Source organism: Occultella aeris (genome assembly GCF_902703175.1).
Classification (GTDB): Bacteria; Actinomycetota; Actinomycetes; order Actinomycetales; family Beutenbergiaceae; genus Occultella; species Occultella aeris.
This window is the reverse complement of the sequence record NZ_CACRYJ010000050.1, coordinates 1-110,469: the sequence shown is the minus strand read 5'-3', so window position 1 is coordinate 110,469 and position 110,469 is coordinate 1. Positions and strand designations below refer to the sequence as shown.

92 protein-coding genes, 2 pseudogenes and 1 riboswitch are annotated in these 110,469 nt (G+C 71.5%); of the genes and pseudogenes, 38 read left to right on the top strand and 56 right to left on the bottom strand.

Translation table 11 applies throughout. The annotated features are described in order from the left end of the window. The 4 genes from HALOF300_RS17315 to HALOF300_RS17300 all read right to left on the bottom strand — a co-directional run. Positions 1 to 449, bottom strand: a 449-nt coding sequence (locus HALOF300_RS17315) for an ECF transporter S component (RefSeq protein WP_156742160.1), incomplete at its 3' end; no start/stop codon positions are given. Continuing rightward, positions 446 to 2,110: an ABC transporter ATP-binding protein gene (locus HALOF300_RS17310; RefSeq protein WP_156742159.1), complete on the bottom strand. Its 1,665-nt coding sequence runs from the start codon at positions 2,108 to 2,110 to the stop codon at positions 446 to 448. The genes HALOF300_RS17315 and HALOF300_RS17310, both read right to left, overlap by 4 nt. Then, on the bottom strand, positions 2,107 to 3,225 hold the full coding sequence (locus HALOF300_RS17305) for a CbiQ family ECF transporter T component (RefSeq protein WP_156742158.1): 1,119 nt from the start codon (positions 3,223 to 3,225) through the stop codon (positions 2,107 to 2,109). The genes HALOF300_RS17310 and HALOF300_RS17305 overlap by 4 nt, the downstream gene beginning before the upstream one ends. A 13-nt stretch (positions 3,226 to 3,238) precedes the next feature. Next, positions 3,239 to 3,907, bottom strand: coding sequence for a hypothetical protein (locus HALOF300_RS17300; protein ID WP_156742157.1), 669 nt, complete (start codon positions 3,905 to 3,907; stop codon positions 3,239 to 3,241). A gap of 107 nt (positions 3,908 to 4,014) precedes the next feature. Continuing rightward, positions 4,015 to 4,139, bottom strand: a riboswitch (cobalamin riboswitch). A gap of 68 nt (positions 4,140 to 4,207) precedes the next feature. Here HALOF300_RS17300 and HALOF300_RS17295 point away from each other — a divergent pair. Then, positions 4,208 to 4,756, top strand: coding sequence for a cob(I)yrinic acid a,c-diamide adenosyltransferase (locus tag HALOF300_RS17295; protein WP_156742156.1), 549 nt, complete (start codon positions 4,208 to 4,210; stop codon positions 4,754 to 4,756). 78 nt (positions 4,757 to 4,834) lie between these two features. Here the strand turns inward: HALOF300_RS17295 and HALOF300_RS17290 are convergent, their stop codons facing one another. The 4 genes and pseudogenes from HALOF300_RS17290 to HALOF300_RS17275 form a co-directional block, all read right to left on the bottom strand. Beyond that, complete coding sequence (locus HALOF300_RS17290) at positions 4,835 to 5,839, bottom strand: sugar phosphate isomerase/epimerase family protein (RefSeq protein ID WP_156742155.1); 1,005 nt, start codon at positions 5,837 to 5,839, stop codon at positions 4,835 to 4,837. A gap of 75 nt (positions 5,840 to 5,914) precedes the next feature. Then, a complete protein-coding gene (locus HALOF300_RS17285) occupies positions 5,915 to 7,096 on the bottom strand; it encodes a Gfo/Idh/MocA family protein (RefSeq protein WP_156742154.1) in 1,182 nt (393 codons plus the stop codon). 108 nt (positions 7,097 to 7,204) lie between these two features. Then, complete coding sequence (locus HALOF300_RS17280) at positions 7,205 to 7,426, bottom strand: hypothetical protein (protein WP_408636898.1); 222 nt, start codon at positions 7,424 to 7,426, stop codon at positions 7,205 to 7,207. Between the two features lie 65 nt (positions 7,427 to 7,491). Beyond that, a pseudogene (locus tag HALOF300_RS17275) lies at positions 7,492 to 7,654 on the bottom strand (ATP-binding cassette domain-containing protein); the annotation flags it as partial. A 131-nt stretch (positions 7,655 to 7,785) separates the two neighbouring features. Between HALOF300_RS17275 and HALOF300_RS17270 the strand changes: the two are divergent. Further along, positions 7,786 to 8,967, top strand: a complete 1,182-nt coding sequence (locus tag HALOF300_RS17270; protein WP_231955540.1) for an ROK family protein — start codon at positions 7,786 to 7,788, stop codon at positions 8,965 to 8,967. Here HALOF300_RS17270 and HALOF300_RS17265 read toward each other — a convergent pair. Then, the gene (locus tag HALOF300_RS17265; RefSeq protein WP_156742153.1) at positions 8,925 to 11,204 is read right to left on the bottom strand and encodes a sensor histidine kinase; all 2,280 of its coding nucleotides are present in this window, start codon (positions 11,202 to 11,204) and stop codon (positions 8,925 to 8,927) included. The genes HALOF300_RS17270 and HALOF300_RS17265 overlap by 43 nt on opposite strands. A 59-nt stretch (positions 11,205 to 11,263) precedes the next feature. Then, entirely contained in the window at positions 11,264 to 11,938 is a 675-nt protein-coding gene (locus tag HALOF300_RS17260) for a response regulator transcription factor (RefSeq protein WP_156742152.1), read from the bottom strand. A 352-nt stretch (positions 11,939 to 12,290) separates the two neighbouring features. On the opposite strand from HALOF300_RS17260, the gene HALOF300_RS17255 reads away from it, so the two are divergent. From HALOF300_RS17255 to HALOF300_RS17240, 4 genes are all read left to right on the top strand, one after another. Beyond that, positions 12,291 to 13,952, top strand: coding sequence for an AbgT family transporter (locus tag HALOF300_RS17255; RefSeq protein ID WP_231955539.1), 1,662 nt, complete (start codon positions 12,291 to 12,293; stop codon positions 13,950 to 13,952). A 61-nt stretch (positions 13,953 to 14,013) separates the two neighbouring features. Next, the gene (locus HALOF300_RS17250; protein WP_156742151.1) at positions 14,014 to 15,534 is read left to right on the top strand and encodes a leucyl aminopeptidase family protein; all 1,521 of its coding nucleotides are present in this window, start codon (positions 14,014 to 14,016) and stop codon (positions 15,532 to 15,534) included. A 125-nt stretch (positions 15,535 to 15,659) separates the two neighbouring features. Next, on the top strand, positions 15,660 to 16,145 hold the full coding sequence (locus HALOF300_RS17245) for a DUF1269 domain-containing protein (protein WP_156742150.1): 486 nt from the start codon (positions 15,660 to 15,662) through the stop codon (positions 16,143 to 16,145). A gap of 46 nt (positions 16,146 to 16,191) precedes the next feature. Further along, complete coding sequence (locus HALOF300_RS17240) at positions 16,192 to 18,000, top strand: SLC13 family permease (protein WP_156742149.1); 1,809 nt, start codon at positions 16,192 to 16,194, stop codon at positions 17,998 to 18,000. A 9-nt stretch (positions 18,001 to 18,009) separates the two neighbouring features. On the opposite strand, the gene HALOF300_RS17235 is transcribed toward HALOF300_RS17240, so the two are convergent. The 4 genes from HALOF300_RS17235 to ligA all read right to left on the bottom strand — a co-directional run bounded on the left by HALOF300_RS17235 (position 18,010) and on the right by ligA (position 22,291). Then, complete coding sequence (locus HALOF300_RS17235) at positions 18,010 to 18,774, bottom strand: metallophosphoesterase family protein (protein WP_156742148.1); 765 nt, start codon at positions 18,772 to 18,774, stop codon at positions 18,010 to 18,012. A gap of 35 nt (positions 18,775 to 18,809) precedes the next feature. Further along, a complete protein-coding gene (locus tag HALOF300_RS17230; RefSeq protein WP_154795048.1) occupies positions 18,810 to 19,220 on the bottom strand; it encodes a pilus assembly protein CpaE in 411 nt (136 codons plus the stop codon). Between the two features lie 101 nt (positions 19,221 to 19,321). Beyond that, positions 19,322 to 19,846 (bottom strand): hypothetical protein, encoded by a 525-nt coding sequence (locus HALOF300_RS17225; protein WP_156742147.1) that lies wholly within the window; start codon positions 19,844 to 19,846, stop codon positions 19,322 to 19,324. 180 nt (positions 19,847 to 20,026) lie between these two features. Continuing rightward, positions 20,027 to 22,291 carry an NAD-dependent DNA ligase LigA gene (gene ligA / locus HALOF300_RS17220; protein WP_156742167.1) on the bottom strand — a complete coding sequence of 755 codons (2,265 nt, stop codon included), beginning with the start codon at positions 22,289 to 22,291 and terminating at the stop codon, positions 20,027 to 20,029. A gap of 75 nt (positions 22,292 to 22,366) precedes the next feature. Here ligA and HALOF300_RS17215 point away from each other — a divergent pair, with 75 nt between their 5' ends. Genes HALOF300_RS17215 through HALOF300_RS17205 form a run of 3 tightly spaced genes read left to right on the top strand, consistent with a single transcriptional unit; the run spans position 22,367 to position 23,739 of the window. Continuing rightward, the gene (locus HALOF300_RS17215; RefSeq protein ID WP_156742146.1) at positions 22,367 to 22,510 is read left to right on the top strand and encodes a hypothetical protein; all 144 of its coding nucleotides are present in this window, start codon (positions 22,367 to 22,369) and stop codon (positions 22,508 to 22,510) included. A gap of 48 nt (positions 22,511 to 22,558) precedes the next feature. Beyond that, on the top strand, positions 22,559 to 23,284 hold the full coding sequence (locus tag HALOF300_RS17210; RefSeq protein ID WP_156742145.1) for a hypothetical protein: 726 nt from the start codon (positions 22,559 to 22,561) through the stop codon (positions 23,282 to 23,284). Beyond that, positions 23,281 to 23,739, top strand: a complete 459-nt coding sequence (locus HALOF300_RS17205; protein WP_156742144.1) for a hypothetical protein — start codon at positions 23,281 to 23,283, stop codon at positions 23,737 to 23,739. Before HALOF300_RS17210 ends, HALOF300_RS17205 begins: the two co-directional genes overlap by 4 nt. Here HALOF300_RS17205 and mnmA read toward each other — a convergent pair. Together mnmA and HALOF300_RS17195 are read right to left on the bottom strand one after the other, a co-directional pair. Then, positions 23,736 to 24,857 (bottom strand): tRNA 2-thiouridine(34) synthase MnmA, encoded by a 1,122-nt coding sequence (gene mnmA, locus HALOF300_RS17200; RefSeq protein ID WP_156742143.1) that lies wholly within the window; start codon positions 24,855 to 24,857, stop codon positions 23,736 to 23,738. The genes HALOF300_RS17205 and mnmA overlap by 4 nt on opposite strands. Next, complete coding sequence (locus tag HALOF300_RS17195; RefSeq protein WP_197522639.1) at positions 24,857 to 26,116, bottom strand: cysteine desulfurase family protein; 1,260 nt, start codon at positions 26,114 to 26,116, stop codon at positions 24,857 to 24,859. Before HALOF300_RS17195 ends, mnmA begins: the two co-directional genes overlap by 1 nt. Positions 26,117 to 26,343: 227 nt before the next feature. Between HALOF300_RS17195 and HALOF300_RS17190 the strand changes: the two genes are divergently transcribed. From HALOF300_RS17190 to HALOF300_RS17185, 3 genes are read left to right on the top strand one after another with little or no spacing between them, the layout of a single operon-like run. Continuing rightward, a complete protein-coding gene (locus tag HALOF300_RS17190) occupies positions 26,344 to 28,071 on the top strand; it encodes an outer membrane protein assembly factor BamB family protein (protein WP_197522638.1) in 1,728 nt (575 codons plus the stop codon). Next, on the top strand, positions 28,068 to 28,220 hold the full coding sequence (locus HALOF300_RS27070) for a hypothetical protein (protein WP_197522637.1): 153 nt from the start codon (positions 28,068 to 28,070) through the stop codon (positions 28,218 to 28,220). The genes HALOF300_RS17190 and HALOF300_RS27070 overlap by 4 nt, the downstream gene beginning before the upstream one ends. Then, on the top strand, positions 28,217 to 30,142 hold the full coding sequence (locus HALOF300_RS17185; protein WP_197522636.1) for a PQQ-binding-like beta-propeller repeat protein: 1,926 nt from the start codon (positions 28,217 to 28,219) through the stop codon (positions 30,140 to 30,142). Before HALOF300_RS27070 ends, HALOF300_RS17185 begins: the two co-directional genes overlap by 4 nt. 6 nt (positions 30,143 to 30,148) lie before the next feature. Here HALOF300_RS17185 and HALOF300_RS17180 read toward each other — a convergent pair whose 3' ends face one another. After that, positions 30,149 to 31,276, bottom strand: coding sequence for an NAD(P)-binding domain-containing protein (locus HALOF300_RS17180; RefSeq protein WP_408636903.1), 1,128 nt, complete (start codon positions 31,274 to 31,276; stop codon positions 30,149 to 30,151). Between the two features lie 118 nt (positions 31,277 to 31,394). After that, the gene (locus tag HALOF300_RS27380; RefSeq protein WP_231955537.1) at positions 31,395 to 32,243 is read right to left on the bottom strand and encodes a hypothetical protein; all 849 of its coding nucleotides are present in this window, start codon (positions 32,241 to 32,243) and stop codon (positions 31,395 to 31,397) included. Positions 32,244 to 32,438: 195 nt separating this feature from the next. Between HALOF300_RS27380 and HALOF300_RS17175 the strand changes: the two genes are divergently transcribed. Further along, positions 32,439 to 32,828 carry a hypothetical protein gene (locus HALOF300_RS17175; RefSeq protein ID WP_231955535.1) on the top strand — a complete coding sequence of 130 codons (390 nt, stop codon included), beginning with the start codon at positions 32,439 to 32,441 and terminating at the stop codon, positions 32,826 to 32,828. An 88-nt stretch (positions 32,829 to 32,916) separates the two neighbouring features. Beyond that, positions 32,917 to 33,576: a vWA domain-containing protein gene (locus tag HALOF300_RS17170; protein ID WP_156742138.1), complete on the top strand. Its 660-nt coding sequence runs from the start codon at positions 32,917 to 32,919 to the stop codon at positions 33,574 to 33,576. A gap of 34 nt (positions 33,577 to 33,610) precedes the next feature. Here HALOF300_RS17170 and HALOF300_RS17165 read toward each other — a convergent pair whose 3' ends face one another. Next, entirely contained in the window at positions 33,611 to 34,297 is a 687-nt protein-coding gene (locus HALOF300_RS17165; RefSeq protein ID WP_197522634.1) for an NAD(P)-dependent oxidoreductase, read from the bottom strand. Next, positions 34,245 to 35,258 (bottom strand): EamA family transporter, encoded by a 1,014-nt coding sequence (locus HALOF300_RS17160; RefSeq protein WP_156742137.1) that lies wholly within the window; start codon positions 35,256 to 35,258, stop codon positions 34,245 to 34,247. Before HALOF300_RS17160 ends, HALOF300_RS17165 begins: the two co-directional genes overlap by 53 nt. A 106-nt stretch (positions 35,259 to 35,364) precedes the next feature. Here HALOF300_RS17160 and HALOF300_RS17155 point away from each other — a divergent pair, with 106 nt between their 5' ends. After that, positions 35,365 to 35,871 (top strand): MarR family winged helix-turn-helix transcriptional regulator, encoded by a 507-nt coding sequence (locus tag HALOF300_RS17155; RefSeq protein ID WP_156742136.1) that lies wholly within the window; start codon positions 35,365 to 35,367, stop codon positions 35,869 to 35,871. A gap of 45 nt (positions 35,872 to 35,916) precedes the next feature. Here HALOF300_RS17155 and HALOF300_RS17150 read toward each other — a convergent pair whose 3' ends face one another. Continuing rightward, positions 35,917 to 36,324 (bottom strand): winged helix-turn-helix transcriptional regulator, encoded by a 408-nt coding sequence (locus HALOF300_RS17150; protein WP_156742135.1) that lies wholly within the window; start codon positions 36,322 to 36,324, stop codon positions 35,917 to 35,919. Between the two features lie 66 nt (positions 36,325 to 36,390). Between HALOF300_RS17150 and HALOF300_RS17145 the strand changes: the two genes are divergently transcribed. Together HALOF300_RS17145 and HALOF300_RS17140 are read left to right on the top strand one after the other, a co-directional pair. Next, positions 36,391 to 37,371: an NAD(P)-dependent oxidoreductase gene (locus HALOF300_RS17145; protein WP_231955533.1), complete on the top strand. Its 981-nt coding sequence runs from the start codon at positions 36,391 to 36,393 to the stop codon at positions 37,369 to 37,371. Beyond that, a complete protein-coding gene (locus HALOF300_RS17140; RefSeq protein ID WP_231955532.1) occupies positions 37,368 to 38,303 on the top strand; it encodes an NAD(P)-dependent oxidoreductase in 936 nt (311 codons plus the stop codon). Before HALOF300_RS17145 ends, HALOF300_RS17140 begins: the two co-directional genes overlap by 4 nt. On the opposite strand, the gene HALOF300_RS17135 is transcribed toward HALOF300_RS17140, so the two are convergent. Genes HALOF300_RS17135 through HALOF300_RS17125 form a run of 3 tightly spaced genes read right to left on the bottom strand, consistent with a single transcriptional unit; the run spans position 38,284 to position 41,002 of the window. After that, positions 38,284 to 39,201, bottom strand: coding sequence for a phosphotransferase family protein (locus HALOF300_RS17135; RefSeq protein ID WP_156742134.1), 918 nt, complete (start codon positions 39,199 to 39,201; stop codon positions 38,284 to 38,286). The two genes, HALOF300_RS17140 and HALOF300_RS17135, sit on opposite strands and share 20 nt — an antisense overlap. Continuing rightward, entirely contained in the window at positions 39,198 to 40,208 is a 1,011-nt protein-coding gene (locus HALOF300_RS17130) for an electron transfer flavoprotein subunit alpha/FixB family protein (protein ID WP_156742133.1), read from the bottom strand. The genes HALOF300_RS17135 and HALOF300_RS17130 overlap by 4 nt, the downstream gene beginning before the upstream one ends. Positions 40,209 to 40,222: 14 nt before the next feature. Then, positions 40,223 to 41,002, bottom strand: coding sequence for an electron transfer flavoprotein subunit beta/FixA family protein (locus HALOF300_RS17125; RefSeq protein WP_156742132.1), 780 nt, complete (start codon positions 41,000 to 41,002; stop codon positions 40,223 to 40,225). A gap of 69 nt (positions 41,003 to 41,071) precedes the next feature. Between HALOF300_RS17125 and glgX the strand changes: the two genes are divergently transcribed. From glgX to HALOF300_RS17105, 4 genes are all read left to right on the top strand, one after another. Continuing rightward, entirely contained in the window at positions 41,072 to 43,294 is a 2,223-nt protein-coding gene (gene glgX / locus HALOF300_RS17120; RefSeq protein ID WP_156742131.1) for a glycogen debranching protein GlgX, read from the top strand. 173 nt (positions 43,295 to 43,467) lie between these two features. Continuing rightward, positions 43,468 to 45,123: an FAD-binding dehydrogenase gene (locus tag HALOF300_RS17115; RefSeq protein WP_156742130.1), complete on the top strand. Its 1,656-nt coding sequence runs from the start codon at positions 43,468 to 43,470 to the stop codon at positions 45,121 to 45,123. Between the two features lie 64 nt (positions 45,124 to 45,187). After that, positions 45,188 to 46,279, top strand: coding sequence for a tryptophan--tRNA ligase (gene trpS, locus HALOF300_RS17110; RefSeq protein ID WP_231955544.1), 1,092 nt, complete (start codon positions 45,188 to 45,190; stop codon positions 46,277 to 46,279). A 275-nt stretch (positions 46,280 to 46,554) separates the two neighbouring features. Continuing rightward, on the top strand, positions 46,555 to 47,532 hold the full coding sequence (locus HALOF300_RS17105; RefSeq protein WP_156742128.1) for a type IV toxin-antitoxin system AbiEi family antitoxin domain-containing protein: 978 nt from the start codon (positions 46,555 to 46,557) through the stop codon (positions 47,530 to 47,532). 186 nt (positions 47,533 to 47,718) lie between these two features. Here HALOF300_RS17105 and glgP read toward each other — a convergent pair whose 3' ends face one another. Continuing rightward, on the bottom strand, positions 47,719 to 50,310 hold the full coding sequence (glgP, locus tag HALOF300_RS17100; RefSeq protein WP_156742127.1) for an alpha-glucan family phosphorylase: 2,592 nt from the start codon (positions 50,308 to 50,310) through the stop codon (positions 47,719 to 47,721). 118 nt (positions 50,311 to 50,428) lie between these two features. Between glgP and HALOF300_RS17095 the strand changes: the two genes are divergently transcribed. The 3 genes from HALOF300_RS17095 to glgB are packed head-to-tail and all read left to right on the top strand — an operon-like array spanning position 50,429 to position 58,334. Then, positions 50,429 to 52,444: an alpha-1,4-glucan--maltose-1-phosphate maltosyltransferase gene (locus HALOF300_RS17095; protein ID WP_156742126.1), complete on the top strand. Its 2,016-nt coding sequence runs from the start codon at positions 50,429 to 50,431 to the stop codon at positions 52,442 to 52,444. Beyond that, complete coding sequence (gene treS / locus HALOF300_RS17090; RefSeq protein WP_231955531.1) at positions 52,441 to 54,492, top strand: maltose alpha-D-glucosyltransferase; 2,052 nt, start codon at positions 52,441 to 52,443, stop codon at positions 54,490 to 54,492. Before HALOF300_RS17095 ends, treS begins: the two co-directional genes overlap by 4 nt. Continuing rightward, positions 54,489 to 58,334, top strand: a complete 3,846-nt coding sequence (gene glgB / locus HALOF300_RS17085; protein ID WP_156742125.1) for a 1,4-alpha-glucan branching protein GlgB — start codon at positions 54,489 to 54,491, stop codon at positions 58,332 to 58,334. The genes treS and glgB overlap by 4 nt, the downstream gene beginning before the upstream one ends. On the opposite strand, the gene HALOF300_RS17080 is transcribed toward glgB, so the two are convergent. From HALOF300_RS17080 to HALOF300_RS17065, 5 genes and pseudogenes are all read right to left on the bottom strand, one after another. After that, positions 58,315 to 58,521, bottom strand: a complete 207-nt coding sequence (locus tag HALOF300_RS17080; protein WP_156742124.1) for a hypothetical protein — start codon at positions 58,519 to 58,521, stop codon at positions 58,315 to 58,317. The genes glgB and HALOF300_RS17080 overlap by 20 nt on opposite strands. A gap of 650 nt (positions 58,522 to 59,171) precedes the next feature. Next, positions 59,172 to 59,315: pseudogene (locus tag HALOF300_RS27745) on the bottom strand (hypothetical protein); the annotation flags it as partial. Positions 59,316 to 59,463: 148 nt separating this feature from the next. Further along, positions 59,464 to 60,399, bottom strand: a complete 936-nt coding sequence (locus tag HALOF300_RS17075) for a tetratricopeptide repeat protein (RefSeq protein ID WP_231955529.1) — start codon at positions 60,397 to 60,399, stop codon at positions 59,464 to 59,466. A 25-nt stretch (positions 60,400 to 60,424) separates the two neighbouring features. After that, entirely contained in the window at positions 60,425 to 61,435 is a 1,011-nt protein-coding gene (locus HALOF300_RS17070; protein WP_156742122.1) for a hypothetical protein, read from the bottom strand. Beyond that, a complete protein-coding gene (locus tag HALOF300_RS17065) occupies positions 61,432 to 63,054 on the bottom strand; it encodes a hypothetical protein (RefSeq protein WP_231955526.1) in 1,623 nt (540 codons plus the stop codon). The genes HALOF300_RS17070 and HALOF300_RS17065 overlap by 4 nt, the downstream gene beginning before the upstream one ends. 218 nt (positions 63,055 to 63,272) lie before the next feature. Between HALOF300_RS17065 and HALOF300_RS17060 the strand changes: the two genes are divergently transcribed. Continuing rightward, positions 63,273 to 64,913: a coiled-coil domain-containing protein gene (locus HALOF300_RS17060; protein WP_156742120.1), complete on the top strand. Its 1,641-nt coding sequence runs from the start codon at positions 63,273 to 63,275 to the stop codon at positions 64,911 to 64,913. 31 nt (positions 64,914 to 64,944) lie between these two features. Next, positions 64,945 to 65,409 (top strand): hypothetical protein, encoded by a 465-nt coding sequence (locus tag HALOF300_RS17055; RefSeq protein WP_156742119.1) that lies wholly within the window; start codon positions 64,945 to 64,947, stop codon positions 65,407 to 65,409. Positions 65,410 to 65,454: 45 nt separating this feature from the next. Here the strand turns inward: HALOF300_RS17055 and HALOF300_RS17050 are convergent, their stop codons facing one another. Further along, on the bottom strand, positions 65,455 to 66,243 hold the full coding sequence (locus tag HALOF300_RS17050; RefSeq protein ID WP_156742118.1) for an alpha/beta fold hydrolase: 789 nt from the start codon (positions 66,241 to 66,243) through the stop codon (positions 65,455 to 65,457). 137 nt (positions 66,244 to 66,380) lie between these two features. Here HALOF300_RS17050 and HALOF300_RS17045 point away from each other — a divergent pair, with 137 nt between their 5' ends. Next, positions 66,381 to 67,856 carry a glutamate--cysteine ligase family protein gene (locus tag HALOF300_RS17045; RefSeq protein WP_156742117.1) on the top strand — a complete coding sequence of 492 codons (1,476 nt, stop codon included), beginning with the start codon at positions 66,381 to 66,383 and terminating at the stop codon, positions 67,854 to 67,856. Positions 67,857 to 67,860: 4 nt separating this feature from the next. Here HALOF300_RS17045 and HALOF300_RS17040 read toward each other — a convergent pair whose 3' ends face one another. The 4 genes from HALOF300_RS17040 to HALOF300_RS17025 all read right to left on the bottom strand — a co-directional run bounded on the left by HALOF300_RS17040 (position 67,861) and on the right by HALOF300_RS17025 (position 74,975). After that, positions 67,861 to 68,166 carry a hypothetical protein gene (locus HALOF300_RS17040; RefSeq protein WP_156742116.1) on the bottom strand — a complete coding sequence of 102 codons (306 nt, stop codon included), beginning with the start codon at positions 68,164 to 68,166 and terminating at the stop codon, positions 67,861 to 67,863. 588 nt (positions 68,167 to 68,754) lie between these two features. Next, positions 68,755 to 73,242, bottom strand: a complete 4,488-nt coding sequence (locus tag HALOF300_RS17035; protein WP_156742115.1) for a S8 family serine peptidase — start codon at positions 73,240 to 73,242, stop codon at positions 68,755 to 68,757. Between the two features lie 369 nt (positions 73,243 to 73,611). Beyond that, complete coding sequence (locus HALOF300_RS17030; RefSeq protein ID WP_231955525.1) at positions 73,612 to 74,316, bottom strand: glycosyltransferase family 2 protein; 705 nt, start codon at positions 74,314 to 74,316, stop codon at positions 73,612 to 73,614. 47 nt (positions 74,317 to 74,363) lie between these two features. Beyond that, on the bottom strand, positions 74,364 to 74,975 hold the full coding sequence (locus HALOF300_RS17025; RefSeq protein ID WP_156742113.1) for a hypothetical protein: 612 nt from the start codon (positions 74,973 to 74,975) through the stop codon (positions 74,364 to 74,366). A gap of 298 nt (positions 74,976 to 75,273) precedes the next feature. On the opposite strand from HALOF300_RS17025, the gene HALOF300_RS17020 reads away from it, so the two are divergent. From HALOF300_RS17020 to HALOF300_RS17005, 4 genes are read left to right on the top strand one after another with little or no spacing between them, the layout of a single operon-like run. Continuing rightward, positions 75,274 to 76,092 carry a DUF4397 domain-containing protein gene (locus HALOF300_RS17020; RefSeq protein WP_156742112.1) on the top strand — a complete coding sequence of 273 codons (819 nt, stop codon included), beginning with the start codon at positions 75,274 to 75,276 and terminating at the stop codon, positions 76,090 to 76,092. Further along, entirely contained in the window at positions 76,092 to 76,823 is a 732-nt protein-coding gene (locus HALOF300_RS17015; protein WP_156742111.1) for a class F sortase, read from the top strand. Before HALOF300_RS17020 ends, HALOF300_RS17015 begins: the two co-directional genes overlap by 1 nt. Then, a complete protein-coding gene (locus HALOF300_RS17010; protein ID WP_156742110.1) occupies positions 76,820 to 77,437 on the top strand; it encodes an RNA polymerase sigma factor in 618 nt (205 codons plus the stop codon). The genes HALOF300_RS17015 and HALOF300_RS17010 overlap by 4 nt, the downstream gene beginning before the upstream one ends. Continuing rightward, positions 77,424 to 78,137, top strand: coding sequence for an anti-sigma factor (locus HALOF300_RS17005; RefSeq protein ID WP_156742109.1), 714 nt, complete (start codon positions 77,424 to 77,426; stop codon positions 78,135 to 78,137). The genes HALOF300_RS17010 and HALOF300_RS17005 overlap by 14 nt, the downstream gene beginning before the upstream one ends. A gap of 55 nt (positions 78,138 to 78,192) precedes the next feature. On the opposite strand, the gene HALOF300_RS17000 is transcribed toward HALOF300_RS17005, so the two are convergent. From HALOF300_RS17000 to HALOF300_RS16990, 3 genes are read right to left on the bottom strand one after another with little or no spacing between them, the layout of a single operon-like run. After that, positions 78,193 to 79,638, bottom strand: a complete 1,446-nt coding sequence (locus HALOF300_RS17000; RefSeq protein ID WP_408636878.1) for a GH1 family beta-glucosidase — start codon at positions 79,636 to 79,638, stop codon at positions 78,193 to 78,195. Next, positions 79,625 to 81,949 (bottom strand): alpha-xylosidase, encoded by a 2,325-nt coding sequence (yicI, locus tag HALOF300_RS16995; protein WP_156742108.1) that lies wholly within the window; start codon positions 81,947 to 81,949, stop codon positions 79,625 to 79,627. Before yicI ends, HALOF300_RS17000 begins: the two co-directional genes overlap by 14 nt. Next, positions 81,946 to 83,952 carry a beta-galactosidase gene (locus HALOF300_RS16990; protein WP_156742107.1) on the bottom strand — a complete coding sequence of 669 codons (2,007 nt, stop codon included), beginning with the start codon at positions 83,950 to 83,952 and terminating at the stop codon, positions 81,946 to 81,948. Before HALOF300_RS16990 ends, yicI begins: the two co-directional genes overlap by 4 nt. 168 nt (positions 83,953 to 84,120) lie before the next feature. On the opposite strand from HALOF300_RS16990, the gene HALOF300_RS16985 reads away from it, so the two are divergent. From HALOF300_RS16985 to HALOF300_RS16975, 3 genes are read left to right on the top strand one after another with little or no spacing between them, the layout of a single operon-like run. Then, positions 84,121 to 86,589, top strand: coding sequence for a glycosyl hydrolase family 95 catalytic domain-containing protein (locus tag HALOF300_RS16985; RefSeq protein WP_156742106.1), 2,469 nt, complete (start codon positions 84,121 to 84,123; stop codon positions 86,587 to 86,589). Then, positions 86,583 to 87,584 (top strand): LacI family DNA-binding transcriptional regulator, encoded by a 1,002-nt coding sequence (locus tag HALOF300_RS16980; protein WP_156742105.1) that lies wholly within the window; start codon positions 86,583 to 86,585, stop codon positions 87,582 to 87,584. The genes HALOF300_RS16985 and HALOF300_RS16980 overlap by 7 nt, the downstream gene beginning before the upstream one ends. A 51-nt stretch (positions 87,585 to 87,635) precedes the next feature. Continuing rightward, positions 87,636 to 88,487 carry a universal stress protein gene (locus tag HALOF300_RS16975; protein WP_156742104.1) on the top strand — a complete coding sequence of 284 codons (852 nt, stop codon included), beginning with the start codon at positions 87,636 to 87,638 and terminating at the stop codon, positions 88,485 to 88,487. A gap of 11 nt (positions 88,488 to 88,498) precedes the next feature. On the opposite strand, the gene HALOF300_RS16970 is transcribed toward HALOF300_RS16975, so the two are convergent. From HALOF300_RS16970 to HALOF300_RS16960, 3 genes are read right to left on the bottom strand one after another with little or no spacing between them, the layout of a single operon-like run. Next, entirely contained in the window at positions 88,499 to 89,494 is a 996-nt protein-coding gene (locus HALOF300_RS16970; RefSeq protein ID WP_156742103.1) for a carbohydrate ABC transporter permease, read from the bottom strand. Next, positions 89,491 to 90,429: an ABC transporter permease gene (locus HALOF300_RS16965; protein ID WP_231955543.1), complete on the bottom strand. Its 939-nt coding sequence runs from the start codon at positions 90,427 to 90,429 to the stop codon at positions 89,491 to 89,493. Before HALOF300_RS16965 ends, HALOF300_RS16970 begins: the two co-directional genes overlap by 4 nt. Before the next feature lie 59 nt (positions 90,430 to 90,488). Further along, a complete protein-coding gene (locus HALOF300_RS16960; RefSeq protein WP_156742102.1) occupies positions 90,489 to 92,144 on the bottom strand; it encodes a type 2 periplasmic-binding domain-containing protein in 1,656 nt (551 codons plus the stop codon). Positions 92,145 to 92,447: 303 nt separating this feature from the next. On the opposite strand from HALOF300_RS16960, the gene HALOF300_RS16955 reads away from it, so the two are divergent. Continuing rightward, positions 92,448 to 95,366, top strand: coding sequence for a glycoside hydrolase family 3 C-terminal domain-containing protein (locus HALOF300_RS16955; protein WP_231955524.1), 2,919 nt, complete (start codon positions 92,448 to 92,450; stop codon positions 95,364 to 95,366). A 13-nt stretch (positions 95,367 to 95,379) separates the two neighbouring features. Here HALOF300_RS16955 and HALOF300_RS16950 read toward each other — a convergent pair whose 3' ends face one another. Then, complete coding sequence (locus tag HALOF300_RS16950; protein ID WP_156742101.1) at positions 95,380 to 95,961, bottom strand: dihydrofolate reductase family protein; 582 nt, start codon at positions 95,959 to 95,961, stop codon at positions 95,380 to 95,382. Between the two features lie 241 nt (positions 95,962 to 96,202). On the opposite strand from HALOF300_RS16950, the gene HALOF300_RS16945 reads away from it, so the two are divergent. Beyond that, on the top strand, positions 96,203 to 96,910 hold the full coding sequence (locus tag HALOF300_RS16945) for a VOC family protein (RefSeq protein WP_156742100.1): 708 nt from the start codon (positions 96,203 to 96,205) through the stop codon (positions 96,908 to 96,910). Between the two features lie 88 nt (positions 96,911 to 96,998). Further along, complete coding sequence (locus tag HALOF300_RS16940; protein WP_156742099.1) at positions 96,999 to 97,520, top strand: UDP-N-acetylmuramate dehydrogenase; 522 nt, start codon at positions 96,999 to 97,001, stop codon at positions 97,518 to 97,520. A gap of 6 nt (positions 97,521 to 97,526) precedes the next feature. Here the strand turns inward: HALOF300_RS16940 and HALOF300_RS16935 are convergent, their stop codons facing one another. From HALOF300_RS16935 to HALOF300_RS16870, 14 genes are all read right to left on the bottom strand, one after another. After that, positions 97,527 to 98,780 carry an N-acetylglucosamine-6-phosphate deacetylase gene (locus HALOF300_RS16935; protein ID WP_156742098.1) on the bottom strand — a complete coding sequence of 418 codons (1,254 nt, stop codon included), beginning with the start codon at positions 98,778 to 98,780 and terminating at the stop codon, positions 97,527 to 97,529. Between the two features lie 72 nt (positions 98,781 to 98,852). Beyond that, positions 98,853 to 99,548, bottom strand: a complete 696-nt coding sequence (gene nucS, locus HALOF300_RS16930) for an endonuclease NucS (RefSeq protein WP_154795114.1) — start codon at positions 99,546 to 99,548, stop codon at positions 98,853 to 98,855. Between the two features lie 78 nt (positions 99,549 to 99,626). Then, on the bottom strand, positions 99,627 to 100,040 hold the full coding sequence (locus tag HALOF300_RS16925) for a DUF2550 family protein (protein ID WP_156742097.1): 414 nt from the start codon (positions 100,038 to 100,040) through the stop codon (positions 99,627 to 99,629). A 9-nt stretch (positions 100,041 to 100,049) separates the two neighbouring features. Then, positions 100,050 to 100,328 carry a F0F1 ATP synthase subunit epsilon gene (locus HALOF300_RS16920; protein WP_154795116.1) on the bottom strand — a complete coding sequence of 93 codons (279 nt, stop codon included), beginning with the start codon at positions 100,326 to 100,328 and terminating at the stop codon, positions 100,050 to 100,052. An 85-nt stretch (positions 100,329 to 100,413) separates the two neighbouring features. Then, positions 100,414 to 101,892 (bottom strand): F0F1 ATP synthase subunit beta, encoded by a 1,479-nt coding sequence (gene atpD, locus HALOF300_RS16915; protein ID WP_156742096.1) that lies wholly within the window; start codon positions 101,890 to 101,892, stop codon positions 100,414 to 100,416. Between the two features lie 29 nt (positions 101,893 to 101,921). Beyond that, positions 101,922 to 102,815, bottom strand: a complete 894-nt coding sequence (locus tag HALOF300_RS16910; protein WP_156742095.1) for a F0F1 ATP synthase subunit gamma — start codon at positions 102,813 to 102,815, stop codon at positions 101,922 to 101,924. A 3-nt stretch (positions 102,816 to 102,818) separates the two neighbouring features. Then, a complete protein-coding gene (gene atpA, locus HALOF300_RS16905; protein ID WP_156742094.1) occupies positions 102,819 to 104,447 on the bottom strand; it encodes a F0F1 ATP synthase subunit alpha in 1,629 nt (542 codons plus the stop codon). Between the two features lie 114 nt (positions 104,448 to 104,561). Further along, a complete protein-coding gene (locus tag HALOF300_RS16900) occupies positions 104,562 to 105,377 on the bottom strand; it encodes a F0F1 ATP synthase subunit delta (RefSeq protein ID WP_156742093.1) in 816 nt (271 codons plus the stop codon). Then, positions 105,377 to 105,934: a F0F1 ATP synthase subunit B gene (locus tag HALOF300_RS16895; RefSeq protein WP_156742092.1), complete on the bottom strand. Its 558-nt coding sequence runs from the start codon at positions 105,932 to 105,934 to the stop codon at positions 105,377 to 105,379. The genes HALOF300_RS16900 and HALOF300_RS16895 overlap by 1 nt, the downstream gene beginning before the upstream one ends. A 31-nt stretch (positions 105,935 to 105,965) precedes the next feature. Next, positions 105,966 to 106,256, bottom strand: a complete 291-nt coding sequence (gene atpE / locus HALOF300_RS16890; RefSeq protein WP_197522633.1) for an ATP synthase F0 subunit C — start codon at positions 106,254 to 106,256, stop codon at positions 105,966 to 105,968. A 16-nt stretch (positions 106,257 to 106,272) separates the two neighbouring features. Further along, positions 106,273 to 107,127 carry a F0F1 ATP synthase subunit A gene (atpB, locus tag HALOF300_RS16885; protein WP_156742091.1) on the bottom strand — a complete coding sequence of 285 codons (855 nt, stop codon included), beginning with the start codon at positions 107,125 to 107,127 and terminating at the stop codon, positions 106,273 to 106,275. Between the two features lie 121 nt (positions 107,128 to 107,248). Then, complete coding sequence (locus HALOF300_RS16880) at positions 107,249 to 107,863, bottom strand: hypothetical protein (protein WP_156742090.1); 615 nt, start codon at positions 107,861 to 107,863, stop codon at positions 107,249 to 107,251. Between the two features lie 45 nt (positions 107,864 to 107,908). Beyond that, the gene (locus HALOF300_RS16875) at positions 107,909 to 109,060 is read right to left on the bottom strand and encodes an MraY family glycosyltransferase (protein ID WP_156742089.1); all 1,152 of its coding nucleotides are present in this window, start codon (positions 109,058 to 109,060) and stop codon (positions 107,909 to 107,911) included. Then, a complete protein-coding gene (locus HALOF300_RS16870) occupies positions 109,057 to 109,887 on the bottom strand; it encodes an L-threonylcarbamoyladenylate synthase (protein ID WP_156742088.1) in 831 nt (276 codons plus the stop codon). The genes HALOF300_RS16875 and HALOF300_RS16870 overlap by 4 nt, the downstream gene beginning before the upstream one ends. A gap of 85 nt (positions 109,888 to 109,972) precedes the next feature. On the opposite strand from HALOF300_RS16870, the gene HALOF300_RS27375 reads away from it, so the two are divergent. Next, on the top strand, positions 109,973 to 110,353 hold the full coding sequence (locus HALOF300_RS27375) for a VanZ family protein (protein ID WP_231955523.1): 381 nt from the start codon (positions 109,973 to 109,975) through the stop codon (positions 110,351 to 110,353). Positions 110,354 to 110,469: the final 116 nt, after the last annotated feature.

Genomic DNA, 110,469 nt, shown 5'->3' with positions numbered 1-110,469 from the left:
ATCTGGAACGGCAGCCACGGTCCCACCCCCCCGGTCAGCAGGGCCGAGGCGAAGATGGTGGTGGAGCCGAGCAGGAACCCGAATCCCGGGCCGAACACCCGCCCGCCGAGCACGACCAGGATGAACACGGTCTCCACCCCGCCGGTGCCCGCCGCGAGCGGACGCAGGATGGCCCCGACGGCGCTGAGCAGCCCGAGCACCGCGATCGCCTTCACGTCCAGACCGCCGTCGTTGACCCCCACCAACAGCACCGCGAGCCCAGCCGCCACCACCAGAGCGAGCACCACCGGAGCGGAGGTGGCGTCGTCGAGCGCAGCGCCTGCATCGACGAGCAGCGGCCACCCGAACGCCAGCACCCCGAGCGCGGAGGCGAGCACCAGGGTGAGGCCCAACCGGCGCCCGATCGGGACCGCGGTCACGTCGCTGCCGACGTCTGCGTCCCACCTCATGGCGGTCCCTCGGCGGCTGCGCCTGCGGCCAGCGCCTCGCGCACGTCCGCGACCGTGAGCACGCCGACCGGGGCGAGGATCTTGGCCACCTGCGGCGCGAACGTGGGCGAGTCCCGCAGGACCTCCTCGGCCGGTGCGTCGGCGACCACCTCCCCCTCGGCGAGCAGCACCACCCGACCGGCCACCCGCGCCACGAACTCGACGTCATGGCTGGCCACGAGGATCGTGTGCCCGCCGGCGCGCAGCTCATCGAGCGCTGCAACGAGGTGTGCCTTCGCGGTGTAGTCCAGGCCACGGGTCGGTTCGTCCAGCAGCAGGACCCGCGGCGTCGCCGCCAGCTGGACGGCCACCGCGAGGGCGAGCCGCTGCCCCTCGGAGAGGTCACGCGGGTGCCGTGCAGCGTCGATACCCGGTGTCAGCGAGTCGAGGATCGACGCGGTCGTCCCGGCTCCGGCCGCGGCCTGCTCATCGGCAGCGGCGCACTCGGCCGCCACGGTGGGCAGGTAGAGCAGGTCCGAGGGTGCCTGCGGCACCAGGGCGACCTCGCGACGCGCCACCGCGGGGGTGAGTTCCGCCGGGTCGGTGCCATCGGGCAGGGTCACGGTGCCACCCGACCGACGACCGCGCCCGGACAGCGCCCAGAGAAGCGAGGACTTCCCGGATCCGTTGCGCCCCATCAGGGCCACCACCTCGCCCGCGGGCAGCGCCAGGTCCACGCCCCGCACCGCGTGGGTCGCGCCGTACCGCACGTGCAGGCCGTCGGCCACCAGCTTCGCCGCAGCGCCCGACGGCGGCCGGCCGGCCCGGTCCTTCGGCGCGCCCGCGCGCGTGGTTCCCGCGGCCGCGGCCAGGCCATCGCGGACCCGCTCGCGCAGTGGCCCGGCCACCCGACGGGCATCACGGACCGAGAGGGGCAACGGGTCCCAATTCGCCAACCGACCGAGCTCCACCACGGGTGGCGCCACCGACGAGTGCGCGAGAACCGCCGCCGGCGCGCCCGCCGCGGCCACGCCGTCGGGCGTCAACGAGATGACCGAATCGGCGAACTGGACCACGCGTTCGAGCCGGTGCTCGGCGAGCAGCACGGTGATGCCGGAGTCGTGCACCAGCCGGGTGAGCGCGGCGAGCACGTCCTCGGCGGCGCCCGGATCGAGCGCGGACGTGGGTTCGTCCAGGACCAGGATCCGGGGCTGCGCCGTGAGCACCGCCCCGATCGCGACGCGTTGCTGCTCGCCGCCGGAGAGGTCCGCGAGGGCGCGGCCGCGCAGCGGCGCCAGGCCGAGCAGGTCGAGCACCTCCTCCACCCGCTTGCGCATCAACGCCGGCGCCACCCCGAGCTGCTCCATCGCGAACGCGAGCTCCTCCTCGACCGAGTCGGTGACGAACGAGGCGAGCGGATCCTGCCCCACCACGCCGACCACGTCCGCGAGGTCGCGGGGCAGGTGGTCGCGGGTGTCCCGGCCGGCGACCAGCACGGTGCCGGAGAGCAGACCGCCACTGAAATGGGGCACGCGGGCGCAGGCCGCCCCGAGCAGCGTGGACTTGCCCGATCCCGTGGGTCCCACGACCAGGCACAACTCGCCCTCGCCGACGGTGAAGCTGGCCTCGCGCAACGCCGGCGTGCCGGTGTAGCTGACGGTGACGTCCCGGAACTCGATCATCGGGTGCTCCGCCCGGGCAGCACGGCCGGGAGCGCGGCGGCACCGGCCGCGATCACACCGCTCAGGGGCAGCGTGGGCCAGGTCAGCGGGCTCAGCGAAGCCGAGACCGAGGCGGGTTCGATGGCCGCACCCAGACCGATCGCCACGGCCGCCGCCACGCCGCACACCGCGACGAGGCTCTCCGGCAGCCCCCACGGGTCGGGCCGGTAGCGCGTGCGGCGCACCTGTCGCCCGGCCAGCACCGAGGCCACCACGGCGATCGCCGCGCCGGCCGCCAACAGCGGCGGGCCGAGCCAGTCCGGCGCGGTACCGTCGAGCAGGCCGTAGGTGCCGATCAGCCCGGCCAGCAGCGCCACCACCAGCAGCGTGCCCACCCGGCGGTCACCGCCGGGCCGGTGGCCGCGGGCATAGCCACGGGAGTCCATCGAGGCGGCGAGGGCGAGCGCCTGCTCGAGGGCGTCCTGCAGCACCGGGATGAGCCGGCCGGCGAACGCCCGCGGCCCGCGCCCGTCCAGGCCGCGCAGCAGCTGCGCCCGCCGCACCCGAGCGACGGCGGAGAACAGTTGCGGGGTCACACTCACCGCGATCACGACGGCGGTGCCGAGGTGATGCAGGGAGGCCGGCAGGCAACGCAGCGCCCGCTTCGGGTTCGCGAGCGCGTTCGCGGCCCCGAACGTGATGATCAGGGCAGCCAGGCGCAGGCCGGCGTAGATCGCACCGAGCAGTCCGGCGGCGTGCACCGGACCGAGCAGCTCGATGCTGTCCACCCAGCCGGGCAGCGGGATCCGGGGCAGGTCCACCAGCACGGGGCTGCCATCGGGCAGCCCGACGAGCAGGTAGAAGGCCACCCGGACGGCGATCACCACCAGGCCGAGCCACAGGTAGGCACCGAATGCGCGCGCCCACGGTGAGTCGTCCCGCCGGATCACCACCACCAGGGTCACGGCGGCGAGCAACAGCGCGATCACCAGCGGATTCAGGGTGCGGGTCAGCGCCACCGCGATGCCCGCACCCCAGGCCCACCAGGCCAGTGGGTGCAGGGATACCGCGGTGTGCCGCTCGGTCGACGGCGGACCCGAGACCGGCGGCCCGGGACTGCGCTGCATGGTGGTCATGGCCGGACGGCGCTCAGTCCCCCCGCTGGGCGGCGCGGCGGCGCGTCACCAGGACGGCCACCAGGCCGACGACGATGACCGCGGCGATCCCGGCGATCACCCCGACCGGCGCGCCGGAGCCCTCCTCCTGGGCTTCGTCACCGGTCGCGGACGCGGTCGCGTCCTCCGAGCCCTCGGTGGTCTGGTCCGCATCCTCGGCCGCGGCCGCCACGTCGGCGGAGGTCACGGTGGGACCGGCGCTGCCGTCGAAGTAGCGCCAGCCCTCGTAGCCGCCCACCGCGGGGTCGGCCTCGTCCGCACCCACGGTCGCGCTCACCCAGTCGGCGCCCGGTTCGGCGGTCCAGTAGGACCAGAAGTTCCCATCGAACTCGGTGGGGCAGGGATCGGGCAGGCTGTCGATCGTGCAGATCAGACCCGGGGTGGAGTCAGCGGGTGTGAAGCCTGCGAGCTCCAGCGCCTCGCGGCCCGAGGTCGGGTCCCCCTCGGCGCAGCCCGCCTCCACCTCACCGCCGACGTCGGTGAAGTCGACCACGACGGTGACGCCCTGGTCCGCCGTCAGGCAGGCGCCAGCGGGGGCCGGGCCGGCATCCGCTCCGGCGGCGGTCGGCAGGACGGTGAGCAGGCCGAGTCCGATCGCGGCCGCGGCCGCGATGCGGGTCACGGGGGGCTTGGGGTGTCTCATGGTGGAGCCTTCCGGGAGGGTGTCCGCGGGGCGGGCCCGCTCCCCCGGACCCCGGGCGTGAGCGCGCGGGGACGAGGACTCGGGCTCCTCCCGCAGTCCACGACGGGTCGAGCCTTCGATCCCGAGCAGGTGATCCGGCTCGTCGCCCGCATCGGTGCTGCGGGCGACCCACGGTTGCGGGACAGCGCCGGTTTCGGACCGGCTTCCCCTGACCTCGAGTCGACTGATTGTGTTGGCTGGAGTCTACGGCCGCGCGGCGACGACCGTGCGCACGTGTGGCAGCGGTGGCATGCTCGAGGGATGGCCAGCATCTCGACCGGCACCGGGGACGACGGCACCACCGGCCTGTTCCTCGGTGGCCGCGTCTCCAAGCGGGACGCCCAGGTCGAGGCCGGCGGTGACCTCGACGAGACCGTCGCCGTGCTCGGGGTCGCGCGGGCCGCCTGCGATGACACCGAACTCGCCGCCCTCGTGCTGCGGCTGCAGCGCGAACTCTTCGTCTGTGGCGCCGACCTGTCCACGAATCCGTTCCACCGGGACCGGCTCGAACCGGGGATCTCCCTGGTGACGTCGGAGATGGTGACGGCCGTGGAGACCCTCATGGACGAGCTCCTGAAGCAGCGACCGATGCGGCCGGTGTTCATCGTGCCGGGCTCGAACCCGGTCAGTGCGGCCCTCGATCACGCCCGCACCGTGGCCCGCCGGGCGGAGCGCCACGTGGTCGCCGCGCGCGCCTCGGGCGTCGAGGTGAACCCGCAGCTGTCCACGTACCTGAACCGGTTCTCGGATCTGCTGTTCGTCCTGGCCAGGCACGCCGGCGGCGATGACGAGCCGGCCAGCCACGACTGACCTGAGCGGCTGAGGTGCCGGTCGGAACGACGAGAGGCGCCCTCCGGCGGTGACCGGAAGACGCCCCTGCTGGGCTGCTCAGCGCGTGCTGAACGCCGCGTCGAACGCCGCCTCGGGCGCGTCGAACGCGAACTTCTTCACGAACTCGAGGGCCTCCGGCGCGCCCACCAGGCGGTCCATACCGGCGTCCTCCCACTCCACCGAGATCGGTCCGTCGTAACCGATGTGGTTCAGGGCGCGGAAGGCGTCCTCCCACGGCACGTCCCCGTGCCCGGTCGAGACGAAGTCCCAGCCGCGGCGCGGGTCCGACCAGGGCAGGTGCGAGGACAGCCGGCCGTTGCGCCCGTTCGTCATGCGCAGCTTCGTGTCCTTGCAGTCCACGTGGTAGATCCGGTCCGCGAAGTCGACGAGGAAGGAGACCGGGTCGATCTGCTGCCAGACCATGTGGCTCGGGTCCCAGTTCAGGCCGAACGCCTCCCGGTGACCGATCGCCTCGAGGGTGCGCACCGTGGACCAGTAGTCGTACGCGATCTCGCTTGGGTGCACCTCGTGGGCGAACCGGACGCCGACCTCGTCGAACACGTCCAGGATCGGGTTCCACCGGTCCGCGAAGTCCTGGTAGCCGGCCTCGATGATCTCGTCGCGCACAGGCGGGAACATCGCCACGTACTTCCAGATCGCGGAGCCGGTGAAGCCGACCACGGTCTTGACGCCGAGCCGGGCGGCGGCGCGCGCGGTGTTCTTCATCTCCTCGGCGGCCCGCTGCCGGACGCCCTCGGCGTCGCCGTCGCCCCAGATGGAGTCAGGCAGCATCTCACGGTGCCGGATGTCGATGGGGTCGTCGCAGACGGCCTGCCCCTTGAGGTGGTTGGAGATGGCCCACACCTTCAGGTCGTAGCGGGCCAGCAGCTCCAGCTTCTCCTGGACGTAGTCGTCGTCGGTCGCCGCGCGGTTCGGGTCCAGGTGGTCGCCCCAACAGGCGATCTCAAGTCCGTCGTAGCCCCACTCGCTGGCGAGCCGGGCCACCTCCTCGAAGGGGAGGTCCGCCCACTGTCCGGTGAACAGGGTGATCGGTCGTGCCATGGGAATACTGCTCCTCGTTGCGGTTGTCTTCGGTCGGTTCGTGCTGGTCGGTGGGTGGGGTCCGGTCGGGTGTTGTCACCCGGCAGCCGGGATGTCCAACCAGGTGCTCCCACCCTGCGCGCTCTGCTCGACTGCGGCAAGGACCCGTTGCACCGCGAGCCCGTCGGCGAAGGAGGGCTCGGGCTGCTCGCCGGCGGAGACTGCGGTGACCAGGTCGACGACCTGGTGCGTGAAGGCGTGCTCGTAGCCGAGCCCGTGCCCGGCGGGCCACCAGGCGGAGACGAACGGGTGCTCCGGTTCGGTGACGAGGATCCGGCGGTACCCGGCGGTGCGCGCGTCCTCACCGGCGTCGAAGTACTCGAGGACGTTCAGATCCTCGAGGTCGAACGCGAGGGATCCCGCCGACCCGTTGATCTCGAACCGCAGTCCGTTCTTGCGTCCCCAGGCGAACCGGGTGGCCTCGAACGTCCCGATCGCGCCGCCGGCGAGCCGGGCCAGCCAGATGGACGCGTCGTCGACCGTCACCGGTCCGAGCTCGGCTCCCCCGGTGCCGGCCAGTCCGGCGAACTCGGTGGCGACCGGCCGCTCCTTCACGAACGTCTCGGTGAGGCCAACCACGCCGGTGATCGCCTGGCCCGTCACGAACTGGATCAGATCGGTGATGTGTGCGCCGATGTCCCCGAGCGCGCCCGAACCGGCCTTGGTCTTGTCCAGGCGCCAGGACAGCGGTGCACTGGCATCCGCGATCCAGTCCTGGAGGTATTGGGCCCGCACCTGCCGGATGGTGCCGAGGCGACCCTCGGCGATGAGCTGGCGGGCGAGCTGGACGGCGGGGACCCGGCGGTAGGTGAAGCCCACCATGGCGAGGACGCCGTTGGCCCGGGCCGCCTCCGCGGCGGCGGCCATCTGCTCGGCCTCGGCGACGGTGTTCGCCAGCGGCTTCTCGCAGAGCACGTGCTTGCCGGCCTCGAGGGCGGCGATCGCGATCTCGGCGTGGGTGTCGCCCGGGGTGCACACGTCCACGAGATCGACGTCGTCGCGAGTGATCGCTGCGCGCCAGTCCGTCTCCGTGTGCCGCCAGTCCAGCTTCGCCGCCGCCGCGGCCAACGCCTCCGGGTTCCGACCGCAGATCACCTGCTGGACCGGGGTGAGCGGCAGATCGAAGAAGCGGGGCGCGTTGCGCCAGGCCTGCGAGTGCGCGGCGCCCATGAAGGCGTACCCGATCATTGCGACGTTCAAGGGTGGACTGGCGGTCATCGAGTTCTCTCTCCTCAGTGTTGTTCTCATGGGGTGGGGCCGCGGCGACCGTTCTGGTCACCACGGCCCCGTTCCGGACGGCCGATCACGCACCGCCGGACGAACAGGTCAGGACTGGAAGGCCGTGGGTAGATACTGCTCCACGTTCTCCGCGGTCACGACCGGGGCGTACAACTGGACCAGTCGCGGCACCTCGACCTCGACGAGGTCGGCTAGGGCGCGCTGCTGCACGACGAGGCGGGCCAGGGCGATGCCGTCCGCCGCCTGGGTGGCCGGGTAGATGACGGTGGCCTGCACGACGGAGTCGCCGGAGGCGATCAGTTCCATCATGTTCGCCGAGCCGGCGTCCTGGTCGTCATCGTGGTTCCAGAGGGCGTCGATCTGCGACGCCGCCTGTCGTTGGGCTGGCGTGCCCCAGCGACGACCTTGATGAGGGTCGACTCTCCGGCTCCGTTCTGGCCGAGGACGCAGTGCACCTCGCCCGTGCGCACCTCGAGGTCCAGCCCGTCCAGGGCCCTGGCCCTCGGGGGAGTGCTGGACGATGCCACGCATTGTCATGAACGCGTCGTCGCTGACCATGCCGCCGAACCTAGGCGGCCCTTCTGCCTGCCGTCAAGCAAAAGTCGGCGAGCCGGCCTTCTGTGACCGATCCGTGACCCTATAGTTGTCGTTCGCCGAGAGGAGGACCCGTGGGCCAGACCCGTCGACCGACTGCCGTGCCCGCCGGGTTGAGCGCGGTGCTGGCGCTGCTTCGCGACGGCGTGCCGCGCTCCCGCGCCGAACTGGTGGCACAGACCGGTCACGCCCGCTCGACCATCGCCCAGCGAATCGACCTGCTCCTCGAGAGCGGACTGTTGGCCCACCGCGGTGCCGCCACCTCCACGGGTGGGCGCCCCCCGGAGATCTTCGCGTTCGCCCCCACCTCACGGATCATCCTCGCGGCGGACATCGGCGCGGCACACCTGCAGGTGGCCGTCACCGACCTCGGCGGGACGGTCCTGGCCCAGCGGGGTGAGATCGCCGCGATCGCCGACGGACCCGAGGCAATCCTCGCGCGCGTGAGTGCCCTCGGCTTCGAGCTGCTCGAGGAGGTCGGGCGGCCGCGCCGCGACCTCGTGGGGGTCGGTGTCGGCGTGCCGGGGCCGGTGGAACATGAGACCGGACGCCCTCGCAACCCACCGATCATGCCGGGATGGGACGGCGCCGACATCCCCGGCGTGCTGGCCGAGTCGTTCCGGACCCCGGTGCTGGTCGACAATGATGTGAACCTGATGGCCGCCGGTGAGCACTGGAGCCTGTATCCCGGCGTCGACGACCTTGTCTTCGTCAAGGTCGCCACCGGCATCGGCGCCGGCATCATCACCGAGGGCCGGGTCCATCGCGGCGCCCAGGGCGCCGCCGGGGACCTCGGGCACATCGCCGTGCCTGGTGGCGAGGCGGTGACCTGCACCTGCGGCAACACCGGCTGCCTTGAGGCCCTTGCGAGCCGCAGCGCGGTTCGCGCCGCCTGGCTCGCCGCCGGCCGCAGCAACGAGGAGGCCGAGGACGTCTCCACCCTGATCGCAACCGGGGACGCGCTAGCGCTCGACCTCTCCCGGCGGGCCGGTCGGGACATCGGGTCCGTGCTGGCCGGCACCGTGAGCCTGCTCAACCCCTCGGTGGTGGTCATCGGCGGATCGATGGCGATGGACAACCCGATCCTCCTCGAGGCGATCAGCGACGTCATCCTGACCCGCTCGCTGGCCTTGGCGACCCGGGACCTCCGTATCGTGCGCACCGGGACCGGCGCCCAGGCGGCGGTGCTCGGCGCGAGTCGGATGGTGGCCGATCACGTGCTCTCGGACGGGGCCATCGAGTCCCTGCTGGTGTGAACCTCCCGGCCGAGACGGTCCAGTTCGGTCCGCTCGTCGCCGCCGGGCCCGTTGCACAGCACCGTCGCGAACACGGCGCGTCCTTGCGGCAGCAGCCGCACCGTCACCGAACCCGCCCCGTGCGCACCGATGAGCTCGACCAGCGCGGCGGTGAAGCCGTCCTCCAACGGCTCCACCCGATCGGCGCGACCTGCCTGACCGACGGTCTCCGCACGGCCGGCAGGCTCGACCCGATCAGCACGGTCGTCGAGCAGCAGGACCTCCACGCCCCGGCGGCGTGCGGCGTCCACGGCCACTGCGACATCCGCCTCTGCCAGTGCGGGCGCCCGCAACCGGTCCCGGATGTGCGCCTCGGCGATGCGGCACTCCATCCGGTCTGCGGGGCTCAGCGGCTCGGGCGGGTCGACTGCAGTCAACTCCACGACGCGCCGCAGGGGTGGTCCGGCCACCCGAGCGATGGCATGCAGTTCCGTCGCGGTCCGAGCCAGGGCCGCCCGCTCGGCGGTGAGCGCCCGTGCGGAGGCGGCATCGGCCCGGCGGTGGGCCGTGAGCCGGGTCAACATCCGTCGAAGCAGGGCCGACCAGGCGAGCCCCACGGCGGCTGCGGCCACCGGCAGCGAGAGGACAGCGACCACCGTCGCGGAGGGAGCGTCCACCCGTGCGCCCCAGGCGATCACCGCGGCCGCCATCGCACCGACCGAAGCCAGGCCCGGCCCGCGGCGCCCCCGCACCATGAGCAGTGCGGCGAGGTAGGCACCGGTCTGCAACAACCAGGCCCGCTCCCCCGGTCCCCCACCCAGCTGGGGCAGGAGCAGGAGCGCGTTCACGGGGGCCACGGCGGCCACCGTCAGCGTCGCCCACCGGGGCAGCGGATCATCCGCGGGCGCGCTGAGGGCAAGCGCCCCGGCGAGGCTCACGAGCAGCGCGACACCGATCGCGGCGGGCTGCGGATAGGTGTGCCAGAGCAGCGCGGACTGGACGGCTCCGGTCGCCCAGACCAGGACGAGCACCACCCGCGCGGCCGGGGTCGCGAGTCCCGAGATGCGACTACCGGCGTGGGGGTCCGCGTTCGTGCCGCCGTTGGCGCCACCGGTCCCCGAGCCCGTATCGCCCGCGACCGGCCCTACCCAGCTGAGCTCGACCACCGTGCCGCGGCCCCATCCGGAACGCACCTGCGCACCGCCCCCCGGCACACTGCGCATCCGGGCGAGCATGCTGGCACGAAGGCCCAGCCGGTCCGGCGCGACATCGTCGGGCTCGAAGCCGGAGCCGTCGTCCTCGACGGTCACGACCACCCGTCCCGGCTCGGCGGTCAGCCGGAGGCAGCGGCGCACCGAGCTCGCGCCGGCCACCGGGCGGGCGTGACGCAGGCTGTTCTCGATCGCCTGTGCACAGGCCGCGACGAGTGCATTCGCCGCCTGGTCGGGTAGCGCGATCCGCGTGGCCCCCGGCGGCGCGACGAACCGGAGCCCCTTGTCACGTGCGAGTGCCGCCAGGTCGGCATGCAGGCGCCCCGGCTGGCCTTCGGTCGGCACGGCCGCGCCACGCAGGACCGCCAGTGCCCGCCCGGCCTGGGTGGCGACGGACTCGGGGATGACCGTGGTGCGCATCGCGAGGGTCAACGCGGTCAGCACCTCGTCATGGATGAGCGCGGTCAGCCGGGCGTGTGCCCCAGCACGAGCGCCCGCGGCGGCGGCGAGCGCCGCATTGCGCTCGACCTCCCGTTCGGAGCTTCGCAAGGCCCGCAACTGGGCGTCGATGGCGAACACGATGACCACGAACGCCACATTGCCCAGATGGATGATCGCCCGGAGCAGGATCTGCCGGTCGACGCTCCCGTCGACCAGGAACAGACTCAACGGCAGGAGCGCGGCCGCGATCAGCGCGTACCCGATCGCCGTCCGCCACGTCCACGACACGGCCGCGAAGCCGACTGCCGCGGGTTCGAGCACCCACACGGACGGTTCATCGTCGTCGGCCGAACGGGCCAGCACCCATGTCGAGACGAGCACCAGGTAGAGGATCGGAAAGCACGCCCAGCCCCGGCGCAGCAGCCGCTGCGGCAGGTGGAACGCACCGAGGGTGAGGACCACGACGACGCCGATCAGGGCGAGGACGCCGAGGCGCCAGCCGAAATGGGCGTTCGACCACCCGATCAGACCATCTCCGAGGTGGATCGCGACCAGGATCAGGGCGCCGATGGACACCATGGCACCCATCCGGCGACGCACGCTCATGGCTCGCGTGGTCGCCCCAGGAGTGCTCGATCCCTGCCGCCGGTCGTCGGGAGACCCGTTCACCCCGGCCCTGGCAGCACGCCGTCCTCCACGGCACGCATGTACAGCTCCACCTTCGTGTGCGCCGGGCGCTCCACGGCGGCGTACTTCACACGGATGCGGCGGATGTGGTCCAGCACCGTCTCCCGGGACACCCCCAACAGCCGGGCAACCCGGTCCGCCTTCTCCCCGGATGCGTACAACTCCAGCACCTGCCGCTCGCGGGGGGACAGCCCAGGGGCGTGCGGGTCACTGTCCACGGCCGCGGCCCACTCCGTGGAGGCGACCACCTCGCCGCGGCAGACGTGCCGCAGGGCCTCGAGCAGGTGCTCGGAGTCCTCGGACTTGCGGACCATGCCGGCGATCCCGGCGCGTGCCGCAGCGCGCACGAGGTCCACGTCGTCGCCCGACGTGAAGGCAAGTACCTCCGCGCCCGTCTGTCGCAGCCGGCTGATGTTCTGCCAGACGGACGAACCGTCCGCCAGGCGCAGGTCCAGCAGCACCACGTCCAGATCCGCGCCACCAGCGAGCAGGTCCGCCACCGTGGGCTCAGCGGCCACGAATTCCAGGTCCGGATGGTCGGCAAGGAGGGCACGCACACCGAGGCCGACCACGGCATGATCGTCCACGAGACCTACCCGGGAGACCGTGCGCGGGTACGCCGAGCCTTCGACCCGCCTTGAGTCAACCGTCATCGAGTCGTCCCTCTTGTCATCTTGCGATCGAGCCGCCCGCTGGGCGCCCCGCCCGGACCCCGTCCCGTGCGCCCACCCTAGCCATATCTGGGCGTCGGCCGTCCGCGGGTGGATCGACGTGACCCCTAGTTCTGGGGATCCCCCAGGACTGGGGGAAGTCTGTCGCCCGTGTGGGGCCGCTCACTAGGGTCGTCAATGACCGACTCCGTGCGCCGAGCGCCGGTCGGGGTACGGCGCACACACGGGAGAGGATTTCGGATGGGTACTCGGACCACGATCTTCGGTACGACGACGATGCCGTCCAGGTCGGTGCGCGTCACCACGACCGCCGCGACTGCGATGGGGGTAGATCGTGGCTGCTGAGTCGGTGGAACTGTCGCCTCCGGCCGACAACAAGGGCTTCCTGAACTGGATCGAGCGTGTCGGCAACAAGGTGCCGAACCCGACGATCATGTTCGTCTACCTGATCGGCGTCATCGCGTTGCTCTCCGCGATCCTGTCCTGGGTCGGAGTGTCCGTGACCGACGAGGTGGTCACCCCGGTCCCCCGCGACGAGTTCAACCAGGTCAACGAGCATCTGGGCGGTACCTGGTCGATCTACGACTCCGTCACCGGCGAGCCTGCCGAGGTCCCGGACTACATCGTCGAGGAGCAGACCTTCGAGGTCCGCAGCCTCATCTCGATCGACGGCATCCGCTTCTTCTTCTCGTCCTTCGTCGACAACTTCGCCGGCTTCGGCGTCGTCGCAGTCGTCCTCATCGCGATGGCAGGCGTCGGCGTGGCCGAGCACGCCGGCCTCATGGGCGCCCTGATCCGCCGCACGGTGAAGGTCGCGCCGAAGCGGTGGCTCGCGTTCATCCTGATCTTCGTCGGTGTGCTCTCGTCGGTGGCGACCGACGCCGGCTACCTCATCCTGGTCCCGCTCGCCGCGGCGGCGTTCCTCACCGTCGGACGACATCCGCTCGCCGGCCTCGCGGCTGCGTTCGCGGGAGTAGGGGCCGTGTTCGGGGTGAACCTGCTGATCACCCCGTCGGACAGCATGCTCACCGAGATCACGAACGAGGTGCTCGCGACGGCGGGCATGGAGACGCTCGAGGTCACCCAGAACTACTACTTCGCGATCGTCTCGTCGATCCTGATGGCGGTGGTCGTGCTGCTGGTCACACTCTTCGTGACCGAGAGGCGACTCGGGGGCTACGACCGTAACGACCTTGTGGTCGGCATCGAGGGCGACGAGGAGATCGACCACGCCGCCGAAGCGCGGGGCCTGAGGTTCTCGTTCTGGGCGCTGATCGGTTTCGTGGCGTTCATCGCGCTGCTGACGGCGCCTCCGGGAGCGCCGCTGCGCGACCCGGAGACCGGTGCGATCATCGGCACCACACCGTTCATGGCGAGCCTCGTCTTCATCATCTCGCTCGCGTTCCTCGTCTGCGGCATGGCCTACGGCGCGGGGGCGAAGACCCTGGTGGGTGGAAACGCAGCCGTCGGCGCGATCACCAAGACCTTCGCGAGCCTGGGCGGTCTGCTGTTGATGTTCCTGATGATCGCCCAGTTCATCGCCCTGTTCAACTGGTCGAACCTTCCCACGGTGGCCGCCGTCTCGGCGGCCGAACTGCTGGAGACGGCGGACGTTCCGGCGCTCGTGCTGCTGCTGGCGTTCATCCTCGTGATCGTCATCCTCGACTTCATCCTCCCGGGCCTGGTGCCCAAGTGGGTGATCTTCGCGCCGGTCTTCATCCCGATCTTCGCCTCGCTCGACGTCGCCCCGCAGACGCTGCTGGCCGCCTACCGCGTCGGCGACTCCCCCGTGAACGTGCTGACGCCGCTCATGGTGTACCTGCCGTTCATGGTCACCGTGGCGCAGCGCTACAAGAAGGACGCCGGCATCGGCACGATCATCGCCCTGATGATCCCCTACGCCGTGGCGGTACTCGTCACCTGGACCGTGCTGTTCGCGGTCTGGTTCCTGCTGGGCATCCCGTGGGGCCCCGGCGCGCCGGTGGACATGGGCTGAGCACCGCATGACATCCACCGACCCGACCACGAAGCCAGCTGAACGCAAGGGAGCAGCGACCATGACCACACGCAGCCCGAACAAGGTGATCCCGGCGGACTTCGCCACCCTCCCGGGCCTCGATGCTCTCGACGCAGCCCGAGTCGTGCTCGGCACGGACGCCGAGGACGCCGAGGCCGTCGGCATCGGCGTGTTCTCCGACGGCGACGTGCCGACCGCGCTCGGTTTCAACCGTGACGCGCTCGCGGACGCGGGATTCGAGGCCGCCGCGGGCTCGACGCTGGTGCTGCTGCAGGCGGACGGGCCCGATCTCGTGGCCGTCGGCCTCGGCGCCCGGTCGGAGGCCACCGTTGCCACGCTGCGCGATGTGGCCGCCGCCCTCACCCGCGCCGCGTCCCGCCGCTCCCGGCTGGCGCTGCGCCTGGACGATCTCGCCGGCGTCGAGGTCGCCGATGCCGTACGGGCCCTCGCCGAGGGTGCGCTGTTGGCGCGCTACCGGTACACGGTCCTCGTGCGCGAGTCGAAGCACGTCGCGCTCGCCTCCCTCGTCCTGGACGTGCCCGCCGGCGCGGACGCCGAGGAGGCCGTGGCCGAGGCGTTCGTCGGAGCCCGCGCCGCCATCGTTGCGCGCGATCTCGCCAACACTCCGCCCGGACACCTCACCGCGACGAACATGGGCGATATCGCCGTCGACCTCGGTGCCCGCTTCGGGTTCGAGGTCGAGGTTTTCGACAAGCAGGCGCTGATCGACCTCGGTTGCGGCGGGCTCCTCGGCGTCAACCAGGGCTCCACCGAGGAGCCGCGCATGCTCAAACTCACCTACGCGCCCGCCGGGCAGTCGACGGTTCACCTGGGCCTGGTCGGCAAGGGCATCATGTTCGACTCGGGCGGCATCAGCCTCAAGCCCAGCGACCCGATGCACCTGCTGATGAAGATGGACATGGGCGGCGCGGCGGCCGTGCTCGGCGCCTTCACCGCCCTGCGCGACGCGGGCGTGGCCGCAGAGGTCACCGGCTGGCTGATGTGCACGGACAACATGCCGTCCGGGACCGCCATGAAGCTCGGCGACGTGCTCACCACTCGCCGCGGTACCACGATCGAGGTGAAGAACACCGACGCGGAGGGACGCCTCGTGATGAGCGACGCCCTCGACCTCGCGAACGAGGCCGGCGTCGATGCGATCATCGACATCGCCACCCTCACGGGCGCGGCGCTCGTCTCGCTCGGCCCGTCCACGGCGCCGCTGCTGGGCAACGACCAGGCCATGATCGACCTGGTCCGCGCGGCGTCCGCCGTCGTCGACGAGCCGGTCTGGCAGCTGCCGCTCGAGCAGAAGTACCGCAAGCAGCTCGACTCCGAGATCGCCGACATCGCCAACCTCGGTGGTCCGTTCGCTGGGGCGACCACCGCGGCGCTGTTCCTCCAGCACTTCGTCGGGGAGACGCCGTGGGCGCACCTCGACATCGCGGGGACGATGCAGTCCGACAAGGACGACTCCTGGCGCACCAGCGGGGCCACCGGTTTCGGTGCCCGGATCCTGCTCGAGGCGTCCCGCACCTTCGCCCCGGGCGCGTCCGCCTGATCACCTTGGCACGGCAACCCATCGATCGAGGAGGAGTCGTACCTTGAGACACGTCACGCGACGCGCGTGAGGAGCAGCACGCTCGGCCCAGTTGGGTCGGGTCCGATCCATTCGAAGGAGACGGCATGTCGGAATTGATCATCATCGGCTACGACGACCACGAGAAGGCCAAGGGCGCCTACGAGCAGGTCCTGGTGGCCCAGCGGGACTTCATCGTGACCCTCAACGGCCTCGCCCTGGTCAGCGTGGACGCCGAAGGGAAGCAGCACGTCGAGACCCCCGCGAAGATCGTGGGCGTCTCGGCCGCCTCCGGCGCCCTGTGGGGCACCCTGATCGGATTGTTGTTCCTGGTGCCCGGCTTCGGTCTGCTGTTCGGCGGCGCACTCGGTGCCCTCACCGGCAAGCTCGGCAAGGTCGGCATCAACAACTCGTTCAAGGAACGCGTCCAGGGCTTGCTGACCCCGGGCAAGGCGGCCGTGGTGGTGCTGGCCTCGAAGATCACCGAGGACAAGTTCGCGGACGCGATCAAGCCGTTCGGGGGCACCGTGCTGCAGACGTCGCTCTCCGACGAGGACGAGGCGGAGCTCGCCACCGAGCTGTCCGGCTCCTGACCGAAAGCGACATGACGGCCAGACCGAGGAGAGGAGTGCGACCATCGTGGATCCCGCGACGATCACACTGATCATCCTCGGGCTGGCCGTCGTCGCGTTCATCACGAACAAGCTCCCCGTCGGGGTGGTCGCCCTCCTGGTGGCCCTCGCCCTGTGGGCCACCGGTGTGATGGACCTGGGCGAGGCAGTCGGCGGCTTCGGCGATCCGGTGGTGGTCTTCCTGGCCGCCCTGTTCGTGGTGAGCGAGGGCCTCGACTCCTCCGGGGTGACGGCCTGGGCCGGGCAGGCGCTTGCGCGGCGCGCCGGCACGGCGCCACGGCGGATCCTGATAGCGGTGATGGTGCTCTGCGCCCTGTTGACCACGCTGCTCACCCCGAACGGTTCGGTGGCAGCGCTGCTGCCGATGGTGGTGATGCTTGCGGTCCGGGCGAAGGCATCCCCGTCGCAGTTCCTGATGCCGCTGGCGTTCGCCGCCCATGCGGGCTCGCTGCTGGCACTGACCGGCACCGTGGTGAACGTGATCGTGGCCGATGCCTCAACCGACGCCGGTGGCGGCGGATTCGGCTTCTTCGAGTTCGCCCTGATCGGCCTTCCGTTGCTCGCTGCCACCATCGCGGCCTGCGTGATCCTCGGACCCCGGATGCTCCCCACCTCCGTGCCGAAGAACATCAGCCCGGACCTCAGCCGGCACGCCGAGACCCTGGCCCGCCAGTACGACCTCACCGGCGGCTTCTACCGGCTCCGACTCCGGGACCAGTCCGCACTGGTGGGCACCGTGCTCCGGGACCTCGACCTCGGCGCGGAACATCCCGGGGTACGGCTGATGGGCGCGCAGCGCCCGGACCGCAGCCGCGCACCGGCCCTGCACGTGCTCGGCCCGGACGATGTCCTCGTCATCGCCGGACCACCCGAGCAGGTGAGCACGCTCGTCCTGGACTCCGGGCTCGCGGTGGCGATGCGTCCGCTCGGCACCCAGGCTGCCGGCGGCCTCGTGACCCGCGAGGCCGGTGTGGTGGAGGTGGTGGTGCCACCCAGGTCACCGCTCCTGAGCGAGCGGGTGTTCGCGGGCATGCAGCGGGGTTCGGACCTGGTCATCCTCGCGGTCCGCCGGCGGGGCAAGGAGGTCGACGGCGAGACGGACGTGGTCGAGGGCGACGTACTCCTGCTGCACGGCGCCTGGCCCGCCATCGACACCCTGGTCGACGACCGGGACGTGCTGCTGGTGGACTCCCCGGATCTGCTCCGCCGGCAGGCCGTGCCGATGGGCAGCAAGGCCCCGCGGGCGCTGGCCGTAACGCTGGTGATGGTGCTGCTGCTCGCGTTCGGACTGGTCCCGGCCGCCGTCGCCGGGCTGATCGGCGCGATCGGCATGGTGCTGCTAAGGGTGGTGAGCGTGCCCCAGGCGTACCGGGCTGTGTCCTGGCAGGTCATCGTGCTGATCGGTGGTCTGATCCCGCTCTCGGTCGCCATCACCGAATCCGGGGCGGCCGATCTGATCGCCGACGGCATCGTGGATCTGGTCGGCGACGCGCCGCCCTTCGTGTTGCTCGTGGCCCTGTTCGTGCTCACCGGCACGCTCGGGCAGGTCGTCTCGAACACCGCCACCGTGCTGATCGTGGTCCCGATCGCGCTGGCCGCGGCCGCGGAGACCGGCTACTCGGTGCAGCCGGTGCTGATGCTGGTGGCGGTGGCCGGGGCCGCCTCGTTCCTCACCCCGATCGCCACCGCGTCGAACATGATGGTGATGGGCCCCGGTGGGTACCGGTTCGGCAGTTACTGGCGGCTGGGTCTGCCGGTGATGGGAGTGTGGCTCGTGCTTGCGGTGCTGATCATCCCGCTGATCTGGCCGCTCTAGCCGGCAGACTCAGCGCAGCCCGAGCTCGGCGTGCCGGCCACGGTAGATTGCGGTCCGCAACTCGATCGCGTACGCCTCCAGGTCCGGCATGCCGAGCCCGCGGGCCACCTCGATCTCACCCTCGACGTCATAGTCGAGCCGGACGAACTGGACACCGAAGGGATCGGTCGCGCCGCCGTCGGGCACGCCCTCGAGGATCACGTAGCAGGCCGTGGGCTCGTCCAGGGGGTTGCCCACGCTGCCGGCGTTGAACAGCGTGCGCCCGCCGTTGGTCTCCAGGTACGCGTCATGGATGTCGCCGTAGCCCACCACCGTGGGCTCTGGGCCGGGTCCGGTCAGCTCGGTGCGCGCGAACATGCCGTCGAACTGCTCGACCGTGTGGTGGAAGTGCACCCGCGTGTAGACACTCTCGGCGGAGGCGTGGACGAGCCGGATCCGGCGCCCGCTGAGGACCAGATCGTGTGCCAGCGGCAGGGTCCGCAACCAGTCCCGGTCCTGATCGGTGAGCTCGTGGTGCCACCACCAGAGCGCCTCACCCCGTTCGGGTTCGTCCTCGCGGGGCAGGAAGTCGTCCCAGTTGCCACGCACGGTCACGGCGCACCGGGCACGGCTGAGCCGTACCGCCTCCGAGCCCCGTGGGCCCTTCCCGGCCACGTCGCCGAGGTTCAGGACGGTGCTGATCCCGCGCGCGTCGATGTCGGCCAGCACGGCTTCCAGAGCGGTGACGTTGCCGTGGATGTCGGAGATGATGGCAAGCCGCTGCAAGGTGCCCATCGGCTCCGGTTGACGAGGTGGACGCACTCCCCGGCTCAGGCGTCGATCGCGTGGTGCACCAGCGCGAGCAGCGCGCCGGCGTAGGCGTCCTCGACGACGGCGGCCCGATAGGTCGCGGGCCCGTCCGGTCCCTTGGTGGTCACCGCGTAGACGTCACCGTCGCGCTCGAGGGAGCGGAACGTGCCACCCAGGAGTGCGCGAAGCTGGTCCTCGCGGGGCAGCCAGAGCGTGTCGTCCTGGGCGATGCTGTCCAGCGCCCACTCGGTGGTGCCGTTGAAGTGCAGGACGGTGCCGGTGTCATAGGTGCGTGGCTCGATGACCATGTGCGAGAGCGTGAACACGTCCTCGCTGAGCGCCTCGGCGGAGATCCGGAACTGATCTCCGGGCCTGGGTTCCCATCGCAGCCCCGCCAGTGCCAGTTGCTGGGCAAGTTCATCGCTGATCATCACCCCAGTATCCCTCCACTCGCGCAGATGAGCCGCTTCGCGCGGGCAGTCGCCGGGCAGCGGGACTTCTCGAGGTCCGCCGCCCGGCGACTGCGCGAGGATCAGAGCGTGGCGGCCGAGAGGATCCAGGACCCGGCGTCCTGCGGGAGCAGGGTCCAGGTGGCGTCCCCGAGCGTCCCGGTCACGATGCCTGAGACCTCGGCGACGGTCATGCCCTGCTCGGTGAACCACGCCTCGTAGAACGCGCTCAGCGCCGTCGGGTCGGCCGGGGCCGGGAAGTCGAGCTGCAGCGTGGTCGCGGAGGTGCTGGTCACCTCGTACTCCGCGCCGGCCGGCACGCTCACCTCGGTCACGAAGGTGCCCTCAAGGGGAACCACCTCGGCGTCGGCCGTGTCGCCGGCCCCATCGGCGGCCTCGTCATCGGCGGTGTCGGTCGCGTCGTCGTTCTCGGTCGCGTCGTCGGCGCCCTCATCGGAATCGCCACTGTCGGCTCCGGCGCCCTCCTCGCTCGAGGTGCCGGTGTCGGAGTCCCGGTCGTCGTCCCCGGCGGAGCATGCCCCGAGTCCGAGGGCGGTGGCGAGCACCAGGGCGGTGACGGGGGCGGCGTAGCGTCGAACAGGTCGCATGGGTATGTAGGTCCCTCAGGTCGGTATCGGATGGTGCACAGTGAACCTAAGCCGACCCGACCGCCCGGACCGCCCGGGGCGCGGGGCAGAACTACCCAGGCACCGCCGTTCGTGCCGGATCCACGGTGATCCGGACAGAACTACCCAGGCACGTCAGGGTGCGGTGCGCCCGCCGGCCGCCTACTCCGTTGCTCCGGTGAGGTCGGCCACCGCTTCCGGTCCGCCCGCGAGCAGTGCCTCGAAGCCGGCCTCGTCCAGGATCGGCCGACCGAGTTCGCGGGCCTTGTCCTCCTTGGTGCCTGCGCCGGGCCCGACCACAACGAAGTCGGTCTTCTTCGAGACGGATCCGGATGACCTGCCGCCGCGGGCGATGATCGCCTCCTTGGCGCCGTCCCGGGAGAAGTTCTCGAGCGAGCCGGTGACCACGACGGTCAGCCCTTCGAGCGTGCGCGCCACGGACTCGTCGCGCTCGTCGGCCATCCGCACGCCGGCGGCGGCCCAGCGGTCCACGATCTCGACGTGCCAGTCCACGGTGAACCACTCCGTGACAGCCACCGCGATGGTCGGCCCGACGCCCTCGACGGCGCTCAGCTCCTCGGTGCTCGCGGCCCGGATCGCGTCCAGAGAGCCGAAGTGGGTGGCCAGCGCGCGGGCCGCCGTCGGACCCACGTGCCGGATCGAGAAAGCCACCAACACCCGCCAGAGCGGCTGGGCCTTCGCCTTCTCCAGCTCGGCGAAGAGCACCTCGGTCGTCGCGGTCGGCTTCGACGGCTTCTTCGCGGCGTCGGCGCCGGCCCTGGTCCAGAAGTACGGCACCCGGTCCCATTGACCCGTGGGCTCGCCCTTCACCTTCCGCTGACGCCAGACGCTGACGTCACGCAGGTCCTCGGGCTTGAGGTCGAACAGGCCCGCCTCCCCGGACAGCACCGGCTTTGCCTCCGGCCATTCCGCATCGGCCGGCCGGTTCGCCTCCGGATCCACGAGGGCGACGGCGGCCTCCCAGCCGAGTGCCTCGATGTCCAGCCCCCCGCGGGAGGCGAGCGCGAACACCCGCTCCTTCAGCTGCGAGGGGCAGGACCGGGCGTTGGGACACCGGATGTCCACGTCCCCCTCCTTGGCCGGCGCGAGGGGCGTGCCACAGGAGGGGCACTCGGTCGGCATCACGAACTCGCGCTCGGTGCCGTCCCGCAGGTCCACGACCGGGCCGAGGATCTCCGGGATCACATCGCCCGCCTTACGCAGGACCACCGTGTCGCCGATCAGCACGCCCTTGCGCTTGACCTCGCTCGCGTTGTGCAGGGTGGCCTGCTCGACGGTGGAACCGGCCACGAGCACCGGTTCCATCACGCCGTAGGGTGTGACCCGGCCGGTGCGGCCGACGTTCACCCGGATGTCGAGCAGCTTGGTGTTGACCTCCTCGGGCGGGTACTTGTACGCGATCGCCCAGCGCGGCGCCCGCGAGGTGTTGCCAAGGCGCCGCTGCAGGGCGAACTCGTCCACCTTCGTGACGAGACCGTCCAGTTCGTGCTCGATGTCGTGCCGGTGCTCGCCGTAGTAGGCGATCATCTCCCGGACCCCGTCCAACCCGGTCACCACCCGGTTGTGCCCGGAGACCGGCACGCCCCAGCCGGCGAGCAGGTCGTAGATCTGCGACTGACGGGTCAGTTCCACGGGCGCCCCGCCCGGACCCCAGCGCAACGCCCCGATCCCGTGGGCGTACATGCCGAGGGCGCGGGTGGCCGTGACCCGCGGGTCCTTCTGCCGCAGCGAGCCGGCCGCAGCGTTGCGAGGGTTCGCGAACGGCGACTTGCCTGCCTCGACCTGCGCGGCATTGAGCGCCTCGAACTGCTCGACCGGGAAGAACACCTCGCCACGGATCTCGATCAGTTCCGGCCAGGTCGCCGCCTCGCCCGCGAGGGTGTGCGGGATGGAGGTGATCGTCCGCACGTTCAGGGTGACGTCCTCCCCGGTCCGGCCGTCCCCCCTGGTGACGCCCCGGACCAGCCGGCCACGCTCGTAGACCAGGGCGATGGCGAGCCCGTCGATCTTGACCTCGCAGAGGTAGTGCACCTTCTCGGACCCGATCTCCCGGTGCACCCGGTCCGCCCAGGCGGAGACCTCCTCCAGGCTGAACGCGTTGTCGAGGGAGAGCATCCGCTCCACGTGATCGACGGCGGTGAACGCAGTCGAGAAGGTTCCGCCGACCTGCTGCGTCGGCGAGTCCGGGGTGCGCAGCTCGGGGCTGGCCTCTTCGAGCGCCTCCAGCTCCCGCAGCAGGGTGTCGAACTCGGCGTCGGAGATGGTGGGGGCATCGCGGACGTAGTACGCGAACTGGGCGTCGCGGACCTGCTGCGCCAGCTCCTCCCACCGCGCTCGGGCGGCCGGGTCGTCCGTCTCCACGGACTCGGGCAGGTTCTCGTTCGCGCGTACGTTCACGACGCCCATTGTGGCGCGCCGCACCGACACCGCCAACGCCCGGATCCCTTGACCTCCGCAGCGTGACCGACGCAGGCTCTTCGGATGCCGTTGACACCGAGGATCCCTCCGTTCCTCGCGGGGGTGCTCGTCGCGAACAGCGTGCCCCACCCGGGCACCGCCGTGTTCAGCGTATGGATGGTCGCCTCGGAGGCCCTGCTGCAGGTGAACACGCCCGCAGTGCGCTGATCCCGGCTACCAGCCCCGCGCGCGCCGCCGATGTGATGGGATGGGGAGGTGAGTTGGTTCCCGGAGCAATCCGCGCCGGTGCCGCAGCCCCCGGCGCCGGTCTCCGGCGCGACCGGAGGGACGCCCGTCGATCCGCTCGAGCGAGCCCGTCGGCAGCTCGCCGACCAGTTGGCCCAGCACAAGAAGCTGCTCGAGCAGAACGTGGCCGCGCAGCGCCAGACCCTCGGCGCGAACCTCGCCGAGCGCACCGAGGCAGTGACCCAGCCCTGGCAGCGGCCCCCGCAGCAGGGTCAGAACGCGTACTCGGCGCCGAGGCAACCGGGCTCCCAGGGCGGCGCCGGCCCAGCCGCCCGCACCCACACCGGCCAGAACCAGGCAGCGTCGAACCAGGCCGCCCGGCCGGGCCAGAACGCCCCGGCCGCGCCGAACTCGGCGGGTCCCACGCAGGCCGCTCCCACGATGCCGGGCCTCGTCCTGACCAATGTGCTGCTCGTGCTGGCCACGTTCGCCTTCATCATCTGGCATGTGGTGACCTGGACCGGCCCGCTCGTGGACGCCGTCGCGGCGTGCGGGGACGCGGGCGGCACCCTCGACTGCTTCACCGGTGACGCCGTGCGCACCTGGGTGTTCCTTCCACTGGTCGCGGCGATCGGTGCGTTCGGGGCCAGTGCCGGCACCCGGATCGAGACCCGCCAGGGCCGCCAACGCGGCTACCTCATCGTCCTGGCCGGCTTCGCCCTGCTTGTCCTCAGCATCTCGACGAGCTACTCATGAGCATCTTCGACCCCTACAAGGTGGCGACCACCGACCCGACGGCGGTGCACCTCGGCCGTGCCACGGTCTCACCCACGCTGGCCGGAGCCGACCTCGGACGCATCGACCAGGGCCGCCCGCAGGCCTCGGGTGCGCTCTACGCCGTCGGATTCGTGCTCGGCTGGGCGGCGATCCTGCTGCCGCTGATCCTCGCGTCCCTGGTGTACCTGACGCCGTTCGCCGTGGACGAGGGCTGGCAGACCCCGGAGCCGGTGGACGCTGGCGTCGTGGTGGTGGCCGGGACCATCGTGCCGATCGTCACCGCGGTCCTCGCCACCATCTTCGCCGGGATCGGACGGCGGCAGATCAGGGCTGCCCGCAACGCGGCCGGGGCCGTGTGGCTGGCCCTGGCGTTCGGGGCGCTGGCGGTGGCGACCGTGTGGATCGGTGACACGACCGGCATCCCGTTCCCCTAGGACCGGGCCGCCTGCTCCACCCGGTCGAGGGCGCCGCGTCCAGCCGCCGAGATGCTCGCCTGGCCGAGCACCCGGGTGCCGTCGTAGACGACGATCGACTGCCCGGGTGCGATGCCCCGTAGCGGCGTGCCCAACCGGGTGGCCAGGCCTGCGTCGTCGATACGGACCCGCGCCGGCACCGGGTCCGCGTGCGCGCGCACCTGCACGGTCACGTCGGTCCAGTCGGCCGGGTCGACGTCGTCGGCGAGCCACACCACGTCCCCGGCGGCGATCTCGGTGACGGACAGCAGCTCGCTCGGGCCGACGACGACCCGGTTCGCCGTCGAGTCCACCTCCAGCACGTAGCGGGGCCTGCCGTCCGCCGCCGGGGCGCCGATGCCCAGACCCTTGCGCTGTCCGACGGTGAAGCCGTAGGAGCCCTCGTGGCTGCCGACCACCTTCCCGTCGGTGTCGACGACCTCTCCCGGCTGAGCGCCGAGTCGAGAACGTAGGAACCCGCGGGTGTCGCCGTCGGCAACGAAGCAGATGTCGTAGGAGTCCGGCTTCGCGGACACGCTCAGCCCGCGGCGGGAGGCCTCGGCGCGCACGTCGTCCTTGGACGGGGCGTCCCCGAGCGGGAAGATCGACCGGGCCAGCCGCTCGGAACCCATCACCGCGAGCACGTAGGACTGGTCCTTGAGCGGGTCGGCGGCCCTGTGCAGCTCGCGCACCCCGCCCGGGCCCTCGGCGATGCGGGCGTAGTGCCCGGTCGCGACGGCGTCGAAGCCCAGCGCGAGTCCGCGGTCCAGCAGTGCGGAGAACTTGATGTGCTCGTTGCAGCGCACGCACGGGTTCGGTGTGCGGCCGGCCGAGTACTCGGACAGGAAGTCCGCGACCACGGTGTCCTCGAACTCCTCGGACAGGTCCCAGACGTAGTACGGGATGCCGAGCACGTCGGCGGCACGGCGTGCGTCGGAGGCATCCTCGATGGAGCAGCACCCGCGCGAGCCGTTGCGGTGCTGGGCGCGGGACCGCGACAGCGCCATGTGCACGCCGACGACGTCGTGCCCGGCGTCCACGGCACGAGCGGCGGCGACGGCGGAGTCCACGCCCCCGGACAGCGCAGCCAGGACGCGCATCAGTGGCTCACCCCAGCCGTGGTGCCGGTCGCCGTGGTGCCGGTCGCCGCGGCGGTGGCTGCCGCCGTCGGTGTCCGCCGCGGGTTGTGCGCAGCCCGGGCCCGCTCGACCACGTCGGGCAGGACCGCGAGCAGCGTGTCCACGTCCGAGCCGGTGGACGTGTGCCCGAGGGTCAGGCGCACGGCGGAGCGGGCCCGCACGTCGTCGTCACCCATCGCGGCCAGCACGTGCGAGGGCTGCTGCACGCCGGCCTGGCACGCGGACCCGGACGAGGCACAGACCCCGACCATGTCCAGCCCGAACAGCAGCGCATCCGCGTCGGTGCCCTCGATGGTGAAATGCGCGTTGCCGGGCAGCCTGTGCTCACCCGACGGGGTGCCGCGCAGGGTCGCGCCGGGCACCGCCTCGAGGACGCCGGCCACGAGCCGGTCCCGCAGGGCCGTCAGCCGGGCGGTCTCCTCGGTCAGGTCGGCGACGGCGGCCCGCACCGCGACCGCGAGCGCGCGGATCCCCGGGGTGTTGACGGTGCCCGAACGGACGCCGCGCTCCTGCCCGCCGCCGTGCAGCACCGGCGTCATGGCCAGGTCACGCCGGGCCAGCAGGGCACCGACCCCGATCGGGGCACCGAGCTTGTGTCCGGACAGCGCGAGCGCGGCGAGCCCGCTCGCAGCGAAGTCGATCGGGACGTGCCCGACGGCTTGCACGGCGTCGGAGTGCACCGGCACCCCATGTGCGGCCGCGAGCGCGACCACGTCTGCTACCGGCTGGATCGAACCGACCTCGTTGTTCGCCCACATCACGGAGATCACCGCGGTGCGCGGGCCGGCCACGTCGAGAAGGCGGGCGATCTCGTCGAGGCGGATGACGCCGTCGGGCCCCACAGCGATCTCGGTCACCTGCGCGCCCTCGCGCTCGGCGAGCCAGTGCGCGGCATCGAGCACCGCGTGGTGCTCGACGGCGGAGATCGCCACCCCGGTCGCCTCCGGTCGCGCTTCGGTCGCCGCGAACCAGACGCCCTTGACGGCGAGGTTGTCCGCCTCGGAGCCGCCCGCGGTGAAGATCACCTCGGTCGGGTGGGCGCCGAGGTCGGCCGCGATGGACTCTCGCGACTCCTCGACCACACGCCGGGCGGCGCGGCCGCGGGTGTGCAGCGAGGAGGGGTTGCCCAGTTCCAGGGCCGCCTCAGCGAAAGCGGCCGCCACCTCCGGGCGCACCGGGGTGGTGGCGGCGTGGTCGAGGTAGACGGGAGGCGTGGTCACGGTCCACCAGTCTACGTTCCGCGTCGCAAGGCCTCCGCGGGCGGGTTCGGGTGCGGCGGGGCGCCGCGCCGCTCCCGGGCTGCTCGCTCGCCGCTGCGCGAGGTCGGAGCCGTGGGCCGATGGGCAGTTCTGCACGGGCCCTAGTGCGGCGCCGACCGCGGCAGACCCTACGATCTGGGCACGTGCCCGAGCACCGCGGGCGGCGAGATCGACTAGCAGGGGGCGGCGTGAGCGAGACGAATGATCCGAGCAGGCAGACCCCCTCGGGCGCCGGCTCGGGCTCGGGCGCCGAGCCGGGCTACGGCGTCGGCGAGAACTACGGGGGCGCGCCGTCCCCGTACGGCGCCGCGGCGCCGGATCCGTATGCGGGCGCCGGGGCTGGTGGCGCGGGGGCGACGCCGTCTGCCGGCTCCGCCGACCCGTTCGGTGGCGGGCCGGCGCCCTGGGATCAACCCACGGCCGGCGGCGCCGGCGGTGCGAACCCATCCCCGTACGGCATCGACCCCGCCCACACGCACGGCTCGCCCTACCTGCAGTCGGGCGGTTACGCCCCACCGAGCGCACGCGGTACCGGGCGCACGGGCTGCCTCGTCGCCGCCGTGATCGTCGGCGCTGTCATGGTGCTCATCGTCGGCCTGATCGTCGCCTTCATCGTGGCGGTCGGCCGGACGAGCGGTTCGGAGCCCACGCCCGACCCTCCGGCGACCACCGATCACCTGACCGAGACCTGGCTCGCGACGCCGCAGGACCTCTCCCCCGGCGTCGGCGCCGACACCCAACTCGGCATCGGCGTCGACGGTGCGTTCACCGGACCGTCGTTCATCGGTGGCGAGAGCGCGTGGATCGTGACCCTCGATGACGCCGGCAGCGCGCCGTTCGCGGTCGTCGGACTCGATCCGGCCACCGGGGCGCCGCTCTGGGAGCACGATCTGCCCGGGGTGCTCTGCGGCGACGCCGAGCTCGACGGCGTCATCATGTGCGTGAGCCGCGACGGCGGCGCCTGGCAGGGGCACGTGATCGACGCGGCCACCGGGGAGATCCGGCTCTCCTGGGCGACCGGCCTGACCAGTGCTGCGACCGTGCACCACACCGCCGCCGGGCTGATCGTGGTCGGGGACAACGAGCCACAGGCCCCGCACGCGCGGATCAGCCTGCTCACCCGGGAGGGCGCCACGGCCTGGAGCGTCGATCTCGCCGACGTCCCCGGCGGCGAGTCGCTGTTCAGCGACTTCCTGGCCAGCGACCTGGGCAACTCGGACCCCGACGACGTCGAGGCGACCCTGGAGCGACCGCGCTGGCGCCAGCTCGACGGCGGTCTGATCATGCTGTGGTCCACGCCGGGCGCCGCGATCATCGACCCCGCCACCGGAACCGTGTTCGCCCACGAGTGCCGCCGCGCCACCGTCGCCGGGTCTGCCTACTACTGCGTCACCGACGCCGGCATCACCCGGCACGACCTCGACGGCAAGGTGGTCTGGACGCTGCCGGGCCTGACCCTGACGCACCCGTCGGACATCTCGCCGGGCCGGCCGGTCGCCTACGACGAGTCGAACTACGCCATCGTCGGTGTCGACTGGGACACCGGCACGGTCACCCACACCGTGGCCACCCTGGCGCCGTCGTCGGGTGGCTTCGTGCCCGGCGTCAGCCCGCTCAGCAGCTCCGGCAGCCCGGAGTACCTGGTCGTGGCCGGCGGCGCGTCCATGATCGCGCTGGCCCCGGACGCCGACACGCTCGCCTGGACCTGGGAGCCGGAGGACGGCGGCTACATCGGTGACGTCTACGTGGTCGGGGACCTGCTCGTTCTCGACGGCTTCGAACAGGTCGGGTTCGATCCGGTCACCGGCGACGAACTGTGGACCGCACGGGTGGACACCGGGATCTACCGGCAGGTGGTCGATGACCGGGTCGCCACGATCGGGTTCGAGGGCATCGCCCTGCTGGAGCTGCCATGAGCACCGTGAACCAGGCCGCCGCGGTGGTCGGCGCGACCGGTGCGGACGGGGAGAATGTCAGCGTGATGCATCCACTGCCCACCGCTGGATCGCCGGTCGGCGCCCACCCGATCGTCACCGGGGGCATCGCGCCGGTGGAGGTCTCGTGACCGACCCGACCGACGACGGCGACGACGAGTTCCGCGGCAGCGCACGGTTCCAGGGCGGGGCCCGCTTCGGTGAGGCCCCGCCGGGCACCGACGCCGACCCCCCGGCCACTGCGTCGCGGGCCGACGAAGCGCCCGGCAGCACCGGGTACACACCCTCCTACGGCACCACTGGCTACACGCCCTCGTACGGGACCACGGACTACACGCCACCCGCCTACGGGACGTCCGGCTATCAGCCGGCGAGCTACAACGCCCCCGCGAACCCCTACGTCGGGCTCGGCGACTCCTCCGAAACCGCCACCGACCCCGTCACGGTCGATCCGCCGTCGACCACACAGCCCTGGGCCGCGGCAGGCTCCACCGGCGTCGACCCCTCGACGGTGACCGGTGGCCCGGCCGAGGACACCCGGGTGGCGTTGGGCCGGATCGAGCCGAAGCGGATCGAGGTGACTCGCGTCGCACCACCCGCCGGCGGTGCGCCGACACGGCCTGCCACCGAACCGGTCGTGGTCCGGATGCCGCCCCGCACCGATCGCATCCACCCATCCGTGCGCCGGCGGAACCAGCGCCGGACGCGTCGCTTCATCGCGATCGCGTCGGCCGTGGGCGTCATCGGGATCGCCCTGCTGATCGCGTTCCGGCTCGCCGGGGGCCCGTCCGGGGCCTTCGACAGCCGCCCGGACATCGAGGGCGACGCCGACCAGTTCGACACCCGCTGGGAGGTGACCGCCGACACGCTCCTGCCCGGGGCATCGGAGTTCCTGCCGGTGAACTCCGCCGACTGGTTCGAGTACCGCGCCCCCTACCTGATCCCAGGCGACGACGCCTGGGCCGCCATCGTCAACGACGCCACCGTCAGCCTCGCCGACGATGCCGACGTCGTGGCCGCGGACGTGGTCGCATTCGACCCCGGGACCGGAGACCTCCGATGGGACGCGCCGCTGCCCGGCGGCCTGTGCGCCGAACGTCTCACGGACGCCCAGGGACTCGTCTGCCTGGGCCACACCGACGGCGGCGGGTGGGCGATCACCGTGTTCTCGATGGCCGACGGCGCGATCATGTCCACCCAACCGGTGGACATCGACCAGCCGTGGAACGTGCACCTGAGCCCGGCCGGACTGCTCGTGATCACCGAGGGCTCCCCTGGGGAGTTCACGACCCTGAACCTGCTCTCGGTCGCGGACGGGACAGTCACCTGGTCCCAGGACCTGGCCGACCTGCCGGACACCGAGGATCTGTTCCGGGAGGACGACTCCACCGGTCGGACCCGGGTGGTCCCGTACCTGCCGATCTGGCGGGACGTGGGGGCGAACACGCTGCTGTGGGCTTCCACGGTGACGCTCCACATCGACCCGCTGACCGGCGAGCTGACCACGCACCAGTGCTACGTGCTAGCCGTGGTCGAGGACACCTTCGCGTGTGATTCGATCGACGGGACGACACGCTTTGCAGCCGACGGCACCGAGCTGTGGCACTCCGAGCAGATCGGTCTCGAGGGGACCGCGTTCCTGCCGGCTCCGGCGCTGGTGAACACCGGCACTCCGGGCGTCGTGCTGGCCACCGACTGGGACCGCGGCGGCGTCGGCGACCCCCTCCTCGAGTACTCGCTGCCGCAGTCCACGAACCTCTCCGGCACCGCGCAGTACCCCTTCTTCAACACCGAGTCCGAGCTCGTACTGCTGAGCGAGGACGGCGGGTCGACGCGCTGGATCACGGAGATCCGGAACATGAACTCCATCACGGACGTCGTGGTCGTCGACGACGTCGCGATCGTCACCGGCTACATCTCCTTCGGCCTGGACCTCGGCACCGGGGAGATGCTCTGGTCCCGGAACACCAACGGCGACATCCACCTCGTCGACGGGCAGCCTGTCTCGTTCAGCTACGGCGGGTTCGCGCTGCTCGAGATCCCCGAGGGGTGAGCGGAATCAGCCGCCGAGGAACGCGAGGGCGCCGTTGACCGCCTCGCGCCCGGCCCGGTTCGCCCCGATCGTGGACGCCGACGGGCCGTAGCCGACCAGGTGCAGGCGCGGTTCGGCCACCACCTGGGTGCCGGCCATCTCGATGCCGCCGCCGCGGCCGCGCATACGCAGCGGGGCGAGGTGGTCCAGCTGGGAGCGAAACCCGGTGGCCCAGAGGATGGCGTCGGCACGCTGCTCGGTGCCGTCCGCCCAGCGCACGCCGGTCGGGGTGATCTCGGTGAACATCGGCCTGCGGTCCATGACTCCGCGCTCGGCGGCGGCGCGCAGTGTCGGGGTCCAGATCAGACCGGTCACGCTGACCACGCTACGCGGCGGCAGGCCCGCTCGGACCCGCTCCTCGACGAGCGCGACGGCCCTTCGCCCGGCGTCGGGGTCGAACTCGTCGTCGCGCCAGACCGGCTCCCGTCGGGTCACCCAGGTGGTGGCGGCGACGTGGGAGATCTCCTCCAGCAGCTGCACCGCCGAGATGCCGCCGCCGACGACGATCACGTGCCGGCCGGCGAACTCGTCGGCGCTCACGTAGTCGGCGGTGTGCAGCTGGCGGCCCCGGAACGTCTCCTGGCCGGGGTAGATCGGCCAGAACGGCTTCGTCCAGGTCCCGGTCGCGTTGATCACGACCCGGGCGGACACCTCGCCGCGGTCGGTCGCCACGAGCAGCCGGCCGCGCGGGTCGTCGTCCACGCGAGTGACCCGGTGCACGTGCACCGGCCGCACGATCGGCAGGTCGAAGTCGCGCTCGTAGTCGCCGTAGTAGGAGGGCACCACCTCCCGCGACGGCGCGCACGGGTCCACCTCGGGCAGCTCCCGTCCGGGCAGGTCGTGCACCTTGTTCACCGTGGCCATCCGCAGCGTGCGCCACCGGTGCCGCCAGGCGCCGCCGGGCCCCGCCTCGCCGTCGAGCACCACGAACGTGCCCGACGGCGGCCCGTCGCCGTCCGGGGTCGGCGCGGCCGTCGCGGGCGTGAGGCCGCGCCGGCGCAGGTGGTACGCGGCGGACAGTCCGGCCTGGCCGGCGCCGATCACGACGACGTCGGCGGCGGGCGGCACTGTCGCCGTCGACGCCGCTGCGACGATGGTCGACGGCGTGGGCTCGGTGTGTGCCGGCGTCGCCTCGGTCGAGGGGCGGCCGGTCGCCGTCTGCGGCCCGCCGATGCGGGTCCGCTCGTGGGTCAGGTCGGTGGTCACGTCCGTCTCAACCGGTCCGCCACGGCGGATCTTCCGGACCCCAGGTCTGACCGGCCGACTCGATCCGGACGTGGTGCCCGGCACCGGCGTGCTCGCCGCCGAGCTCCTCGGTGAACACGCAGATCCCGGTCCCGACGTCCAGGCGTACCCGGTACGCGTCGGCATAGGCGCCCGCGCGCGAGCGCCGGTCCTCGGCGAGATCGGCCACCTCGCCGGGCAGCAGCGCGCAGCAGGCGCATCGCGGGTCGTAGGCAGGAGTCGTGCGGAGTACGGCCTCCCAGGCGGGGCGACCCTCGTGCTCCACGGCCCGGACCTCCTCGATCGCGGTGCCCGCTACCACCTCGCCGGCCACCAGAGCCGCGAGCGCGTCGGGATCGTCCTGATCGTGCTGCCCGTCCGCCAGCTCGAGCGGATCGAGCATCGCGACCCAGTGGTAGTTCTGGTACATCGGCGCGTCGTGGTCGTCGCGGTCGGTGGTGCGCCGCCGGACCAGACCGGCGTCGTCGATGACCATCTCGGCCAGACGGCGGGACTGCTCCTCGCGGTACCGGTCGCCGGCGGTCCGCGCGCGGTAGGCGGGATCGGCGAGTTCGGGTTCCCGCGCGAGAGCCTCCGCATCGAACGCGATCAGGAAACCGGTGGACGACCCGACGACCTGCCTCTCGTCGAGGAGTTCCCGGCCGTCAAGGGTCTCGACACGGATCCGGTTCGGGCGCTCGATCCAGGCTCGGACCGGCCCGTCGGAGTACGGCCCGGTCCACTGCGCCGTGAACCGAACGGTGCGCCAGCGCCACGGCGAGGAACGCGCGAGGGCGCGGAAGTCCTCGGCGTCCGGGACGGTGGGTGCAAGGGACATCGGACCATTGTGGGCGGTCGGGGTGACCATGGCAGCACCAATTCCGTCCGGCGTCGCCGCGTCTCTGCCGTGGCAGCACCACCCCAACCGCGGAGCCGCTCCAGCCACGGCGTCGCAATAGTTGCGCATCCGCAGTAACTGCGGCACATTGGAATGGTCACCACACCAGCCAGCCACGACCACGCGGAGGCCGCAGTGTCCACCGAGAACCGCCTGCAGACCGCGCTCGAGCGCGCTCGCGCCGAGCTCGACGCGTGCGACCCCTCGTCGGCGGCCGGTTCACTGCCCCACCTGCGCGCCGCCGTCGGGCATCTGGCCGACGCCGTCGACGAGGCGATGGCGATGGCCGTCCTCGAGGAGGGCACCTCACTGCGTGCGGCCGGCGCGATGGCCGGCCTCTCCGAGAACGCGGTCCCGCCCCGGCTCGGCCGCACGGCAGCACTCGCGTCCTATCGCGACGCGAGCGGGCGGGTGTCCGCCCGTGGCGTCGAGCGGGCCCGGTACGACGTGGAGCGCGGCGACTACTCCCCCGCTCCCGAGGCCGAGCGCGAGCCGATGCGGTTCCGACCACGCCGCCCCGACTGAGTGGCACCCGGCCCGCACCGCCACCTGCGCCGACCGCGACCACCCGCTCCAGCCACCGGTACCACCCCCACCGACGAAGGGACCCGCCATGACCGACCAGAACTTCACCCACATCGCGTTCCTGCTCGACCGTTCCGGCTCGATGCAGTCGATCAAGTCCGACACCGTCGGGGGCTTCGACGCGTTCATCGCGGAGCAGCGCGGCGAGCCGGGTCGGTGCACGGTCTCCCTTGCCCAGTTCGACAACGAGTACCAGGAGGTCTACGCGGATCGGCCGATCGCTGACGTGCCCTCCCTCGATCTCGTGCCGCGTGGAAGCACCGCCATGCTCGACGCGATCGGACGCCTCATCAACGCCACCGGCGCCCGGCTCGCCGCCCTGCCCGAGGCGGAGCGTCCGGGCACCGTGATCGTCGGCATCATGACCGACGGCCTCGAGAACGCCTCGAAGGAGTTCAGCCGCGCCCAGATCAAGGCGATGATCGGCGAACAGACCGACCGCTACGGCTGGCAGTTCCTGTACATGGGCGCCAATCAGGACGCGATCGAGGTCGGTACCGGGCTGGGCGTGGACCCGGGCCTGGCGGTCACCTACTCCTCGACCAAGGTCGACGCGGCGATGCGCATGACCAGCAGGAAGGTCGCCGGGGTGCGCGCCGCCATGGCCGCAGGCATGGCCGCACCGGCCGCGCGTGCCGCGCACGGCTACACCGAGGCGGAGCGGGCCGAGGTGGGCGAGGACGGCTGAGAGCGGACCCGGTCGCGACCGAGTGGTCGGCGCGTCAGGATCCGATCGTGACGATGCCCCCGCGCACCCCGGGCCGTTCCAGCTCGCCCAGCGCGGCGACGGCCAGGTCCTCCATGGACAGTCTCGACGAGCCGTCCGGGGCCACCACCAGGTGGCCGCCCGCACCCAGACGGTAGCGGCCGGTCCGCTCGCCGGGTTCGAGGTTCGCGGGCGGTCCGACTTGGGTCCACGGTCCGGCGTGGTCACGGCAGGCGGCGAGCGGGGCGACGCTGGCCGCGGCGATGGTGCGCCACTGCCGTGGGACGTGGCGCTCGTCGTCGATCGCGAGCCGCCCGGCACAACCCGGTACCAGCGGACCGGCGCCCCCGACGATCAGCAGCCGGGTCCTCCCGTCGCTCGCGGTGCGGAGCAGCGCCTCGGTCGCGTGGCGGAGCGTTTGCTCCTGGCCCGTCGGAGGACGGATCGCGCTCACCACCGCATCCTGACCGCGCAGGGCGGCGCGTAGGGCCACGTCGTCGGCGACATGCAGCAGGCGCACCGGTGGCCGGACGGCAGCTCGCCGCGGCGAGCTCGTGAGCGCGCGAACGCTCTGATCCGGTGGCCTCGTGCCAGCGACTCCACCACCACCCTGGACCCCACGGCACCGGTGGCACCGAGGACGGCGATCCTCATCGGCACGCCTGCCCTGAGTCGGCTTCCGCAGGCCGCTCGGTACCGACACCAAGCCTGACAGGTCCAGTTCCGGGATGCACGGGGGCACCTACCGCAGCCAACGGCTCGACCGGGAGGGCCGCCGTCGGGACGTTCTGCGGTCCGGTCGCCGCTGGTGGCTCGGCGGCGCCGGCCCGCAACTGCCCGGCAACGATCGCACAGAGCGCCAAAGCGAAACCGAGGAGCTGTGCAGGCTCGAATCGCTCCCCCAGGACCAGTGCACCGAGCGCTGCGGCAACGACCGGGGAGAGCAGCGCGAGCATCGCGGCCGACGTCACCGGGATCCGCCCGATCCCGGTGAACCACAGCGTGTACGCGAGCAGGCCGCCCACCAGTCCCAACCAGGCGTAGCCCGCCACGGCGGTCGCGTCGATGCCGGTCGGCACTCCCTCCACGATCAGCGTCAGCGGGAGCAGTGCCAGCCCGCCCGCGGTGAGCTGCCAGCCGGCGAACGCGAGCGCCCCGGTCGGCCTACCCCACCGCTTCGTCAGCGTGACGCCGAGCCCCATGGAGGCGGCTCCGGCAAGTCCGGCCACGACTCCGAGCAGGTCCGGCACGGCGTCGGCGCGCAGCACCACCAGGGCCACGCCGAGCACCCCGATGACGCCCCAGCCGAGCCGCCACGCGGACCAGGCCTGACCCAGCAGGACCACCGCGAGCACGGCCACGATCAACGGTTGTCCGGCGCCGAGGGTGGCGGCGAGGCCACCGGGCAGTCGATAGGCCGCCACGAACAGCAGCGGGAAGAATGCCCCGATGTTCAGGACACCGAGCACCGCGGCGCGCCACCACCAGGAGCCTCGGGGCAGGGTGCGGGAGAGCGCCAGGGCCAGCAGGCCAGCGGGCAGGGCGCGCATCAGGGCGGCGAAGAGTGGCGCATCCGATGGCAGGAACTGGGTCGTCACCAGGTAGGTCGTGCCCCAGACGAGCGGGGCGAGGGCCGTGGCCATGGTCACGGACAGGCGGCGCATCTCACTCTCCTCAACGTTGAACTATTCAACGTGAAGCACTGTAGGATGACCGGAGTCGATTCGTCAAACAGTTCAACGTCAAACAGTTCAACACCTAGGAGATGCCGTGCAAGATGCCGTGGATGTCCGCCTGAAGCAGTGGAGCGTAGTGCGGCCCGATCTCGACGTCTCCGCCATGGGGGTGATCGGCCGCCTGTCCCGGTTGACCCGGCTGCTCGAACTCAGCCTGCAGGAGGTCTTCGATGCGCACGGTCTGCAGCCCGGTGAGTTCGATCTGCTCGCGACGCTGCGGCGGGCGGACCCGGAGAGCACCGGCCTGACCGCGGTGGCGTTGGCCCGCGCTGCGATGCGGACCTCCGGGGCGATCACCAATCGCCTGGACCGTCTGGTCGCCAAGGATCTGGTGCGCCGCGACGTGGACGAGGCCAATCGCCGCGCCATCCTGGTCACCCTCACGCCGAAGGGGCGCACCGTCCTGGACGCCGCCCTGGCCGATCACGTCGCGAACGAGGAGCGTCTGCTCGCCGCCCTCGAGGCCTCCGAACGCGAGCAGCTGGCGAGCCTGTTGCGCACCCTCCTGCTTGCCCACGGCGACGAGGCACCGCCGGCCTGACTCCCGTCGGCCATTCATCAGGGTGTGGCCGAACTCGCAAGAAGGTTAGGGCGCGGTGTGCTGCACGACCATCGGCGCGCCGATCCGCGTGATCCGATCCTGCCCCCACGCACCCAGTGGGGCGAGGGCCGCGTTCAGCTCAACGCCCACCTGGGTCAGGGAGTACTCCACGCGCGGCGGCACCTCCCGGTACACCTCGCGATGCACCAGCCCGTCCGCCTCCATCTCCCGCAGGTGCTGGACGAGCATCTTCTCGCTCACCCCGGGCAGGCCACGCTTGAGTGCGGAGAATCTCCGGGTGCCGTTATCGAGCTCCCACAGGATGAGCGACTTCCACTTGCCGGTGATCACATCCATGGCGGCGTCGATGCCGCAGAGGTAGGGCCCCTGCCGAGGGCTCGCTGCCGCCGCCTCAGCGGACTCGTTCTGGGCTGTGACCTCGATACTTACCATGCGGTGAGTATCGCACTTTGAAGTGGGTACTTGTGCGGCGGTGCGCGCCAACGCAGGCTCGATGAGATGACTCCCTCAACGGCCTCGCCACCCTCCTCCTCCCCGACCATGCCCGCACCGCCGATCACCTCGGCATCCAACTCCTCCACCACGCCCGACTCCCCTGCTCAACCGCGGGTGAGTGTCCTCGGACTCGGTGTGATGGGCACCGCGCTGGCCAGCACACTGCTCGCCGCTGGGTACCCCACCACCGTCTGGAACCGGACGCCCGGCAGGGCCGGACCGCTGCTCGTCAGCGGCGCCGTCGAAGCCACCTCCCCGGTCGAGGCGATCTCCGCCGACGTGGTGATCGTCTGCCTGTTCGATCACGCCTCGGTGCACGAAGTGCTCGACCCGCTCGCCGACCACCTCACCGGCACCGACCTCATCAACCTCACCACCACCACGCCCGAGGAGGCCCGCGAGCTCGCGGCCTGGTCCTCAACCCGGGGCATCCGCTACCTCGACGGCGGCATCATGGCCGTCCCGGCGATGATCGGGCAGGACGGTTCGACGATCCTGTACAGCGGGACACCCGAGGTGTTCGAACGGCACGAACAACTCCTGCGCAGCTGGGGCGAGGCCACCTACTTCGGCGGGGATGCCGGACTGGCCTCGCTGGAGGACCTCGCGCTCCTGTCCGGCATGTACGTCATGTTCGCCGGACTACTGCACGGCATGGCGATGGTCGGCTCCATGGGTGTCACCGCAACCTCGTTCGTCACTCGGGCCCAGCCCTTCCTGGCCGCCATGACCGAGACCTTCCCGGCCTTCGCCGAGACCATCGACAGCCGGCGGTACGACGCGCCCGATCGGCAGAGCCTGGAGTTCTCCGACCTCGGCAAGCTCGTCCGGGCCAGCACCGAGGCCGGCATCAGTCCGGCGGTGGTGCAGATGGTGCAGGACCTGATCGTGCGCCAGCGCGACGCGGGCTTCGGCGACGAGGACTTCTCGCGCATCTACGAAAGCATCGCCCACCCACTCACCACCGAATCGAGTGCACCGTGACCGCCCACACCGAGACCAGTGCACCTCGTCAGCCTGCCAGCACAGCCCCCGTCACCGTGCTCGGCCTCGGCCCGATGGGTCGGGCCATGGGCCACGCCCTGCTCGCCGCCGGCCACCCGGTCACCGTCTGGAACAGGACCGCATCCCGTGCCGCGACCCTCGTCACGGCGGGGGCGAGCCTTGCGCCCGACCCAGGTTCCGCCGTCGGGAGCAGTGAGCTCGTGATCCTCAGCCTCACCGACTACCAGGCGATGTACGACATCCTCGGCGGCCACACCGACGCACTGCCTGGACGGCTGCTCGTGAACCTCAGCTCGGACACCCCGGAACGCACCCGCGAGGCCGCGGACTGGGCACACAGCCACGGCGCCCGGTTCCTGACCGGCGGTGTGATGACGCCCCCTCCGACCATCGGCGCGGAGGGGGCCTACGTCTACTACAGCGGACCGCGCCCCGACTTCGAAGCGCACTCGGCCGCCCTGTCCGTGATCGGCGAGCCACGGTATCTCGGCGAGGACCCGGGGCTCGCCCAACTCCTCTATCAGGCGCAGCTGGACGTCTTCCTGACGGCGTTGGCGGGCCTTCTGCACGCGACCGCGCTCGCCGGCAGCGGCGGCATCAGCGCCGCCGAGTTCGTACCGCAGGCACTGGAGACGCTCACCGGCATCCCCGCGATGATCGAGGACGGTGACGCGCTCGGGACCGCGCTCGACGCACGCTCCCATCCGGGCGACCTCGGCACGACCACCATGATGGGCGCCACCGCCGATCACATCGTGGCCACCTCGGCGGCCGCCGGCCTGGACCTCGTACTGCCCGACGCCGTGGCCTCGCTCTACCGGCGAGCGATCCGGGCGGGCCACGGCGCCGACAACTGGACCTCGCTGATCGAGGTGATCCGCGGAGCCGAGGTCACCGTAGCCGCGCCCTGAGCCAGGCGAGGGCGATCTCCCCCTGGGCGCGCTGGAACGCGCGCAGGTGGGGGATCCCCGGCGGCGGCGCCTGCACGGAACCGTGCACGAAGAACCCGGTCACGGCCGCCACGAGCGCGGTGACCGCGTCCGGGTCGGCCCCGCGGCTGAGCGGGTGCGCGCGCCAGATCTCCTCGGGGTCGCCGCCGCCCTCCAGCCCGATGCTCGGCAGCATCAGCACCAGGTCCACCCAGGCAGCGCCCGAGGCGGCGTAGGGCCAGTCGACGGCGAGCAGCCGGCCACCGGATCGGACCATGTTGTCCGCGCGCAGGTCACCGTGCACCAGGGCGTCACCGGCCACCGCCTCGCGCCAGCCGTCCGCGATGGCGGCCAACCGCTCGAGGTTGGCCGCCACCCAGGGATCCCAACCGGTCAGCGCCTCGCCCGACTCCAGCAGCCGACGCCACTCCACGAACGTGCCCGCCCCGTCCATCGGGGTGATCAGATCCACCCGAGGGGCATCCACACGCCCGAGCGTGGCGAGCAACTCCAGCGCTTCGCGCAGCTCGTCCGGCCGCCACGGCGTCACCGGGCCCGGGCCGTCCGCGGCGTCATAGCCGAGGGCGATCCAGTCGCCGTCGTCGAGGGTCCAGCGCAGCCGGGGTGCCGGCACGTCCGGCGGCAGGACGGCAGCCACCGCCGCCTCCTGCCGGTACAGCTCGGCGCTGCGCTCGTGGAAGCTCGTGGCGACCGCCTTCACAAACACCCGCCCACCATCGGCCGTGACCAGCGTGGCTGCCATGCCGGGGCTGTACCCGCCCTCATGGCTGCGCGCGGTGACCACCTCGCCGGTTCGCTCGGAGATCAGCGAGCGGACGCCGTCGGGCAGGTCGGCCCAGGCGAGCCGCGTCCGGCTCACGAGAGCGCGGTAGCGTCGCGGTGCTCGCGGATGGCGGCCGCGGCGGCGGGCAGGATCTCGTGCATATCCCCGATCACCGCGAAGTCGCTGATCTCCACGAGCGGCGCCTCGGAGTCGGTGTTCACCGCGATGATCGTGCGGGCGGCCTGCATGCCGCCGTGGTGGTGCGGCGCGCCGGAGATTCCGGCGCCGATGTAGACGCGCGGGGCGATGGTCACGCCGGTCTGGCCGACCTGGGCGTCGTGCCCGATCCAGCCCTCGTCGACGGCGTCCCGGGTGGTCCCGATCGCGGCGCCGAGGGCGTCGGCCAAGTCCTCGACAGGCCCGAAGTCGCCGGCGGTGCCCCGGCCGCCGGCGACGACGATGGCCGCCTCGGCGAGCGCCGGCCGGACCACACCACTCGCGTCCGCGGAGACCTCGTGCACCACCCGCTCGAGGAGTTCCAGGCGGGCCGGCGCCGCGGCGGTCACGGGCAGCCGTTCGACGACGGCCGCGCCCGGTGCGGCGGCAGGCTCCGCCGCAAGCGCGTTCGGGCGCAGCGTCGCCACGGCGACGTCGGTGGTGATCGCGCACTCGGTGTCCCAGGTGCCGGCGAACACCCGCTTCCCGCCGACCAGGCGGCCACCATCGTCGGCGAGCGACGTCACGTCGATGAGCAGTCCGGCGCCGGTACGCCACGCCGTGTGCGCGGCGATCTCCTTGTTCACGAACGAGGACGTCAGCAGCACCAGGGCGGCCCGCACGTGCTCGGCGGCGGCAGCCACGGCGGCGGCCGCCACGACGGGGATCTCGCGCGGGGCGTCGCCCAGGTCGGCCTGCAGCACCCGGTCGACGCCGGCCTCGGCGAGCTGGTCCAGTGCCTGCCGGCTCGGCTCGGTCAGGGTCAGCGCGACCACCTCGCCCAGCGTCCGGGCGAGCGTGAGTGCCTCCAGCGCGGGTGAGCGCAGGGCTGCGTCGGCTGTGTTCTCGACCAGTACGAGGACGGTCCGGACGGAAGTCTCGGTCACGGGGGTCACCACTCTCAGATGAGGTTGTTGCTGATCAGGTAGTCGGCAAGGGCACGGCCGCCGGCACCGGAATCAGTCACGATCTCCGGCTCCGGCCGGGGGGGCCGCGGCTCGGCTCGGACCACCTCGGTGCGGGCGGTCGAGGCGGCGTCGGTGAGGCCGAGATCAGCGGCGCTGAGCACCTCGATCTCCTTGGCCCGGGCGGCCATGATGTCCTTGAACTTCGGGAACCGCGGGGTGTTTGCGAGGTCCGTCACGGCCACTACCGCCGGCAGCGTGGCGCGCAGCGTCTCGGTGACGCCGTCAAGCTCGCGCCTCGCGGTGAGTGCGCCACCCGAGTAGGTCAGTTCCTGCACCACCGTCAGCTGCGGCAGGTCAAGGGCCGCCGCGAGCAGGGACGGCACCACCGCGCCGAGCCCGTCCAGCGCCGCCATGCCGGTGAGGACCACGTCCACGTCACCGATGCGCCGGATGGCCGCGGCGAGCGCCGTGGCGGTGCCGAAGTAGTCCGCACCGGCCAGCGCGTCGTCGGTGATCCGGATGCCACGGTCGGCGCCCATCTGCAGGGCGCGACGCACGGCATCCGCGGCGACGTCCGGGCCGAGGGTGAGCGCGATGATCTCGTGCTCACCGTCACCGGCAGCGGCCACGAGCGCGAGCGCCGCCTCGACTGCGTTCTCGTCCACCTCGTTCATGGTTCCGTCGTCGGCGCTACGAATCACCCGGCGCTCGGCGGTGAAGCCACGCGTCGATTGCAGGTCCGGGACATGTTTGACACAGACTACGATTCGCATAGTCACAGCCTGCCACTGCGGGGCCCCTCCCTGGCAATCGCGGCCGCCCTCCGACGGATCGACCACCTGATGTTGTTCACCGAGACCGACCCGCCCACCACCGCCACACCCCGGCTGATCGGTGTGGAACGGGTCATCGGGAGCGCTCGGCACCAGGACCGGTACGGCACCCACCTCGTGCCCGGTGGGGTGGACACGGTCGTGCACGCTCCGCAGGCGACCGCCGTCGAGTTCTGCCTGCTGGACGGCGAGGGCGAGGAGGCCACCGAGCGGCGGTTCCGGCTGCTCGTGGGCGAGCACGGCCGCTGGCACGGACACATCCCCGAGGTCGGCCCGGGCCAGCGGTACGGACTGCGCGTGCATGGCCCCTGGGACCCGGCGCACGGCCAGTTCCACAACCCGCACAAGCTGCTCACCGACCCCTACGCCCGGGCGATCGTGGGCTCGCTCGACCTGGTCCCGGCCGTGTACGGGCACATCGTCGACGACTACCTCCGCCCGGTCCCGGGGCAGGACGGGCGGGACGCCCGCGACAGCGCCGCGCACGTCCCACACGGCGTTGTCGTCGACGACAGGTTCGACGACGAGCCGGTGCAGCACCCGGACACCCCATGGGGCCGCACGGTCATCTACGAGGCGCACGTGCGCGGTCTGACCCGCCGGCTGCCCGGGGTGCCCGAACACCTACGTGGCACCTACGCGGGCCTGGCGCACCCCGCGACCGTGGCGCATCTGCGTGACCTGGGCGTCACCGCCGTCGAGCTCCTCCCGATCCACGCGAAGGTGACGGAGCCGGCGCTGACCATGCGCGGCGTCGTCAATTACTGGGGTTACAACACGCTCGGCTACTTCGCCCCGGAACCGTCCTACGCCACCCAGGCCGCGCAGTCGGCCGGCCCGGACGCGGTGCTGGCCGAGGTCAAGGGCATGGTCAAACTCCTGCACGAGGCCGGGATCGAGGTCATCCTCGACGTCGTCTACAACCACACGTGCGAGGGCGGCACCGACGGGCCGCTGCTGTCCTGGCGCGGTCTGGACAACGCCGGGTACTACCTGCACGACGGCGCCGGGCACAGTCACTACCTGGACGTCACCGGGTGCGGCAACTCGCTCGACTTCCGCAACCAGCACGTGGTCCGGATGACCCTCGACTCACTGCGGTACTGGGTGCAGGAGGTAGGGGTGGACGGGTTCCGGTTCGACCTCGCCACCACAATGGGCCGCAAGGGCACCACGTTCCTGGCCGACCATCCGTTCCTGGTGGCGCTGGCCTGCGACCCGGTGCTAGGCGGGCGCAAGCTCATCGCCGAGCCATGGGATCTCGGCCCCGGCGGGTGGCGCACCGGGCAGTTCGCGGCGCCGATCGCGGAGTGGAACGACCGGTACCGGGACGTGCTCCGGACGTTCTGGATCTCGGACGCTGCGGCCGTCGTGAACGGGGGGTACGGCCACGACCTGCGGGACCTGGCCACCCGGCTCGCCGGCTCGGCGGACATGTTCGCCCACTCCCCGGTGCCGGGCGGGCGTGGCCCGATCGCGAGCCTCAACTTCGTCACCGCCCACGACGGCTTCACGCTGCGGGACCTGGTCTCCTACGACCACAAGCACAACGAGAACAACGGCGAGGACAACCGGGACGGGACGGACAACAACCGGTCCTGGAACCACGGCGTCGAGGGCGAGACGGACGAGCCGGAGATCCTGGCGCACCGGCGGCGCACCATCCGCAACATCCTCGGCACCATGATGGTCTCGGCCGGCACGCCGATGATCACGGCCGGGGACGAGTTCGGGCGCACCCAGCATGGGAACAACAACGCCTACTGCCACGACGACGAGTCCGTGTGGGTGGACTGGGACCTGGCGCCCTGGCAGCGTGACCTGCAGGCGACCACCGAGCTCCTGCTCGCCCTGCGGCGGCGCAACCGCGTGCTGCGGCCGGCCCGGTTCCGGCCGTTCGACCCGCACGCGTTCCGGTCCCGACCCGCGCTGGCCTGGTTCGACGAGCACGGCGCGACGATGTCGCTGGAGCGCTGGCACGACGTGAACCGTCGGGTGCTGCAGATGTTCCGCGGCGGCGAGCGAGCCGACGAGCGCGACGCCCTGATCGTGATCAACGGTGCCGCCAACCCGGTCCATGTGACCCTCTCCAGCGATGGGCCGGAGTTCTACGAACTGGTCTGGGACTCGGCCTGGGAACACCCGGACGAGCGTCCGTCCACGGCGAGCGTGCCCGCCGGGACCACGCTCGAGGTGCCCGAGCTGAGCACGCGGATCTACCTCCAGGCGTAGGCGCTGCGTCACTGACCCACGTGACGGGTCAGTGACGCAACCACCGGACAGCACCCCGAGAATCGGCGACGCTGCGCCGCGCGCGAAGCCGCGCCGTCCCGCCGGGGCGAGGCACCGCCGTCGGGCCTTGGCCGTGCCACCGCCGGCCGGACCACCTGGCTACGCTGAGGCTCATGACCGACACGGACGTCATCGTCATCGGCGCGGGCCTGTCCGGCCTCGTCACCGCCACCCGCCTGACCGCCCGGGGCCGGCGCGTCATCGTGCTGGACTCCGAACCGGCGGCCTCCCTCGGCGGACAGGCCTTCTGGTCGTTCGGCGGCCTCCTCCTGGTGGACAGCCCGGAGCAGCGCCGCCTCGGGGTGAACGACAGCGCCGAGCTGGCGTTCTCGGACTGGCTCGGGTCCGCGAACTTCACCGACGGCGCCGAGCGTGGCCAGGGGCCGGACGCGCAGGGCTACGCGTGGGCGCAACGCTATGTGGAGTTCGCGTCCGGGCCGATGCGATCGTGGCTGCACGGCGAGGGCGTGCGCTGGTTCCCGCTGGTGCAGTGGGCCGAGCGCGGCGGCTACCCGGCCGGCGGGCACGGCAACACGGTGCCCCGGTTCCACGTCACCTGGGGCACCGGCCCGGGAGTGCTGGCGCCGTTCCTGCGGGCGGCGCGGGCGGCCCGGGACGCCGGGCTCCTTCAGATCCGGTTCCGGCACCGGGTCACCGGCCTCGTCACGACCGACGGCACGGTGACCGGGGTTCGCGCCGAGGTGCTCGAGCCGTCGACGGTCGGCCGGGGCGAGCCGAGTTCGCGCACTGTCTCCGGCGAGGTGGAGCTGACGGCGGACGCCGTCGTGGTCGCCAGCGGCGGCATCGGCGCGAACCATGATCTCGTCCGGGCCGCCTGGCCGGCTTCCGCCGGCCGGCTCCCGGACCAGATGCTCTCCGGCGTGCCCGACGCCACCGACGGGTGGATGCTCGCCAGCGCGGAGGACGCGGGCGCCGCGGTGGTGCACTCCGACCGGATGTGGCACTACCCGGAGGGCCTGCCGATGCACACGCCGGTCTGGGGCCGGCATGGCATCCGGATCCTGCCCGGCCCCAGCTCGCTCTGGTTGGACGCCGACGGCGGACGGCTGCCGGCACCGCTGTTCCCCGGTTTCGACGCGCTCGGCGCGCTACGGCACATCACCGGCCGGGGCGACTCGCACTCCTGGTTCGTGCTGAACAAGACGATCATGGAGACCGAGTTCGCGCTCTCCGGCTCGGACCAGAATCCGGACCTGACCGGCAAGGACGTGCGGCTGCTGGCCCAGCGGGTGCTGCCCGGCGCCGTCGGCCCGGTGTTGGCATTCGCCGAACGGTCCCCCGAGTTCGTCTGGGCAGCGAACCCGGCCGAGCTGGCCGCGGGCATGAACGCCCTCACCGGGTCGATGAGGATCGACGCCGGTGCCCTGACCCGCCTGATCGAGCTGCGGGATGCGCAGGTGCGCAGTGGCCTCGGGAAGGACCCGCAGCTCATGGCGATCAACCACGCGCGCACCTATGTGGTGGACAAGCGGATGCGGGTCAGCCCGCCCCGACCGCTGACCACCCCGAAGGACGGGCCGCTGCTCGCGGTCCGGCTGTCGGTCCTCACCCGCAAGACGCTCGGCGGGTTGCACACCGACACCGAGACCCGGGTGCTGCGTCCGGACGGCCAGGTGCTGCCGGGTTTGTACGCCGTCGGCGAGGCGGCCGGGTTCGGTGGTGGCGGTGTGCACGGCGAGCGCGCCCTGGAGGGCACCTTCCTCGGCGGCTGCCTGTTCTCCGGCCGGGTGGCCGGAGGCGCGATCTGATCCGAGCCCCGGGCGGCACTAGGGTATGCGGGTGACTTCCGCCGCCCTGCCCTCCGACCCGCCCATCGACGACACCGAGCTCAGCACGACCGAGACGCTGGACCGCTCGCTGCTGTCCGCGGTCGCCCGGAGCGGTGAGATCGAGCAGGCGCTGGCCACGGACGCGAGCCGGTTCCGGGTGCTCACCGGGGACCGCCCGACCGGGCGCCTGCACCTGGGTCACTACCTCGGCACGCTGGCGAACCGGGTCCGTCTCCAGGACCTCGGCGTCCAGACGATGCTGCTGGTGGCCGACTACCAGGTCATCACCGACCGGGACGACGCCGGGCCGATCGCCGAACGCACCCGCGAACTCGTCACCGACTATCTCGCCGCCGGGATCGACCCCGCGCGGACCACGATCTTCGCGCACTCCGCCGTGCCGGCGCTGAACCAGCTGATGCTGCCGTTCCTGTCCCTGGTCACCGATTCGGAGCTACGCCGCAACCCCACCGTGAAGGCCGAGAACGAGGCGACCGGTGGCCGGCCGATGAGCGGTCTGCTGCTCACCTACCCGGTGCACCAGGCCGCGGACATCCTGTTCTGCAAGGCGAACCTGGTGCCGGTCGGCAAGGACCAGCTGCCGCACCTGGAGCTGACCCGGGTGATCGCCCGACGGTTCAACGAGCGCTACGCGGGCGGGGCGACGGTGTTCCCGTCCCCGGACGCCCTGCTCAGCGAGGCCGTGAACGTGCTCGGCGTAGACGGGCAGAAGATGTCCAAGTCCCGCAGGAACACCATCGATCTGGCGATGACCGAGGACGAGACCACCAAGCAGCTCAAGCGGGCCGTCACCGACTCCGACCGGAACATCACCTACGACCCGGTCGGGCGGCCCGAGGTCGCGAACCTGCTCTCGATCGCGGCACAGCTCGGCGCCGGCACCCCCGAGGCGCTCGCCGCGCAGATCGGCGACGGCGGTGGTGGCGGCCTGAAGAAGCTCGTCACCGAGGTCGTCAACGAGCACCTGCGCCCGATCCGGGCCCGTCGCCGCGAGCTCGAGGCCGATCCCGGCTACCTCGCCTCCGTGCTCGCCGAGGGCAACGCCCGCGCGAACGAGATCGCCGATGCCACGCTCGCCGAGGTCCGCGACGCGATGGGTATGACGTACCGCTGACCGGCCCCCGAACCCCTAGTCCTGCCCGCTAGGGTGCGGTTGTCCGGCCCATCCAGGTCTTCCCCCGCACAACCGCACCTTCGCTCCCGGGACCGCCCAAGGGGGCCCCGCCGACCGTGCGGTTCTGCGGCCCATCCCGGTCTTCCCCGCACAACAACTCCCTGTCTGACTTGCCCATCCGACGAGTGCGAGGCACAACAGCACCCTCGATGGGGCTCGGGCGGGCTGTCCACAGGCCTGGAACGGCGTCTGGGTAGTTCTGGTGACCTTGGGGCATGCGGAAGGTCCACCATCCCGTCCAGGCCACGGCCCTCGCACGGAGTCAGGGCGGCCTGATCAGCGCCCGCCAGTGCGACGAGCTGGGTATCAGCAGCGACCGCCGCACGGCCCTGGTCCGGCACGGCGTCTGGCGCCGGGTGGTGCGCTCGGTCTACGACTGCCAGCTTCCCACCGAGGCCGGCAATGCCTTCGATCGTCGCCGGCGTCGCTCCGCGTGGATCGCGCTCCTCGCGGCGGGACCGGACTCGGTCGCCACCGGCATGTGTGCCCTCGTGCTCCACGGGGTCTGGGGACTTCCGCAGGTGATCGCTCCAGAGGCGATGCTTCCCGGGGTGCGCGCCAACCGGGGGCCGGTCGGAGTCCGGATCCGTCGGGGTCCACGGACCGGGCAGATCGTACGCGTCGGCAGCGCCCGCGCGGTCGACGTGCGCACCGCCCTCATCCAGGCGCTGCCGGAACTGGATCGCAACACCGCGGTCGCGGTCATGGACTCTGCTCTCAATCGAGAACTCATCGACACGGAGGGACTCGCGTGGGTCCGCCGGCGCCTGCGCGCACGCCGGGGGGCACGCAGGCTCGAGGCCTGGTGGCCGCTTGTCGACGGACGTGCCGAGTCGCCCCTCGAGTCGCACGCCCGCCTGGACTGCCTCGACCACGGCCTGCCGCCGGAGGAGCTCCAGCTCAAGGTTCGGGACGAGCATGGCCGCCTGCTCGGCCGGGGCGACCTGGCCTGGCGACGAGAGGACGGAACTTGGGTGGTCGCCGAGGTCGACGGTGAGGACATCCACTCCGCGACACCGGCGTTGTACCGCGATCGGGACCGGCAGAACGATTTCGCGATCGACTCGGACGTGACGCAGCTCCGCTTCGCTGCCCCGGACGTCTACCGACCGGGTGCGATCGCGGCCAAGGTCCGTGCCGCGTTGGCGTCGAACGTGCGATCCAGCGGCAGAACAGGCCGATCTGCCGCCTGATCGCACCGTCGGCTCGAACCCGTTCGGTCGAGAGAGTCATCGTGCGGCCCATCAAGGCGATGGGCCGCACAACCGCACCCCGTCGAAACTGCTCGAGAACGAGAGTGTCCTTGTACGGCCCAACGGAACTGTGGGCCGCACAAGGACACATTCGACGTGATGCCGGGCGAGGCCGGGCAGGAACCGTCAGACGGTGGCGACCAGCGCCAGCTCGGTCGGGCCCGCCAGGTCGCGGTGCTTGGGCACGATCCGGACGTTGTAGCCGAACGGCCCGGACTGGGCGAGGGTGAACGCACGGCTGAAGTGGTAGCGCCCACCCTCGTAGGTGTCGGTCAGCTCCAACTTGGACGTCCCGAACTCGTCGATCTCGTCGTTGTCGGAGACCCGGCCGTAGTTCATCTGGACCTCGACGTCGTCCGGGCCGAGCTGGCCGAGCGAGACGAACGCCTTGATGGTGACGTGGTCGCCCACCTTGACGGCCTCGTGCAGCCCCTCGGACTCGACGTGGTCGACCCGCACGCTCGGCCAGGCGGCGTGCACCTTGGCCTTCCAGTCCGCGAGCTCGATCGCACCGGTGTACCCGGGGCCGTCGACGTTCCGGTAGGACTGTGCCGTCGGGGTATACAGCTCGGTGATGTAGTCGCGCACCATCCGGGTCGCCTGGACCTTCGGCCCGAGGGTGGCCAGCGTGTGCCGGACGTTCTCCAGCCAGTGCACGGGCAGCCCGTCGGTACGGTCGTAGAACCGCGGCGCGACGGTGTTCTCGAGCAGGTCGTACAGCGCGGACGCCTCGAGGTCGTCCCGGTGCTCCGGGTCGTCGACGCCGTCGGCGGTGGGGATCGCCCAACCGTTCTGGCCGTCGTACATCTCATCCCACCAGCCGTCGAGCACGGACAGGTTGAGGGCGCCGTTCAGGGCCGCCTTCATGCCGGAGGTCCCGCAGGCCTCGAGCGGGCGCAGCGGGTTGTTCAGCCAGACGTCGCAGCCCGGGTAGAGGGTCTGCGCCATCTCGATGTCGTAGTTCGGCAGGAATACGATCCGGTGCCGCACGTCCTCTGAGTCGGCGAACTGCACGAGCTTCTGGATCAGTCGCACGCCCTGCTCATCGGCCGGGTGGGACTTGCCCGCGACCAGGATCTGCACCGGCCGGTCGGGGTCGGTGAGCAGCGCCCGCAGCCGGTCCTCGTCGCGCAGCATCAACGTGAGCCGCTTGTACGTGGGCACCCGGCGGGCGAACCCGATGGTCAGCACGTCGGGGTCGAGCACGCCGTCCACCCAGCCGAGCTCGGCAGCGGAGGCGCCGCGCTGGGTCCAGGACTTGCGCACCCGGCTGCGGGCGTTGTGGACCAGCCGCTCGCGCAGCTGGCGGCGCAACTCCCACAGGGTCGCGTTGTCGATGCCGCCGTCCTGCTTGTACCAACCACTGCCAGATTCGATCTCGTCGGCGGTGAAGTACTCGGCCTGGGCGCCGGCGAACAGCGGGTCGATCCACGTCGGGCTGTGCACGCCGTTCGTGACCGACGTGATCGGCACCTCGCCGACGTCGAAGCCCGGCCACAACTGGTGGAACATCGACCGTGACACCTGGCCGTGCAGCTTGGCCACGCCGTTGGCCCGCTTGGCCAACCGCAGACCCATCACCGCCATGTTGAACACGGTCGGGTCGCCGCCGTCGTAGTCCTCACGACCGAGCGCGAGGACGTCGCCGACGTCGATCCCGGGGATCGAGTTGCCGCCGCCGAAGTACTCGGCGATCAGGTCTGCACCGAAGCGGTCGATGCCCGCGGGCACCGGGGTGTGGGTGGTGAACACGGTGCCGGCCCGCACCGCCTCGAGCGCGGCCGGGAACGTGAGCCCTTCCGCCTCGATCAGCTCATGGACGCGTTCGACGCCGAGGAAGCCGGCGTGGCCCTCGTTGCAGTGGTACACCTCGGGCGTCGGGGCGCCGGTCAGCCGCGAGTGCAGCCGCAGTGCCTTGACCCCGCCCATGCCGAGCAGCAGCTCCTGCTGCAGCCGGTGCTCGCTGGTGCCGCCGTACAGACGGTCGGTGACCTTGCGGGCCGCGTCGTCGTTGTCGGGCACGTTCGAGTCGAGCAGGAGCAGCGGGACCCGGCCGACGTCGGCACGCCACACCTGGGCGTGCAGGGAGCGCCCGCCGGGCAGCGGCAGACTGATCCGCGACGGCGTCCCGTCGTCCTCGCGCAGCAGCGTCAGCGGGAGGTTGTCCGGGTCGAGCACGGGGTAGGTCTCGTGCTGCCAGCCGTCCCGGGTCAGGGACTGGCGGAAGTAGCCGGCGCCGTACAGCAGGCCGACGCCGACGATCGGCGCGGCGAGGTCGGAGGCGCTCTTGAGGTGGTCGCCGGCCAGGATGCCGAGGCCGCCGGAGTACTGCGGCAACGCGGCGGCGATCCCGAACTCGGCGGAGAAGTAGGCGACTGCGGCGGGCAGGGCCGGCTCGCCGGCCTGCTCCCGACGGCGTCCCTCGGCCTGGTACCAGCGGTCCTCGCTCCGGTAGGTGTCCAGGTCTGCGGCGAGCGCGCGGACCCGCTCGACGAACCCGGCGTCGGCGGCGAGCTCGGCCAGCCGCTCCGGAGACAGGGACCCGAGGAGGCGGATCGGGTCGCCGTGGAAGGCCTCCCACCGGTCCGGGTCGATCGAGGAGAACAGGTCGCGGGTGGGTGCGTGCCAGGCCCAGCGCAGGTTCAGGGCGAGGTCGTCGAGTGCGCCGAGCGCCTCGGGCAGGACGGTGCGAACGGTGAATCGTCGAATGGCTCTCACACGGCGAGCATAGGGGACTCGCAACGAATTGCGAACCTTGCAACGTTCTTGCAAGCCCACCCCACCCGAGTGGCCGACTCCACGTGTGAAGGAGCCCCGCTCTCGGTAGGTTCGACCCGTGAGCACTCCACTTCCCGCGCCCACCGCACCCATCGGCCGAATCCCCGTGATCGAGGTCGGCCCCATCGTCGAAGGTGGTCGCTGGCCCACCAAGGCGGTCGCCGGTGAGGTGATCCCGGTCCGCGCCACCGTCTTCCGCGAGGGACACGACGCCGTCGCCGCTACTGCGGTCCTGGTGGGGCCAGACGGCACCGACCACAGCCACGCGCGGATGGTGGACGTCTCCCCCGGCAACGACCGGTACGAGGCCTGGGTCCAGCCGGACGCCGTCGGGAACTGGACGTTCCGGGTTGAGGGCTGGTCCGACCCGTACGGCACCTGGTCCCACGACGCCGTCCTGAAGGTGCATGCCGACGTCGACACCGAACTGATGCTGGCCGAGGGCGCCCTGGTCCTCGAGCGCGCCGCCACCGACCCCGCGATGACGGCGGCACACCGGCAGGTCCTCGGCGACGCGGTCCTGGGGCTGCGGGACGACTCCCGCCCGCCCGTGGCCCGGCTCGCCGCGGGCATCTCGCCGGAGGTTCGCGGTGTGCTCGCCGAGGTGCCGCTGCGGGACTCGGTGTCCTCGAGCGCGGCCTATCCCCTCACCGTGCACCGCCCGCGAGCGTTGTACGGCTCCTGGTACGAGTTCTTCCCCCGCTCCGAGGGTGCCCACCAGGACCCGACCACCGGCGAGTGGATCTCCGGCACGCTGCGCACCGCGGCGGATCGGCTGCCGGGCATCGCCGAGATGGGCTTCGACGTCGTCTACCTGACCCCGATCCACCCGATCGGCACCACGAACCGCAAGGGCCGCAACAACACCCTTGGCACCGAGCCCGGTGACCCCGGCTCCCCCTACGGCATCGGTGCGGCCGACGGCGGTCATGACGCGATCCACGCCGACCTCGGTACCTTCGACGACTTCGACGCGTTCGTGGCCCGCGCCCGCGCGCTGGGCCTTGAGGTGGCCCTGGACGTCGCGCTCCAGGCGTCGCCGGACCACCCCTGGGTCACCGAGCACCCGGAGTGGTTCACCACCCGAGCGGACGGCACGATCGCCTATGCGGAGAACCCGCCGAAGAAGTACCAGGACATCTACCCGCTGAACTTCGACAACGACCCCGACGGCATATACACCGCCATCCGGGACGTGCTCGGGGTCTGGATCGACCACGGCGTCACCCTGTTCCGGGTGGACAACCCACACACGAAGCCGCTGCCGTTCTGGGAGCGCATCCTGGCCGACGTCGCGGCCGAGCATCCGGACGTCATCTTCCTGTCCGAGGCGTTCACCCGCCCGGCCATGATGCGCACGCTGGCCACGGTCGGGTTCCACCAGTCCTACACGTACTTCACCTGGCGCCATACGAAGGACGAGCTCGCCGAGTACTTCACCGAGGTGGCCGGCGACTCCGCGGCCGTGATGCGGCCCAGCTTCTGGCCGACCACCCACGACATCCTCACCCCGTACATGCAGCAGGGCGGTGCGGCCGCATTCGCCATCCGCGCCGTGCTCGCCGCCACCGGCTCACCGACGTGGGGCATCTACTCCGGCTACGAACTCGCCGAACACGTCGCCCGTCCGGGCGCCGAGGAGCAGATCGACAACGAGAAGTACGAGTACAAACCACGGGACTGGGAGCGTGCCCGCGAGCAGTACGGGCTGACCGCGCTGCTGACCGCGCTGAACCGGATCCGCCGCAACCACCCGGCGCTGCAGCAGCTGCGCAACCTGACCATCCACCCGACCTCCGACGACGCGACCCTCTGCTACTCCAAGCGGGTCCGCGCCGAGCACTCCCCGACCGGACGCGAGGACGTCGTCATCGTCGTGGTGAACCTCGACCCGTTCACCACCCGGGACTCCCTGCTGCACCTGGACCTGGCTGCGCTCGGGCTCGACGGCCACGACGCGTTCGCCGCCCACGACGAACTCTCCGGCGAGACCTACTCCTGGGGCGCGAACCCGTTCGTGCGCCTGGACCCGTGGGGACGCCCGGCGCACCTCATCCACGTGAGGCCGGCATGAGTGCGGCCACCCGCGGCCCGGTGTTCCACGAGCGCCACCAGCCGGGCCTGTCCGACGATCCGCAGTGGTACCGCACCGCGGTGTTCTACGAGGTGCTGCTGCGGGCCTTCTCGGACTCCAACGGCAATGGCACCGGCGACCTGCGTGGCCTGATCAACCGGCTCGACTACCTGCAGTGGCTCGGCATCGACTGCCTCTGGCTGCCACCGTTCTACCCGTCGCCGCTGCGCGACGGCGGCTACGACGTGGCCGACTACACCGCGATCGCGGGCGAGTACGGCACCATCGAGGACTTCGTCGAGCTGATCGACGCGGCGCACGCCCGCGGCATCCGGGTGATCATCGACCTGGTCATGAACCACACGAGCGACCAGCACCCGTGGTTCCAGTCCTCCCGGTCCAACCCGACCGGCCCGTACGGCGACTTCTACGTCTGGCGCGACGACAACACCGCCTACCAGGACGCCCGGATCATCTTCGTCGACACGGAGGTCTCCAACTGGGAGTTCGACCCGGTCCGGCGCCAGTACTTCTGGCACCGGTTCTTCTCCCACCAGCCGGACCTCAACTTCGAGAACCCGCGGGTGCGCGAGGCGATGTTCGAGGTGGTCCGGTTCTGGCTGCGGACCGGCGTGGACGGGTTCCGGCTGGACGCCGTGCCGTACCTCTTCGAGGAGGAGGGCACGAACTGCGAGAACCTGCCCCGCACGCACGAGTTCCTGCACGACCTGCGGGCCATGGTGGACGCCGAGTTCCCGGGCCGGCTGATGCTCGCCGAGGCGAACCAGTGGCCCCAGGACGTGGTGGCCTACTACGGCTCCGCGGCCGAGCCCGAGTGCCACATGTGCTTCCACTTCCCGGTGATGCCGCGGATCTACTACGCCCTGCGGGAGCAGAGTGCCCGCAGCATCTCCGAGATCCTCGCGGACACCCCGGCGATCCCGGTCGGCGCACAGTGGGGCACGTTCCTGCGCAACCACGACGAGCTCACCCTCGAGATGGTCTCCACCGAGGAACGCGCGGCCATGTACGGCTGGTACGCCCAGGACCCCCGGATGCGTGCGAACGTGGGGATCCGGCGGCGGCTGTCCCCGCTACTGGACAACTCCCGCGCCGAGATCGAGCTCGCCCACGCGCTCCTCCTCTCGCTGCCGGGCAGCCCGTGCCTGTACTACGGCGACGAGATCGGCATGGGCGACAACATCTGGCTCCACGACCGGGACGCGGTGCGCACACCGATGCAGTGGGACCCGGACCGCAACGCCGGTTTCTCCGCGGCCACCGACCCGGGCCGCCTCTACCTGCCGGTGATCCACTCGCTCACGAACCACTACGCGCAGGCGAACGTCGAGGCCCAGCTGGCGATCCCCACCTCGCTGCTGCACTGGGTGCGCGGGATGCTCGAGATCCGTCGCGCCCACCCCGTGTTCGGCAATGGCGACTACCTCCCGCTCGCATGCGACAACGACTCGGTGCTCGCGTTCCTGCGCCGCAATCGCGACGAGACCGTGCTGTGCGTGATGAACCTCGCCGCGACCCCGCGCTCGGCCACGGTCACCCTGCCCGGCCTGGCCGGCGCGCGGCTCACCGACGTGTTCGGTGGCGCCGAGTTCCCGCCGGTGCGGGCAGTCGACGGCGTCGTTGCCCCGGTCGAGGCCCAGTTCCTCGCGCAGGCGGCTGGGACGGGCGAGGCACGCCCGACGGCGGTCGCCGCCTCCGCCGGTCAGGCGGTGGGCGGCTCAGCCGGCACTGCGGTGGGCGGCTCCGCCGGCCCGACGGCGATGGGCGGGCCGGACCTGGCCCTCGCCGATGGCGTGGGTCGGGTCCAGGCCGCCGACGGCGGGCGCGGCACCGGCGGGTCCGGCACCGCCGAGTCGGGGCCGGCCGGCGACGGGTCCGCCGCCCACCGGCACGGCACGGACGGAACCGGGGACGGAGCGGCGGGCCGCGCGCTGATCCCCACCGGGGTGCCGCCGTCCGGCCGCGATGGCGTAGCGACGCTGACCCTGGGATCGCGCGACTTCTTCTGGCTCAGGGTGACCCCATGAGCGAGGCGCCGTCGCTGCTGATCGAACTGCTGGAGCCTTGGATCCGCGTGCAGCGCTGGTTCCCCGCCAAGGACGAATCGGGTGCCGCGATCCGGGTGCTCAGTTCCACGGACCTGGCCGACCCCGCCGGGCAGGCATCCTGCACGGTGCTGATCATCGCCGTCGACCGCGGCGCCGGCACCACGCTCGTGCAGGTGCCGCTGGTGACCACACCCATCGTGCCCGCCCGGCCGGGTGCCGAGCCGGAGTCGGAGCCGACCGGGCTGATCGCGACCCTGGCCGGTGACCGGGCACTCATCGACGGCCCGCACCACCCGGCCTTCGTCCGCGCCTGGCTGGCGGCCGCCGAGACCGACCTCGCCGAGATTGCGCAACCGTCGGCGGATGGCGGCCCGGGGGTCGACGCACCGGATCCGGTGGCGGAGGCCGTCGTCGCCGATGTCTCCGCCGCCGCGACCGGCGCCCGGGTCCTCACCGGCGAGCAGTCGAACACCTCGGTGCTGCTGCCCGCGGCGGGGGCGATCCTCAAGGTGTTCCGGGTGCTTGCCGCCGGCCCGAACCCGGATATCGATGTGACCCGCGCCCTGCACAACTCCGGCTGGTCGCAGGTGCCGGCACCGCTGGGCTGGTCGGCCGGCCGCTGGCCGGACCCGGCCGGATCCGGTACGCCGCAGCAGGGCTACCTGGGCGTGCTCACCGCGTTCGTCCCGGACGCCCGCGACGGTTTCGACCTCCTCTGCGAGCGCGCCGGCACCGGTGCGGACGTCACGGACCTGGTCCACGATCTCGGCGTGACGGTCGCGGACATGCATGAGCACCTGCGCACCTCCCTGCCGGTCCATGACCCGCGCAGCCCCGCCGCGCGGGCCGGCGACCTCGCCGCGGCCATGCGCCAGCGGGCCACCTGGGCCCTGGACACGGTGCCCGAGCTGGCCCCGTTCACCGACGCGATCGACGAATTGATCACGGGTGTCGCCGCGATGGAGAGCGTGCCGAGCGTGCAGCGGATCCACGGCGACCTCCACCTCGGCCAGACGCTGCGTTCCGGGGCCGGCGGAGGCGACGCGGCGGCTGGCAGTGCCGCGGTCGACGCGAGGCCCGACCGTGCGCACGAGGCCGGATCCACCGCGCCGGCCTGGTACGTGATCGACTTCGAGGGCGAACCGCTGCGGCCGTTGGCGCAGCGGACCCGGCCGGACCAGCCGCTGCGCGACCTGGCCGGCATGCTGCGGTCGCTCGACTACGCGGCCGCCGTCGGCGGGGCACCCGGCGAGGACTGGACGAGCGCCGCGCGCGCCGCCCTCCTCGCCGGCTACATCGAGGGTGGCAACAATTCCGCCGCCCAGCGCGAGGCCGTCGACGACGAGCGCGACCTCCGCACCGGGGGCACGCTGGTCCGTGCCCTCGAACTTGACAAGGCACTGTACGAGGCCGTCTACGAGTACCAGAACCGCCCGGACTGGCTGTCGATCCCGCTCCGCGGGATCCGCCGGATCACAGAGGAGCACGCCATGACCTTCCCGCCTGATGACGACGCCGTCGGGGCACCGCTGAGCATTCCGGTCGAGGCAGCGCTCGACGCGCCACCGGCCGCGGTGCCAGGCACGGCTGCGGGAGCGCCGGACGAGGCGACCACCGCGCCCAGCGACGCCGACGACGACGGCGAGCCCACGCCGTCGATCACCGACCGCGACCTGCTCGGGATCGTCGCCCACGGCGAACACTTCGCCCCGCACGACATCCTCGGTCCCCACCTGGACGCCGAGCGCGGCATCGTCACGATCCGGACGGTCCGCCACCTGGCCACCGCGGTCACGATCGTCACGCCCGACGGCCGGCACGAGGCTCGGCACGAGGACTTCGGCGTCTGGGTGCTCGCCCTGCGCGCCGACGAGGTGCCGGACTATCGCGTCGAGGTCATCTACGAGGCCGGCCCGGTCCGGACCGACGATCCGTACCGGTTCCTGCCCACGCTCGGTGAGGTCGACCAGCACCTCATCCGGGAGGGGCGCCACGAGCAGCTCTGGGACGTGCTCGGGGCGCACGTGCGCACGTTCGGGTCCGTGCTCGGCGAGGTACGGGGGGTCTCGTTCTCGGTGTGGGCCCCCAATGCGCGGGCGGTGCGGGTCGTGGGCGACTTCAACGGCTGGGACGGCCGGTCGTCGTCGATGCGGTCGCTCGGCTCGAGCGGGGTCTGGGAGCTCTTCCTGCCGGACGTGAGCGACGGGGCCAGGTACAAGTTCGAGCTCTGCCACGCCGACGGCTCCTGGCACACCAAGGCCGACCCGATGGCCCGCGCCGCCGAGGTGCCACCCGCGACCGCCTCTGTGGTGACGGTCTCCGACTACACGTGGGCGGACGAGGACTGGATGGCGGCCCGTGCGGCGCAGGATCCGCACAACGGCCCGATGAGCGTGTACGAGGTGCACCTCGGCTCCTGGCGGCCGGGCCTCAGTTACGTCGAGCTCGCCGATCAGCTCGTCGGGTACGTGACCTGGATGGGCTTCACGCACGTCGAGCTGATGCCGGTCGCCGAGCACCCGTTCGGCGGGTCCTGGGGCTACCAGGTCACGTCCTACTACGCCCCGACGTCCCGGTTCGGTAGCCCGGACGAGTTCCGGCACCTGGTCGACGCGCTGCACCAGGCCGGAATCGGGGTGATCCTGGACTGGGTCCCGGCGCACTTCCCGAAGGACGAGTGGGCCCTGGCCGCCTTCGACGGGACCGCCCTGTACGAGCACCCGGACCCGATGCGCGGCGAGCAGAAGGACTGGGGCACCCTGGTCTTCAACTTCGGGCGCAACGAGGTCCGCAACTTCCTGGTCGCGAACGCCCTGTACTGGCTGACCGAGTTCCACATCGACGGGCTGCGGGTGGACGCCGTGGCGTCGATGCTCTACCTCGACTACTCCCGTGAGCCCGGCCAGTGGCGACCGAACGAGCGCGGCGGCCGGGAGAACCTTGAGGCCATCCAGTTCCTCCAGGAGACGAACGCGACGGCCTACCGGGTGGCCCCCGGGATCGTCATGATCGCCGAGGAGTCCACCGCATGGCCGGGGGTGACGGCGCCGACCGACCACGGCGGCCTGGGCTTCGGCCTGAAGTGGAACATGGGCTGGATGAACGACACGTTGCGGTACCTGGCGGAGCAGCCGATCAACCGCCGCTACCACCACGGCGAGCTGACCTTCTCGCTCGTGTACGCGTTCTCCGAGCGGTTCGTGCTGCCGATCAGTCACGACGAGGTGGTGCACGGGAAGGGTTCGCTCTGGCAGAAGATGCCCGGCGACCTCTGGCAGAAGCTGGCCGGGGTCCGGACGCTGTTCGCCTATCAGTGGTCCCACCCCGGCAAGAACCTGATGTTCATGGGCGGCGAGTTCGCGCAGAACCGGGAGTGGAACGAGGGCGCCGGACTCGAGTGGGGGCTGGGCGACACCCCTCCGCACGCAGGGGTCCGGCTCGCGCTGCGGGCGCTGAACCAGGTCTACCGGGACAACCCTGCCCTGTGGCACGAGGACCACACGTACCACGGCTTCGAGTGGCTGGAGGCCAACGACGGCGACCACAACGTGCTGGCCTACCTGCGCAAGGACGGCGAGGACCACGTCGCGGTGCTGGTCAACTTCGCCGGCTCCGGGCACCAGTCCTACCGGCTCGGCCTCCCGCACGGCGGGGACTGGACGGAGATCCTGAACACCGACGACCCGTCGTTCGGTGGCTCCGGGGTCCTCAACCCCGGCACCCTGACCGCCGAGGACGTGCCGTGGCACGGCCGGAGCCACTCGGTGCTCATCGAGGTCCCGCCGCTGGGTGCCATCTTCCTCAAGCCCGCCACCTCCTGATCCGGGGCACGAGCGCGAGGGCGCGGCGGACCTGGTTCGGGATGATCCCTCCCCGCAGGACATCTCGGCCCGCGAACCGCAGCAGGATGGCGTCGGATCGGGTGGCGATCGCGTTCTGTCGGTCCCGGTCGGCGAACAGCGCGGCCGGGTTCGAGTGGACGTCGCGACCGTCAACCTCGACCAGCACCCAGCGGCCGTCCTGCAGGCGCCAGCCCGGGTCGACCCGGCCACGAACAGCCCGCGTGCGTCCCGAACCTCAACCTGCAGATCGTCCGGAGGCAGTCCGTGATCGACGCAGTCGAGTCGCGCGAACGACTCCATCGGTGATTCGGCCCGCCCGTCCACGAGCGCGAGCCATCCGTGGACGCCCGCCGCACCCCGTCGACCACGCAAGTGTTCGGCGATCCAGTCAAGATCCTCCGTGCGGAGCATTCCCAGATGCAGACCCGAGTCGGGTATCGCTACGGCCGTGTCCCGCGGCAAGTCCGGCAGTGACTGCACGAGCGCACAACGCACGGACGCGACCCGCGGCCTCCTCGCCTCCGGACACTCGCGGCCCACGGTGATCCTGGGCCCCATCCGCACAACCTCCATGGACCGCTCGTAGCGGCGGACCGTCACTCCGCTGGCACCCGGGGCTCCCCGGCCACCCGGGAGCGTCACCTCCGGCGGGATCCGCCTTGGCAGCCCATGGATGCCATGGAGCGCGAGGGCACTCAGCCCCACCACGACCGCGTCGGAGGGGGAGGCCAGGCACGCTAGCCGGCCGGACCTCACGCGGGCGAGATCGAGCGGGTGGAGGGTTGGGTCCACTTGCCCGGTGTCGTAGACGCCGCGCGTGGCCCGGGTCCAGTGACCGGCCCGGACCAGACTCGCGAGCCTGTGGTCGCAGATGCCGAGTTCACGACACTGGTGCCGACTGACGAGCCCGGCCTGCGCGCGGGCGAGCGAGCGAACCCGCGGCTCCGGTCGAACGGTCATCCCCTATGGGATCTCGTTCTGCCGAGACCACCCCGGACCCCTGTGGATGGCGGGCCGAGCGCGAGGTTGTTGGGCCCTCCGGCGACGGCGGAGCCAACAACGTCGCGGTCGCCCACCGCGATCCGGCGCCGGAGCCCCGTGCCGGTGGCTAGAAGAGCGCGACGGCGAGGTCGCGGCGCGCCTTGATGAGTTCCTGGGAGTCCTCGGGGGCGAGCAGGAACAGGTCGAGCAGCCGCAGCCGCGCCTCCTCGCGCTCCGGTCCGGCGGTCACCCGGATCACGCCGATGACCCGTGCGTACCCGGCGGCGAGCTGGCCGGCGCCGATCTCGACGTCGGCGGCCACCAGCTGCACCGGCAGGTCGCCGGGGGCGGCGTCCCGCGCCGCGGTGAGGGCACTGATCGCGTCGACCCCGTTCAGCCGGCGGAGCAGGTTCACCTGGGCGAGCCCGGCCTTCGCCTCGGCGTCCGCCGGGTTCTCCTTGAGCGCCTGCTCGAAGGCTGCGGCGGCGCCGTCGAGGTCGTCCGCATCGATGGCGTCGTAGGCAGCCTGGATCAGCGGGGGCAGCTCCGGCTCCGGGGCCTCCTCCGGCTCCTCACCGGAGACGTCGAGCTGACCGGAGACGCCGTTCTCGGCGGCGACGCGGAGCAGCTCGTCGAGGACCTGGCGGATCTGCTCGGCGGGGTAGGCGCCCTGGAACAGCGGCAGCGGCTGGCCCTTCATGACGGCCAGCACGGACGGCACGGCCTGCACCTGGAACGCCTGCGCGATCCGAGGGCTGGTGGTCACGTCCACCCGGGCGAGCAGGAACCGGCCGGCGTAGGACCCGGCCAGCTCGGTCAGCGCCGGCATCAGTTCGTCGCTGTTGGCCTCGCCCGGCTGGTACAGCGCCACCACGACGGGCACCTGGGCGGACTGCTGGACCACGTCGTTGAACGTGGCCTCGGTGACGTCGACCACGGCACCGCCTCCGGCGGTCCCGCCCGGGGTGGTGCCTCCGGCGGGCCGCTGCCCGGGCGGTGGTCCGGACAGTGCCGAGAGGTCGACGGCGCCACGCAGGTTCAACGAGGGGGGAGGTTGGCTCATGGACGAAATCCTAACGCCGGCGGGCTCAGGACTCGGCGACGTAGGTGAGCACGTGCTCCCCGCCGAGGACGGTGATCTGGGCGCCCTCCGCGGCGGGCGGCACGTAGAAGGCGACCATCTGCTCGTACGTCGCGGTCAGGGAGCCCTCCACCTCGCTGTTGCCGTTCAGCGCGGCGAGCCGGCCACCGACCTCGAGGGTCGCGCCCTCGATGGTCTTGGTGAACACCTGCAGCATGACCGTCGCGCCGACGACGATCGCGCCGCCGTCCTCGGTGGCCAGCGTGAGCACCGGGTCGTCGGACGCCCTGACCGTGTTCGCCACGGTGCCGGCCTCCTCCACGGCCGTCGTCAACCCGGCGAGCTCGGCGGCCACCAACGACCGCAGGCTGTCGTCGGCGAACGTGCCCGCGTACTGGCTGCCGGAGTTGGTGAGGACGTCCGCGTAGGCCGGTACCACCTGCCCGGGTGGCAGGACCAGGCCGTCCGCGTCGGCGGCCACCTGGGGACTGCCGATCGAGCCCAACGACGTTGCCGGCATCGTGACGCCGGGGAACAGTCGGACCCAGTCCGTGAGGACGTACGAGTCCCGCGGCGTGGCCTGTTCGAGCGTCAGCAGGATCGGCACGTTCGCCCCGTCGGGAATCTCGGTGACGACCATGACCGTGTGCGGCCAGGCCTCGGTGTTGGAGACGATCTCCACGTCGGCCAGCCCGGTCAGGGGTTGCACCGTGTACGGGGTCTCCTCGCCGGCCGTCGCCGTTGCGAGGGCGTACTCGGCGGTCCGGATCCGCAGCGCGGCGCCCGCGACGCGACCCTCCAGGAGGCTCGCGTCCCCGGCCTCGTCGGCCGCCGCGATGGTCTCCTCCAGCGAGGTCAGCACCCGCTCGAGCCGGGACTCGTCCAGGACCGGGACCGGGTCGGTGGGCGCCGGGTCGGCGTCCACCTCCGGGACCGGGATGGCGCAGGAGGCCAGCACGGCGCCAAGTGCGGTCGCTGCGGCGAGTGCCTGCAGGCGACGGCGGAGCGTCTGCCTCATGAGTCATCCTCCGTTCGCTGGTCGGTAGGTCGGTCTTCGCCCGGTTCGACGGGTTCGATGACCCCAGTGGTCTCGGCGTCGGCGGCCATGGGTGCACCCAGGCCCCAGGTCTGGCGCCAGGAGGCCCCGGACGCCTGCGGGTTGGCATCCGGCGGGGGTTGCACGTCGGCAGGTGCCGGCGGCGGCTCGACCGCCGCTGCGGAGGACGTCCCGGCCGCTCCCGTCGTAGGTGCTCCCCATCGGTCCGGGCGCCACCCGCGGCGGCGTGTGGTGCCGTCACCGGCCGACGGCGTGGCGTCGCCGTCCGCGGTCGTCCCGCCCTCGGTCGCGGCTTCGGTCGGGTCGGCGCCGTTGCGGCGCCACCACGGGCGGCGCGTGGCCGACTGCTCGGCTCGATCGGCGTCACCGGCTCCGTCCGTCCCGGACACCGCGGGCAGGCCCGCGCCGGGCGCATCGGAGGCGTAGGTCTCGATGGGCGCCGCCTCGGCCCCGGAACGGCCACTGCTGACCCAGTCGGCGAGATCGCTGGCCGCGGCCTCCCGACCGTCCACTGATGCACCGGTCGCGCCCGGGGTCGGCTCGCCGCCCTGCTCGTCCGTCGTGCCGGTCTCGTCGGTGGTGTCGGAGTCGGTGGAGTCCGTCGACGCGGCGGCGCCCGTGAGCGCCGCTCCCGCACTGATGGCGGTCGCGTCGTCGGGCGAGGCAGCCGAGTCGCGGCCACGTCCGGAGCGGGACCCCTGCTCGGCCTGGGCCTGCGCCTCGCGGAGCTGGCGCCGGGTGAGCGGCGCTCCATCGGCGCCCACGGTCGGCACGGTGACCGTCGCCGCGGCCTCCGGGCCCGCTGCGACGGCACGTACCTTCGCCCGCTTCGTCTCCCGGTCCACCAGCAGTGTCATGATGCCGAGCACGAGGCCGATGAGGACCAGCACCCCACCCGCGATGACACCGGGGACCACGAACGGGGTCTCCACCTCACGGGTCCAGGTCAGGCCGAGCTGCGGGGCCGGCGTGGTTCCGTCCGTGGCGATGAGCATCACCCAGCGGCCGTCGACGGCGGTCCAGTCGTAGGTCAGCTCGCCGGTGCCGGTGAGCTCCTCGATCCAGAGGTCGGAACCGGCCGGATTCGGCACGGTGGCCATCTCGGCCGGGGCGTCCTGTGTGGCGGATTCGGTCGGATCGGTCGCGGGGTCGTCGGTCGCTGCCTCGTCGGTGGCCGCGTCGTCCGTCGCCTCGGTGCCGTCCGTTGCGGCGCCGTCGGTGGCCTCGGTGCTCGGGTCGGCGACCGCGGGCCCCTGTTCGACGGTGAGCGTCTCCCAGTCGGTCAGGCCGGTGACCTCCAGGTGCGGGGAGTCCGCGACCCAGGCGCGGACGTCGGACTCGCGTCCCATCGCAAGCACCAGTGGCGTCTCGGCCGTTGCACCCGTGACCGTGACGGTCACGTTCGGGTTCACCACGTCCAGAACTCCGGGCGCCGTGATCACCACCGGCACTTCGGGGTCGTCGGGGAGCGTGGCCGTGACGACCTCATCGGGTCGCCACACGGTGCCTGAGGCGATCGCTGCGCCGGCCATGCCCAATCCGAGCACGATGAGCAGGACCGCTAAGATCCGTCGAAGCACGAGCTGAGAGCCCTCCGTTGTCCACAGCCGGCCCTACACCGACGACCTACCAGGGTACGTGACCTTTCTGTGATCTTGCGCATCGGAATGCTACTGGGGGCTTCCTAGGACCCCCGATGGTGGGGTTAGGCTGACAGGTGGCGGGGGCCATCGGCGGGCCGGAACGGTGCGCGCCAGGTTCCGCCCACCACCCTGAGACATTCTTCCGAGGAGACCCCGTGGCTGACGATCCTTCGACCTTCCCTGTCGTGATGCGCGGCTACGACCGCGCGCAGGTCGACCAGCACGTGCACGCCCTGGACCGCAAGCTCTCCGAGGCCCGCTCCCAGGTGGAGTCCCTGGACGCTGCAATGATGCAGATCTCCGGCCAACTCTCGGAGGCCCAGGTCCAGCTCCGGGAGGCCGAGAAGCCCAGCTACTCGGGGCTGGGTTCGCGGATCGAACTTCTGCTCCGTTCGGCCGAGGAGCAGTCCACGGACGTCCTCGCCCAGGCGAACCAGCAGTCCCGGGACATCGTCTCCCGTGCCGAGGCCCAGGCGGAGCAGCTCACCAGCCAGGCGGAGAACGACGCCGCCGAACGCCTCGCGAACGCGCGTCGTGATGCTGAACACACCACCGCCTCGGCCGCGAGCGCGACCGAGGGCGTCATGGTCGCGGCGCAGCGCCGGGCCGAGGAACTCGTCGGGTCGGCCGAGCGCGAGGCCGCCCGGATCGCGAGCTTCTCCGCCACCGAGCAGAGCGAGCGCAAGGCCAGCCTGGAGCGTGAGCTCGGCACCCTGCGCGCGACGACGGAGCAGGAGATCACCCAGGCCCGCGTCGAGTCCGAGCGAATGGCACGCGAGCTGCGGGTCACGAGCGAGGCCGAGGCCGAGGAGCTGCGGACCCGGGCCAAGGCAGAGGCGGAGGCTGCCCGCGAGGACGCCCGCCGCGAGTCCCAGGCCGCCCTTGCCGCCGCCCAGCAGGAGGCCGCCGAGATCCTCCGGGCCGCCACGAGTGAGGCGGAGACGATCAGACTGTCGGTCGCCGAGCTCCGCGAGGACGCCGACCTTGAGATCGCGGCCCGTCGCGCCGCCGCCGAGGAGTCCGACGCCGCGCTGCACGCCCAGGCGAAGGCGGACACCGACCAGATGATCGCCGATGCGCAGGCCCACGCCCAGGACGCGGAGGCGCGCGTCGCGGCCGCCCTCGAAAAGGCCGAGGAACTGCGGGCCAGCGCCGAGGAGCTCTCCACCCAGATGGTCGCGGACGCCCGGACCAGCGCCGAGCGGATCATGCACGAGGCGCGCCAGAACGCGGACCTCCTGCGCACCGACACCGTCGTCCAGGCGGAGCGGGACCGCCGGGTCGCGCAGCGTCAGGTCGACGACCTGAACCGTCAGCGTGAGTCCATCACCGGCTACCTCGACGAACTGCGCTCCCTCCTCGGCGCCGGGGACGTGGCCCAGGCCGCAGCCCTCGCCGAGACAGAGCCCGCCATCGCGCCCGCCGACGACCAGGTCGGTGCCGAGTCCAGGACCGACGACGAACTTCTCGACGAGGCCCCGGCCGCCGAGGCCCGGGCCGAGGACGAGGACCTGCTCACCCTCGCCGCCGCCGAGCAGGACGCGGTCGAGGTGGACACCGTGCGCGAGGACGACCAGGCTGCCCAGGACGAGGACGCCGACGAGGTTGCGGTCGACGAGGCCGCTTCGGTCGACGAGGTCGACGCCGGCGAGCTCGACCCCGCCGACGAGGCGACGGACGCCGAGACCCCGGCGGACGCCACCACGGTGGCCGAGACGGCGGGCGGTGCCCCCGCGGCGGCCGAGGAGACGGACGACACCGAGGTGCTCTCGCCGACGGGTCGGGCCGGCCGCTGACCGGCGGTCCCCACCTCTGCCGGCAGCATTCGTGACCGACTCCGACTGGGCCGCCCGGCGTACCGAGGCCGCGCGCGAACACGAGCGCCGACTGCAGGCGCGCAAGGCGGCCGAGAACGAGCGTGCGGGTGCGATGCTCCGAGAGTTCGCGGCCGCGGCGACCGCGGCCGCCGTGCCCGTCGAGGACTTCGTCGTGCGCGGCTACGGCGGGCGGGGCTCCGCGCGGAGCGCGGTCCGTGGCTGGTACCTGCGGTTGGACCGAACCGCTGGAGTGGGCACCGACGGCGCCTTCTACGTGCTCACCGCGCCGCTGAGCGTGCTCGACCGGGTCCGCGGCGTGCGGCTGTCCCCATCCCCCGCCCCGCTCGTGCTCGGCGCGGGCGGGCGCGACGGCGACTCCATCGACCTGAGCGCGGCGCTGGACCGGCTCCTGCCCGGCTGGTCGGAGCTGGGTTCGGGCGACGGGGACGCAGCCGGCGAGAGCCACGGCGACTAGCTCCGACGCACGGTGGTCCCGCTCGCTCCGGCCGGCGGTACGCCGTCAGCCGATGACGGCGTGCCGCAGGTCGGCGAGCGCGTGCGCCACCGGCTGCGGGGTCTCCACCGCCGAGAGGTGCCCGGACTCCGGCACCTCCACCACGTCGACGCCCAGTGCCCGCGCCATCCGCTCGTGATCGGCCGCTGACGCCATCGCATCCTCGGCGCCGCGCAGCACCAGTCCCGGGACGCCACGCTCGCGCAGGTCCTCGAGCGTGTGGTGCCGGTCCGGGCGCGCCGCCATCGACTCCTGGGCCCAGGAGATGGCCGACGGCGGCGCCTGGGCCAGCCAGCCCCGCACCTCCTCGACCACCTCGGGGCGCTGCGCGTGGGTCGTCTCCCCGAGCACGGTCGCCAGCATCGGCGCGACGGCGGCCGCGCCGTCCGCGCCGCGTGCCGCGCGCGCCACGCCGAGGCGCTTCGCCCGGCCGGCCTCGTCGTCGGCGCTCGCCTTGGTGTCCAGGAGCGCGAGACCGGCCAGCAGGTCCGGGTGCCGCTCCGCGAGGGCGAGCGCCACATAACCGCCCATGGACAGCCCGGCCACCACGGCGCGTGTCACGCCGACGTCGGCCAAGCCGGAGGCGACGGCGTCCGCAAAAACCTCCAGGCCGCCGTCGGGCAGTGCCGAGGACGCCCCGAAACCCGGTGCGTCCACCGCGACCACCGGAACCAGCGGCAGCGACGTGATCACGTAGGACCACATCCGCGAGTCGAGCGGGAAGCCGTGCAGCAGGACCAGCGGGACGCCGGCGCCGGCATCGGGTCCGTAGTGGTGCAGGGCAAGTGCGGTCATGGTTGTCCTCCCGGACCCGACCCTACCCACCGACCTGTGGCGGCGCCGGGCGGATGCTGGTTTGCTTCAAGGGACGTGGGGCGCTTGCGCGTCGCGAGGCAGCGGTCGCGGGCACTGGGCGAGCAGAGGAGGCAGCAGTGGGTGATGAGATCTCCTCCCCCACGTTCACCCGCGAGCAGCGTCAGCGCTACCGGGAGAAGGTCCGCCGCTGCCTGGACGTGTTCGAGCGCATGCTCGCGACCGAGATGTTCGACGAGGACCGGCCGCTGACCGGCCTGGAGATCGAGCTCAACCTCGTCGATGCCGACCGGCGGCCCGCGATGGCGAACGCTCAGGTCCTCGCCGCGATCGCGGACCCGGCCTTCCAGACGGAACTGGCGCGCTACAACATCGAACTGAACGTGCCCCCGCAGGCACTGCCCGGCGACGCCGTGCTGGACCTGGAGACGCGGCTGCGCTCCTCCCTCGATCACGCGGACGAGCGGGCCGCCCGGTCCGGCTCGGCGATCGTGATGGTCGGGATCCTGCCCACCCTGACGCCCGAGCACCTGACCGGGGACTGGATGAGTGCGAACCCGCGTTACCAGGCCCTCGAGGAGGCGGTGTTCGCGGCCCGGCGGGAGGACATCGAACTGGACATCGCCGGCGCGGAGCACCTGCGCATGCTCACCGCCACGATCGCCCCGGAGTCCGCCTGCACGTCCGTGCAGCTGCACCTGCAGGTCAATCCCGGCGACTTCGCGGCGAACTGGAACGCGGCCCAGCTGCTCGCCGGACCGCAGTTGGCGGTCGGCGCCAACTCCCCGTTCCTGTTCGGCAAGCAACTCCAGGCCGAGACCCGGATCGAGCTGTTCCGGCAGGCCACGGACACCCGGTCCCCCGAGCTGCGCAACCAGGGCGTGCGTCCGCCGGTGTTCTTCGGGGACCGCTGGATCACGTCCATCTTCGACCTGTTCGAGGAGAACGTGCGGTTCTTCCCCGCGCTGCTGCCGGAGTCCACCGACGAGGATCCCGAGGCCGAGCTCGCGGCCGGGCGAGCACCGCGGCTGCAGGAACTGCGCCTGCACAACGGCACGGTGTACCGGTGGAACCGCCCCGTCTACGACGTGGTCGACGGCGTCCCGCACCTGCGCGTGGAGAACCGGGTGCTGCCGGCCGGGCCGACCGTGGTCGACGTACTGGCGAACGCCGCGTTCTACTACGGCGCGGTGCAGATGCTGGCCACCGAGGACCGCCCGACCTGGACGAAGCTGTCCTTCGACGGCGCCCGGTCCAACTTCGAGACCGCCGCCCGGGACGGCGTCGACTCGGTGCTGTACTGGCCGGGCTACGGCGAGGTGCCCTGGGACGAACTGGTGCTGCGGCACCTGCTGCCGCTGGCCGCGGAGGGCCTGCGCCGGCGGCACGTGTCCACCTCCGTGATCGAGCGCTACCTTGGCATCATCGAGGCCCGCGCGAAGCTGCGCCGCAACGGCGCGTCGTGGCAGGTCGAGGCCGTCGCCGCGCTCGAACGAACCGGCCTGAGCCGGGCCGAGGCGCTGTCCGAGATGCTCCGGCTGTACATGGACGGCATGCACGCCAACCAGCCCGTGCACACCTGGGACCTGCCCTGACGTCTCAGCCCGGTCGGCGGCGGTCCCGAGCCTGCCAGCAGGCAGTGTGCCAGTGCCGGCGCTCGGACAGGGCGGCTTCGGCCCCGAACAGGTGGTCGTCGCCCCAGGCCACCACGTGGGCAACGCCGGGTGCGATCTCCTGCGCACAACCGGGACATCGGTAGGTCTTGTCCGATCCCTGCACGGGACGTACCGCCCACCGCGAACCGTCCGCACGGGTCTCGGTGCGGGCCCGTCCGCGCAGCACCGACTCGACGTCGAGCTCGGGGTGCGGCTCGTCGTAGGGGCGGCGGCGGGACTTGCGGGCCATGTCCACCATTGTCTCCCAGGTCCTGCCGCCGGGGGCGCGGCGGCGGTGCAGCGCGGTCGGCCGTTCCTCGTCGGCGGGGGCATGCTCGTCGGATGGATCTCCCGGCGCGTCGACAACGGCTGGCCGCCCGCAACAACGCGCGATGGTGCGCCGCCGTCTGTCGCTCACACGGGATCCCGACCAGGTTCGGCGAGCGGGCCAGGCGCTCTGGCGCCGAGCCCGCCGTACTACCCGGACGCCGTCAGCCTGTCCCCGGCGGCCCCACCCGCCGACGTCCTGTCCGTTGCCGACAGCTCCCGGGACTGCCGACGATCCAGGTGGTCTCGGTCCTCGACGGCGATCGGACGGTCGGCGGCGCGGCAGTGAACCTCGGAGAGGGGTCGTCGGAATCTCGAACGTCTTCGCCGCCGGGAACGAGCCGGACGGGCAGATCCGCGAGGCGTGGGCCGCGGTGGTGGCCCGCGCCACTGCCGCCACCCGGGAACGGAACTGGTCGGCTACGAAGGTGCCGCCGAAGTGTCACAGGCGGCAGCCGTCGGCTTCTCCGAGCTGGGAACGCTGCAAATCCGGCTGCAGCGCTAGGTGCTGCTAGACCGGCGCCGGGATGCCGTGCTGCCACGGCCAGCGCCAGTCGGTCTTGATGTCGATCGAGGCCGAGCCCGGCTCACCGACGTCGTAGGCGTCCCTGTCGATGATCGTCAGGGTGAGCGTCCGCCGATAGAGGATCGGCAGCCACCGGTCGATGACGTCGACCGTCTCCGTGGCAGTCGCGGAGCCGGCAGCGAACGTGACCCTGCCGTCGAGTCGGACGTAGTCGATCCCCGGTATCGCTCGCCACGTGGGCTCCACGTGGTAGCGCATCGTGAGCGCCTCGGAGAGGTCACCGGTCCGTGTGAAGGTGAACAACCCGTCGGTGCGCGGCTCCTGCGCGTCGAGCGTGCCCTCGATCGTGACGACCGGGATCTCGAAGACGCCCTCGATCGTCACGCCGACGCCGGTGGTCACCGGCTGCGAGCCCGGGTTGTCGCTCACGTGGATGACCTCGTTGGTCAGCACGTCACCGTTGCCGACGCCCGAGTCGTCGATGGTGGCCTGGTAGGTGATCGTCACCGGGTCGAACGTCGGGCCCTGGTAGTCGAAGCACACGACGGTATCGTTCGCGACGACACCCGCCCCCGAGTCGTTGTTCACGAGCGCTTGGCCGGAGGTGCCCGGCACGTTCTCGGCCCCGATGGTCAGCGGACCCTCGACCGGACCGGTGACGTTGTCGTAGGCGACGTAGAACTCGTACTGACCGGCCGCGTCGTCCTGACCGCGCAGGGCGAAGATCTCGACGTCGTACGTGCTGTCCGGATCACCGTAGAGCTGGACGTCGTCGTACTCGATGACCAGCATGCTTCCGGCTCCGGTGCCGCCGAGGTTGACGAGCGTCACGCCCTTGTTCGTGGCCTCGTCGTAGACGATCTCCATGTCCTGCCAGAGCATGGCCAGCAGGTTGTTGGGCAGTGCCGCGGCGGGCACAGCCTGCGGTTCCCACGGGCTGCCGCCGTAGTTCGACGCGCCGTCGAAGATCACAAACCCGTCGTCGGTCAGTGAGATCGCGTCGTAGGCGACGCCGTAGAAGCTGAACGGCGCGACCGTGCTCGAGACCGTGAACGCCGCCGTGTCACCCGAGATACCGGGGTTCGCCGCGAAGTTCCCGAGACTTGCCAGGTCGACGTACCCGCCGCCATCGAACGGGTTGGCACACGTCGGGTTCGCACCACTGTGGGTGATGGCGTAGGAGCCCTCGGCGCCGACCGCGGTCGGCAGGATGCCCTGCCACTCCAGGACGCCGTCGGTCACCGTCGCGCCGCCAGTGGCCGAGCCCTCGACGTAGGTCATGCCCGCCGGGATCGTGTCGGTGAGCGTGTACTCGAGGTCGGTGTCAGTGACGTTCGGTTCGACGGTGACCGTGTAGGTCACCGTGTCGCCGGGCGATGCGACCTCGACGTCGGCTGTCTTGGTGACGTCGTCCGCGAACCGGTTCAGCGTCACCGGCAGGATGCCGATGTCCCCGGGTGAGTTTGCGGACGACCCGAGGCTGATGGCGCCGAACCAGCGTTGCCCCTCCTCCAGGAGGGGCTCGTCGTAGAACACCCGCAGGTCGAACGGTGTCCCGGCAGGGTTGGACGCCGGGCCTTCCACCGTCAGGTTTCCGGCATCTCCGGCCACGACCGCGACGCCGAGCGTGACCGTGTCGGTCGCGTCGGGCGCGGACGCCTCCCAGTTCTGCAGCAGCACCCACCAGGTGCCGGCGTCCGGGGCGCCCACGTCGCAGCGCTCGATGGAGCCCGCGGTCGTGCTCGCGCAGACCTCGGTCGCGGCGCTGGGGGTCGTGCCCTGCCCCACGAAGAGGTCGATGTCCACCGCCGTGGACGCCGTCACCTCAGCGACGAACCGAGCCGCGCCGTCGGGCACCTCGAAGGTTGCGACGACCGTCCCGGCCGGGGTGTCGTAGGGGTCGGGATTGGTCGGGTCCTGTGGCACGGAGTACTCGGTCGCGACGGACGGAGTGAGGCCGGCCACCCCGACATGCAGGTCGCTGATCTCGATGGCCTCGAGACCGTCGGCGAGCTGCGACCCGGCGTCCCGCCGGGTGTCGATGACGACCTCGTCCGGAAGCACGCCGGTCGAGGGCAGCACGGCGACCGGCAGGGCTGCGGGCGGGACACCCTCGGTCGAGGGGGTCAGCGTGACCTCACCGAAGAGCCAGGTGCCCGCCTCGACACCGGAGACATCCGCGGTGACGGTGATCTCCCGCGTCTCGCCCTCGGCCAGGGTGAAGGTGGACGGCGCCACGGTCAGCGACAGACCGTCCGCGGTTGCCGCGGCCGTCCAGGTGACGCTGCCGTCGGCGGAGCCGGTGACCGTTCTGGTCCACGAGCAACTCTGGAGGCACTGGCCGTCGGCCATGCTGGCCACGTTCAACGACCTAGGGTCACCGCCCAGACCCGGGTCCGCCGCCAGGTATGCGGCGATGGTCTCGTCGAGGAGGAGCCCGGCATTCGCGGCGGCCTGCAGGTCCACGCGACCCGAGCCCATGTCGAACGGGTCCGCCGGCGTCGTTCCGTCCTCCTTCGTGACGCTAGCGGTGCTGGCCGTGGTCATGAGGGCGGACTGGATCTCGGCGGGGGTCCACGTCGGCTCGAGCGCGGTGAGGAGCGCACCGGCCCCGGCGACGTGCGGGCTCGCCATCGAGGTGCCGGATACGAAGTTCCACGTCGCCGCCACCTCGGCATCGGTCGTCGAGGCGCCGTAGGCGGCGAGGATGTCGGTGCCAGGAGCGGTGACGCTCGGCGAGACGAGGTCGATCGCCCGGTTCGGACCGCGGCTCGAGCTCGCGGACGTCACGTCGCCGTTCTCGGGCCTGATGTCGAGTGACGCACCGGCGATCCCCCCGGCGTGCCCGTCGCCCTCGGCGAGCCAGGTCTTGAGCGAGACACCGTCGGCATAGGTGATGTGGACCGCGGGCAGGACGTGCGCGTCCCCGGTGAGCGATGAGCCGCTGGCCTCGTCGTTGGCGAGGATCATGCCGCCGGCACCGGCGGCCAGGGCCACCTGTCCCTTCTCGACGCGGCCGTTCTCGCCGCGGTCGCACACGACGATCTGGCCGTCGAAGGTGCCCTCCGGGAAGATCCCGGCCAGGCACAGCGGGTTGCCGTGGTCGCCCGCGTAGACGACGGGCGCCGGCCCGTAGCCGACGGTGAATCCGAGCCCGGCGATGTCGGGGTGGGTGACGCCGTCGGAACGGGTCAGACCGGTCGCCGCGTTCACATACCGGCGATCGTGCGTCGAGTTCGCGACGCTGGTGAGCCAGGGGGCGTCGGCCGGCGAGCCGAGGGTGGCGGCGCCCGGGCCGTCGTTGCCCGCCGACGTCGCGACGAAGACGCCGGCCGCGCGTGCGTTCAGGAAGCCCAGGGTGTCGGGATCGGCCCACACGCTCGACGGCGTTTCGGAGCCGATCGAGTAGTTGATGACGTCGACGCCGTCGTCGATGGCCTGGTCGATCGCTGCCGTGATCGCCGCCGTCGAGCAGCCGGTGGTGCAGACGTCGTAGGTGATCAGGTTGGCGTGCGGGGCGACGCCTTGGATGCGGCGGGTCTCGCTGATCCCGGAGGGTCCCTCGACGACCGCGTCCACCTGGTTGCCGGCGACCGTGCTGGCGGTGTGCGAGCCGTGGCCGTCCGTGTCGAACGGGCCGTCACCGACGAAGTCCCACGCGCCGATCAGCTTGTCGTTGCAGACGAAGCGCGGGTCGTACTGCTCGGTGTTCGCGGGGTCGCACATCCCGACGAATCCTGGCCTGGGGTTGGTGTGGTCGTAGCCGTCGCCGCCCGCGGTCACGGGCACCGAGTCGGCGAAAGACGGGTTGGACGGGTTCACGCCGGTGTCCAGGACACCGGCGACGATGCCCTCGCCGCGGGTGCCGTCGACTCCGGTGGCGCTGCCGTCCCAGATGGACGGGGCGCCGATCCAGGCGGGGCCGTTGTCGGTCTGCAACTGGCGCTCGACATCGACGACGACCGAGGTCACGCCGCTCAGTCGCGCGACCGCCGCCGCCTCGTCGGTGGTCAGTTCGACCGCGATGCCGTTGAGGGCGTACGTGTAGGAGAACGTGACGTCAGGGACCCGGCCGATCTCCGCCTCGATCGCCTGGGTGAGGTCGCCCTGCTCGGCGGCGAGGTAGGACCGGTACTCCTGGACCGACGCCGAGGCTGGGTCCAGCCGCTCCCCGGCGTCCGGTCTCGTCGCCTGGAACGCCTGGATGCCACCCTCGTACGCGGAGACCGTCGGCGCCTCGAGCTGGACGATGTACAGCTCGGCGGTAGCGGCCGTGCCGAGCCTGAGCACCGTACCCCGGTCCCGCGCGAGCGACGTCGACCCGGAGACCTCGGCCGGCTCGAGCGAGGACGCATCGGCGTCCGCCGGGTCGATCCGTTCGGTGCTCACGTGGGCGTTCGCGGCCGGGGCGAACCCCAGGGCGAGAGCGGCAGTCGCGAGCAGAGCAACAAGGCGTGAACGCGTCTTGGACACTTGGGACCGTCCCCCGAATAGACCTGAACTCGCATCGTCGCGAGTGAGCCATGTCTAGTCGTTCCCGAACCAGCGCGTCAAGGGCCTGTGAAGGCTCACAAGTTGCGGCCGGCGACGAGTTCGTCGTGCCAGCGCGGAGTCCTTGGGGGTGCGCTCGAGCGAGTGCCGTAATCGACGTGCACGATGCCGAACCGGCGCCGGGGACACCGTTAGTTCCTGCCCGATCCCTGCACGGGACGCAACGCCCATTGCGAACCGTCCGGGCGGGTCTCGCCATCCTCCCCCAGATCCACGACGTGCCCGGGCCGGCCGGCCTCCGGGTGAGGCATCGCGTGAGGGGACCGGCAGTGGACGCCGCGACCGCATGGCTCAGCGCGCCAACCGCACCTGCCATCGTTCCCACGGCCGTTGCACCCGCCAGTTCACCGAGAGGGTGTGCCGTGCACGGCCGATTCGGCGCCGCCACTGCGCCGCACCGCGCACCGACCGTGCCGAGACGCCCACGCCGGGGCCGCGATCGACCACGATCCGCGCATGCGGACCGAGTGCGAACGCCAGATCGAGATCATCGTGAACATCGGGGTCGTCGGCGTGCACGCGTCCTCGCGCGGACTCCCATGCCGAGCGCCGCAGCACCATGTTCGACCCCCACAGCGGCGGGTGACCGAGGGCGGCGGCACACAGCAGGTAGTACGAGCCCAGGTACAGGCGCGCGACCGGGCGTGCGAGCGGCCCCCCGTCGTAGAAACGGCCCGTGCCGGTGACCGCGTCAGCGCCGGCGGCCTCGATGGCGGCCACCATCCGGTGAACCCAGTCCGGCGGGGGCACCGAGTCCGCGTCGAGGCGGCCGATCAGGTGACCACGGGCTGCGTCGTAGCCGCGGGTCGCCGCCGGCGCGATGCCTGGTCGTGGCTCGGTGAGCAGCAGGGTCCCGTGCCGCTGCGCGACAGCGGCCGTCGCGTCGACGGACCCGTTGTCCACGACGATCACCTCCAGTGGCGGGCAGGTCTGCCGGCCGAGCGCCGCAAGGCAGCGCTCGAGCGCGGGGGCGTCGTTGCGCGCCGGGATGACCACGCTGAGTCCGGGAACAGGTGGGCATGATCCGGGCACTTCCGGGCCGGTCATCGCGTGGCGTCCCTGCTTGTGTTCCGGCGGCGGGCAACAAGGACACCGGCGAGGGCTGCGCCCGCTCCACCCGCCACCAGGTCACCGATCGTGTCCTCGTAACCCACGCCGATGTCACCATCCACGTAGGTGTGACCGGCCCACTCACCCACCTCCCACAGCACACCCAGGGCGAGGCCGACTACGAGTGCCGTCGTGGAGAGCACCAGCGTGCTCGACGAGCCCGGAGCGCTGAGGATGCCGGTGCGCCTCAGCGCGCTCGTGCCCATCGCCGCGAGCGCGCCGGTCGCACTCGCGTGCACCGCCAGGTCGAGCCAGCCGATCCGGGAGTACAGGTCGAACACGCTCGCCCAGGCCGCGACCAGGAGGACGGTGCCCGAGAGGGCCACCAGGCTCGCCGGCGTCGCCACGAGTCTGGCGAGGACCAGCCCGAGGAGCACGAGCGCCATCACGGCGACCGAGACCACCCCGAACGCAGCGGCGACGCCGACACTCAGGGCACAGGCACCCAGCACGAGCGCCTGGAGCACCCGGGCAACGGAGATCCGGCGGATGGTTCCGGTCGGGTCCCGACGCTCGGCGTCGGCGCCCCGCAGCACATTGGTCATCGTGTCACCGAACCCACCACGGGCGCCCGTTGGACTACGGCACCCCGGGCGCCGATGCTGCGCGGCACGGCCGAGCTCACGATCTCCCCGCCTCGGCCAGGCTCTCGATGGGCCACATCCCCCCACTATCGCCCGCCGTTGCGCCGCCCGCACGCCCGCGCCGCCGGCGTGCGGGAACACGTCCGCTGCGAGCGCCGGCAGAAATCTTGGCGCAGGTGCATCCGCGCGGTGCCCTCCGAAGGAATACCTCCATGTCAGCATCCCTCCGGCTCCGCCGGATCACCCAGGAGGAACCACCATGCGCAGATCAGCAGCCACTCTCGGCGGAACACTCGGCATCGCCGTGCTCGTTCTCGCCGCCGCACCGGCCGCCGCGGACTCCCATACCGCGTCACTGTCGGTGCTGCACGGCGTTCCGGACCTCACCGTGGACGTCTATGTCAACGGTGAGCTCACTCTCGACGACTTCACCCCCGGTGAGCTGGCCGGGCCGCTGGACCTGGAGCCGGGGACGTACACGGTCGCGATCACCGCTGCGGACGCAGCCGATGACAGCGCGCCGGCGATCGGTCCGGTCGACCTGCCGCTGGAGGCGGGCATGGACTACACCGCTGTGGCCCACCTGGACGCCGAGGGCAGCACCCCGACCGCCACGCTGTTCACCAACGACCACACTCCGACCGCAGCGGGCGAGGGCCGGCTCACGGTTCGCCACGTCGCGGCCGCTCCCGCCGTGGACGTGCTGGCCGGCGGGACGGCAGTGATCAGTGGCCTGGCCAACCCCGAGGAGTCCTCCCTCGACCTGCCCGCCGGCACCGTCTCGGCAGCCGTCGCGGCCGCCGGCACCACGGACCCGGTCATCGGGCCGGCAGATGTGACCGTCGCCGAGGGCGTCGGCACCATCGTCTACGCCTGGGGCAGCCTCGAGGCCGGCAACCTCGCGCTCGCCACCCAGACGATCGAGGGTCTGCACTCCACCCCGGACGGCGTGCCCACCGGTCAGGTGCAGGTCATCGAGAAGTCGTCCTCGGTCGCTCTCTGGGCGGGCGGTGCCGCGGCGCTGGTCCTGGTCATGGCTCTCGGCGTCCGTCGGGCCGCCGTGACCCGCACCCGCTGATGGGCTCGCGGGGCACGCGGCGCACCGGTGTCGTCGCCGTGGTCGCGGGCCTCGCCCTCATGGTGGGCTGCTCCCTCGCCCCTGGGGAGCAGCCCACCACCTCGACGGCGGTGCCGGCCGATGCTGCCGACTCGGCCGGCACCGCCACCACCGCGCCGGCGCCCGGGACCAGCACCCCGGCGCCGGACCGGTCCGAAGCGGCCGGCACGGTCACAGTCGAGCTCCTCCGAACGCGGGTCCCGGTGATCGACGCGACCGCCACCCGGCCCGTGGTGCCGGTTGTCGCCCCTGCTCGCATCCAGATGCCGGCACTTGACATCGACATGCCCGTCACCGCGGTCGGCATCGCCCCGGACGGTCAGATGGAGATCCCGGAGGATGCGCTGGTAGCCGGCTGGTACCGGTTCGGCCCGAGCGCGGGAGCGGGATCCGGTGCGGCGGTGATCGCAGCGCATGCCGGTTCGTACGTGACACCGGTGGGACCGTTCCACGGCTTGGGCGACGCCGCACCAGGCGATGCGATCACGGTCACCCTGGCGGACGGGACCGCGGTGCAGTACCAGGTGGAGTCCGTGGAGCGCCTGGCGAAGGACGTGATCGACCTGCGGCCCTACTTCGAGCGTGCCGGCGACCATCGGCTGGTGCTCATCACCTGCGGGGGACGCTGGGATGCCGAGAGGCAAAGCTACGACGACAATTTCGTGGTGACCGCTAGAGTTCGCGCAGGATGAGTCAGCGCGTCGGGCTCCCGTCGGGCGCGCCTCGGGTCACGATCGGGAGGTCTGCGCGGGTGGAGGACCTCGACGCGACGACCGCGCTCCTCGAACGGGCCTTCCTGGAGGGACGTCCCGAGTCGGTTCGCTCCATGTACGAGCGTTTCTCCCCGTTGGTGTTCACCATCGCACTGCGCTCCCTCGGTTCGGTGGTGGACGCGGAGGACGTGACCCAACAGGTGTTCGTGGCCGCCTGGCGTGGCCGTGCCACATTCGACCTGGCCCGAGCGCCGCTGCAGGCCTGGCTGGTCGGGATCACCAGGAACATCGTCGCGGACACCCATGCCCGCCGGGCCCGGGAGGGCCGGGCCGCCGCCGCGGCCAGGACCGGCGCCGTCGAGCAGGTGGCGGATGGCTCGGCACAGGTGGTGGACCAGGTCGTGGTCGCGCAGGCGATCGAGGATCTTGGTGATCCACAACGCACAATTATCCGTATGGCGTTCTTCGACGAACTGACCCATGTCGAGATCGCCGACCGGGTGGGCCTGCCCCTCGGCACGGTGAAGTCACACATCAGACGGAGCCTCGGCAGGCTACGCACGAGACTGGAGGTGACAGATGTCCCATCTTGACGACGAGACGATCGCCCTCCGCGCCCTCGGCGAGGATCCGGGGCCGGAAGCGCTGGCGCACCTGGACGGGTGCGATGCCTGCCGGCAGGAGGTGACCGCCCTGGAACGGGTGACCACTGCCGCCCGTTCCGGTGCACCTGAACTGGAGCGGCCCGATGAGCACGTCTGGGACCGGGTCGCCGCCGAGCTGGGCCTGGCCCCCGTGCGTCCGAGCACGGACGCCCCGGAGGCCGGCGGGACGGCCGCCACGCCGCTGCCCGTGCGCAACCCTCGACCCACGCCGTGGTGGCGGCGTCCGGCCTGGGTCGCCGCCGCCGGCTTCGCGCTCGGGGTGGCAGGCACCGCAGTCGCGTTCTCGCTCGGCGAGCCCGAGGCGCCCGTGGTCGCTTCGGCCGAACTCGCCCCGCTCCCCGGCCACGATGTGACCGGCACGGCTGCGGTGCATCAGGTGGACGATCATCAGGTGCTGCGCGTCGAGCTGCCGGACCCGGGCAACGCGGGCTACCTGGAGGTGTGGCTCCTTGACGCCGACGCGCAACGGCTGGTCAGCCTCGGCATCCTCACCGGTACCGAGGCCAGCTTCGACCTGCCCCCTGGTCTGGACCTCGGGGAGTTTCCTGTCGTGGACGTCTCGGACGAACCGTTCGACGGCGACCCGGCGCACAGCGGCGACAGCATCGTGCGCGGCACGCTCTCCTGAGCGGATCGGGGCCGATCCCGGGCGTGCCGCCCACCTGCCGGGGCCGGCCCGGCGGTCAGAGCGAGCCGGTGGCGATCAGGTCGGCGTACCAGCGGGCGGAGTCCTTCGGGGTGCGCACCTGCGTGTCGTAGTCCACCCGCACGATCCCGAACCGGCGCTCGTACCCGAACGCCCACTCGAAGTTGTCGAACAGCGACCACACGAAGTAGCCGCGCACGTCCGCACCGGCGTCGATGGCCCGCGCGACGGCGTCGATGTGGCCGTGCAGGTAGGCGACCCGGTCGTCGTCGTGCACGGCGCCGTCGGGACCCACCTCGTCGGCGAACGCGGCGCCGTTCTCGGTGATCATCAGCGGCGTGTCCGGGTACTCGCGGTGCAGCCGCAGCAGCAGTTCGACGAGCCCGTCGGGGTCGATGTTCCAGCCCATCGCGGTGTGCGGGCCGGGCATCTCGAGGAACTCCACCGTGTCCGCGCCGACCCAGGGGCTCGCGCCGGCGCCGTGCCCGTCGGCCCGCTCCGGCTCTCCCGTGCCCGCGTGCCGGCGGGCCCGGGACGTGGAGTAGTAGTTCACGCCGAGGGAGTCCAGCGGGACGTTGATGAGCTCGCCGTCGCCGGGCTGCACGAAGGACCAGTCGGTCAGGTGCGCGGTGTCGGCGAGCAGGTCGGCCGGGTAGGTGCCCTTGAACAGGGGGTCCAACCAGATCCGGTTGCCGACCGCGTCGAGCTGCCGGACGGCGTCGGCGTCGGCCGCCGAGGTCGCGTCCACCGGGCGGGTCACGTGCAGGTTCAGCGTGATCGAGACCGGGGTGTCCTCGCCGAGCTCGTCGCGGATCGCGCGTGCGGCCAGGCCGTGGGCGAGGTTCAGGTGGTGGGCGGCCTGCAGCGCCGCCACCGGTTCGGTCCGGCCGGGCGCGTGCACGCCGGCGGCGTAGCCGAGGAACGCCGCACACCACGGCTCGTTCAGGGTGGTCCACAGGCCCACCCGGTCCCCGAGCTCGGCCGCGACGATCCGCGCGTACTCGGCAAAGGCATAGGCGGTGGCCCGGTTCGTCCAGCCGCCGGCCTCCTCCAGCTCGGCGGGCAGGTCCCAGTGGTAGAGCGTCACCACGGGCTTGATGCCGGCCGCCAGCAGCTCGTCGACGAGCCGGGAGTAGAACGCCAGGCCCTCGGGGTTCGCCGATCCGGACCCGCCTGGCTGCACCCGCGGCCAGGAGATCGAGAAGCGGTACGCCGCCAGACCGAGCTCCTTCATCAGGGCGACGTCCTCGGTGACGCGGTGGTAGTGGTCGATCGCGACGTCGCCGGTGTCCCCGTTGAGGGTCCTTCCCGGGGTGTGCGAGAAGGTGTCCCAGATCGACGGTCCGCGGCCACCCTCGGTGGCGGCGCCCTCCACCTGGTACGCGGCGGTGGCCGAGCCCCACACGAAGTCGGCGCCGAAGCGGCGCCCGGTGCCCGGGTCGGCGACCGCGTCGGTCGCCGGGGAGGTGTCAATGCTGGTCACGGTCTGCTCCGTCGGTGTCGAGTCCCGCCCACGACGGCGGAACGTCCAGTGTGAGGGTATCCCCGCTCGCGGGGTGGTCGGCTCCGGCGAGGCGCACCGCCCAGGGGCGGTCGGTCCCTGCGGCGCTCACTTCGAGGCGGTTGCCGGTGCGGGTCACCGTGAACGTCGCCGCGGTGCCCGAGGCATCCGCCGTCGGGACACTCACCGTGGTGCCGGCGCCGTCGGCGAACTCGAAGACCGCCAGCCGCACGCCGTCGGCGTAGTCGTAGTCGGGCCGGTCGGTGCGGGCACCGAGCGGCAGCACGGCGCCTGGCCGCACGAGCAGGGGCAAGGTGTCGAAGCCGTGCCGCTGGCGCACCCACCTCGGGCCGGTCAGCTTCTCGTCGGTGAGCAGGTTCGTCCAGGTGCCCTCGGGGACGTAGAACTCGACGTCCCCGTCGGCGTCGAAGACCGGGGCCACGAGCACCGAGTCGCCGAGCAGGTACTGGGTGTCGGCCGCGGCCGCGCTGCGGTCGCGGGGGAACTCCAGGACCATCGGGCGCATCACCGGCACCCCCTCGGCGGTGGCGATCTGGCCGGCCCGGGCCAGGTAGGGCATCAACTCGTACTTGAGGTGGATGAACCGGCGGGCCACGTCCACCGCCTCGTCGTCGAATGCCCACGGCACCCGATAGGAGGACGACCCGTGCAGGCGGCTGTGCGAGGAGAGCAGACCGAACGCGAGCCACCGCTTGAACACGGCTGGGTCCGGCATGCCCTCGAAGCCGCCGATGTCGTGGCTCCAGAACCCGAACCCGGACATCGCCAGGGACAGCCCGCCGCGCAGCGACTCCGCCATCGAGGCGAACGTCGACTCGCAGTCACCGCCCCAGTGCACCGGGAACTGCTGGCCGCCGGCGGTCGCCGAGCGCGCGAACAGCACGGCCTCACCGGTCCCCCTCTCCTTCTGGAGGAGCTCGAAGACGCAGGCGTTGTACAGGTGCGTGTAGTAGTTGTGCATCCGCTGTGGGTCGGACCCGTCGTGCCAGACCACGTCGGTGGGGATCCGCTCGCCGAAGTCGGTCTTGAACGCGTCCACCCCCTGGCGCAGCAGCACCCGCAGCTTGTCCTGGTACCAGGTCCACGCGCCGGGGTTCGTGAAGTCCACGAGAGCCATCCCGGCCTGCCACATATCCCACTGCCAGATGTCCCCGTCAGCGGTCTTCACCAGATAGCCGAGTTCGGCCCCCTCGGCGAACAGGTGTGAGCGCTGGGCGATGTAGGGGTTGATCCACACCGAGACCTTCAGGTCGCGCTCGTGCAGCCGGGTGAGCATGCCCTCCGGGTCACCGAACGTGGCCGGGTCCCAGACGAAGTCGCACCAGTGGAACTGCCGCATCCAGAAGCAGTCGAAGTGGAACACCGACAGCGGCAGATCCCGCTGCGCCATCCCGTCGATGAAGGACGTGACCGTCGCCTCGTCGTAGTCGGTGGTGAACGAGGTCGACAGCCACAGCCCGTAGGACCAGGTGGGCACCCGCGCCGGGCGGCCGGTCAGCGCCGTGTACCGGCGCAGCACCTCCTTCGGGTCGGACCCGCCGATGACGTAGTACTGCAGCACCTGCCCCGGCACCGAGAACTGCGTCCGGGAGACCACCTCCGTGCCGACCTCGAAGGAAACCCGTTCCGGGTGGTCCACGAACACCCCGTAGCCGCGGTCGGAGACATAGAACGGGACGTTCTTGTAGGCCTGGTCCGACGCGGTGCCGCCGTCCTCGTTCCAGATGTCGATCGACTGGCCGTTCTTGACCAGCGGCCCGAACCGCTCGCCGAGGCCGTACAGGTGCTCGGCCACCCCGATGTCGAGCTGCTCGCGGACGTAGTGCGAGCCGTCGTCGGTCGAGATGATCCCGATGCCGCGATCGGCCGAACCGGTCAGGATCCGGCCCTGCGCGTCCGTGAACTCCAGGCGCCAGGGTCCGTCGGTGTCGATCGTCGCAGTGAGGTCGCCCGTCGTGAACGTGGCGCTCTCCCCGGGCCGCTCGGGCCGGTGGATGTGCACGGCGCCCGGCGCGGCCTCCAGCTCGAACGCCGGCCGCCGGTCGCGACCGCCCTGGAAGTGCTCGATCCGCACGCCGATCACGCCGTCGAGCGGCGAGTCGAGTGTGATGGTCACCATCGGTCGGTTCAGGGTGTCCCCCCGCCGGTTCAGCGGCGCGGTGGCCGCATACACGGTCAGCGAGTCGCCGCCGTCCTCGACGGACTCCACGTGGCGGGGACGGAGGATCTCCACGCCGGGCAGCACGTTCCAGTAGCCATCGGTGAACTTCATGGTTGCCTCTCGATCAGGACGACGCTGCCGTCGGCCGGGACGTCCGCGGCGTGCGGGTGGTCGGTGCCGGTGAGCACGTCGCGGCAGGCTCGCGTGAGCGGGACGCTCACCCGCGCGCCGGTGTGGTTGAACACGAAGGTGTGGTCGCCGCGGACGGCGTGCTCCACCCCGGGTGGTGGCTGCGCCACGATGCCCGACGGGGTCACGCCGGCCGCGTCGAGGCAGGTCGCCACCCAGGCCTCGAGCAGGTCGTCGCCGCCGACGGCGGCGAGGTAGAGCAGCCGCCCGTCGGGCGAACGGACCGCGGCGGGTGCGCCGTCGAGGTCCGCGCCGACGAACGTGCCGAGGACGACGGCGGAACTCGCCTCGAGCCGTTCGGCCCAGGTGTGCACGGCGTACCGGTGACCGTCGAGTACCAGGGCGGCTCCGCCGTCGGGCAGTGGGCACCACTCCTCACCGCCGGCGCCGAGCAGATCGGCGAACGGGGCCGGGAACGCCCCGGTCCGGATCGCTGCGTCGGCATCAGCGACGGCACTGAACGGACCGAGCGCGAGGGTCCCGCCGGCGGCGGAGTACGCCCGCAGGTTCGCGACCGCAGCGTCGGTGACCAGGTGCAGCTGCGGTGCGATCACGAGGTCGTAGGAGGTCAGGTCCGCCTCGGGGTGGACCACGTCGACGGCCAGGCCCCGGCGCCACAGCGGCCGGTACCAGGACAACATCTGGGGCAGCACCCGCAGCCGGGTGCTCGGTCCGCCCGGTTCCTCGGCCGCCCACCAGCTGGACCAGTCGAAGGCGATCGCGACCCGGGCCCGGATCTGCGACCCGGCGACCGGCGCGAGCGCGGCCAGGTCGGCGCCGAGCGCCCGCACGCTGCGGTGCAGTCTGGTGTCCGGTCCCGCGTGCGGCAGCATCGCCGAGTGGAACCGCTCGGCCCCGGCCGCCGAGGCCCGCCACTGGAACGAGAGCACGCCGTCGGACCCGTGGGCGATCGCGCGCAGGGCATCGGCGCGCATCCGGCCCGGAGATTTCGGCGGGTTGTGCTCACGCCAGTTCACGGCGCTGACGGCCTGCTCCATGAGGAGCCATGGCCCGCCGGCGAGGGAGCGCATCAGGTCGTGGGTGAGCGCGGCCAGGACCGGGGCGTCCGGGTCCGCCGGATCCGGGTAGGAGTCGTCGGAGATCACGTCCAGCTCACCGGCCCAGGACCAGTAGTCCACGTGCGGAAAGAACCCCATGAAGTTGGTCGTGATCGGGGTCGCCTGGGCCACCGTGCGGATCACGTCCCGCTGCGCCGTGTACAGCTCCAGGAGGGTGTCGGAGCAGAACCGGCGGTAGTCGAGCCGCTGGGTCGGGTTGATCAGGTAGGGCGCCGCTCGCGGCGGCACGATCTCCTCCCAACGCCCGTACGCCTGGGACCAGAACGTGGTTGCCCACGCGGTGTTCAGTCCGGTCAGGTCGTCGTAGCGGGCCTGCAGCCAGCGCCGGAACCCGGCGGCGCACGCCTCGCAGTGGCAGATCTGCCCGAACTCGTTGCCGACGTGCCACATCGCGACGGCCGGGTGGCCGGCGTACCGGGCCACGACGTCGGTGGCGATCTCGAGCGCGTGTGCGCGATACGTCGGCGAGCTCGGGCAGAAGTGGTTGCGGGAACCCTGGCTCAGCCGCACCCCGTCCGCGGTCACCGGCAGCGTGTCCGGATGGTCGTGGGCCAACCACGGCGGCGGGCTGGCCGTGGGCGTGGCGAGGTCGACGGCGATGCCGGCGCCGGCTAGGAGGTCGAGGACGCGGTCGAGCCAGTCGAAGTCCCGCACGCCCGGGCTGGGTTCGATCCGGCTCCAGGAGAACACCCCGACGGTCACCAGGTTCACCCCGGCGGCGACCATCAGCACGACGTCGTGTTCGACGGTCTCGGCGGGCCACTGCTCCGGGTTGTAGTCGCCGCCGTAGAGAAGTCCACGGGTGGCGGTGAGGTCCCGCAGCCCCGGTCGCGTCCTGCCGGTCATCGACCGCCTCCCTGGAGTCCGCACTGACTTGATCGACCGAGTTGTCGAAGCGTTTCAACACCCTAGCGATGGCGACGACTTGTGTAAAGTGGCGCTCGCGACAGTCTGGTTCTGTATGCCGATCGGAGTGGATCCATCACAACCGCCACGCTTCCCCCGCTCTTCGAGGTGCCCGAGGACGATCCCGCGACGCTGCTCTGGTACCGCGATGGCGCGACCACGTTCGTCGAATCGCTTCCGGTTGGGAACGGCCACGCCGGGGCCATGGTCGGCGGGCGGGCGGGCGGCGAGCTGCTGCAGTTGAACGAGGGCTCGGCGTGGTCCGGGCCGAGCACCGACGCCGACCCTGCCCTCGATCCCGCGGACGGCCCGGACCGGCTCGCCCGCATCCGCGCACATCTGGCGGACGGCGACGTGCGGGCGGCCGAGAACCTGCTGCGCGCGTTCCAGGGCAGCCACTCCCAGGCGTACCTGCCGTTCGCGCGCCTGGCCGTCGCGGTCCGATCGGCCGGCGTGGAATCTGCCACCGCGCGCCGATGGCTCGACCTGCGCACCGCGACGGCCGGACACCGCTACGCGGCGGGCGGGACCAACGTCGCACACCGCACCTATGCCTCCCATCCAGCCGGGCTCATCGTGCACGAGGTGCACGCCGACTCCCCCGTGGACCTTGACGTGAGGCTGGACCCGGACCAGGTCCGCGAGGTCAGCCGGACCGCGAGCACCGCACCGCAAGGTCCGCACTCCCGCTCCGACCGTTCCGCGACGGCGAGCTCGACGGCTCACCTCGTCCTCGAACTCCTGCTGCCAGGCGATGTCGCGCCCGAGCACGAGGGCGCCGAGGAACCGGTCCGGTACACAGCCGACTCTCGCACCGGCGTCGTCCACGTCACCATCGAGACCGACGGCCAGGTGAGGACCGACGACGCCGGCGCCCACGTGCACGCGGCCCGGGTGACCCGCCTGCTGATCGCGACCGGGACGGTGCTGCCCGAGCCGTCCGCGGACCGGACCGGCTCGACCGGGCCGGACCGGCACGCGAACACCGCCGGCACCCTCGACGCGCTGCACGAGCTGCTCGCCGCCCGGACCGAGGCGGCCCACGCCGTCGGGCCGGAGCGGTTGTACGCCGCGCACGTGGCCGACCACGGCGGTCTGTTCGACCGGGTCCGGCTCGACCTCGGCCCGATCGCGCCGATGCCCACCGACGAGCGGATCCGGGCCGCCAACGCCCCCGGTGGTGGACCGGCCGACCGCACCGGGCTCGCCGTGCTCGCGTTCCACTACGGCCGGTACCTGCTCATCGCCTCGTCCCGGCCGGGCGGGTTCCCGGCGAACCTCCAGGGGATCTGGAACGACCGGCTCCCGGCCCCGTGGAGCTCGAACTACACGATCAACATCAACACCGAGATGAACTACTGGCCCGCGCTGACCACGAACCTCGCGCCCTGCCAGGCCCCGTTGCTGGACCTGGTGGACACCCTCGCCAGCACCGGCCGCACCGCGGCCGCGCTCTACGGCGCCGGTGGCTGGGTGGCACACCACAACACCGATCCGTGGGGCTACCCGTACTCGGTCGGAGCCGGCGCCGGCGACCCGTCCTGGTCGGCCTGGTCGATGGGCGGTGTGTGGCTGTGCCGCTCGGTGTGGGACCACCTGGAGTTCACCGGTGACGTCGCTCGGGCCCGGCGCTCCTGGCCCGCGATCGAGGGCGCGTGCCGGTTCGCCCTGGACTGGATCGTGCACCCCGAGCACGGCGCCACCGCGACGGCCCCCTCGACGTCGCCGGAGAACCGGTTCGTCGCACCGGACGGTCGGCCCGCGGCCGTGTCGGTCTCCTCCACCATGGACGTGGCGCTGCTGCGCGACCTCGCCGCGCGGGCCGGGGCGATCGCGGCTCGGATCGGCGCCGACGCACCGTGGCTGGCCGACCTGATGGCCGCCGTCGCGGCGCTGCCCGATCCGGTGGTCGGCGAGCGCGGCGAGCTGCTCGAGTGGTCCGCCCCGCTGACCGAGGTCGAGCCCGAGCACCGGCACACCTCGCACCTGGTCGGACTGTTCCCGCTCGGCCTGTGGACCACCGACGGCACGCCCGCCCTCGCTGCCGCGGCGGCCCGGACCCTGGAGTTGCGGGGCCCCGAATCGACCGGGTGGGCGCTCGGCTGGCGGCTGTCCCTGTGGGCGCGGCTGCGACGGGGCGACAGGTTCGGCGCGGTCGTCGCGCTCGCCCTGCGGGTGGCCGACGATGGCGCCGGCCAGCGCGGCGGGGTCTATCCGAACCTGTTCAGCGCACACCCGCCGTTCCAGATCGACGGCAACCTCGGCCTCACCGCGGGGATCGCCGAGGCGCTCCTGCAGTCGCACGAGGGACGGATCGACCTGCTCCCCGCCCTGCCGCCGCAGTGGCCGGCCGGCTCCGTCCGCGGCCTCGTGGCCCGCGGCGGACTCGTCGTGGACCTGGGCTGGGACGATGGCGGCCGCCTCACCCAGGCCACGCTGCATGCCGCGGCCGGCGGCGAATCCTCCACTCATCTGGTGCGATGGCCGGGTGGCATCGAACGCGTTCGGATCGGTGCGGACGAGACATGGACCCTGAGTGGGGTCTCCGGGCAGGGAACGGGAGCAAACCCATGGTGACGATCAACGACGTGGCCCGCCGCGCGGGGGTATCGGTGTCCACCGTGTCCTACACGCTCAGCGGGAAGCGGACGATCTCGGCGAGCACCCGGGCCCGGGTGGAGAAGGCGATCGCCGACCTCGGCTACCACCCGCACGCCGGCGCCCGCGCCCTGGCCTCGGCTCGCACGAACATCTTCGCGCTGATGGCGCCGTTGCGCCCGGACGTGGACGTCAGCGTGATCATGCAGTTCGTCACCGGCGTGGTCACCCGCGCCCGCACCGCGGACTACGACGTGCTCCTGCTCACCCAGGACGAGGCCGACGGAGTGGGCCGGGTCGGCTCCGGCTCGCTCGTGGACGCACTCATCCTCATGGACGTCGAGTCCGACGACCCCCGGATCCCGCAGGTCGCGGCCCTGCGGCAGCCCACCATCCTGATCGGCCTGCCCGAGGACGCCAGGGGCGTGAGCTGCGTCGACTTCGACTTCGAGGCGGCCGCACGCCTGTCCCTGCGGCACCTGACCGCGCTCGGCCATCGCAACGTCGCCCTGATCGGGCCACCGCCCGCCGTGATCGCGCGGCACACCTCCTACGCGGACCGGCTGCTGCGCGGCTACCGTGCCCAGGCCACCCACGACGGCGTCGGTTGCGTCATCGAGCCGGCCGGCACCGCGCCCGGGGAGGCCATCGCCGCCCTGGACGCCGTGCTGACGCAGGTCCCCGACCTGACCGGCCTGGTCGTCCACAACGAGGCCGCCCTGCCGGTGATCCTGGCGAGCCTGCGCGAGCGCGGCAGGAGGGTCCCGGAGGACATCTCGGTGGTGGCACTGGCCCCGGCGGACGTCGCCGACGCCCAGCCGGTGCCGATCACGGCCATGGACATCCCGGCGCTGAACATCGGGCAGGTCGCCGTGGACATGGCGCTCGCCCGCCTGCGGGGATCCGACACGGTCGAGACCCGCCTGATCGCGCCCACCCTGCACGAGCGCTCGAGCACCGCGCCGCCGCGCTGAGGCGGGACCTCGGGCCTACCCCCTCCGGGAAGCGACGGCGATGATGGAGGCATGAAGATCCCACGCAATGCCGTCATCGTCGGCTACGACGGGTCCCCGGACGCCGACCTCGCCGTCGAGTGGGCCGACCGTGCCGCAGTGCAGCGCTCCGCCCCGTTGCACCTGCTCACGTCACTGTACGACCCGGCTGCCGTCAACCTCAGTCCCTCGACCGCCTGGTACGAACTGCACCTGGCGGAGCTCGAGCAGGCGGTGCGCGACCGGCTGGTCGGCCTGGCCAGCTCCTCGGTGACCCACGAACTGATCGGCGGTCCGCCCGTGCCGGCTCTGGTCGACGCCTCCGCCGGCGCGGCCATGGTCGTCATCGGTGCCCGCGGCCACACCCAGGCGGCGGGGTTGCTGCTCGGCTCGGTGAGCCAGCACGTGAGCCGGCACGCCACGTCTCCCGTGGTGGTGGTGCGCCGGCCCGAGGACGCCGAGAGCCGGCGGATCGTGGTGGGTATCGACGGCTCCGGCGGCTCCGCCGCCGCGCTCGACTTCGCATTCGCACAAGCCGGCCTGACCGGGGCACCGCTGCGGGTGGTGCACGGCTGGTGGCACACCCGGCCGGGCCGCGTCGAGGGCCTGTCCAACCCGATCAACGACATCCCCGAGGCCCTCGCCTCCGGTGAGCGCATCGTCGCCGAGGCGCTCGCGGGCCGGCGCGAGCGGTACCCGGACGTGACCGTCGAGACGGTCGTCGTGCCGCGACCGCCGTCGGTGCTGCTGACCGAGGAGTCGGCCACGGCGGCGTTGGTTGTCGTCGGGTCACGGGGCCGGGGCACGTTCAAGGGGATGCTCCTGGGTTCGGTGAGCCAGGACGTGCTGCGCACCTCGAGGTGCCCGGTCGCGGTGGTCCGGTAGGCCCGCGGGCGTCAGCCCTTGATCGCCCCGAAGATCACGCCCTTCGTGAAGTGGCGCTGCACGAACGGGTAGACGACGAGCACCGGGATGATCGCGAGGACCATCACGGCCATCTTCACCGGCAGCCCGGTCACGGCGCCCGTCGCGACGTCCACCTGCCCCACCCCGGAGCCCGGCAGCGTGACGCCCTGCAGCACATACGAGCGCAGCACCAGCTGCAGCGGCCATTTGGCGTTGTCGTTGATGTAGAGCATCGCGTTGAAGAACGCGTTCCAGTACCCGACGCCGTAGAACAGGGCGACCACCGCCGTCACCGCCTTCGACATCGGCAGCACGATCTGGCCGAGCACGCGCCACTCCCCCGCGCCGTCGATCCGCGCGGCGTCGGTGATGCCGGGATCGATGCCCATGAAGAAGTTGCGCAGCAGCAGGACGTTGAACGCCGAGACCGCGCCGGGCAGGATCAGCGACCAGTAGGTGTCGATCAGACCGAGGTTGCTCACCAGCAGGTAGGTCGGGATCATCCCGGCCCCGAAGAACATGGTGATCAGCAGCACGAACAGGATCGGGCGGTGCCCGAACGAGGACGGCTTGGAGAGCCCGTATGCGCACAGGATGGACACCGTGGTGGACAGCAGCGTGCCGACCGCTGTTACACCGATGCTGACCGTGGTCGCCCTCGTCACGATGCCGCCGGCGAGGATCTGCCGGTAGGCCGCCGTGGTCAGTTCCGTGGGCACGGTGATCAGGCCGCCGGCCTCGGTCACGGCCGCCGTCGTGGACAGGGACGTGATGATCACGGTGTACAGCGGGTAGACGACGGCGAGCACGATCAGGGCGAGCACGATCACCTTCGCGCCGGTCCCCAGCGCGGTGGGTCGGTCCTCCCAGGCCGGGCGGTGCTTGGAACGACGGGGACGACGGCGGGGGTCTGGCCGGGCGGTGCCGGCGGCGGTCTCATCGATGGCCGGGTGGGTTCCCCGGTTGGATCCGAGTGCGGTACTCATGCGCGCTTGTACACCCCAGCTTCTCCGAAGACGTGTGCGATCTTGTTGGCCCCGAGCACAAGGATCAGGCTGACGATCCCCTTGACCAGACCCGCGGCGGCCGCGAAGCTCCAGTCACCGTTGATGACGCCCTGGTAGTAGACGAACGTGTCGAGCACCTCGGCCACGCCGGCGCCGACGGCGCCGCGCTGCAGGATCAGCTGCTCGAAGCCGACGGTCAGCGCGTCGCCGAGCCGCAGGATGAGCAGCAGGATGATCACCGGGCGCAGGGCGGGCAGGGTGATGTGCCAGATCCGGCGCCAGCGGTTCGCGCCGTCCATCACCGATGCCTCGTACAGGGCCGGGTCCACCGTGGAAAGGGCTGCGAGGAAGATGATGATGCCCCAGCCCGCGTCCTTCCAGACAGACTGCGCCGTGATCAGCACCAGGAAGGTGTCCGGGTTCGTCATGATGTCCGGCATCGCGATGCCGTTGTCCGCCAGGATCCGGTGCAGCTGCCCGGCACCGCCAAGGAGTTGCTGGAAGATCGTGACGACCAGCACCCACGAGAAGAAGTGCGGCAGGTACACCACGGACTGGATGGTGGTCCGGATCGCCGGCGTGATGACGCTGTTCAGCAGGAGCGCCAGCACGATCGGGATCGGGAAGAAGAACACCAGTTGGAACGCGGTGATCACCAGGGTGTTGCGGACCGCGTCCCAGAACAGCGGGTTCGTGAAGACGCGCTCGAAGTTCCACCAGCCGACGAACGGGGAGTCGAGGATGCCCACGTACGGCGAGTAGTCCTGCCAGGCGATCACGTTGCCGAGCATCGGCACGTACGCGAACACACCGAGCAGCACGATCACCGGAATCGTCATGATGAGCAGCGACCGGTCCCGCTTGATCCGGCTCCACGCGCTCCGGTGCCGTACCGGCGGGCCGGACTGGGCCACCCGCCCGGACCGGCGCGTGCGGCCGGTCCGGTGGGTGCCTTCGCCGCGGGTAGTTGCGGTCACTGCGCGTCCAGGATGTCGGTGTAGAAGGCGCGCAGCTCCTCACCACCCGAGGTCCGCCAGGTCTCGATCGCGGTGTCCAGGTCCGCCATGGACTTGCGTCCGCGGGAGATGTCCTTCTCGAGGTCCTCGAACGGCTGCGCCAGGGAGGCGTACTGGGTCGGCTCGGTGATCTGCATCCCGAAGAAGGCCGGGTCCTGGACGTACCCGGCGGCGTCGGCCATCCAGGTGCAGAACGCCTCCACGAACCCGGGGTACTGCACCTTGGTGTTCACCACGGGCGGGTCGGTCAGGAAGATGTAGGTGGGCTGCACCTCGGTCGCGGCCAGTTCGGTGGCCACCGGCAGGCCGTTCTGGTCGAACGTGAAGTGGACGTCCTCGAGGCCGAAGTTGATCAGCTGGTACTCGGTCGTGCCGAACGGGGAGGCGAGGAAGTCGGCGACCGCGAGCAGTTCCTCGATCCGCGCCTTGTCCTCGTTCTTCTTGATGAACGAGAAGATGTTGGCCGGGTTCCCCTTCCACAGGACCGGGGTGCCGCCTTCCGCCGCGAACGGCGTGAAGGGACGTTGGGAGTAGGTCGGGTTCGATGCCAGCTGCCGGCTGAGCGCCTCGTGCCAGCCGCCGACGCCGTCATTGCTGATCAGCACCAGACCGGACTCGAACCGGGTCTTGGCGTCACCGGAGTTGTCGGCGACGGCGTCCGGGTGCACCGACCCCTGCGCGAACAGCGCCGCGTTCCACTCCAGCGCGGCGCGGTACTCGTCGGTCTCGACGCGGTGGGTGAGCGTGCCGTCGTCGTTGATCCGCCACTTCGGCACCACACCGTGGATGATCACCGAGGAGTTCCACAGGTCGTTCGCGCCCCATCGGTCGGCGCCGGTGAGCTCCTTGGCCAGGTCGAGCAGTTCCTGGCCGTTCGTCGGCTGCGTGGTGATGCCCTCGGCCTCGAGGATGTCATCGCGGTAGAAGATCGCGTCGGTGATGATCTCACCGGGGAACGGCAGCGCCTTGAGCTGACCGTCGAAGACACAGAACTTCCAGACGTCGGTGGGGATGTTGGCGAGGTTCGGGTACTTCTCGACGGCGTCGCCGGCGAGGTACGGCGTGAGGTCCTCGAACAGTGCCTCGACGGCCTGGTCGAAGCGCGGCGGGATGTTCCAGGTGGGGATGGAGACCCAGTCCGGCACGTCCCGCTCGGAGGCGAGCACTGCGGCGAGCTTGTCACCGTAGGTGTTGCCGTCGCTGATCTGGAACGTGATCGTGGACCCGATGGCCGCGTTCACAGCGTCGAAGTACTGGTTGCCCTCGGTCGGCGGGATGGCACCCCAGAGCGGGGTCATCGCGGTGAACTCCGAGCCTGATCCGGGCGGGGCGTCGAACACCTGGACCAGGTCCGTCGGGATCGTCGCGTAGCCCGCCGTGGACCCGTTCACGCTCGGGAAGTCCGGGGTCACGTAGTCGATCGGGATGTGGTTGGGCAGCGCGCTGGTGACGTCGCCGCCCCCGCCGCTCGGGCCGCCGGAGCCGCTGGGCGGCTCGGAGCTGCATGCCGCCAGGGCGGCCGAGGAGGCCGCGCCGAGGCCGAGGATGGTCAGGAACGACCGCCGGTTCAGCGGTAGCACCCGGGTCACGTCTGGGTGGGAGCCGGTGTTCATGTTCGCGTTCACTCCTTCGTGGATGGCGGACCGCTGCCTCGGTGCGCCTCTGCGCGCACTCATCGAAGCGGTTCGAACGTGCCGATCGTAAGCCACCATGCACGGACAGCGCAACCACTTCGCCCACCGACTCCGGCGGCTGGAAAGGCACCCGAATAACCGCCATAATGAAACGAGTTGGACGGGCATCGAGTGGGTTGATGCCTATTGGGCAGAGCGACCGATCGCAACGCTCCGGGAATCGAACCGATTCGAACCGGGATCGCTCTCTCGCACAGACGTCAAGGCAAAGGAGCATCGACGGTGCCTCAACGGGACACGGCAGGACCCAAGACCGGGCGGGACCTTCCGGCACTCGTCGGCGACCTCCTCGCCCAACTCACCGACGACGAGAAGGTGGCGATGCTGCACCAGGCGAGCCCCACCGTCGAGCGTCTCGGCCTGGCGCCGTTCACGACCGGTGCGGAGGTGCTGCACGGAGTGGCCTGGCTCGGTCGGGCGACGATGTATCCGCAGCCGGTCGGCCTCGCCGCCGGCTGGGACCCGGACCTGCTGCGCCGTGTCGGGGCGCAGGTGGGCATCGAACTGCGGGCCAAGCAGGCGGCCGATGCGACGGTCAGCCGCAACGTCTGGGCGCCCGTGGTGAATCCGTTGCGGAACCCGCTCTGGGGCCGTAACGAGGAGGGCTACTCCGAGGACCCGCACCTGACCGCGGAACTCGCCGCCGGGTACGCGCTCGGCCTGCGCGGCGAAGACCAGCGGGTCTGGCGCACCGTGCCCACGCTGAAGCACTTCCTCGCCTACAACAACGAGACCGACCGCGCGGTCACCTCATCGCAGCTGCGCCCGAGGGTGCTGCACGAGTACGAGCTGCCCGCCTACCGGGGCCCGATCGAGGCCGGCGTGGTCGGCGCGGTGATGCCGTCCTACAACCTGGTGAACGGCCGGCCGAACCACGTGGCGCGAGAGCTGCTGGAGGAGCTGCGGTCCTGGACCGATCAGTCGCTCCTCGTCGTCTCGGACGCGGGCGCCCCCACGAACCTGAGCCGGTCCGAGCGCTACCACCCGGACCCCGTCGAGGCGCACGCCGCCGCCCTGCTGGCCGGCGTCGACTCGTTCACGGACAACGGCCCGGACGCTGCGCCGCCCCTGGCCCTGGTACGCGAAGCCCTCGAGCGCGGCCTGATCTCGATGACGGACGTCGACCGGGCGGTGGAGCGGGTGCTCACGGTGCGGGCCCGCTCCGGCGAGTTCGATCCGGCGGACCCGGACGCCGCCATCACAGCCGAGCACCTCGACCTGCCCGAGCATCGGGACCTGGCCAGGGAGGCCGCCGGGCGGGCCGTGGTACTGCTCCGCAACTCAGGGGTGCTGCCACTGACGCCGTCCGGTTCGGTGGCGGTGATCGGCCCGCTCTCCGGCCGGGTGCTCCCGGACTGGTACGCGGGCACGCCGCCGTACACGGTGAGCATCGCCGACGCCGTCCGGGCTCGCTGGGGCGGCACCGACGTCACCGTCGTGGACGGTTCGGACCGGATCGCCCTGCGTTCGGTCAGCACCGGTGCCTACCTGCGCGCCGGCGCCGACCAGGTGCTGGTCGCCGACGCACCGGGCGCCGTCGAGGACGCGCTCTGGGACGTCACCGACTGGGGGCACGGCGTGCTCACCCTGGCCGCGGCCAGTACCGGGCTGCTGCTGCGCGCCGACGGCGAACAGGTCGTGGCGGATGCGACCCGGCCGCAGGGCTGGGTGGTGGGTGAGTCCTGGCGTGCGCGCCGGCACTCCGACGACACCTGGTCCTTCCAGCACATCGGCACCGGTCGGTGGCTGCGCGTGGAGGCGTACGGCGGCGGGGTCGGCGCCACCGCCGCCAGCCCGGACGAGGCCGAGCGGTTCGTCCGCCGGCTCGTGCGCTCGGGCACGACGGCCGCCGCAGCCGCGGCGGCGGACGCGGACGTCGTGCTGTGCGTCGTCGGCAACGACCCACACCTGCTCGGCCGGGAGACGCAGGACCGGCCCGGGCTCGATCTGCCGAGCCCGATGGCCGAGCTCTGGCGGACCGTCCAGGAGGCGAACCCGGCCGCCGTGCTGGTCCTCGTCTCGAGCTACCCCTATGCCCTGGATGCCGCCGCCCGGGACGCCGCCGCGATCGTGTGGACCTGCCACGGTGGCCAGGAGGCGGGCAACGGGCTGCTGGACGTGCTCCTCGGCGAGGTCGAGCCGAGCGGGCGCCTCCCGCAGACCTGGTGGGCGGCGGAGTCCGACGCCGGTGACCTGCTCGACTACGACATCCTCGGCTCCGGCACCACCTACTGGTACTCCGACGCCGAGCCGCTGTTCGCGTTCGGGCACGGGCTGACGTACTCCCGGATCGGCTACGACGCCCTGACCGTCGAGACCGACGATGCGGGGGTGCTCGCCCACGTGACGGTGTCGAATGCCGGGGACCGAGTGGCCACCGAGGTCGTTCAGGTCTACACCGACTCCCCCGGGCACCCGGTGCCGTTCCCGCGCCGCCTTGCCGCCCATGCTCGGGTGAGACTGGCGCCCGGTGAGCGCCGCACGGTGGAGCTGCGGATCCCCGCCGAGCGGTTCTCGGTCTGGGACACCACCCGGGCGGCGATGGTGGTCCTGACCGCCGACTACCGGGTGCTGGCCGGTCCGAACGCGGCCGACACCCCGCTGGTGGTTCGCGTCGCACGTGCCGGCGAGCCCGTCACCGCGCACCGCCTGCCCCTGCGCGCGATCGACTTCGACACGCACTCCGGCACCCGGATCGAGGAGGCCACCCCGGCCACGGGCGAGGTGGTCACCGCACCGTCCGGCTCGGGATGGCTGGGCTTCACCGCCGTCGCGGACCTCGCCGAGGCGGCCAGGTTGACGGTCGCCCGCACGGCGCCCGGTCCGGCGTCGGTGACCCTGGAGACGATCGCCGACGGCGGAGCGTACCCGTTCGCCCAGGCGGAGGTCCCGGCGGGGTTGGGTCGGCACGAACTCACCGAGGTGACGCTGACGCCGATCGGAGCCGGGGTCGACGCCGGACCGACGCAGGACGAGCTGGCACCTGGACTTCGGGTCGTCCTGGCTGGTCCGGTCCGATTGGCCACGATCGAGGAACGAACCAGCACCGCAGTCAGTGTCGCCGACGCTTCGTCGCTGCCTGGAGGCGGCCAAGACACGAGACCCGAAGCCAGTGATCGTGAACCGAACTGCCGCAGGTGAGGTGCTGGGGTGGTCAACGGCGCACCCGATAGCGCAGGTGCAGTACCCGGTCGCCCTGAATCACCACCTCGGGATCCTCCAACAGGTGCTGCGCGTGGACCGACCCGAAGTAACGCTTTCCGGATCCGAACACGACGGGTGCGACGTCCATCCGCACCTCGTCCACCAGGCCCGCGGCCAGCACCTGGCCACCGACGTCGCCGGCGGCAACCTCGATGATGCGGTCACCGGCGAGCCCCCGCGCCTTGGCCATGGCTGCCTCGACGCCGTCGGCGAAGTGGAACGACCCCTCGGGGTCCCAGCCCTCGGGCTTCGGCCGGTGCGTCACGACGACCACGTGGTCGACCCCGCCCGGAGGCTTCCCGTCCCAGCCGTCCGTCAGGTCGAAGACGTGGCGGCCGACGATCGTCACCCCGATCTGGTCCCAGTACGGCCGGACGTGGTCGAAGGACGTCTGCGACACCTTCAGCACGCCGCTCTCGTCCAACGGGACGTCACCGCTGAGCAGCCAGTCGAACAGCGGCCCGGGCTGATCGTTCTCGTCCGCGATGAAGCCGTCCACCGACACCGAGCCGTACATGACTGTCGTGCCCATGGGCGCTCCTTCGCTGGGGATTGCCTCAGACTAGAGGGCCGTGCGCTGTCGCGCTCAGAGGCAATCAATCGACCGGCAGCGGCCAGCTGTCCAGCACATGGCCGGGATGCTCGCGCATGAACCGCCGCCGGGCTTCGACATATCGTGTCGGGGTGAGCCCGGTGAATGCCCGGAACTCGTGGCCACGCGCGGGAATCGGTCTGGACAGTTCCTCGCCAACCGGGGGCACTAAGGTTGACGGATGGCCGGAGAGCGGATGTACCCGATCCTGCCGTGTCCTGATCTCACCGAGGCGATCGAGTTCTACGGCTCGTTGGGCTTCGCGGTCACGTACCGGCAGGAGAAGCCGAACCCGTCCGCGGTGGTTCAACTGGAGGACATGGCGATCCACCTGGCTGGCGTGCCGGGGTACGAACCCGAGTCCTCGCCGTGCAGCGTGATCGTCACGGTGCCGGACGCCGAGCGGTTGCGCTCGGAATTTGCGGCCGGTCTGCGTGCCTCGCGCGGCCGTGTTCCGGTGGAGGGCGTTCCTCGGCTTCTCAGACTGCGCCGCAAGGCGGGCAGCGCTGTGGGTTTCAGCGTGATCGACACCGGTGGGATCTGGCTGCGCTTCTACCAGGAGGGATCGCAGGAGGAGACGGAGACAACGCGACGCGACGGCCTGGCACGGGTGATCGATGTCGCGGCTCGGCAAGGAGAGGCCCGCGGTGAGGATGGGCTCGCCCTCGCGAAGGTCACCGCCGGCCTGGACAGGTACGCCGACGCTCCGGTGGCTGATCGGATCGAGGCGCGGGTCTATCGCGCCGAGTTGTTGATCAGACTCGGTCGCGCCGAGGAAGCACGCTCGGAACTCGATGCCGTAGACGCCCTGATCGCCGCGTCCGGTACCGCCGAGTACTCCGCTGAGACGCTCCTCGAACTGCGGACAGCAACAGGCCCGGGGACGTAGCGCCCTCAGCGGTGGGACGAGATGGACGTCAATGGGTTTCGCTGGTCCTGATGCACCTGCGCCGACGCGACGGGTGCACACTGGAACCATGGACTCACCGGGATCCAGCGAGTCAGGCACCGGCCTCCGGGTGGACACCACCGGCTGCGCGGTCGACGACCTCGTCTACTGCGGCGCCGTGCAGGTGGCCGCCGACTCCGCGGAGCCCTGGGACGGGATCGTCGAGCGGGCCGTCACCGAGGGCTGGCTCGGTGTCGAGGCACTGTCCGGGCTGCCCGGCTCCATCGCGGACGTGACCCTGGCGAACGCGTCCGCGTACGGCCAGTCGGTGAGCGACGCCGTCGTCTCGGTGCGGACCTGGGACCGCTCCGTCGACCGGCAACGGACGTTCGCGGCGGTCGAGTGCGGCTTCGGGCCCGGCACGTCACGGTTCACCGAGCGTCTGGCCGACGGGTCGCGGCGCTACGACGTCCGCGAGGTGACCCTCCTGCTCAAGCAGGGCGATCTCACCGCCCCGATCCGCGACGACGCACTCGCAGCCAGGCTCGGCATCACGTCCGGGCAGCGGGTGCCGTTGGCCCGGGTGCGCCGCGCCGTCCTGGGTGACTGACCGCGGTCAGCCGACAGCGCCCGGACCCGGCACGGCCACGCCGTCGCGGTAGACCTGCTGCACCCTCAGGTCGGCGTCGGTGACGACGACGTCGGCGCGGTACCCCGCGCGCAACGCACCCACGTCCGCCAGGCCGAGCACCGCGGCCGGGGTCGCGGAGGCGGCCAGGACAGCCTCGCGAAGGCCCACACCGCCGTCGACCGTGGTCCGCACCACGTCGATCAGGTGGGCGGTGCCACCCGCGATCGAGCCGCCCTCCACGAGCCGGGCGACGCCCGAGGTGACCTGCACGGCGAGCTCGCCGAGCAGGTACTGCCCGTCGGGCATGCCGGTGGCCGCCATCGCGTCGGTGACCAACGCGATGTGTTCCGGGCCGACCAGGTCGAACACCTCCCGGACCAGGTCCGGGGACAGGTGGGTGCCGTCCCCGATCAGTTCGACCACGACCGCGCCCTGCCGGGCGAATGCCAGGGCCGGTGGGACTGGGCCGGGGTCGCGGTGGTGGATCGGCCGCATGCCGTTGAACAGATGGGTGATGGTGGGCCGGCTCCGGACCGAGCCGGCCATCGCCTCCACGGCCTCGACCAGGGCCGCTCGCATCGCGGGCGCGGCGGCGTCGGTATGCCCGAAGGAGGGCACCGCGCCCGCGGCGATCAGGGTCTGTGCCACTCCCCCGGGTCCGACCACGCCGGGCGAGTCGGGGGCGATCGTCATCGAGACGACGTGCCCGCGGCCGATGACGAGCAGGTCCGCGGTCAGCGCCGGGTCTCCGTCCAGGAGCAGGGCCGGGTCGTGGGCGCCGCGGCGCACCTCGTTCAGGAACGGCCCCTCGAGGTGGATCCCGACGATCTCGCCCGCGTCGGCGAGGTCGGCGAGCGCGCCCACCCGGGCCCGGAGCGTGTCCGGGGCCGCGGTGACCAGGGACGCGACCATGCGCGTGGTGCCGTGCGCCAGGTGCTCGGCGACGGCAGGGCGGGCGGCCTCGGCATCCGGAGCGTCCGGGAAGCCGACCCCGGCGCCGCCGTGGTTGTGCAGGTCGACGAGGCCGGGCAGGATCGTCCGGTCCGACGGCGCCTGCGTGCTCGCGATGGCGGCCGCGGCCGGCCCGACCGCGCCGGCGTCGGCGACCGGCCCCACCCAGGCGATCCGTCCGCCGTCGACCACCACGACACCGTCATCGATCACCGCCTCCGGCGTGACCACCCGCCCGCGCAACACGATCGGATCCGGAACAGGCGCGGGGGGAATCGACGGCGGCATGCACCCATTGTGACCGATCGCCGGAACCGCCCGCGCCCGCCAACCGGGTGCCCGCCCGGCGCCGGAAGGTGATCAGAACAGGCGCGAGTCCACGTCGTCGATGCCGCGCATCGCGTCGTAGTCGAGCACGACGCAGCGGATGCCGCGGTCGGTGGCCAGCACCCGCGCCTGCGGCTTGATCTCCTGGGCGGCGAACACCCCGTCCACCGGAGCGAGCAGCGGGTCGCGGTTCAGCAGCTCGAGGTAGCGGGTCAGCTGCTCCACGCCGTCGATGTCGCCGCGGCGCTTGATCTCCACCGCCACCGACGTACCCCCGGCCGACCGGGCCAGGATGTCCACCGGACCGATCGCCGTCGGGTACTCCCGCCGAACCAGCGTGTGCCCGTCACCGAGCAGCGTGATCTGTTCGGCGAGCAGCTTCTGCAGGTGCGCCTCGACACCGTCCTTGACCAGTCCGGGGTCGACGCCGAGCTCCGTCGTGGTGTCGGAGTGCACCTCGTGCAGGGACACCACCAACCGGTCGTCGGTCTTCGTGTGCTGGACGGTCCAGACGCCGGTGACGCCCACTTCCGCCTGGGCCGCGTCCGGCTCCGACTCGGAGAGCCGGCACGGCGGCGACATCCAGTTCAGTGGCTTGTATGAGCCACCGTCGGAGTGAACCAGCACCGACCCGTCCGCCTTGACCATGAGCACCCGACGGGCCAGCGGCAGGTGCGCCGTCAACCGTCCCGAGTAGTCGACCGCGCAGTCGGCGATGACGATCCGCATACGTGTGTTCCTTTCCGCGCCGGAAACGGCCGGGTGCGCCAGGCTCTGATCGGACCCGGTGGCCGGCGAGGGGTGTCCTCAGACGATACGGGACGTGTTCGGGTCCGGCGGCGCCGCCTCGAGCCAGGACCGCAGGCCGTCCAGGGACTGGTCGTTCGCGGCGAGCAGGAACTCCTCGTCACGGTAGACGCACCGGGCCTCGCTGACGCTGCTGAGACGCCCGTCCACCTCCCGCCGGGACCGGTCGAGGATGTCGAGCTCGCGCCGCTCCCACCGGGTTGTCGGGCGCAGGGACAGCGAAACCACCTCGTACCAGTCGAGGTGGTCCCTGGTGTAGCTGGCGATCCCGGCCAGCCAGCGGTTGCCGGTGAACTTGGCACACTCGAACGATCCGACCCGGTGGCTGAGGCTGCGAAGCCGCCACAGGAAGAGGGCGATCAGTACCAGGGCGAGCACGACCGCAACGGCTCCGACGGCGATCGCGATCCTCATCCAGGTGGCTCAGTTCTCGCCGGACGCCTGGTCCTCGTTGGTGGTCGGATCGACCACGATGGTCACCGAGTCCTGGTCCACCGAGATGAAGCCGCCGTCGACGTCCATGGTGATCGCCTCGCCCGAGGTCGGTCGGACCCGCACCACACCGGCGCGCAGCACCGCCAGGACCGGCTGGTGGCCGGTCAGGATGCCGAGGTCACCGTCGGCCGCGGGCGCACCGATGCTCACCGCCTCACCGGACCACCAGGTGCGGTCCGGGGACACAATCTCCACGTTGAGCGGCACGCCGCCCTCCTTCGTTCGATCATCGGACGGACCGATCGGCGACGCTCCTCGCGGTGCGCCGGCCGATCGGCCTACCGTTGTGCGGTCAGTTGATCTCGGACTGGATCCGCGCCCAGTTGCGCTCGAGATCCTCCAGGCCACCGATGTTGAAGAACGCCTGCTCCGAGACGTGATCGTACTCACCGGAGGCGATCTTGCCGAACGCCTCGATGGTCTCGGACAGCGGCACGGTCGAGCCCACCACCGAGGTGAACTTCTCCGCCATGTAGGTGTTCTGGGACAGGAACTGCTGGATCCGGCGGGCCCGGTTCACGGTGATCTTGTCCTCTTCGGACAGTTCGTCGATACCGAGGATCGCGATGATGTCCTGCAGTTCCTTGTTCTTCTGCAGGATCGCCTTCACCTGGGTGGCCACCCGGTAGTGCTCCTCGCCCACGTAGCGCGGGTCGAGGATCCGGGAGGTCGAGGCCAGCGGGTCCACGGCCGGGTACAGACCACGCGAAGCGATCTCACGGGAGAGTTCGGTGGTGGCGTCCAGGTGCGCGAACGTGGTGGCCGGCGCCGGGTCGGTGTAGTCGTCGGCCGGGACGTAGATCGCCTGCAGCGAGGTGATCGAGTGGCCGCGGGTCGAGGTGATCCGCTCCTGCAGCTGGCCCATCTCGTCGGCGAGGTTCGGCTGGTATCCCACCGCGGACGGCATCCGGCCGAGCAGCGTGGACACCTCGGAACCGGCCTGGGTGAACCGGAAGATGTTGTCGATGAACAGCAGCACGTCCTGCTTGGCCACGTCGCGGAAGTACTCCGCCATGGTCAGTGCGGACAGGGCCACGCGCAGACGCGTGCCCGGCGGCTCGTCCATCTGGCCGAAGACGAGGGCCGTCTTGTCGAAGACCCCGGCCTCCTCCATCTCGACGATCAGGTCGTTGCCCTCACGGGTGCGCTCGCCCACACCGGCGAACACGGACACACCACCGTGGTCCTGGGCGACGCGCTGGATCATCTCCTGGATGAGGACGGTCTTGCCCACGCCGGCGCCGCCGAACAGGCCGATCTTCCCGCCCAGCACGTACGGCGTGAGCAGGTCGATGACCTTGATGCCGGTCTCGAACATCTGCGTCTTGGACTCGAGCTGGTCGAATGCCGGCGGCTGACGGTGGATCGGCCAGCGCTCGGTGACCTCGAACTTCTCGCCCTCGGCCAGGTTCAGGGGCTCACCGATCACGTTGAACACGCGACCCTTGGTGATGTCACCGACGGGCACCGAGATCGGCGAACCGGTGTCGGTCACCTTGGCGCCACGGACGAGGCCGTCGGTCGGCTTCAGCGCGATGGCGCGGACGATGTTGTCGCCCAGGTGCTGAGCCACCTCGAGGGTCATCTCGAACGAGCTCTCATCGGAGCCCTGGCTGGCCAGGTCCACCGTGGTCTTGAGGGCGTTGTACATCTCCGGGATGGCGTCCGGTGGGAACTCGATGTCGACGACGGGGCCGATCACGCGCGCGATGCGGCCCACGCCGGGGCCGCTCGCGCCCGGCGCCGTGGTGTCAGTGGCGGTAGCAGTCATGGATAGCGATCCTTCGGTGTGGTTGGTGCTCAGCTCGCGGCCAGGGCGTCGGCACCCGAGACGATCTCGCTGATCTCCTGGGTGATCTCGGCCTGCCTGGCCTGGTTGGCAAGCCGCGTGTAGTTGGTGATGATGTCCTGCGCGTTCTCGGTCGCGGTGTGCATCGCTCGCTGCCGGGCGGCGAGCTCGGAGGCCGCGGCCTGCAGCAGCGAGTTGAAGATCCGGCTCCGGATGTACCTCGGCAGCAGCGCGTCGAGCACCGCGTCGGCGGACGGCTCGAACTCGTACAGCGGCATGACCTCGCTGGTGGGCTCCGCCACGCCGTCGACGACCTCCAGGGGAAGCATCCGCAGCACCTGCGGCTCCTGGGCGACCATTGAGCGGAACCGGGTGTAGACCACGTGCAACTCGGCCACACCACCGGCGTCGACCGGGGCCCGGAACGCGTCGAGCAGGGTCTGACCGATCTCCTCGGCCACCTCGACCCTCGGGTTGTCGGAGTCGCCGAGCCAGGTGCGCTCGAGCTCGATGCCACGGAACCCGTAGAAGCTCACGCCGCGCCGCCCGGTCACGTACAGGACAGGGTCCTTGCCGTCCTCGATCAGCTGGGCCCGCAGACGCTCCGCCTCGCGCAGCACCGTGGCCGAGTAGGCGCCGGCCATGCCGCGGTCGGAGGTGACCACGAGGAGGGCGACCCGGTTCGTGTCGGTCCGGTCCTTGGTCAGGACGTGGTCGACGTCCGTGTGCGAGGCCACGGCGGACACCGCGCGGGTGATGGCCCGGGTGTACGGGCTCGCCTTGACCGCGCGGTCCCGGGCCTTGCCGATCCGGGACGCGGCGATCAGCTCCATGGCGCGGAACATCTTCTTCAGCGTCTGGGTCGACTTGATCTTCTGCTTGTAGACCCGTTGTTGCCCGGCCATCGATCAGCCCCGCTTCTGCCGGACGATCTGCTCCTGGTCGATGTCCACGTCCTCGTCGGTTCCCTCGGTCTCGACGACACTCTCACCGTCGGAGGCGAGGAAGGTCGTTCGGAACTTGTCCGCGGCCTCCTCCAGCGCCTTCGTGGCGACGTCGTCGAGCTTGCCGGTGCTGACGATGGTGTCCAGGACGTCGGAGTGCCGACGGACGTAGTCGATCAGTTCCCGCTCGAAGCGGCGCACGTCGTGCAGCTCGACCTTGTCGAAGTACCCGTGCGTGCCGGCCCAGACCGAGACGACCTGCTCCTCGACCGGGTACGGGGAGTACTGGGGCTGCTTGAGCAGTTCCATGAGTCGCGCACCACGGGTCAGCTGCTGGCGGGACGCCGGGTCCAGGTCGGAGGCGAACATCGCGAACGCCTCGAGCGAGCGGTACTGCGCGAGGTCGATCTTCAGCGTCCCGGAGACCGACTTCATCGCCTTCACCTGGGCGTCGCCACCCACCCGCGAGACGGAGATGCCCACGTCGACGGCGGGCCGCTGGTCGGCGTTGAACAGGTCCGACTGGAGGAAGATCTGGCCGTCGGTGATCGAGATGACGTTCGTCGGGATGTAGGCCGACACGTCGTTCGCCTTGGTCTCGATGATCGGCAGGCCGGTCATCGAGCCGGCGCCGAGCGCGTCGGACAGCTTCGCGCAACGCTCGAGCAGGCGGGAGTGCAGGTAGAACACGTCACCGGGGTAGGCCTCGCGGCCCGGCGGGCGCCGCAACAGCAGGGACACGGCGCGGTAGGCCTCGGCCTGCTTGGACAGGTCGTCGAAGATGATGAGGACGTGCTTGCCGCCGTACATCCAGTGCTGGCCGATGGCCGAACCTGTGTAGGGGGCGATGTACTTGAAGCCGGCCGCGTCGGAGGCGGGCGCAGCCACGATGGTGGTGTACTCCAGCGCGCCGGCGTCCTCGAGGGCGCCCCGCACGGAGGCGATCGTGGAGCCCTTCTGACCGATCGCGACGTAGATGCAGCGGACCTGCTTGTTGACGTCGCCGGTGTCCCAGTTGGCCTTCTGGTTGATGATCGTGTCCAGCGCGATCGCGGTCTTGCCGGTCTGCCGGTCGCCGATGATGAGCTGACGCTGCCCACGCCCGATCGGAATCATCGCGTCGATGGCCTTGAGGCCGGTCTGCAGCGGCTCGTGGACGGACTTGCGGTCCATCACCCCGGGTGCCTGGAGCTCGAGGGCGCGGCGACCCTCGGTGGCGATCTCGCCGAGACCGTCGATCGGCTTGCCGAGCGGGTCAACGACGCGGCCGAGGTAGCCGTCGCCGACCGGCACCGAGAGCACCTCGCCGGTGCGACGCACCGGCTGGCCCTCCTCGATCCCGCTGAACTCGCCGAGGACCACCACACCGATGGACCGCACGTCGAGGTTCAGCGCGAGGCCGAGGGTGCCGTCCTCGAACTTGAGCAGCTCGTTCGCCATGACCCCGGGCAGTCCCTCGACCTGGGCGATACCGTCCGCCGCGAGGGTGACCGTGCCGACCTCCTCGGCCGCGCTACCGGCGGGCTCGTAGGAGTTCACGAAGCTGTCGAGCGCAGCCCGGATCTCCTCGGGCTTGATCGTCAGTTCAGCCATCTCTACGTCCTTCTCTTCTGACCGCCTCGTGGCGATCGGTTCGTCTCGTCAAGTGTGCGGGTGGTTCGGCCCCTGGGGAAGTGCGGCCGGGTGGCCGATCCTGGGCCGGGCGACTCAGCCGGCGAGCCGTCGCTGTGCCTCGTCGAGGCGGGCGAGCATCGTGGCGTCGATGACCTCGTCACCGAGCTGGATCCGAAGACCCCCCACGACGGTGGGGTCCAGGGCGACGTTGACCTGTACGGCGCGGCCGTACGCCCGGGCGAGGATCTCGCCGAGGCGCGCGACCTGGACCTGGGTCAACGGGCGGGCCGCCGTCACCACGGCCACCAGCTGCTGGCGTCGTGCCGCGGCTGCCTCGTTGAGCCGAACCAGGGCCGCGGTCAGGGTGGGCGCCCGGTGCGTGCTGAGCGCCCGCTCGAGCAGAGCGGCCGTCTCGGGAGCCACTCGGGCACCGAACAGGGACGTCAGCAGTCGCTGCCGGTCGGCAACCGTGCGGTCCTTGTCAGCCAGTGCCAGCCGCAACTCGCGGTTGTCGGCGAGCAGCCGGATCGTGCGGAAGAGCTCGTCCTCGACGCGGATGAGGTCGCCGCGCGACTCGGCGCCGGCGAGCAGCGACGTCGTGCCCAGCTCTTCGATCGAGTCCGCCAGGTCACCCTCGGCCGACCACCGGGACCGCACCAGGCCGGCGAGCAGGTCCGCGACCGCTCCGCTGACCTTCGGCCCGAAGACGCCGGCCACGACGGCGGCCTTGTCCTCGCCCGAACGGGACGGGTCGGTCAGGGCACGCCGCAGAGCGGCCGAGCCGTCCAGGACGTCGACCACGCCGAACAGCTCGGTGCCGTACCGGAAGGAATCCGATCCGGCCGTGCCGAGGACCGCCTCCCAGCGGTCCGTGGCGGCCGCAAGTGATCCCTGGCTACTCGCCCGCATCACGCCTCCTGGTCGCGGGACCCCGTGGCACCCGAGGGCACGCCGGCGTCCAGTTCGTCCAGGAACCGGTCGATCACACGCGACTGCCGTGCGTCATCGGTGAGGGACTCCCCGACGATCCGCGACGCGAGCTCGGAGGCCAGGCCGCCGACCTCGGTACGCAGCGAGACCACCGCCGCCTGACGCTCGGCGTCGATCTGGCGCTGCGCGTTCTCGGCGATCCGGTTGGCCTCCGTCTGAGCCTTGGCGCGAGCGTCGATGACGATCTGCCCACCGTCGCTGACAGCCTCCTCACGGATGCCGGCCGCCTCCTTGCGGGCCTCGGCGAGCTCGCGCTCCACGTCGGCCTTCGCGGAGGCTGCCTCGGCCTGGGCCTTCTCGGCCAGGGCCAGACCGCCTTCGATCTTCGCCGTCCGCTCATCCAGGATCGCGTTCAACTTCGGCAACAGGTACTTGAAGAAGAAGAATCCGATGATGACCGTGACCACCAGCGACCAGAAAATGTCATAGCCGGCGGGCAGCAGGACGTTCGGCGCGGCCTCGTCTGCGTGAATCATGGGGTACTCCAACGCCAGTGGGAAAGGACGATCAGGTGAACATCAGCCCGGCGACGAGGCCGAGCAGACCGAGCACCTCGATAAGGGCGGCACCGATCATCATGTTGGTGAACAGCCGACCAGCGACCTCGGGCTGACGCGCCGTGGCGATCTGGGTCTGACCGATGACGATACCGAGACCGATACCGGGGCCGATCGTCGCGAGACCGTAACCGACGGTGGCGATGTTTCCGGTGATACCTTCCACTGCATTTCCTTCCTGAAGGCGCTCGGGGTGAGCGTCTGGGGTTCTGCGGACGGGGCGGCCCAGGTTGCGAGCCATGCCCTGGGAGAGAAGCTCAGTGCTCCTCTTCCAAGGCGAAATTGAGGTAGATCGATGCGAGCAGGGTGAAGATGTACGCCTGCAGCAGTGCCACGAAGATCTCGAACAGCGTGATGAAGATGCCGCCGGCGAACGAGAGCGCGCTGGTCAGCTTGATCAGTCCGCCGCCCTCCAGGAGGAGGAAGTTCGTGGCAGAGAAGCACAGCACCAGCATCAGGTGCCCGGCCATCATGTTCGCAAGCAACCGGATGGTCAGGGTGGCGGGGCGCAGGATGAAGACCTGCAGCGCCTCGATCGGCGTGATCAGCAGATATGCCGGCCACGGGATCCCGGGCGGGAAGAGCTGAGCCTTGAGGTACTTGCCGACGCCGTGCTTGCGCACACCGGCCGCGAGGTAGACCACCAGGACCCAGACGGCGAGCACGAGTGGCAGGCCGACCCGGGCGGTGCCCGCGATGTTCAGGAACGGGATCACCCCGGCGATGTTCATCGTCAGGACAGTGAAGAAGATCGTGGTCAGCATCGCCAGATACGGCTTGGCCCGCTCGTGGCCGAGCACCTGTTCGGCGATCTGGACCCGGACGAACTCGACGCCGAGCTCGATGATGTTCTGGCCGCGACCGGGCACGAGCTTCGCGCGGCGGATCCCGAGCCAGAGCAGCAGGAGCAGGGCCACCATCATGATGACGCGGACCAGCATGATCCGGTCGAAGCCCCACCAGGAGTCGAGATCGGTGCTGCCGAAGATGGCCGGTGGGAAGAACTCGTCGATCCCGGGGGCGTGGAAACCGCTGCCGGAGGAGTCCTCGGTCTCGGCCAGGATCGGCAGGGCGATGGCTGCGGTGGACAGGATTCTCTCCCCAGGGAGCATCGGGCCCAGCCCTGCTCGCTGTACGGAGGCAGCGTCGCAGGAACCGAACTCAGGTGGGCTGGAAGTGACTGCGTTTAGAGTACCCGATGGCACTCGGTGGTTGTGACGAGGGTGTGAAGCCTCAGGCCCCGTCTGCGTCGCTCCGCGGCGCCCGATCGCGCGGCTCCGCGGCCACCTCGGCAGCGCCGTTCTCGCCCGCTGAGCCGCCCGAAGAGGGCGATCCACCCTCGACATCGGAAGGATCCGCCGTCGGCCCCTCGTCCTCGGCTTGTGTCTCTTCTGTGGACGTCGTGGCACCCGGGCTGACGTAGGGGATCTTCGCGGTGACGACCGTGTACAGCTCGACCACCAGGGAGGCGATCACCTGCACGAAGAGAGTGACGAGGAACACAGGCAGCGAGTAGAAGTCCTGTTCCCGGAGCCACAGCAGGACCAGCGCGAGCAGACCCATCTTGACGATCCAGCCGCCGAGCAGGACGACCTGCAGCAGCTCGGGTCCGCGGCCGGCGACGAGGTACAGGGCCGCGACCGTGGTCGCGGTGAATAGCACGCCGATGGCGACGGCCAGGAGCGCTCCCCACAGCCCCGGCAGGCCGGCGGCGAGCAGGCCGACGACCGCACCCACGACGGCGATCACGGCGCCGGCCAGGAGCAGCCGCCGCAGGACCTTCTTGATGAGGTCCAGCACCGCCGCAGTGCGGATGTACTTGTCGTTCAGGAAGGTCGGTTCGCTCACGGGAGTCTCTCGGTCTAGTGGTGCGGCCGGGCGTCGGTCGGAGGGTCAGGGACCGGGCGGGTGCGCGACGGGCTGGTCGGCGTCCCGGGCCGCTCGGTCACGACCGGGTCGCAGCGCCGCGAACGGCAGCCTGACCACGGTGATGATGGTGGCCAGCAGGGCGCCGGCGACGAAGCACGCCAGCACCACCCAGACCGGGAACACGATGAGGGCGGCCGCACTGAATGCGACCACCGCGGTCCACACGTACATGATCAGGACCGCGCGCCGGTGCGAGTGGCCGTGGTCCAGGAGTTTGTGGTGCAGGTGGGTGCGGTCGGCGTGGAACGGTGACTTGCCGCTGAGGAGCCGGCGCCCGGCTGTCACGGTCACGTCGATCAGCGGCAGCAGCAGCACTGCGACCGGGAGCACGATCGGGACGTAGGCGGGCAGCGCCTGCTCGGTCTCGAGGACCGCAGGATTGATCTGACCGGTGACCATGATGCCCGCGGCCGCGACGGTGAGGCCGAGCAGCATCGCCCCCGAGTCCCCCATGAAGATCCGCGCAGGGTGGAAGTTGTGCGGCAGGAACCCCAGGCACACGCCCACCACCGACGCCATCAGCACGGTCGCCAGGTTCGAGAAGTCGGTCGGGTTGTTGTTCACGGTGAGCAGGTAGGTGTAGACGAAGAACGCGATCCCGCCGATGGCGACCACCCCGGCGGCGAGTCCGTCCAGGCCATCCACCCAGTTCACGGCGTTCACGGCGATCACCACCACGAGCACGGTCACCAGCAGGGACAGCCGCGGCGAGCCGATGACCAGCCCGAAGATCGGAAACTGGACGAGTTGGACGCCCTGCCAGGCCATCAGGCCGGCGATCAGGACCTGCCCGACGAGCTTCGTGATCCAGTCCAGGTCCCAGATGTCGTCGGCGGCACCGAGCAGGCACACCAGCGCGCCACAGCCGAGGATCGCCCACGGCACCGTGCCGGCGAACACGTCCTCGAGGAAGGGCATCCGGGAGGCCAGCACGAATGCCACCGCCAGGCCCGCGAACATGGCCAAGCCACCCATGCGCGGGGTCGGGACCGCGTGCACGTCGCGCTCCCGCACCGGTGTCACGGCGCCGGTGCGTTGGGCGATCAACCGGGCGAGCGGCGTCGCCAGGTACGTCGCCGCGGCGGCGATCGCCATGATGAGGAGGTAGAGCCTCACGGCTGGGCGGCACCGGGTTCGGACTGCGGTCGGCCCGCCTCGGCGTCGCCCGACTCGGGCTCGTCACTCCCGACGGCGTCGCCCGACTCAGCCGCATCACTCCCGACGGCGTCGCTCACCTCAGCCGCATCACTCCCGACGGCGTCGCTCACCTCAGCCTCGACGGTCGCCAACTCCTCGTCGTCGAGGATCTCGGGCACGATCGCGCCGAGGTCCTCCCGGCTCAGGGCACCCTCGCGCACGATCCGCAGGCTCTCACCCGTGGCGTCGACGATGGTGGAGGGCACGCTGCCGCGGGCCGGGCCGCCGTCGAGGTAGACCTTCACCGTCCGCAGGAGCTGGTCATGCGCCTCGGCGGCGGTCTGCGCGGCGGGGTTGCCAGTCTTGTTCGCACTCGAGACCGCGAGCGGGCCGGTCCGGCGGAGCAGGTCGAGGGCGATCTCGTCGTCCGGCATCCGCAGTGCGACGGTGCCGTTCGTGTCGCCGAGGTCCCAGTGCAGGCTGGGCTGGGCGCGCAGGATCACCGTGAGCGGGCCGGGCCAGAACTCGGTCACGAGTTCGCGCACCGACTCGGGAATCTCGGTGGCGAGCCCGTCGAGCGTATTCAGGTCCCCGACGAGCACGGGCGGCGGCATCTGCCGGCCACGGCCCTTGGCGCGCAGCAACGCGGCCACGGCCTTGGGGGTGAAGGCGTCCGCGGCGATCCCGTACACGGTGTCGGTCGGCAGCACCACCAGAGCGCCGCTGGCGAGCGCCTCGACGGCGGCGTCCAGGTGTGGCCCGCGCTCCGCGGCGTCGGTGCAGTCCCTCAGTTCTACGTCACTCACGCGGGCGAGTCTTTCATGTCCCGCGGCACATCGGCACCGACCGGACCGGCGGCACGGTGCGTCCGCGGCATGGGAAGGTGTCCTGGTGACGACCACCACCCGCCCGGCGCTGCCGAAGCTACTCTCCCGGCTCGCGTTCGCGGTGGCCGTCGTCGTCCAGGTGCTGGCTCTGTACTGGCCGCGGGTGGACCTTCCCGGTGACGGCGTCCCCGGCACCGACAAGGCCGCGCATGTGCTGATCTTCGCCGCCGTGATGGCCACCGGACTCCTCGCGGGGATCCCGGGGCGGTGGCTCGCGCTCGGGCTCGCCGCGCACGCGGCCCTCAGTGAGCTGATCCAGCACGTCGTGCTCCCCGAGCGCAGTGGCGACCCGCTCGACCTCGTCGCGGACCTGGCCGGCATCGCCCTCGGCTGGTACGTGATCACCTACGTCCGGCGGCACAGCACGACCCCTCCCCCCTCCTGACTTCTCGCCCCGCCTGACCGCAGCCGAACGCGCAATTGCATCGTTTCGACCGGCCGGCAACCGATGGCAACCAAGCGTTCACGGGTGTGCGGGGCTGGGGCGGAGGTGGGGCGAGG

Bases quoted from the DNA above. Each gene is read 5' to 3' on its own strand.
- HALOF300_RS17020 (WP_156742112.1), top strand. From the start codon at position 75,274: ATGCGCAGATCAGCAGCCACTCTCGGCGGAACACTCGGCATCGCCGTG.
- HALOF300_RS17290 (WP_156742155.1), bottom strand. From the start codon at position 5,839: ATGGCACGACCGATCACCCTGTTCACCGGACAGTGGGCGGACCTCCCC.
- HALOF300_RS16900 (WP_156742093.1), bottom strand. From the start codon at position 105,377: ATGCGGGCGAGTAGCCAGGGATCACTTGCGGCCGCCACGGACCGCTGG.
- atpD (WP_156742096.1), bottom strand. From the start codon at position 101,892: ATGACTGCTACCGCCACTGACACCACGGCGCCGGGCGCGAGCGGCCCC.
- HALOF300_RS17115 (WP_156742130.1), top strand. From the start codon at position 43,468: ATGACCGACACGGACGTCATCGTCATCGGCGCGGGCCTGTCCGGCCTC.
- HALOF300_RS17265 (WP_156742153.1), bottom strand. From the start codon at position 11,204: ATGAGCGTGCGTCGCCGGATGGGTGCCATGGTGTCCATCGGCGCCCTG.
- HALOF300_RS17160 (WP_156742137.1), bottom strand. From the start codon at position 35,258: ATGCGCCGCCTGTCCGTGACCATGGCCACGGCCCTCGCCCCGCTCGTC.
- atpE (WP_197522633.1), bottom strand. From the start codon at position 106,256: ATGGCTCGCAACCTGGGCCGCCCCGTCCGCAGAACCCCAGACGCTCAC.
- HALOF300_RS16970 (WP_156742103.1), bottom strand. From the start codon at position 89,494: ATGAGTACCGCACTCGGATCCAACCGGGGAACCCACCCGGCCATCGAT.
- HALOF300_RS16980 (WP_156742105.1), top strand. From the start codon at position 86,583: ATGGTGACGATCAACGACGTGGCCCGCCGCGCGGGGGTATCGGTGTCC.
- HALOF300_RS16935 (WP_156742098.1), bottom strand. From the start codon at position 98,780: ATGCCGCCGTCGATTCCCCCCGCGCCTGTTCCGGATCCGATCGTGTTG.
- HALOF300_RS16950 (WP_156742101.1), bottom strand. From the start codon at position 95,961: ATGGGCACGACAGTCATGTACGGCTCGGTGTCGGTGGACGGCTTCATC.
- HALOF300_RS17305 (WP_156742158.1), bottom strand. From the start codon at position 3,225: ATGACCACCATGCAGCGCAGTCCCGGGCCGCCGGTCTCGGGTCCGCCG.
- HALOF300_RS17070 (WP_156742122.1), bottom strand. From the start codon at position 61,435: ATGAGGCAGACGCTCCGCCGTCGCCTGCAGGCACTCGCCGCAGCGACC.
- HALOF300_RS17295 (WP_156742156.1), top strand. From the start codon at position 4,208: ATGGCCAGCATCTCGACCGGCACCGGGGACGACGGCACCACCGGCCTG.
- HALOF300_RS17050 (WP_156742118.1), bottom strand. From the start codon at position 66,243: ATGACCGCACTTGCCCTGCACCACTACGGACCCGATGCCGGCGCCGGC.
- HALOF300_RS17250 (WP_156742151.1), top strand. From the start codon at position 14,014: ATGACCACACGCAGCCCGAACAAGGTGATCCCGGCGGACTTCGCCACC.
- HALOF300_RS17280 (WP_408636898.1), bottom strand. From the start codon at position 7,426: ATGATGGAACTGATCGCCTCCGGCGACTCCGTCGTGCAGGCCACCGTC.
- HALOF300_RS17075 (WP_231955529.1), bottom strand. From the start codon at position 60,399: ATGAGCCAACCTCCCCCCTCGTTGAACCTGCGTGGCGCCGTCGACCTC.
- HALOF300_RS17105 (WP_156742128.1), top strand. From the start codon at position 46,555: ATGCGGAAGGTCCACCATCCCGTCCAGGCCACGGCCCTCGCACGGAGT.
- HALOF300_RS17015 (WP_156742111.1), top strand. From the start codon at position 76,092: ATGGGCTCGCGGGGCACGCGGCGCACCGGTGTCGTCGCCGTGGTCGCG.
- HALOF300_RS17170 (WP_156742138.1), top strand. From the start codon at position 32,917: ATGACCGACCAGAACTTCACCCACATCGCGTTCCTGCTCGACCGTTCC.
- HALOF300_RS17150 (WP_156742135.1), bottom strand. From the start codon at position 36,324: ATGGTAAGTATCGAGGTCACAGCCCAGAACGAGTCCGCTGAGGCGGCG.
- HALOF300_RS17040 (WP_156742116.1), bottom strand. From the start codon at position 68,166: ATGGCCCGCAAGTCCCGCCGCCGCCCCTACGACGAGCCGCACCCCGAG.
- glgX (WP_156742131.1), top strand. From the start codon at position 41,072: ATGTTGTTCACCGAGACCGACCCGCCCACCACCGCCACACCCCGGCTG.
- HALOF300_RS17025 (WP_156742113.1), bottom strand. From the start codon at position 74,975: ATGACCAATGTGCTGCGGGGCGCCGACGCCGAGCGTCGGGACCCGACC.
- HALOF300_RS17230 (WP_154795048.1), bottom strand. From the start codon at position 19,220: ATGATCAGCGATGAACTTGCCCAGCAACTGGCACTGGCGGGGCTGCGA.
- glgB (WP_156742125.1), top strand. From the start codon at position 54,489: ATGAGCGAGGCGCCGTCGCTGCTGATCGAACTGCTGGAGCCTTGGATC.
- HALOF300_RS16975 (WP_156742104.1), top strand. From the start codon at position 87,636: ATGAAGATCCCACGCAATGCCGTCATCGTCGGCTACGACGGGTCCCCG.
- atpA (WP_156742094.1), bottom strand. From the start codon at position 104,447: ATGGCTGAACTGACGATCAAGCCCGAGGAGATCCGGGCTGCGCTCGAC.
- treS (WP_231955531.1), top strand. From the start codon at position 52,441: ATGAGTGCGGCCACCCGCGGCCCGGTGTTCCACGAGCGCCACCAGCCG.
- nucS (WP_154795114.1), bottom strand. From the start codon at position 99,548: ATGCGGATCGTCATCGCCGACTGCGCGGTCGACTACTCGGGACGGTTG.
- HALOF300_RS16940 (WP_156742099.1), top strand. From the start codon at position 96,999: ATGGACTCACCGGGATCCAGCGAGTCAGGCACCGGCCTCCGGGTGGAC.
- HALOF300_RS17235 (WP_156742148.1), bottom strand. From the start codon at position 18,774: ATGGGCACCTTGCAGCGGCTTGCCATCATCTCCGACATCCACGGCAAC.
- HALOF300_RS17215 (WP_156742146.1), top strand. From the start codon at position 22,367: ATGCCGTTGACACCGAGGATCCCTCCGTTCCTCGCGGGGGTGCTCGTC.
- yicI (WP_156742108.1), bottom strand. From the start codon at position 81,949: ATGAAGTTCACCGATGGCTACTGGAACGTGCTGCCCGGCGTGGAGATC.
- HALOF300_RS27070 (WP_197522637.1), top strand. From the start codon at position 28,068: ATGAGCACCGTGAACCAGGCCGCCGCGGTGGTCGGCGCGACCGGTGCG.
- HALOF300_RS17225 (WP_156742147.1), bottom strand. From the start codon at position 19,846: ATGCGACCTGTTCGACGCTACGCCGCCCCCGTCACCGCCCTGGTGCTC.
- ligA (WP_156742167.1), bottom strand. From the start codon at position 22,291: ATGGGCGTCGTGAACGTACGCGCGAACGAGAACCTGCCCGAGTCCGTG.
- HALOF300_RS17005 (WP_156742109.1), top strand. From the start codon at position 77,424: ATGTCCCATCTTGACGACGAGACGATCGCCCTCCGCGCCCTCGGCGAG.
- HALOF300_RS16945 (WP_156742100.1), top strand. From the start codon at position 96,203: ATGGCCGGAGAGCGGATGTACCCGATCCTGCCGTGTCCTGATCTCACC.
- HALOF300_RS17285 (WP_156742154.1), bottom strand. From the start codon at position 7,096: ATGACCGCCAGTCCACCCTTGAACGTCGCAATGATCGGGTACGCCTTC.
- HALOF300_RS17245 (WP_156742150.1), top strand. From the start codon at position 15,660: ATGTCGGAATTGATCATCATCGGCTACGACGACCACGAGAAGGCCAAG.
- HALOF300_RS16990 (WP_156742107.1), bottom strand. From the start codon at position 83,952: ATGACCGGCAGGACGCGACCGGGGCTGCGGGACCTCACCGCCACCCGT.
- HALOF300_RS17260 (WP_156742152.1), bottom strand. From the start codon at position 11,938: ATGACGGTTGACTCAAGGCGGGTCGAAGGCTCGGCGTACCCGCGCACG.
- HALOF300_RS16895 (WP_156742092.1), bottom strand. From the start codon at position 105,934: ATGATTCACGCAGACGAGGCCGCGCCGAACGTCCTGCTGCCCGCCGGC.
- HALOF300_RS16925 (WP_156742097.1), bottom strand. From the start codon at position 100,040: ATGAGGATCGCGATCGCCGTCGGAGCCGTTGCGGTCGTGCTCGCCCTG.
- HALOF300_RS17310 (WP_156742159.1), bottom strand. From the start codon at position 2,110: ATGATCGAGTTCCGGGACGTCACCGTCAGCTACACCGGCACGCCGGCG.
- HALOF300_RS17205 (WP_156742144.1), top strand. From the start codon at position 23,281: ATGAGCATCTTCGACCCCTACAAGGTGGCGACCACCGACCCGACGGCG.
- HALOF300_RS16960 (WP_156742102.1), bottom strand. From the start codon at position 92,144: ATGAACACCGGCTCCCACCCAGACGTGACCCGGGTGCTACCGCTGAAC.
- HALOF300_RS17300 (WP_156742157.1), bottom strand. From the start codon at position 3,907: ATGAGACACCCCAAGCCCCCCGTGACCCGCATCGCGGCCGCGGCCGCG.
- atpB (WP_156742091.1), bottom strand. From the start codon at position 107,127: ATGCTCCCTGGGGAGAGAATCCTGTCCACCGCAGCCATCGCCCTGCCG.
- mnmA (WP_156742143.1), bottom strand. From the start codon at position 24,857: ATGCGCGTCCTGGCTGCGCTGTCCGGGGGCGTGGACTCCGCCGTCGCC.
- HALOF300_RS17125 (WP_156742132.1), bottom strand. From the start codon at position 41,002: ATGCGAATCGTAGTCTGTGTCAAACATGTCCCGGACCTGCAATCGACG.
- HALOF300_RS16910 (WP_156742095.1), bottom strand. From the start codon at position 102,815: ATGGCCGGGCAACAACGGGTCTACAAGCAGAAGATCAAGTCGACCCAG.
- HALOF300_RS17145 (WP_231955533.1), top strand. From the start codon at position 36,391: ATGACTCCCTCAACGGCCTCGCCACCCTCCTCCTCCCCGACCATGCCC.
- HALOF300_RS27380 (WP_231955537.1), bottom strand. From the start codon at position 32,243: ATGTCCCTTGCACCCACCGTCCCGGACGCCGAGGACTTCCGCGCCCTC.
- HALOF300_RS17010 (WP_156742110.1), top strand. From the start codon at position 76,820: ATGAGTCAGCGCGTCGGGCTCCCGTCGGGCGCGCCTCGGGTCACGATC.